At 51.9% G+C, this 115,343-nt stretch carries 90 protein-coding genes, 2 pseudogenes and 1 riboswitch (1 of these 93 running past the window's edge); of the genes and pseudogenes, 84 read left to right on the top strand and 8 right to left on the bottom strand.

What is annotated here, in order from left to right; genetic code table 11:
* The 52 genes from AAIG11_RS09475 to AAIG11_RS09220 form a co-directional block, all read left to right on the top strand.
* On the top strand, nucleotides 1-183 hold the 3' end of the coding sequence (locus AAIG11_RS09475; RefSeq protein WP_343186005.1) for a potassium channel family protein. The gene continues 468 nt to the left of window position 1, outside the view; only the last 183 of its 651 coding nucleotides appear in the window; the start codon falls outside the window, past its left edge; it ends in the stop codon at nucleotides 181-183.
* A 38-nt stretch (nucleotides 184-221) separates the two neighbouring features.
* Entirely contained in the window at nucleotides 222-2,075 is a 1,854-nt protein-coding gene (locus tag AAIG11_RS09470) for a sensor histidine kinase (protein ID WP_343186004.1), read from the top strand.
* A gap of 27 nt (nucleotides 2,076-2,102) precedes the next feature.
* Nucleotides 2,103-2,501: a response regulator gene (locus tag AAIG11_RS09465; protein ID WP_343186003.1), complete on the top strand. Its 399-nt coding sequence runs from the start codon at nucleotides 2,103-2,105 to the stop codon at nucleotides 2,499-2,501.
* Nucleotides 2,473-3,162: a response regulator gene (locus AAIG11_RS09460; protein ID WP_343186002.1), complete on the top strand. Its 690-nt coding sequence runs from the start codon at nucleotides 2,473-2,475 to the stop codon at nucleotides 3,160-3,162. The genes AAIG11_RS09465 and AAIG11_RS09460 overlap by 29 nt, the downstream gene beginning before the upstream one ends.
* Nucleotides 3,152-3,580 carry a potassium channel family protein gene (locus AAIG11_RS09455; protein ID WP_343186001.1) on the top strand — a complete coding sequence of 143 codons (429 nt, stop codon included), beginning with the start codon at nucleotides 3,152-3,154 and terminating at the stop codon, nucleotides 3,578-3,580. Before AAIG11_RS09460 ends, AAIG11_RS09455 begins: the two co-directional genes overlap by 11 nt.
* On the top strand, nucleotides 3,577-4,242 hold the full coding sequence (locus tag AAIG11_RS09450; protein WP_343186000.1) for a potassium channel family protein: 666 nt from the start codon (nucleotides 3,577-3,579) through the stop codon (nucleotides 4,240-4,242). Before AAIG11_RS09455 ends, AAIG11_RS09450 begins: the two co-directional genes overlap by 4 nt.
* Nucleotide 4,243: 1 nt before the next feature.
* Entirely contained in the window at nucleotides 4,244-5,719 is a 1,476-nt protein-coding gene (locus AAIG11_RS09445) for a TrkH family potassium uptake protein (RefSeq protein WP_343185999.1), read from the top strand.
* A 261-nt stretch (nucleotides 5,720-5,980) separates the two neighbouring features.
* Entirely contained in the window at nucleotides 5,981-7,228 is a 1,248-nt protein-coding gene (hisZ, locus tag AAIG11_RS09440; RefSeq protein ID WP_343185998.1) for an ATP phosphoribosyltransferase regulatory subunit, read from the top strand.
* On the top strand, nucleotides 7,225-7,860 hold the full coding sequence (hisG, locus tag AAIG11_RS09435; RefSeq protein ID WP_343185997.1) for an ATP phosphoribosyltransferase: 636 nt from the start codon (nucleotides 7,225-7,227) through the stop codon (nucleotides 7,858-7,860). Before hisZ ends, hisG begins: the two co-directional genes overlap by 4 nt.
* Before the next feature lie 138 nt (nucleotides 7,861-7,998).
* The gene (hisD, locus tag AAIG11_RS09430) at nucleotides 7,999-9,297 is read left to right on the top strand and encodes a histidinol dehydrogenase (protein ID WP_343185996.1); all 1,299 of its coding nucleotides are present in this window, start codon (nucleotides 7,999-8,001) and stop codon (nucleotides 9,295-9,297) included.
* A gap of 87 nt (nucleotides 9,298-9,384) precedes the next feature.
* On the top strand, nucleotides 9,385-10,560 hold the full coding sequence (hisC, locus tag AAIG11_RS09425) for a histidinol-phosphate transaminase (protein WP_343185995.1): 1,176 nt from the start codon (nucleotides 9,385-9,387) through the stop codon (nucleotides 10,558-10,560).
* 1 nt (nucleotide 10,561) lies between these two features.
* On the top strand, nucleotides 10,562-11,155 hold the full coding sequence (gene hisB / locus AAIG11_RS09420; RefSeq protein ID WP_343185994.1) for an imidazoleglycerol-phosphate dehydratase HisB: 594 nt from the start codon (nucleotides 10,562-10,564) through the stop codon (nucleotides 11,153-11,155).
* A 92-nt stretch (nucleotides 11,156-11,247) separates the two neighbouring features.
* Nucleotides 11,248-11,856: an imidazole glycerol phosphate synthase subunit HisH gene (gene hisH, locus AAIG11_RS09415; protein ID WP_343185993.1), complete on the top strand. Its 609-nt coding sequence runs from the start codon at nucleotides 11,248-11,250 to the stop codon at nucleotides 11,854-11,856.
* Nucleotides 11,850-12,566 (top strand): 1-(5-phosphoribosyl)-5-[(5-phosphoribosylamino)methylideneamino]imidazole-4-carboxamide isomerase, encoded by a 717-nt coding sequence (hisA, locus tag AAIG11_RS09410; protein ID WP_343185992.1) that lies wholly within the window; start codon nucleotides 11,850-11,852, stop codon nucleotides 12,564-12,566. Before hisH ends, hisA begins: the two co-directional genes overlap by 7 nt.
* Nucleotides 12,563-13,321 (top strand): imidazole glycerol phosphate synthase subunit HisF, encoded by a 759-nt coding sequence (gene hisF / locus AAIG11_RS09405; RefSeq protein WP_343185991.1) that lies wholly within the window; start codon nucleotides 12,563-12,565, stop codon nucleotides 13,319-13,321. Before hisA ends, hisF begins: the two co-directional genes overlap by 4 nt.
* 57 nt (nucleotides 13,322-13,378) lie before the next feature.
* Entirely contained in the window at nucleotides 13,379-14,059 is a 681-nt protein-coding gene (gene hisIE / locus AAIG11_RS09400) for a bifunctional phosphoribosyl-AMP cyclohydrolase/phosphoribosyl-ATP diphosphatase HisIE (RefSeq protein ID WP_343185990.1), read from the top strand.
* A 263-nt stretch (nucleotides 14,060-14,322) separates the two neighbouring features.
* Nucleotides 14,323-15,729 carry a sodium-dependent transporter gene (locus AAIG11_RS09395; RefSeq protein ID WP_343185989.1) on the top strand — a complete coding sequence of 469 codons (1,407 nt, stop codon included), beginning with the start codon at nucleotides 14,323-14,325 and terminating at the stop codon, nucleotides 15,727-15,729.
* A 424-nt stretch (nucleotides 15,730-16,153) separates the two neighbouring features.
* On the top strand, nucleotides 16,154-16,969 hold the full coding sequence (gene kce / locus AAIG11_RS09390; RefSeq protein WP_343185988.1) for a 3-keto-5-aminohexanoate cleavage enzyme: 816 nt from the start codon (nucleotides 16,154-16,156) through the stop codon (nucleotides 16,967-16,969).
* A 54-nt stretch (nucleotides 16,970-17,023) separates the two neighbouring features.
* Nucleotides 17,024-17,668 (top strand): fructose-6-phosphate aldolase, encoded by a 645-nt coding sequence (gene fsa, locus AAIG11_RS09385; RefSeq protein WP_343185987.1) that lies wholly within the window; start codon nucleotides 17,024-17,026, stop codon nucleotides 17,666-17,668.
* A gap of 59 nt (nucleotides 17,669-17,727) precedes the next feature.
* Nucleotides 17,728-18,696 carry a class II fructose-bisphosphatase gene (gene glpX, locus AAIG11_RS09380; RefSeq protein ID WP_343185986.1) on the top strand — a complete coding sequence of 323 codons (969 nt, stop codon included), beginning with the start codon at nucleotides 17,728-17,730 and terminating at the stop codon, nucleotides 18,694-18,696.
* 11 nt (nucleotides 18,697-18,707) lie between these two features.
* Complete coding sequence (gene rho / locus AAIG11_RS09375) at nucleotides 18,708-20,192, top strand: transcription termination factor Rho (RefSeq protein WP_343185985.1); 1,485 nt, start codon at nucleotides 18,708-18,710, stop codon at nucleotides 20,190-20,192.
* Nucleotides 20,193-20,343: 151 nt separating this feature from the next.
* Nucleotides 20,344-20,541 carry a 50S ribosomal protein L31 gene (rpmE, locus tag AAIG11_RS09370; protein WP_283409113.1) on the top strand — a complete coding sequence of 66 codons (198 nt, stop codon included), beginning with the start codon at nucleotides 20,344-20,346 and terminating at the stop codon, nucleotides 20,539-20,541.
* Nucleotides 20,542-21,129: 588 nt separating this feature from the next.
* Complete coding sequence (locus AAIG11_RS09365) at nucleotides 21,130-22,476, top strand: dihydrolipoyl dehydrogenase family protein (RefSeq protein ID WP_343185984.1); 1,347 nt, start codon at nucleotides 21,130-21,132, stop codon at nucleotides 22,474-22,476.
* Entirely contained in the window at nucleotides 22,473-23,447 is a 975-nt protein-coding gene (prmC, locus tag AAIG11_RS09360) for a peptide chain release factor N(5)-glutamine methyltransferase (RefSeq protein WP_343185983.1), read from the top strand. The genes AAIG11_RS09365 and prmC overlap by 4 nt, the downstream gene beginning before the upstream one ends.
* 218 nt (nucleotides 23,448-23,665) lie before the next feature.
* Complete coding sequence (prfA, locus tag AAIG11_RS09355) at nucleotides 23,666-24,736, top strand: peptide chain release factor 1 (protein WP_343185982.1); 1,071 nt, start codon at nucleotides 23,666-23,668, stop codon at nucleotides 24,734-24,736.
* Between the two features lie 72 nt (nucleotides 24,737-24,808).
* Nucleotides 24,809-25,915, top strand: a complete 1,107-nt coding sequence (locus tag AAIG11_RS09350; protein WP_343185981.1) for an L-threonylcarbamoyladenylate synthase — start codon at nucleotides 24,809-24,811, stop codon at nucleotides 25,913-25,915.
* 176 nt (nucleotides 25,916-26,091) lie between these two features.
* Nucleotides 26,092-26,574 carry a low molecular weight protein arginine phosphatase gene (locus tag AAIG11_RS09345; protein ID WP_343185980.1) on the top strand — a complete coding sequence of 161 codons (483 nt, stop codon included), beginning with the start codon at nucleotides 26,092-26,094 and terminating at the stop codon, nucleotides 26,572-26,574.
* On the top strand, nucleotides 26,571-27,023 hold the full coding sequence (gene rpiB / locus AAIG11_RS09340) for a ribose 5-phosphate isomerase B (protein WP_343185979.1): 453 nt from the start codon (nucleotides 26,571-26,573) through the stop codon (nucleotides 27,021-27,023). The genes AAIG11_RS09345 and rpiB overlap by 4 nt, the downstream gene beginning before the upstream one ends.
* An 84-nt stretch (nucleotides 27,024-27,107) precedes the next feature.
* On the top strand, nucleotides 27,108-27,737 hold the full coding sequence (upp, locus tag AAIG11_RS09335) for a uracil phosphoribosyltransferase (protein WP_343185978.1): 630 nt from the start codon (nucleotides 27,108-27,110) through the stop codon (nucleotides 27,735-27,737).
* Nucleotides 27,738-27,743: 6 nt separating this feature from the next.
* Nucleotides 27,744-28,940 carry a glycosyltransferase family 2 protein gene (locus AAIG11_RS09330; RefSeq protein WP_343185977.1) on the top strand — a complete coding sequence of 399 codons (1,197 nt, stop codon included), beginning with the start codon at nucleotides 27,744-27,746 and terminating at the stop codon, nucleotides 28,938-28,940.
* 222 nt (nucleotides 28,941-29,162) lie between these two features.
* Nucleotides 29,163-30,698 carry a sugar transferase gene (locus tag AAIG11_RS09325; protein ID WP_343185976.1) on the top strand — a complete coding sequence of 512 codons (1,536 nt, stop codon included), beginning with the start codon at nucleotides 29,163-29,165 and terminating at the stop codon, nucleotides 30,696-30,698.
* Nucleotides 30,699-31,919 carry a glycosyltransferase family 4 protein gene (locus AAIG11_RS09320; protein ID WP_343185975.1) on the top strand — a complete coding sequence of 407 codons (1,221 nt, stop codon included), beginning with the start codon at nucleotides 30,699-30,701 and terminating at the stop codon, nucleotides 31,917-31,919.
* Nucleotides 31,916-33,031 carry a glycosyltransferase family 4 protein gene (locus AAIG11_RS09315; RefSeq protein WP_343185974.1) on the top strand — a complete coding sequence of 372 codons (1,116 nt, stop codon included), beginning with the start codon at nucleotides 31,916-31,918 and terminating at the stop codon, nucleotides 33,029-33,031. Before AAIG11_RS09320 ends, AAIG11_RS09315 begins: the two co-directional genes overlap by 4 nt.
* A complete protein-coding gene (locus tag AAIG11_RS09310; protein ID WP_343185973.1) occupies nucleotides 33,031-33,711 on the top strand; it encodes a YveK family protein in 681 nt (226 codons plus the stop codon). Before AAIG11_RS09315 ends, AAIG11_RS09310 begins: the two co-directional genes overlap by 1 nt.
* A gap of 40 nt (nucleotides 33,712-33,751) precedes the next feature.
* Nucleotides 33,752-35,383, top strand: a complete 1,632-nt coding sequence (locus tag AAIG11_RS09305; RefSeq protein ID WP_343185972.1) for an O-antigen ligase family protein — start codon at nucleotides 33,752-33,754, stop codon at nucleotides 35,381-35,383.
* On the top strand, nucleotides 35,374-36,519 hold the full coding sequence (locus AAIG11_RS09300; protein ID WP_343185971.1) for a glycosyltransferase: 1,146 nt from the start codon (nucleotides 35,374-35,376) through the stop codon (nucleotides 36,517-36,519). Before AAIG11_RS09305 ends, AAIG11_RS09300 begins: the two co-directional genes overlap by 10 nt.
* Complete coding sequence (locus AAIG11_RS09295) at nucleotides 36,509-37,297, top strand: DUF2334 domain-containing protein (protein ID WP_343185970.1); 789 nt, start codon at nucleotides 36,509-36,511, stop codon at nucleotides 37,295-37,297. The genes AAIG11_RS09300 and AAIG11_RS09295 overlap by 11 nt, the downstream gene beginning before the upstream one ends.
* A gap of 37 nt (nucleotides 37,298-37,334) precedes the next feature.
* On the top strand, nucleotides 37,335-38,117 hold the full coding sequence (locus AAIG11_RS09290) for a hypothetical protein (protein WP_343185969.1): 783 nt from the start codon (nucleotides 37,335-37,337) through the stop codon (nucleotides 38,115-38,117).
* A 51-nt stretch (nucleotides 38,118-38,168) separates the two neighbouring features.
* Complete coding sequence (locus AAIG11_RS09285) at nucleotides 38,169-38,981, top strand: hypothetical protein (RefSeq protein WP_343185968.1); 813 nt, start codon at nucleotides 38,169-38,171, stop codon at nucleotides 38,979-38,981.
* Nucleotides 38,950-39,579 carry a GNAT family N-acetyltransferase gene (locus AAIG11_RS09280; RefSeq protein ID WP_343185967.1) on the top strand — a complete coding sequence of 210 codons (630 nt, stop codon included), beginning with the start codon at nucleotides 38,950-38,952 and terminating at the stop codon, nucleotides 39,577-39,579. Before AAIG11_RS09285 ends, AAIG11_RS09280 begins: the two co-directional genes overlap by 32 nt.
* A 66-nt stretch (nucleotides 39,580-39,645) precedes the next feature.
* Complete coding sequence (locus AAIG11_RS09275; RefSeq protein WP_343185966.1) at nucleotides 39,646-40,785, top strand: glycosyltransferase; 1,140 nt, start codon at nucleotides 39,646-39,648, stop codon at nucleotides 40,783-40,785.
* A 40-nt stretch (nucleotides 40,786-40,825) separates the two neighbouring features.
* A complete protein-coding gene (locus AAIG11_RS09270) occupies nucleotides 40,826-42,358 on the top strand; it encodes an oligosaccharide flippase family protein (protein WP_343186067.1) in 1,533 nt (510 codons plus the stop codon).
* A gap of 116 nt (nucleotides 42,359-42,474) precedes the next feature.
* Nucleotides 42,475-44,250, top strand: a complete 1,776-nt coding sequence (locus AAIG11_RS09265) for a DUF4832 domain-containing protein (RefSeq protein ID WP_343185965.1) — start codon at nucleotides 42,475-42,477, stop codon at nucleotides 44,248-44,250.
* A 100-nt stretch (nucleotides 44,251-44,350) separates the two neighbouring features.
* Nucleotides 44,351-45,367: a UDP-glucose 4-epimerase GalE gene (gene galE / locus AAIG11_RS09260; RefSeq protein ID WP_343185964.1), complete on the top strand. Its 1,017-nt coding sequence runs from the start codon at nucleotides 44,351-44,353 to the stop codon at nucleotides 45,365-45,367.
* A gap of 123 nt (nucleotides 45,368-45,490) precedes the next feature.
* Nucleotides 45,491-45,578: riboswitch (cyclic di-GMP riboswitch) on the top strand.
* 74 nt (nucleotides 45,579-45,652) lie between these two features.
* On the top strand, nucleotides 45,653-48,136 hold the full coding sequence (locus AAIG11_RS09255; protein ID WP_343185963.1) for a DUF4832 domain-containing protein: 2,484 nt from the start codon (nucleotides 45,653-45,655) through the stop codon (nucleotides 48,134-48,136).
* Nucleotides 48,137-48,407: 271 nt separating this feature from the next.
* The gene (locus AAIG11_RS09250; RefSeq protein ID WP_343185962.1) at nucleotides 48,408-50,939 is read left to right on the top strand and encodes an ABC transporter permease; all 2,532 of its coding nucleotides are present in this window, start codon (nucleotides 48,408-48,410) and stop codon (nucleotides 50,937-50,939) included.
* Nucleotides 50,940-51,065: 126 nt separating this feature from the next.
* Complete coding sequence (locus tag AAIG11_RS09245; protein ID WP_343185961.1) at nucleotides 51,066-51,758, top strand: ABC transporter ATP-binding protein; 693 nt, start codon at nucleotides 51,066-51,068, stop codon at nucleotides 51,756-51,758.
* Entirely contained in the window at nucleotides 51,742-52,824 is a 1,083-nt protein-coding gene (locus tag AAIG11_RS09240) for an HlyD family secretion protein (protein ID WP_343185960.1), read from the top strand. Before AAIG11_RS09245 ends, AAIG11_RS09240 begins: the two co-directional genes overlap by 17 nt.
* A 372-nt stretch (nucleotides 52,825-53,196) precedes the next feature.
* Entirely contained in the window at nucleotides 53,197-54,183 is a 987-nt protein-coding gene (locus tag AAIG11_RS09235) for a bile acid:sodium symporter family protein (protein WP_343185959.1), read from the top strand.
* Between the two features lie 268 nt (nucleotides 54,184-54,451).
* Nucleotides 54,452-56,107: a helix-turn-helix domain-containing protein gene (locus AAIG11_RS09230; protein ID WP_343185958.1), complete on the top strand. Its 1,656-nt coding sequence runs from the start codon at nucleotides 54,452-54,454 to the stop codon at nucleotides 56,105-56,107.
* Between the two features lie 111 nt (nucleotides 56,108-56,218).
* Nucleotides 56,219-57,895, top strand: a complete 1,677-nt coding sequence (ilvD, locus tag AAIG11_RS09225) for a dihydroxy-acid dehydratase (RefSeq protein ID WP_343185957.1) — start codon at nucleotides 56,219-56,221, stop codon at nucleotides 57,893-57,895.
* Nucleotides 57,896-58,213: 318 nt separating this feature from the next.
* Entirely contained in the window at nucleotides 58,214-59,473 is a 1,260-nt protein-coding gene (locus AAIG11_RS09220) for a TraB/GumN family protein (protein WP_343185956.1), read from the top strand.
* Nucleotides 59,474-59,553: 80 nt separating this feature from the next.
* Here the strand turns inward: AAIG11_RS09220 and AAIG11_RS09215 are convergent, their stop codons facing one another.
* Complete coding sequence (locus tag AAIG11_RS09215) at nucleotides 59,554-61,296, bottom strand: sigma-54 interaction domain-containing protein (RefSeq protein ID WP_343185955.1); 1,743 nt, start codon at nucleotides 61,294-61,296, stop codon at nucleotides 59,554-59,556.
* A gap of 265 nt (nucleotides 61,297-61,561) precedes the next feature.
* Between AAIG11_RS09215 and AAIG11_RS09210 the strand changes: the two genes are divergently transcribed.
* From AAIG11_RS09210 to AAIG11_RS09180, 7 genes are all read left to right on the top strand, one after another.
* Nucleotides 61,562-62,344 (top strand): SDR family NAD(P)-dependent oxidoreductase, encoded by a 783-nt coding sequence (locus AAIG11_RS09210; protein ID WP_343185954.1) that lies wholly within the window; start codon nucleotides 61,562-61,564, stop codon nucleotides 62,342-62,344.
* A gap of 73 nt (nucleotides 62,345-62,417) precedes the next feature.
* Nucleotides 62,418-63,824: an aminomethyl-transferring glycine dehydrogenase subunit GcvPA gene (gene gcvPA / locus AAIG11_RS09205; protein WP_343185953.1), complete on the top strand. Its 1,407-nt coding sequence runs from the start codon at nucleotides 62,418-62,420 to the stop codon at nucleotides 63,822-63,824.
* A 34-nt stretch (nucleotides 63,825-63,858) separates the two neighbouring features.
* Nucleotides 63,859-65,424, top strand: coding sequence for an aminomethyl-transferring glycine dehydrogenase subunit GcvPB (gcvPB, locus tag AAIG11_RS09200; RefSeq protein WP_343185952.1), 1,566 nt, complete (start codon nucleotides 63,859-63,861; stop codon nucleotides 65,422-65,424).
* Nucleotides 65,425-65,674: 250 nt separating this feature from the next.
* Nucleotides 65,675-66,838 carry an ATP-NAD kinase family protein gene (locus AAIG11_RS09195; RefSeq protein ID WP_343185951.1) on the top strand — a complete coding sequence of 388 codons (1,164 nt, stop codon included), beginning with the start codon at nucleotides 65,675-65,677 and terminating at the stop codon, nucleotides 66,836-66,838.
* 22 nt (nucleotides 66,839-66,860) lie between these two features.
* Nucleotides 66,861-67,091 carry a hypothetical protein gene (locus tag AAIG11_RS09190; protein ID WP_343185950.1) on the top strand — a complete coding sequence of 77 codons (231 nt, stop codon included), beginning with the start codon at nucleotides 66,861-66,863 and terminating at the stop codon, nucleotides 67,089-67,091.
* Nucleotides 67,092-67,187: 96 nt separating this feature from the next.
* A complete protein-coding gene (gene hisS / locus AAIG11_RS09185) occupies nucleotides 67,188-68,510 on the top strand; it encodes a histidine--tRNA ligase (RefSeq protein WP_343185949.1) in 1,323 nt (440 codons plus the stop codon).
* A 377-nt stretch (nucleotides 68,511-68,887) separates the two neighbouring features.
* Nucleotides 68,888-69,490 carry a GNAT family N-acetyltransferase gene (locus AAIG11_RS09180; protein ID WP_343185948.1) on the top strand — a complete coding sequence of 201 codons (603 nt, stop codon included), beginning with the start codon at nucleotides 68,888-68,890 and terminating at the stop codon, nucleotides 69,488-69,490.
* Between the two features lie 11 nt (nucleotides 69,491-69,501).
* Here the strand turns inward: AAIG11_RS09180 and AAIG11_RS09175 are convergent, their stop codons facing one another.
* Nucleotides 69,502-69,960, bottom strand: a complete 459-nt coding sequence (locus AAIG11_RS09175; protein ID WP_283409079.1) for an Lrp/AsnC family transcriptional regulator — start codon at nucleotides 69,958-69,960, stop codon at nucleotides 69,502-69,504.
* Between the two features lie 256 nt (nucleotides 69,961-70,216).
* On the opposite strand from AAIG11_RS09175, the gene AAIG11_RS09170 reads away from it, so the two are divergent.
* Nucleotides 70,217-73,144, top strand: a complete 2,928-nt coding sequence (locus AAIG11_RS09170; RefSeq protein WP_343185947.1) for a CheR family methyltransferase — start codon at nucleotides 70,217-70,219, stop codon at nucleotides 73,142-73,144.
* Nucleotides 73,145-73,159: 15 nt separating this feature from the next.
* On the top strand, nucleotides 73,160-74,530 hold the full coding sequence (locus tag AAIG11_RS09165) for a PAS domain-containing sensor histidine kinase (protein WP_343185946.1): 1,371 nt from the start codon (nucleotides 73,160-73,162) through the stop codon (nucleotides 74,528-74,530).
* Nucleotides 74,531-74,848: 318 nt separating this feature from the next.
* Here the strand turns inward: AAIG11_RS09165 and AAIG11_RS09160 are convergent, their stop codons facing one another.
* Entirely contained in the window at nucleotides 74,849-76,354 is a 1,506-nt protein-coding gene (locus AAIG11_RS09160; protein ID WP_343185945.1) for a phospholipase D family protein, read from the bottom strand.
* A 237-nt stretch (nucleotides 76,355-76,591) separates the two neighbouring features.
* Here AAIG11_RS09160 and AAIG11_RS09155 point away from each other — a divergent pair, with 237 nt between their 5' ends.
* The 9 genes from AAIG11_RS09155 (at nucleotide 76,592) to AAIG11_RS09115 (ending at nucleotide 89,074) form a co-directional block, all read left to right on the top strand.
* The gene (locus tag AAIG11_RS09155; RefSeq protein ID WP_343185944.1) at nucleotides 76,592-78,457 is read left to right on the top strand and encodes a sigma-54 interaction domain-containing protein; all 1,866 of its coding nucleotides are present in this window, start codon (nucleotides 76,592-76,594) and stop codon (nucleotides 78,455-78,457) included.
* Between the two features lie 563 nt (nucleotides 78,458-79,020).
* Nucleotides 79,021-80,115 carry a dipeptide epimerase gene (locus AAIG11_RS09150; RefSeq protein ID WP_343185943.1) on the top strand — a complete coding sequence of 365 codons (1,095 nt, stop codon included), beginning with the start codon at nucleotides 79,021-79,023 and terminating at the stop codon, nucleotides 80,113-80,115.
* Nucleotides 80,116-80,310: 195 nt separating this feature from the next.
* Nucleotides 80,311-81,867, top strand: coding sequence for an ABC transporter substrate-binding protein (locus tag AAIG11_RS09145; protein WP_343185942.1), 1,557 nt, complete (start codon nucleotides 80,311-80,313; stop codon nucleotides 81,865-81,867).
* Between the two features lie 143 nt (nucleotides 81,868-82,010).
* Nucleotides 82,011-82,931 (top strand): nickel ABC transporter permease, encoded by a 921-nt coding sequence (gene nikB, locus AAIG11_RS09140; protein ID WP_343185941.1) that lies wholly within the window; start codon nucleotides 82,011-82,013, stop codon nucleotides 82,929-82,931.
* A 24-nt stretch (nucleotides 82,932-82,955) separates the two neighbouring features.
* Entirely contained in the window at nucleotides 82,956-83,870 is a 915-nt protein-coding gene (locus AAIG11_RS09135; RefSeq protein WP_343185940.1) for an ABC transporter permease, read from the top strand.
* A 17-nt stretch (nucleotides 83,871-83,887) separates the two neighbouring features.
* A complete protein-coding gene (locus tag AAIG11_RS09130) occupies nucleotides 83,888-84,871 on the top strand; it encodes an ABC transporter ATP-binding protein (RefSeq protein WP_343185939.1) in 984 nt (327 codons plus the stop codon).
* A 14-nt stretch (nucleotides 84,872-84,885) separates the two neighbouring features.
* Complete coding sequence (locus AAIG11_RS09125; RefSeq protein ID WP_343186066.1) at nucleotides 84,886-85,941, top strand: ABC transporter ATP-binding protein; 1,056 nt, start codon at nucleotides 84,886-84,888, stop codon at nucleotides 85,939-85,941.
* 115 nt (nucleotides 85,942-86,056) lie between these two features.
* Nucleotides 86,057-87,364: a diaminopimelate decarboxylase gene (gene lysA, locus AAIG11_RS09120; RefSeq protein ID WP_343185938.1), complete on the top strand. Its 1,308-nt coding sequence runs from the start codon at nucleotides 86,057-86,059 to the stop codon at nucleotides 87,362-87,364.
* Nucleotides 87,365-87,469: 105 nt separating this feature from the next.
* The gene (locus tag AAIG11_RS09115; protein ID WP_343185937.1) at nucleotides 87,470-89,074 is read left to right on the top strand and encodes a serine hydrolase; all 1,605 of its coding nucleotides are present in this window, start codon (nucleotides 87,470-87,472) and stop codon (nucleotides 89,072-89,074) included.
* Nucleotides 89,075-89,231: 157 nt separating this feature from the next.
* Here AAIG11_RS09115 and AAIG11_RS09110 read toward each other — a convergent pair whose 3' ends face one another.
* Nucleotides 89,232-89,975, bottom strand: coding sequence for a TIGR03915 family putative DNA repair protein (locus AAIG11_RS09110; protein WP_343185936.1), 744 nt, complete (start codon nucleotides 89,973-89,975; stop codon nucleotides 89,232-89,234).
* A gap of 313 nt (nucleotides 89,976-90,288) precedes the next feature.
* Nucleotides 90,289-91,494, bottom strand: a pseudogene (locus tag AAIG11_RS09105) (putative DNA modification/repair radical SAM protein); the annotation flags it as partial.
* 474 nt (nucleotides 91,495-91,968) lie between these two features.
* Between AAIG11_RS09105 and AAIG11_RS09100 the strand changes: the two are divergent.
* The 9 genes and pseudogenes from AAIG11_RS09100 to AAIG11_RS09060 form a co-directional block, all read left to right on the top strand.
* Nucleotides 91,969-92,166 (top strand): cold shock domain-containing protein, encoded by a 198-nt coding sequence (locus AAIG11_RS09100; protein WP_283409063.1) that lies wholly within the window; start codon nucleotides 91,969-91,971, stop codon nucleotides 92,164-92,166.
* Nucleotides 92,167-92,525: 359 nt separating this feature from the next.
* Nucleotides 92,526-94,088 carry a degradosome RNA helicase CshA gene (cshA, locus tag AAIG11_RS09095; protein WP_343185934.1) on the top strand — a complete coding sequence of 521 codons (1,563 nt, stop codon included), beginning with the start codon at nucleotides 92,526-92,528 and terminating at the stop codon, nucleotides 94,086-94,088.
* Between the two features lie 198 nt (nucleotides 94,089-94,286).
* A complete protein-coding gene (locus tag AAIG11_RS09090; RefSeq protein ID WP_343185933.1) occupies nucleotides 94,287-97,115 on the top strand; it encodes a PAS domain S-box protein in 2,829 nt (942 codons plus the stop codon).
* Nucleotides 97,096-97,695: a 3'-5' exonuclease gene (locus tag AAIG11_RS09085; RefSeq protein WP_343185932.1), complete on the top strand. Its 600-nt coding sequence runs from the start codon at nucleotides 97,096-97,098 to the stop codon at nucleotides 97,693-97,695. Before AAIG11_RS09090 ends, AAIG11_RS09085 begins: the two co-directional genes overlap by 20 nt.
* A 24-nt stretch (nucleotides 97,696-97,719) precedes the next feature.
* Nucleotides 97,720-98,367: an HAD-IA family hydrolase gene (locus AAIG11_RS09080; RefSeq protein ID WP_343185931.1), complete on the top strand. Its 648-nt coding sequence runs from the start codon at nucleotides 97,720-97,722 to the stop codon at nucleotides 98,365-98,367.
* 37 nt (nucleotides 98,368-98,404) lie between these two features.
* Complete coding sequence (locus AAIG11_RS09075) at nucleotides 98,405-99,796, top strand: sensor histidine kinase (protein ID WP_343185930.1); 1,392 nt, start codon at nucleotides 98,405-98,407, stop codon at nucleotides 99,794-99,796.
* Nucleotides 99,797-99,801: 5 nt separating this feature from the next.
* Nucleotides 99,802-100,497: a response regulator transcription factor gene (locus AAIG11_RS09070; protein WP_343185929.1), complete on the top strand. Its 696-nt coding sequence runs from the start codon at nucleotides 99,802-99,804 to the stop codon at nucleotides 100,495-100,497.
* 154 nt (nucleotides 100,498-100,651) lie between these two features.
* Nucleotides 100,652-101,941 (top strand): FMN-binding protein, encoded by a 1,290-nt coding sequence (locus AAIG11_RS09065; RefSeq protein ID WP_343185928.1) that lies wholly within the window; start codon nucleotides 100,652-100,654, stop codon nucleotides 101,939-101,941.
* A 179-nt stretch (nucleotides 101,942-102,120) separates the two neighbouring features.
* A pseudogene (locus AAIG11_RS09060) lies at nucleotides 102,121-103,236 on the top strand (DEAD/DEAH box helicase); the annotation flags it as partial.
* A 624-nt stretch (nucleotides 103,237-103,860) separates the two neighbouring features.
* Here the strand turns inward: AAIG11_RS09060 and AAIG11_RS09055 are convergent.
* Both AAIG11_RS09055 and AAIG11_RS09050 read right to left on the bottom strand, forming a co-directional pair.
* On the bottom strand, nucleotides 103,861-104,754 hold the full coding sequence (locus AAIG11_RS09055; RefSeq protein WP_343185927.1) for an acetamidase/formamidase family protein: 894 nt from the start codon (nucleotides 104,752-104,754) through the stop codon (nucleotides 103,861-103,863).
* A 72-nt stretch (nucleotides 104,755-104,826) separates the two neighbouring features.
* A complete protein-coding gene (locus AAIG11_RS09050) occupies nucleotides 104,827-106,488 on the bottom strand; it encodes a M23 family metallopeptidase (RefSeq protein WP_343185926.1) in 1,662 nt (553 codons plus the stop codon).
* 444 nt (nucleotides 106,489-106,932) lie between these two features.
* On the opposite strand from AAIG11_RS09050, the gene AAIG11_RS09045 reads away from it, so the two are divergent.
* On the top strand, nucleotides 106,933-108,672 hold the full coding sequence (locus AAIG11_RS09045; protein WP_343185925.1) for a flagellar assembly protein A: 1,740 nt from the start codon (nucleotides 106,933-106,935) through the stop codon (nucleotides 108,670-108,672).
* A gap of 82 nt (nucleotides 108,673-108,754) precedes the next feature.
* Here AAIG11_RS09045 and trhA read toward each other — a convergent pair whose 3' ends face one another.
* Complete coding sequence (gene trhA, locus AAIG11_RS09040) at nucleotides 108,755-109,384, bottom strand: PAQR family membrane homeostasis protein TrhA (RefSeq protein ID WP_283409037.1); 630 nt, start codon at nucleotides 109,382-109,384, stop codon at nucleotides 108,755-108,757.
* 405 nt (nucleotides 109,385-109,789) lie between these two features.
* Here trhA and AAIG11_RS09035 point away from each other — a divergent pair, with 405 nt between their 5' ends.
* The 4 genes from AAIG11_RS09035 (at nucleotide 109,790) to AAIG11_RS09020 (ending at nucleotide 114,964) form a co-directional block, all read left to right on the top strand.
* Nucleotides 109,790-111,175 (top strand): APC family permease, encoded by a 1,386-nt coding sequence (locus tag AAIG11_RS09035; RefSeq protein ID WP_343185924.1) that lies wholly within the window; start codon nucleotides 109,790-109,792, stop codon nucleotides 111,173-111,175.
* 17 nt (nucleotides 111,176-111,192) lie between these two features.
* Nucleotides 111,193-111,870, top strand: coding sequence for a Crp/Fnr family transcriptional regulator (locus tag AAIG11_RS09030; protein WP_343185923.1), 678 nt, complete (start codon nucleotides 111,193-111,195; stop codon nucleotides 111,868-111,870).
* A gap of 152 nt (nucleotides 111,871-112,022) precedes the next feature.
* Nucleotides 112,023-113,864 (top strand): CocE/NonD family hydrolase, encoded by a 1,842-nt coding sequence (locus AAIG11_RS09025; protein ID WP_343185922.1) that lies wholly within the window; start codon nucleotides 112,023-112,025, stop codon nucleotides 113,862-113,864.
* On the top strand, nucleotides 113,864-114,964 hold the full coding sequence (locus tag AAIG11_RS09020) for a hypothetical protein (RefSeq protein WP_343185921.1): 1,101 nt from the start codon (nucleotides 113,864-113,866) through the stop codon (nucleotides 114,962-114,964). Before AAIG11_RS09025 ends, AAIG11_RS09020 begins: the two co-directional genes overlap by 1 nt.
* The last annotated feature ends 379 nt before the right edge of the window (nucleotides 114,965-115,343 follow it).

Raw genomic sequence — 115,343 nt, 5'->3', positions numbered from 1 at the left:
TGGATCGGGAAAACCCTGGAGGAAACCGACGTGCGGGCGAAATTCGGTCTCAGTGTACTGGCCATCAAGCATGGAGAGAAAATCATGGTTTCTCCCAACGCCCAGGAAGTGATTCAGCGGGGAGATGTGCTGGTGGTGGTGGGCGTTAATGAAGACCTTCAGCGGGTGCAGGAAAAAGTGTAATGGCAGATCTGAAAAGGACACGTTTGGAGGAATGGATCATGTTCAGAAGCATACGCCACAAGATGCTGGCAGCGTTTGCTCTGGTGTTGCTGATCATTGCCCTGACAAGTATTTGGGCAATTGTGAACTTCAGAAATCTCCAGGGAGATATTCAGGATATCATGCAGTCCAACTATCGGAGTGTGGTGGCGGCCCAGCATATGATGGTGGCCCTGGAACGCCAAGACAGCGCCCAGCTTTCCTTTCTGTTTGCCAGCAACTCTGATGCCGCCCGGAACCACCGGGAATACGAACAGGAGTTTGTTCGCTGGCACACCCGGGCCAGGGATAACATCACCGAGCCTGAAGAGCCAGACATGATTGACCAGATAGAAACCCTGTATGGGGAATATATCCTTTCTTTTGAAGAGCTGCGTCAGGTGCAGGAGTATAAAGGGTCCAGTCAGGCCCGCCAGTTCTATTATCAGGTCACTTTTCCTTTATTTGAGTCAATTAAGGAAGAATGCCGTGCTTTGCTTGAGTTAAATCAGGAAAAAATGCTGCTGCTGCAGACACAGGCAGAGGAGCGGGCCTCCCGGGCCATTTTTTCAACATCATTACTGTCACTATCTGCAATGCTTTCAGGGTTATTTATGGCATTTTACCTCAGCGGACAGGTGAGTCGGCCGATTGGGGATTTGATTCTAAAAATGAAGCGTATCGCTGAGGGAGACTATCAGCAGCAAATTAGTATACAGGGAGATGATGAAATCGCTGTTCTGGCGACGGAGTTTAACGCTATGAGCGAAAAGTTAAAACGGTATGAACGAATGAATGTCAATAAAATAATGCTGGAAAAGCAGAAAGCCGAAGCCATTGTGGAAAGTATCAGCGACGGCGTCATGGTGACAGATCAGAATCATCATCTCATTCTCGTCAACAAAGCAGCTGAACGCTTTTTAAATATACGCGAAAAAGAATCACTGGGCAGGCATTTTCTGGAAGTCGTTAATCGAGAAGCGCTTTTTCGAATGATACAGGAAGTGCCGCTGCAACGCGGCGTCGATATGTCGAAAAAGTTCACGGAGTTGACGATTGAATCAGAAATATCTGAGGCACCCAGGCATTTTCGGGTGAACATGACGCCGATTCGTGACCAGCAGGGAACAGATTTGGGTGTGGTGACACTTATTCAGGACATTACCAGGCTTGTGGAAGTCAACGATTTGAAGTCGGAATTTGTGTCAACAGTATCACATGAATTCAGAACACCATTGACTTCGATGACCATGGCGATTGGTTTGCTGAAAGACCAGATGGCAGACCAGCAAACGCCAGACCAGCAGGAACTGTTAAGTGCAATGGAAGAAGATACCCAGCGGCTGACCCGGTTGGTGACCGAATTACTGGATCTTTCACGGATTGAGTCGGGGAAAGTGCAGATGAACCTGGAAGCCTGCCCTTTGAACGAACTGATTACGTATTCCATGAAACCCCTGACGGTGCAGTTGAAGGAAAAAAGAATTACTTATACCTGTCAAGTGGCTGACCAATTACCTATGGCAAGAGCTGACAAAGCTAAAATCGCCTGGGTTTTGAATAATTTGGTGAGCAATGCCATGCGCTACGTACCGGAAGACGGCACCGGCAGCATTGTCATAAAAGCCAGAGAAGCGGTGAACCACTTGATTGTAGAAGTTTCCGATAACGGCAGGGGGATTCCGGAAGAATACCAGAAAGTGATTTTTGATAAATTTTTCCAGGTGCACGACCAACATGAGGTGGGCGGCGGTGCTGGACTTGGTCTGGCTATTTGCAAAGAAATCGTGAAGGCCCATGGCGGTGAAATCTGGGTAGAAAGTGAGCCAGGCAAGGGAAGTGTGTTCTATTTTACGATTCGGATCAGCCCATAAGGCCTGTCATGGCTGGAGGAGAGACAGATGACCACGATTATGATTGTTGAAGATGAAAAAAACATACGCATGTCCGTGCGCATGCTGCTGCAACGAAACGGGTTTCATGTGATTGAAACAGATAATGGCGTTGACGCGGTGAAACTGGTGCAGGAAAAACTGCCCCAATTGATTCTGCTGGATATCCTGATCCCGCAGATGGATGGATACCTGGTATGCGAGGCCATCCGGCACAACCCACTGACAAAACGCATTCCCGTGGTGTTTATGAGTGCCAAAAGCCAGCAGGAGGATCAGCGGCGGGCCCGGGAACTGGGCGGCAGTGATTTTATCACAAAACCCTTTACAACCACGGAATTACTGGAGTGTATTCAGAAAAATCTGGGAGGAATTGAACATGAACCAACATATTCTGGTGGTAGATGACGAAAAGAACATTCGCATGACACTGACACAGTGCCTGAACGAGGAAGAATATACCGTTGATCTGGCAGTGAACGGCGAAGATGCACTAATTCAGTTGTCGCAGGCTGATTACGATCTGGTGCTGTTGGACATCAAAATGCCCGGAGTTGACGGTATGGAGGTACTGAAACAGATTCGCACCCAGGGCCTGCAGGTGAATGTCATCATGATGACGGCTTACGGAACAGTGGAGCGGGCGGTGGAGGCCATGAAGCTGGGGGCCGTCGACTTTATCAGTAAGCCGTTTACGCCCGCGGAAATTCGGAAACTGGTGCGGTCGGTGCTAAGTCGGCATGTCCTGAAAGAAACAGCATTAATACAATTTGAGGATTACCTGGAATTTGCAAAAAAATGCCTCTTGGAACAGGATTATGCAAAAGCAGAAGAGATATTAAAAAAATCCATCCCACTAAATGTGGAAGCGCCGGAACCACATAATCTATTGGGTGTATTGGCGGAATATCACCGAGATCTCCAACGAGCTCAAAAGCATTACCGTGCGGCCCTGGCCCTTGATCCCACTTATCGCCCGGCTGACCAGAATCTGGAACGGACAGTTCAGTGGAAGTATACCCAGGCTGGCATGAATCTGGGTGATGAGGATGATTCAGATGAAAGATAAGTACATTATTATTGTCGGTTGTGGTCGGCTGGGTGCCCATGTGGCTAAAATGTTTACCAGAAGTCGCAACAGCCTGGTGATGATCGACAAGGATGCAACGGCTTTTTCCAGATTATCAGAAGAGTATAGTGGGTTCACCATTGAAGCAGATGCAGTGGAACAAGACACACTTCTGAGAGCAAAAATTGACCAGGCAGACGTGCTGGTGGCCACTACTGACGATGATAATACCAATATCATGATTGCCCAGATAGCCCGGGAAATTCATCAGGTGCCGGAAGTGATGCTGCGCATATACGACCCGTCCAGGGCAAAAATTTACGAAGGAACAGGGATCACCACTATCTGCACCACACTACTGGCAGCAGAAGCCTTCAGTCAGGCACTGGGCAGTCAGGAAGGAGTGACTTTGCCATGAACATCTTCGTGGTGGGAGGCGGTCATAAAACCCATTTTCTGGCAAAATCCATGATTTCAAAAGGCCATGATCTGACTCTAATTGAAGAAGACCCAGAAGTATGTACCAGGCTTGCCCGGGATCATCAGGCACTGGTCATTCAGGGCGATGGCACCAGGCCCTATCTGCTTCAGGATGCAGGTATCACCCGATGCGATCTGATTCTGGCGCTCACTTCCAAAGATCCAGACAATCTGGTGATCTGCCAGCTGGCTTCAAAGGTGTATGGTGTGCCCAAAAGTCTGGCGCTGGTCAATGATCCTGCCAATCGGTTAACTTTTCAGAAGCTGGGGGTTCAGACAGTGGTCAGTACTGTGGAGATGATTACCGATCTCATTGAGCAGCGTTTGTTTCTGGATGACATCAGCAACCTGAGTCCCATAGAAGAAGGGAAGGTCAGTCTGATGGAGATTGAGTTGAAGGTCGATGACCGTGTGGTGGGAAACACCGTTCAGGAAGCCTCTTTTCCTGCTCAGTCCAACATCGGCTGTGTTTTGAGAGGTCAGGAGGCTATTATTCCCGGCGGAGCCACCCGGTTGGAGGTGGGAGACCGGCTGATTATCATATGCCTGCCCAAATATCAGTCGGAAGTACTTAAGACAATAAGGGGAAGGTTGACCTGACATGCGCTATCAAGAAGAACTTCGACAGCAATATTTTCTAGTGATGCATACCTGTGGTACGATTTTGATGGGAGCGGCTTTACTTTTTTTACTGCCAACGCTGTTGGTGTTGACCCCGCTGGCTCATTTGGAGGAAACGGTCGTTTTCCTGATCAGTGGTACGGCAACATTTGCTGCAGGGGCGGTGTTGCGAATTTTTTTCGGAAAAAGAACAGAGGCATTGCTGACCTTTAAGGATGGGGGATTGATCGTGGTACTCTCTTGGGTGCTGGTGATTCTTTTTTCGGCAATCCCCTTTCTGCTTTCCCGGCAGCTTACCTTTACCCAGGCGATCTTTGAATCGACCAGTGGCTGGACTACCACGGGACTTTCGGTGATGAATGTAGCAGAAACGCCACCTATTTTTCTTTTATGGCGCAGCTTGATCCAGTTTTTTGGAGGTGCCGGTATTGCGGTGGTCATGCTGACGGCCATTATTGGACCACAGGGAATTGAACTGTACAGCGCTGAAGGGCGATCGGACCGGCTGTTACCGAATGTGACCAAGTCAGCCAAGATGATCATGATGATCTACAGTGCTTATTGTCTGACCGGCGTGATCCTCTACCTTTTGGCGGGAATGCCCTGGTTTGATGCAATTAATCATGCTTTTGCCGCCCTTTCTACGGGGGGATTTTCCACTGAAACAGACAGCATTGGCGCTTACGGAAGCCTGGCCATCGAAGTGGTATCCATTGTACTCATGCTGCTGGGTACCACCAATTTTGCCGCTCATTATGTACTGCTCAGGGGTGGATTCGCTAAGTTTACAAGAATCACTGAAATTCGTTTCATGACCATTTGGATTTTTGCCAGCATTCCTTTGATGGCGTATCTGTTGCTGAAAACCATGTATTTCTCTGTCTCTGACAGTTTTCGTATTGCCATTTTTCAGGCAACAACAGCTATTTCCACCACGGGCTTCTCCACGGTTGCCTATGACCAGTGGTCGCCGGGACTGGTGCTGTTGATGGTGGTGCTGATGATCGTTGGCGGTGGAACCGGCTCGACCGCCGGAGGACTGAAACTCTATCGGGGGGCGGTTTTGCTGAAATCATTGAAGTGGCAGCTTCAAGGTTATTTTTTACCCCCAAGTGCTGTGCGCACCAGACCGGTTTATCGGCCTGACGGTCCTTTTTATGTGGATTCCAGGCACATGAACGAATTGCAAACCTTTTTTATGTTATACCTGCTGACTTATCTGGCGGGAGTGATGGTGATGGCCATTCATGGTATCCCCCTTGCTGAGGCCCTTTTTGAGTTTGCCTCCACTTTGGGAACGGTGGGACTTTCCATTGGAGTGACTTCACCCGACCTGCCACTGGTCGTCTTATGGACGCAAATTGCGGGTATGCTGCTGGGAAGACTGGAATTAGTCGTCATGTTCATTGTCTTGCTGAAAGTCGTGAAAGATGTTCGATATCATATCACCCATTAATGCGTAACGCAGGAAATGAATATGACTGATAATTGTTACCTGCCCTTCGGGGCATTTTTTTACGCTTTTTTCCTTGACAGAAGGGTATCAAACCATTAGAATAGGAAAAAGATTCTTGCTTTACCACTCTATTGCTTTAGCGCAATAAAGCGATGGGATCGAAGTGAGTTCATCCATCGGGCCAGACGTCTCTGAAACCGGCCCTGACATAAAAACGCAGGGAACTGTAACAGGCACCTTGCATCAGAAGGAGGAAAAAGCGTGAACCAGCGAAAAGTGTTTCTGCCCCAGGGGGTTCAGGACCTGCTCATCGACGACTGCCTGCTGCGACGGGTCATCGAAAATCAGATCATGGAGACCTTTACCCAATGGGGATACATGGAAGTCAGCAGCCCGGCACTGGAATATTACGATCTGTTCACCCGGCCGGAAGTGCTGGCAGACGGAGATAAAATGTTCAAGCTCATTGATGCCGACGGCAGAATTTTAGTGCTGCGACCCGACTGCACCATTCCCATGGCCCGGGTGGTGGCCACCAAAATGCGGGATTTTGTCTATCCCCTTAAGCTGTGCTATGTGGCAGATGTGTTTCGCATTGACCAGGAGCAGGCAGGGAAAAAGAGGGAATTTCGCCAGGCGGGCATTGAGCTCTTCGGTGTCACCACTGCCAAAGGGGACGCAGAAGTGCTGGTCACTGCCATTGAAACGTTAAAAGGTTTGGGACTTCAGCATATCACCGTGGAGCTGGGTTCTGTGAAGTATCTGAAAGCTCTTTTTCGGCAGCTGAAGCTGACGGCTGATCAGCAGGAAGCTGTCGTGACCCTGCTGGAGGAGAAAAACGTCACCGGCCTCCAAGAGCTGGCCCGGGAGTACGGCATCAACGGCGGCTACGGCAATCTTTTGACCCGGCTGCCCCGTCTTTTTGGCACCCAGGAGGAAGTAAAGGCAGCCCTGGCCCAGCACCCCCAAACCCCTGAAATGGGTGAAGCTCTGGCAGAGCTGCAGGCCACCATCGCATTGGTGGCAGACTACGGTCTTGACCAGTATCTGGGCATCGACCTGGGCATGGTAAATCAGTTGGATTACTATACCGGCATTATTTTTAAGGGCTTCACCCGGGATCTGGGCACGGTGCTCCTCAGCGGCGGCCGTTATGATGCGCTGTTGGGTAATTTTGGCATGGACTGTCCTGCCACCGGCTTTGCCCTGGTGATTCATAAAATCACCAAGGCCCTGAAAATCCAGGAACAGCTTCAGGTTCCCAAGCGTCGACATGTGCTGGTGCTGGCCTGTGACACTCCCCGGGGAACCGTGGGAGAGGCCATGGGTCAACTGCGGCAGCAGGACGACATCGTGGAATTCTGCCTGCTGAAAACCGCCGATGATGTGCGGGCCTATATGAAGAAACGCCAGGTGGATGAGCTGGTGCGCATCCATCCCGACGGCAGGGTGGAGTGCATTGACCCTGCCCGCCTCACTGACGCCATGATGAAGGAAGTGACCCAATGAATGAAAATCCCCGCATGGCCCTCACCAAGGGCCGTCTGGAAAAAGATACCGTGAACCTGCTGGAAGCCGCCGGTCTTGACATGGAGCCGGTGCGCAAGCCCTCCCGAAAACTGATTCTTCAGGTACCCCAGTTTCCCCTGGATCTGATTCTGCTAAAAGGCCCCGATGTGGCCACTTACGTGGAATACGGCGTGGCCGACCTGGGAGTGGTGGGCAAGGACGTACTACTGGAAGATCCCAAGCCGGTATATGAAGTGCTGGACCTGGGCTTTGGCCGCTGCCGCATGGCAGTGGCAGGACCTCCGGAAATGGCGGCCACACCTAAAAAACACCTGCGGGTGGCCAGTAAGTACCCCCGCATTGCCCGGGAATACTTTGAAGGCCGGGGTCAGTCGGTGGAAATCATTGGCCAGCAGGGTTCTGTTGAGCTGGCACCTCTCATGGGGCTGGCAGATGTGATTGTTGACATTGTGGAAACCGGTAACACCCTGAAGGCCAACGGGCTGGTGGTGCTGGAGGAGATTGTGCCCATCAGCGCCCGCCTGGTGGTGAACAAAATCAGCTATAAGACCCGGCGTCACGAAATGAACCGGCTTATCGACATGATGGAAAAGCAATTGACGAACCGATAAGGCAATGGCGCATGAACCATCTTCATTCGCCCTCAAGGAATCAAAGAACAGGTATGACAGGATTGACGCGTCAGACAGGCATGACAGGCTGATGGGTGGCCTTCATGAACCCAAATACATGTGGCAAGGATGACGACGATGAACCAACTACCCGTCAAAAGCTGGGACCCCTCCCGGCGGGAGATTGTGATACAGGAACTTCGGGACCGGCAGGCCGGTTATGACCGACAGACAGAGGTCGTTGCCAGGGAGATCATTGCCGCGGTGAAGGAAAAAGGAGACGAAGCCCTGCTGGACTACACCGCCCGATTTGACAAGGCTGCTTTAACGCCGGAAACCCTTCGGGTAACGGAGGAAGAGATGGAAGCCGCCTGGCAGGCGGTGGACGAACCCTATCGCCAGGCCCTGGAGACTGCCTGTGGGAAAATCACTGCCTTCCATCAGAAACAGCGGCAGGAATCCTGGTTTGAAAATCCCCAGGAGGGCATCTGGCTGGGCCAGAAGGTCACCCCTCTGGATGTGGCTGGGGTGTATGTGCCTGGAGGCAAGGCGGCCTACCCTTCGTCGGTGTTGATGAACGTGGTGCCTGCCCGGGTGGCAGGAGTACCCCGCATTGTGATGGCAACGCCTCCCGGCCCTGACGGCACCATTGCCCCGGTGATTTTGGCTGCCGCCCGGGTGGCGGGAGTGACTGAAATCTACAAAATGGGCGGCGCTCAGGCAGTGGCAGCTCTGGCCTATGGCACTGCCACCATCCCCCGGGTGGATAAAATCACCGGTCCGGGAAACCAGTATGTGGCCATGGCCAAGCAACTGGTATACGGCCAGGTGGACATCGATATGATTGCAGGCCCCAGTGAGATTTTGGTGATTGCCGACGAAACCGCCAATCCTGCTTACGTGGCGGCAGACATGCTTTCCCAGGCAGAGCATGATGAAATGGCTTCAGCCGTGTGCATCACCACCAGTCAAACCTTGGGAGAAGCCGTGGCCCAGGAGCTGGAAAAGCAGGTGGTGCAGCTGGAAAGAGAAGCCATTGCCCGGGAATCCCTCGAGCGTTTTGGAGGCATCTGGGTGACAGAAACCCTGGCAGAGGCAGCGGCCCTGGCCAATGACCTGGCACCGGAGCATCTGGAACTCTGCGTGGCCAATCCCTTTGAACTGGTACCGGCCATCCGCCATGCAGGGGCGATTTTTCTGGGGCACTACTCACCGGAACCCCTGGGGGACTACCTGGCCGGCCCCAACCATGTGCTGCCCACCGGCGGCACCGCCCGATTTGCTTCACCCCTCACCGTGGAGGATTTTGTGAAAAAGAGCAGTCTCATCTATTACAGCCGGGAACGTCTGGCTGAAGCGGCGGATGACATCATGCTCCTGGCAGAACGGGAAGGCTTTCAGGCCCACAAACAGGCAGTGGCGGTTCGCATGAAATAGAATAAAACAGAACAAAACAGAAAGAAACAGAAAGAATACAGAAAGAAACAATCGGCAGAAAATATGAGAGAAAATGGCGGTGAAGTCATGACGAAAAACTCAACCGATCAACAGACGCAAGCAGCCCAGCAACTGTTTTCATTGCTGAAGAAAAGTGTGCGTACCCTTAACCCTTACCATGTCGAACCGGCAATGCCGCGCATCAAGTTGGATGCCAATGAAAATAACTGGCTGGCCGGGCGGTTTCAGCCAATTCTTCAGGAACGGTTGGAAAGCCTGCCCATTCACCAGTACCCAGACTCAGACTGCCTGGCCCTGCGGGAAAAACTGGCTGCCCTCCATGGGGTTGATCGGGAGCAGGTGATCACCGGCGTGGGTTCCGATCAGATCATCAGCTGGGTAATTCAGGCCTTTGTGGAGGCAGGAGACCAGGTGCTGGTGATGGACCCCACCTTCTCCATGTATGAAATCGACACCCTCATGGCCGGGGGCGAGCCTGTGCGAGTGCCCCTGGGAGAGGGATTTGTCTTTCAGCCGGAACCCTTTCTGGAAAAAGCCCGGGAAACAATGCCCAAGGTGGTATTTTTGACAAATCCCAATAACCCCACCGGCGGCGTGATTGCCCCGGAAGTACTGCGCCCCCTGCTGGCATCACTGGCCCAGCTGAGGTGCGTCATCGCCATTGACGAAGCTTATTATGAATTTTACGGCGAGACGGTTGCCGATCTCATTGATACCTACCCTCAGCTCATTATCCTCCGCACCCTGTCAAAGGCCTATGGGCTGGCAGGCGTGCGGGCGGGGTACGCGCTGGCATCAGAGGCCATGATGGACGCCTTGGGCCGGGTGAAACCCCCCTACCACATGAGCGGTCTGGATCAGCTGGCGGCCCTTATCTGTTTGGAGCATGCAGATGCCCTGCAGCCAGTGCTGCAGAAGGTGATCGGCTGGCGGGAAACCATGGAAAAAGAAATGAAGGCCCTGGCCCTTCAGGAGGGGGAAGACCGTCTGCGGGTCTTTCCCTCCCGGGCCAATTTCCTGCTGATTCGAACGCCACTGGCTGCTAAACTGGACCAGCGGCTCCGAGAAAGCGGCATCATGGTACGGGGTTATGGCGAATCTGGTGCATTGGCCAACTGCCTGCGGATCACCGTGGGAACAGAAACTGAGAACAAGGAACTGCTGGCGGTGCTTCAGGAGGTTTTTCAACCGCCGGCAGGACGATCAACAGAAAAACCGGCAGAAAAAGAGGGGAAGGGATGAGATGGGCGTGAAACGAATTGCAGCGGTTAATCGACGAACTGTTGAGACAGACATTGGCGTTAAAGTGAATGTGGACGGGACAGGAAAAAGTGACATTGCCACCGGCGTGGGATTTTTTGACCACATGCTGCACCAGGTGGCCCGCCATGGGCTTGTGGATCTGAGTATTCGGGCAGAGGGTGATGTTCACGTGGACGATCATCACACGGTTGAAGATGTGGGCATTGTGCTGGGGCAGGCCTTGGCCCAGGCTGTGGGAGACAAAACAGGTATGGTGCGGTATGCCTCGGTGTATACCCCCATGGACGAGGCGCTGTCCCGGGTCATCCTGGATTTTTCCGGCCGGGCCTTCCTGCACTTTGACGTCACCTTCACGGCCCACACCACCGGCGACTTTGATGTGCAGCTGGTGGAGGAATTTTTCAGGGCAGTGGCAGTGCATGGCGGTATTACCCTTCACATGACCACTCTTTATGGGAAAAACGATCATCATATCATCGAAACCCTCTTCAAGGCCTTTGGCCGCGCCATTGATCAGGCTACCCGGATTGATAAACGGATTCAGGGGCCCATGAGTACCAAAGAAAGTTTGTAAGAAGGTCTTGCTTATCAACAAAGCAAAAAAAGAAACGTGTCGTGGCGACAAATGAAACAACAGCCTGTGAGAAAGGAAAGGGTGATAACAGTATGATCGGAATTGTGGACTACGGCATGGGTAATCTTCGCAGCGTGGAAAAAGCCTTTCAGCTCATGGGTTTTGAAGCACTGGTGAGTGATGACCCGGAGATGCTGAACAAGGTGTCGGGTCTGGTGATTCCCGGTGTGGGTGCTTTTCCCGATGCCATGACATATTTGAAGGAGCGGGGGTTTGTTGACCCTCTGAAAGCGTACGCTGCTGCAGGCAAGCCGCTGCTGGGCATTTGCCTGGGCATGCAGGTTCTTTTTGAAGAAGGCTTTGAAGGGGACCGATGCGAAGGGCTGGGGTTGTTGAAAGGCTGCATTGAACGGATTCCTGCCGGGGTGAAAATTCCCCATATGGGTTGGAATCAGCTGTCCATTCTTCAGAACTCCCCCCTTCTCAAAGGCACCAGGGACGGGGACCATGTGTATTTTGTTCATTCCTATTTCGCCAATGGCTGCGACGCCGGTGAAATGATGGCGGTCACCGACTATGGCATCATGCTGCCGGCGGTGGTGCAACGGGGACATATTTTTGGCCTCCAGTTTCACCCGGAAAAGAGCAGCGACGTGGGCCTGAACATGATTAAAAACTTTGGGGAGCTGAGCCAATGCTGATTTATCCTGCCATTGACATCAAAGACGGAAAATGCGTGCGCCTCACTCAGGGGGAAAAATCTGCCGAAACCATCTATTTTCAGGAGCCTTGGGAAGTGGCCCGGCGTTTTGAAGAGGCCGGTGCCCAGCGGCTGCATGTCATTGACCTGGACGGGGCCTTTGAAGGGGAATCCCGGAATTTGGCCGCCATTCGCAAGATTATTGAAACGGTGAAAATACCCGTGCAGACGGGAGGCGGCATTCGCAGTCTGGAACGGCTGGAACAGCTTTTTGACATTGGCGTGTGGCGGTGCATTCTGGGCACCAAAGCCCTGGAAGACCCCCACATGCTTCAACAGGCACTGGAGCGCTACGGTGACGGCATGGTGGTGTCGGTGGATGCTAAAAATGGGCTGGTGGCCGTTGACGGCTGGACCCGGGTGGGTACCCGGGAAGCCATGGATTTTGCCCGGGAGCTGGAGACCGTGGGACTCAAAACCTTGGTCTACACCGATATTGCCCGGGACGGCATGATGAAAGGCCCCAACCTGCAGGCCATTGAAAAGCTTCGAAAAGCCGTTTCCCTGGAGATTATTGCCTCCGGCGGCGTTTCCTGTCTACAGGACCTGCTGAACCTGAAGGCGCTGGGTGTGGAAGGTGCCATTGTGGGGAAAGCGCTGTATGAAGGGGCGGTTACCCTGCAGCAAATGGAGGAGGCGATGAAAGCATGATTACAAAAAGAATTATTCCCTGCCTGGATGTGAACAAAGGCCGGGTGGTGAAAGGTGTTAATTTTGTGAACCTGGTGGATGCCGGTGACCCGGTGGCGGTGGCCCGGGCCTACAACCTTCAGGGAGCGGATGAACTGGTGTTTCTTGACATTACTGCTTCCAACGAAGAACGGGACATTATGCTGAACGTGGTGAGCCGCACGGCCGACGAAGTGTTCATACCCCTCACGGTGGGGGGCGGCATTCGTTCGGTGGAAGATTTTCGCCAGGTGCTGAAGGCGGGAGCCGACAAGGTCTCCATCAATTCGGCAGCGGTGAAAGAGCCTCAGCTCATCACCGACTGCGCCTGGCGCTTTGGAAGTCAGGCGGTGGTGCTGGCCATGGATGTGAAACGTCAGCCTGGGGGCGGTTATCATGTGTATATTAACGGTGGCCGGGTGGATACGGGGAAAGAAGCAGTGGCCTGGGCCCTGGAGGGGGAACAGCGGGGCGCAGGGGAAATTCTTCTCACCAGCATGGATCGGGATGGGACCAAGGCAGGCTACGATCTGGAAATTACCCGGCTCATCAGTGAAGCTGTGAACATTCCCGTGATCGCCTCCGGCGGTGCCGGCAATATGAAAGACTTTGCCGAAGCTTTTACCGAGGGCAAGGCTGATGCGGCCCTGGCGGCTTCGCTGTTTCACTTTAAAGAAATTGAAATTCCTGAACTGAAGCGTTTTCTGAAACAGCGGAAGATTTCTGTCAGAATGTAATCAGTCCCCAAGACTTCAACTCGGTGTGCCGGCAAGGTGCAGGAGGAGACGAAGAAGATGAATCGAACAAGAGGAGGCAGTCCCGTGAAAAAGGATTTGGAAACACTGACCTACAACGACCAGGGATTGATTCCCGCCATTGTACAGGAAGCCGGCACTGGTGAAGTGCTGATGATGGCTTATATGAACCGGGAATCATTGGAAAAAACCCTGGAAACGGGCGAAACCTGGTTTTACAGCCGCAGCCGACAGCAGCTGTGGCACAAGGGGGAAACATCGGGTCACGTCCAGCAGGTGAAACGGGTGCAGGTGGATTGTGATGAAGATACCCTGCTGCTCACAGTGGTACAAACGGGGGCAGCCTGCCATACCGGCGAAAAGAGCTGCTTCTACCGGTCGCTTGAGGGAGCTGGGCTGCCTGCAGAAGACCAGGAGGCGGCAGTATCCCCTGAAATGGCTCCCATTATCCGGCAGATTGTGACGACGCTGGAAGAGCGGCGGCGGGTTCCCAAAGAGGGTTCTTACACCAACTATCTTTTCGATAAAGGAATTGACAAAATTTTGAAAAAAGTGGGAGAAGAAGCGGCGGAAATCATCATTGCCGCCAAAAATCCTGCCAAGGAAGAACTGATTTACGAACTCAGTGACCTGGTGTATCATGTGCTGGTGCTAATGAACGAACGACAGGTGGAAGTGGCGGAAGTTCTTAAAGAATTGGAAAGCCGCCACAAAAAGTGAAATTGTTTCGTGAAATGGTTAAATTTTTGACAATTGCGAATAGTGATTGTCACACCCCCCTGAATATGATATAATCTTAAAAAATGTCACGGTTTTCGCACAAAAGCCCCGTCATGGGGTTTCTGCGCGTCAACAGAAAAAAACGGCGATGAAAGCTGATCAGGTGATTAAAGCCAAGGGGGGTGGGGTAAAAAAAGCATTGACACTAAAGTGTCAAGAAAATTCAGTGATCTTGATGATGACAAAATCAAAGGAGGGAGCTTATGAATCAATCAAGAGAAAACTGGGGATCCCGGATGGGGTTTATCATGGCTGCTGCCGGCTCGGCGGTGGGTCTTGGTAATATCTGGCGTTTTCCCTACATGGCCGGAGCCAATGGAGGTAGTGCATTTATTCTGATTTATCTGGTGTTTGTTTTTATCATCGGTCTCAGTGTCATGATCGCAGAATTTGCCGTTGGTCGCCGCACCAGCCTGGCTGCAGTGGGTGCTTACAAGCACTACAGCAAACGTTGGACTTTTGCAGGCGTTCTGGGTGTCGTCTCCGCCTTCTTCATCATGGGATTCTACCCGGTTGTTGGCGGTTGGGCCCTGGCCTATGTATTTAAGTCCCTGACAGGTCTCCTGTCAAATGCCGGTGCCATTGGAGATGTGTTTGGCGGTTTCATCACCAACCCCATTGAACCGCTTGCGTGGATGGGTGTTTTCCTGCTGATGAACGTGGTGATTGTGGCCAAGGGAATTGCCGGCGGCATTGAAAAAGCCGGTAAAGTGCTGATGCCCACCCTGTTCGTGCTGCTCATCCTCATTGCTGTTCGAAGCGTTACCTTACCAGGAGCCGGTGCAGGGCTTGCGTTCTTATTCCAGCCTGATTTTTCCGAAGTGACGGGGCAAACCTTCCTGGCAGCGCTGGGACAGGCATTCTTCTCTCTTAGCTTGGGTATGGGTTGCATGATCACCTATGGTTCTTACCTGAGTAAAGAAGAAAAACTTCCCAATAACGCACTCATCGTTACAGCCCTTGATACCGGAGTGGCCCTGCTGGCAGGGATTGCCATCTTCCCGGCCCTCTTTGCCTTCGGCATGGAGCCGGCAGCCGGTCCTGGCCTGGTATTCGTAGTGGTTCCCAGCATCTTCGCTCAGATGGGCGGTATTGGTACGCTGTTTGCAGCCATCTTCTTTGTGGCTCTGACAGTGGCAGCACTGACTTCATCGGTTTCCCTGATGGAAGTAGTGGCAGCCTACCTTATCGACCAGAAGCAAATGGAACGTAAAAAAGCGGTTTATTCCACCGGCTTCATCATGGTCATCACCGGGATTCTTTCATCCCTGTCGCTGGGCATCATGAGTGGATTCACCATTCTGGGTGTTGGTGTCTTTGACTTCTTCGATATCCTCACCGACAAAATCTTCCTCGCCATTGGCGGTATGCTGCTGGCCATCTTTGTTGGCTGGGTCGTGAAGAAAGAAGACCTGGAGGACGAATTGACCAACGGCGGCACGCTTACCTTTGGCCTTTTCAACATCTGGTACAATGTGGTAAAATACGTGATTCCGGTTGCTGTTGCAGTCGTGGCAGTTCTGGGAATCATGGACATCGCTCAGACTGGTTTGATGCTCTTTGGTCTGGCAGTGATCCTGGTACTGGGAATCTTCTCCCACAAGCTCTAGATTCCAGGCTTTACATTTCAACACAGAAAAAAGCCTCTCCTTCGGGAGGGGCTTTTAGGTTGCAGACAAAATAAGATGAAGACAAGGGATCTGGTAAAGGGAAGCCTTGGAATCAGCTGGCCTGGCCAAAGCCCTTTGTCTTCAGCCTCCAAGCCTCTCCTTCGGGAGGGGCTTTTTTTAGGGATTCAATGGAATGCCGCCCTTCTGTGAAAACAGATGCTGTGCAGACGGTCAACTGTCGGGTGGTGGTTAACATGTTGCTGATGAAAGATCAGGGTTTTAGAAGGGCTGTGCTTTCAAAAACAATGCAAGACTGATATAATGGTTACGATATACGAGAATGAATGGAAAAGGCCCCCCTTAGTGGTGGCTGCAGATCGAAAAGACAGACGAATGCTGAACCTACTTTGAGAGGAGCGATTTCATGCAAAAATTAATCATCACAGCCGCTTTGACCGGGGCCGAAGTGACCCGGGAACAACAGCCCACCTTACCGGTGACGCCGGATGAGATTGCTGCCGCGGCAAAGGAATGCTGTGATGCTGGCGCATCCATTGTTCATGTCCATGCCCGTGATGCCGCCGGTGAACCTACCCAGGATATTGCCGTTTATCGGGAAATCAAAGAAAAAATTGAAGCCTGCTGCAATGTGATTTTTCAGCCTTCCACAGGTGGTGCTGTGTGGCACAGTCCTGAAGAACGGCTGCAGCCGGTGGAACTGAAACCGGAAATGTCCACCCTCAGCTGTGGCACCTGCAATTTTGGGGGAGACGTCTTCATGAATACAGAAAGCTACATGGAAAAGTTCGCTGCCCGCATGAAGGAGCTGGGTGTGAAACCGGAACTGGAAATTTTTGAGCGGGGCATGATTGAAAACGCCCTGAAGCTGGCAAAAAAAGGCCTGGTGGAGGCACCGCTCCACTTTGATTTTGTGCTGGGTGTACCGGGAGCCTGCCCTGCCACGCCGGAAGACCTGCTGCTGATGAAAAATGCCATTCCTGCCGGATCCACCTGGACGGTGGCAGGCATTGGCCGTCATGAACTGAGCCTTGGCACCATGGCCATACTCATGGGGGGGCATGTGCGGGTTGGGTTCGAAGACAACGTTTTTTATTCCAAGGGTGTTCTGGCAAGTTCTAATGCCCAGCTGGTGGCGCGAATGGTACGACTGGCGAAGGAACTTGGCCGGGAAGTGGCCACTCCTGATGAAGCCCGTCATCTTTTGGGTATTAAAAAATAAAAGGCACTTTGTTTGGGATTCCGTAATTGCTTGAGATTTGGAAGGAGACATCTCATGAAACTTTTTATTGATACGGCCAATCTGGATGAAATTCGGGAAATCAACAGATGGGGAGTATTGGCAGGGGTCACCACCAATCCTTCGCTCATTGCAAAGGAAAAGCGTGACTTTAAAGCCACGGTGAAGGAAATAGCCGGTCTGGTGGACGGCCCCATCAGTGCAGAAGTGGTCAGCCTGACGGCTGAAGAAATGGTGGCAGAGGCTGTCCCACTGACGGCTATTCATCCCAACATTGTGATCAAGGTACCCATGACAGCGGAAGGGCTTAAGGCCACCAGCCTGTTTCGTGAGAAGGGTGTTAAAACCAATGTTACCCTGGTGTTCTCGGCAGCCCAGGCACTGCTGGCCGCCAAGGCCGGCGCTGCTTACGTGAGCCCCTTTCTGGGACGACTGGACGACATTGGCCACGACGGGATGGACCTGATCAGGGAAATAGTCACCATCTTTGATGCCCATCTCATTGAAACAGAGATTATTGCCGCCAGCATTCGCCGGGTGACGCATGTCACCGAAGCTGCTGCCGCGGGTGCTCACATTGCCACCATCCCCTACAGTGTTTTTCAGCAGATGGTGAAGCATCCCCTGACAGATGCAGGCATTGAACGGTTTTTAAAAGACTGGGAATCTGCGGTGAAATAGCTGCTTCAAAGAATCATCATCCCTGAGCAATCACTGAGTGAGGAAAGGACGGTGCAGCAATGGATCGAAACCTGGCACTGGATCTGGTGCGAGTAACGGAAACGGCAGCCCTTCGGGCGGCCCGCTACATGGGTCTGGGAGATAAAAACGCCGCTGATCAGGCTGGTGTGGATGGCATGCGCCGTATGTTTGACACCCTCGACATCGACGGCACGGTGGTGATTGGCGAAGGGGAAATGGATGAAGCTCCCATGCTCTATATAGGGGAACAGGTGGGGCGTGGCGGCCCGGGTGCCCCCAAGGTGGACATTGCTGTTGACCCGGTGGAGGGTACCATTTCGGTGGCCGACGGTATGCCCAATGCCATTGCCGTAGTGGCCATGGCACCCCGGGGGTGCCTGTTGAATGCACCGGATATGTACATGGATAAACTGGCTGTCGGCCCCAAGGCCGCCCCGTATGTGAATCTGGATGCATCGGTGGCTGATAACCTGCGGGCTGCCGCAGGAGCACTTGGAAAAAGCATCAGTGATATCACTGTCGCCATTCTCAATCGGGAACGTCATGCAGGCATTATTGACGAATGCCGCCGGGTGGGAGTAAGGATCAAGCTTTTTCAAAATGGCGATGTGGATGCCGCCCTGGCCACCTGCTTCGAAGAGACGGGTGTCGACATGCTGCTGGGTATTGGCGGCGCCCCGGAGGGTGTCATCGCTGCAGTGGGCATTAAATGCATGGGAGGCAACTTCCAGGGGCGCCTCATCCCTTATGGAGATGAAGAAGAATCCCGCTGCGCCCTTATGGGCATTGACTGCAGCAAAACCCTCACGTTGGATGACCTGGTGAAGGGGAAGGAAGCTTCCTATGCCGCCACGGGAATTTCCGACGGCGCATTGCTTCGGGGCGTTACTTTTTCTGCCAATGGCATTGCCCGTACCCACTCAGTGGTAATGCGGTCAGAAACGGGTACCATCCGCTATGTGGAGGCTGTTCACAATTTCAACAAGAAACCATTATACGCATTTTAGGAGGTGCAGGCTTGGATCGTCAGACACTGGAGGCTAAAAAGCTGACTGACCTCAGGGAAATTGCCAAGGCCCTGGGCATTAAGGGTATTGTCAAATATCGCAAACAAGAACTGATTGATGTGATTGTTCAGGGTGAGGGTTCGGCAGCAGTCTTTCAAGCATCTGACTCAGCTGCGGCTGAATCCACTGCACCAGAAACAGCTTCACCTGAACCTGCTTCATTTGAAGCGCCCATACAGGAAAATCCGGGAGAATCGTCGGGGGCGCAGCCATTGAGAGAAGCTGCCAATGAGAACGCCCCCCCGGTTCCGCCCCGCCCCCGGGTGCTCCCCTCGGCACCGGATCTTCCCCAGCACCTGCATGATGAAATCCCGCTGGGTGAAGAAGCCAATCAGGCAGAGGGAATTTTGGAAATCATGGTGGACGGCTACGGGTTTCTCCGAAGCAGTAACTACCTGTCAGGGGATGCAGATATTTACATGTCTCCCTCCCAGATACGCCGGTTTAACATGAAAACGGGGGATAAGATCACCGGCATAACCCGGCCCCCCAAATCCGGCGAAAAATACAAGGCCCTTCTATATGTGCGCAAAATCAACGATCTCGATCCGGAATTGGCCAGCAAACGCCCCGCCTTTGAAACCCTCACCCCCATTTACCCCAATCAGCGGTTAAGCCTTGAACTGAAAAACCATGAACTTTCCACCCGACTCATTGATCTTGTGGCACCCATCGGCAAAGGCCAGCGGGGACTCATTGTCTCGCCGCCAAAAGCCGGAAAAACCATTTTGCTGCAAAAAATTGCCAACAGCGTGACACATAATCATCCTGAGGTGGAAATCATCGTACTTCTCATTGACGAGAGACCTGAGGAAGTGACTGATATGCAGCGCTCCATTCAGGGAGAAGTGGTGTATTCCACCTTTGATGAAATGCCCAGTCATCATATCAAAGTGGCAGAAATGGTACTGAATCGGGCACAGCGGCTGGTGGAACACGGAAAAGACGTACTGGTGCTGCTGGACAGCCTCACCCGGCTGGCCCGGGCCTATAACCTGGTGGTTCCCGCTTCGGGACGCACCCTTTCCGGCGGCCTTGACCCAGCGGCCCTGCACCCTCCCAAAAAGTTTTTCGGGGCCGCCCGTAAACTGGAAGAAGCCGGCAGCCTGACCATCATGGCCACCGCTTTGGTTGACACCGGCAGCCGTATGGATGACGTGATTTACGAGGAGTTCAAGGGAACAGGAAACATGGAACTGCACCTGGATCGAAAACTGTCGGAGAAACGGATTTTCCCGGCGGTGGATATCAATCGTTCCGGCACCCGGCGGGAAGAACTACTGCTATCCCAGGCAGAACTGGAAACCATCTGGCGTATCCGACGTGCCCTGGGGAACAGCTCTACCCAGGAAGTGACCGAGACGATCACTCAAATGCTGTCAGAATCCAGGAGCAACCAGGAATTCATCGACCTGGCGGGCAAAAAGCTTCTCTAAGAATGTGCTTGCACCTGTTGCAGGGCTGTGCTATAATTGAGACGTTCTTTTCATGACAGTCGGTTGACAGCAGCCGACAACATCGCTCATGACATTATGCGGTTCATCCGCTGGCAACCATCGAAGCATGAACGGGAAAGAGGTGAAGGAAATGAAAGAAGGAATCCATCCGAACTATAATGAAGTGGAAGTGCATTGTGCATGCGGCAATGAGTTCAAGACCCGTTCCACCAAAGAGGAAATCCGCGTGGAAATTTGTTCCGAGTGCCATCCCTTTTACTCCGGTAAACAAAAGGTAATGGAAAAGGGCGGCCGCGTGGAAAAATTCAAGAAGAAATACGGCGTGTAAGTTCATTTTATTGCGTCAACCGGGAACCGACAGTCCTTCTGAGGAGTGCGGTTCTTTTTTTATGCCGCTTTTTCGCATACAGAAAACGGACGCCTGCATCGCTGTGGATGAGACGCCCGTTTATTCATAATAGATTCGGAAGTAGCTGTGCCAGCCTCTCTTATACTTTGGTGGGAGAGTGTGCTCTGTGTCCATAGACCAACGCCTTTCAAAGGTATTTGGAAAACCAGGTTTTCCAGGTGATACGGTACTGCTGGGTTCTCAGATGAAATACCTTCACCTGAGTTCCTTGTCCGGCTTTCGCCGGAGGCACTTCAGTCACGCGAAAATCAGTTGAAACCAGAAGGTTTCCACTCCTGATGAATCATCAGAGCCATCAGTTCTTCGCTGTCCATCGAGACTGACAGTGAACTACCGGAATCTATTGTGTTCTTTATATACCACAGGTCATTTTCTTTAAACAGGGAATTTCATTTTGTTTTTGATGAAGCACTTTTCTTGGCGAAGCAGCCGATGATGACTGCTTTCGGAAAGTGATGTGATATAATGGAATCAGTCAATGGACAGACATAAAATGGAGGGATGGGGATGAACACAGAACTGGTGATCATAGGAGGCGGTCCGGCGGGCTATCACTGCGCCCTGCAGTGTGCCAGGCAGGGACTAAAACCCGTGCTCATTGAAAAAGAAGCCTTGGGAGGCACCGGGCTTCGATGGGGGTGCCTGCCTGTGAAATATATCATGGACCGGATTCGAGCCCATAAAACCCGGCGGGGATTCTGGAGCGGCGGCATTGCGGGAGAAGAGCCTCTGGCATCGGGGGTGGCTGAAACCATTCTTTCCGACAGCCGCAAAACCATGGCCGATGTCAGCGAAACCATGGAAGAACAGCTGACAGCCGCCGGTGTGACCCTGCTTTACGGAGACCCGGAACTGCTGGGCCCGCAGCGGGTGCAGTTGGGAGATGAAACCATCACTTTTCGCCGGCTGGTGCTGGCCACTGGAACAGAAGCCAAACCGCCGGCGGGTGTCCGGCTGGATGGCAAGTACATCATCAGCCATCGGGAAGCGGTGGCCATCGCGGAACCCCCTGCGTCTCTCCTGATTCTGGGCGGCGATGTGGAAGGACTTGAATTTGCTTCCCTTTTTTCGGAGCTGGGGAGTCGGGTTACCGTACTGGAAATGCAGCCTGATTTGCTGGCGGGAACAGACCCGGATCTGACAGCCCCCCTCTTTCGAAGACTGGAAGCCAACGGCGTGGCGCTGAACACTGCCACCCAGGTGGCAACGGTGAAGCCAGTGGATAACGGCGTTGAAGTGCAGGCAGTGGATGGGCGTCTCTATGAAGCAGAGCTGGCGCTGGTGGCCATGACCCGGCGGCCGGTGCTGCCGGCAGGACTGGAAAAGACGGGTCTTTCCCTGGTGGATGGCCGCATTCCTGTGAACGATGACTGCCAGACGACGGTGGAGCATATCTATTGCATTGGTGATTTGAACGGCCGCATGGAAATGGGACATACGGGGATTCAGCAGGGGGTGTTGCTGGCAGACCACTTCAACCGGGGCACCCCCATCACCTGGCGCTATGCCCCGCTGCCCAGGGCCATGTTCACCCTGCCCCAAAACGGTGGCGCCGGCAGGCAGGAGTTGGAACTGAAGGCTGCCGGGATCCCCTATCGGAAAGCCCAGGTACGCTGGGCCGATACCTGGCGGGGGATGGGACAGGCAGAGCCGGAAGGCTTTGTGAAAGTGCTGGTCCATGAAAATGGCACCCTGCTGGGAATTTGGATGACCGGTTACGAAATCAGCGAACAGGTGGGACTGGCAGGAATGCTCATTGACGAAAAGAAAACGGTGGATGATCTGAAGCAACAGTTGTGGGTGCATCCCACTCTTTCAGAAGCACTGCATATGGCCCTGCTGCAGCTATCATGAAAGGAATGGAAGCGATGACTTGTCGGGAATGGCTGAAAGTCACTGAGCAGCGACTGAGCCTTGAGGGGGCCACCACCCCCCGTCTGGATGCCGAGGTGCTTCTGGCCCATGTGCTCCAGGTGGAACGGATCCGCCTTCACATGTACCCGGAGCGCCCCCTGGCAGAAGGGGAGGTGCAGCAGGCAGACCGACTGCTGGAGAGGCGTCTTCATCAGGAACCGGTGGCGTATATCATCGAATGCCAGGAGTTTATGGGGTTTGATTTTCACGTGAACCCGGCGGTGCTGATCCCCCGGCCGGAAACAGAGCTGCTGGTGGAGCGAGTGGTGGACTGGTTGAACAAGAAGGTTTCTGATAAAAATGCTGGGGAAGAGTTCCAAGCAAAAAATGAAACGCTGCCAGCCTTCAGCCTGCAGGGGGCTGACATTGGCACCGGCAGCGGTTGCATTGCCGTGAGCCTGGCAAAGCTGGTGCCGGAAATCATGATGCTGGCGGTGGACCTCTCGTCGGAAGCTTTGGGAGTGGCCGCTGAAAATATCCTGCGGCATCAGCTGACCCATCGGGTGATTCCTCTGGCCGGTGACCTGCTGGAGCCGGTGGTGTTTTACCTGGAGAACCGGGCATTACCGCAATGGGGTCATGGCGGTGGCTGCCTGGATTTCATCGTGTCCAACCCGCCTTACATCAATGAAAAAGACATGGCAGCCCTCAGCCCTTCTGTGGCCGCCTACGAGCCGGTGACTGCCCTGGCGGGAGGGGCTGACGGCTTGGATTATTACCGCCGGCTGGCGGCAGCGTCTCCCCGGCTGTTGTGCCCCGGCGGTTTGCTGGCCCTTGAGATTGGCTATGATCAGGGAAATGCGGTGGTGAGGCTCCTGGAAGAACAGGGGTTTCTGGAAGTGAAATGTCTCCAGGACCTGGCAGGTATTGACCGGGTGGTGATGGGCATCCGGCCCAGTGTAGCAACCTGAAGAGATCAGAAAGCTCAGGCAGGAAAGATCGGTTGAGTGAACTCAGGCAGGAGAGAGAAAAGGAAGAGAGGATCTCACAGATTTGGAATTTCTTTGAGTAGACTGTTCCCATATGAGCCTTCTTTTGATATAATACATTGTTGGAATAGATGCCTGTGAATCAGGTCTGTCGGCGCATGTGAAATGTGAAACATGAAATAAGGAATAGGTGATGACGCATGCTGGAAAAACTGGCATTTTTAGAAGATAAATACGAAGACCTGGGAGCACAGCTGAGTGATCCAGAGGTGATTAATCAGCAAAACCTGTGGCAGAAGCTGGTGAAAGAGCATGCCGAGCTGGAAGAAATTGTTACCTGCTACCGGGCTTATATGGAAACCCGGAAGGCGGCAGACGAAACAAAAGCCATTCTGTACGATAAATCCATGGAAGACGAACTGCGGGACATGGCCCGGATGGAACTGGATGAGCTTGAAGAAAAAGTCGTCGCCCTGGAGGACCAGCTTCAGATATTGCTGCTGCCCAAAGACCCCAACGACGATAAGAATGTCATTGTGGAGGTGCGTGCCGGCACCGGCGGCGATGAAGCCGGTCTTTTTGCCGCCGATCTCTTTCGCATGTACACCCGTTTTGCCGAAGACCAGGGGTGGAAGGTGGAGCTCATGAGTGCCAGCGAAAGCGGCATCGGCGGTTACAAGGAAGTCATCTTTATGATCCGCGGCAAGGGGGTTTACTCCCGCATGAAATTTGAAAGCGGAACCCACCGGGTACAGCGAATTCCTGCCACGGAGTCAGGCGGGCGAATTCACACTTCAGCCGCAACGGTGGCAGTACTGCCAGAAGTGGATGACGTGGAGTTTGAGATTAACCCCAATGAGATTCGTATCGACGTGTTTCGGGCTTCCGGCCACGGCGGTCAGAGCGTCAACACCACCGACTCGGCGGTGCGTATCACTCACTTGCCCACAGGGATGTCAGTGTCCTGCCAGGATGAAAAGTCCCAGCTGAAAAACAAGGACAAAGCGATGAAAGTTCTCCAGGCCCGGCTGTATGACATTATGGTGCATGAACAGCAACAGGCCATCGCTGCCGACCGGAAAAGTCAGGTTGGTTCCGGCGACAGAAGCGAACGGATTCGCACCTATAACTATCCCCAGGGCCGGGTCACCGACCATCGCATCAACATGACCCTCTATCAGTTGGACTCCTTCATGCAGGGAGATCTTGACGCCATGATCCAGGCACTGATCACCACCGATCAGGCAGAAAAAATGAAAGCCATGGCATAAGGTGCACACCACAAGAGGCACGGGGACGGTTCCCCTGCCTCTTTTTGCAGGTTTGAATGTAAAGGAGACGCCATGAAAACAACCCGTTTCGCCACCATCGACCCCCAACTCTTTACCGATGAAGCCCTGCAGCCCTTTGCCCGTATGCTGGCAGCAGGAAAGACCGTGGCCTTCCCCACAGAGACCGTCTACGGACTGGGAGCGGATGCCACCAATCCCCGGGCACTGGCGGCCATTTTTGAAGCCAAGGGGCGTCCTTCCGATAATCCCCTCATCGTTCATGTGGCGGCCCCAGAAGACATAGAACCCCTGGTGAAAACGGTGACTCCCCTGGCCCGGAAGTTGATGGCCCATTTCTGGCCGGGGCCCCTCACCATCATTTTGGAAAAATCACCGGCGGTCCCTGACATGGTGACAGCGGGACTGGATACCGTTGCCCTGCGCATGCCGGCCCATCCCCTGGCCCGGCGGCTCATCGCCCTGGCAGGGGTTCCGGTGGCGGCCCCCAGCGCCAATCAGTCAGGGCGTCCCAGCCCCACCCGTGGCAGTCATGTGGTGAAAGACCTGGAGGGGCGGGTGGATGCCATTATTGACGGAGGCCCCTGTGAAGTGGGGCTGGAATCCACCGTGGTGGATGCCACCGGCAGCTTTCCGGTGATCCTCAGACCCGGGGGCGTTACCCGGGAAATGTTGTTGATGGTGGTGGATCATGTGGCAGTGGATGCTGCTCTGGTGAAAAAGGATTTTGGCGGCGGGGAATCCGTGACAGCGCCCCGTTCACCGGGAATGAAATACACCCATTATGCTCCCAAAGCTCCCCTGATACTGGCCCGGTCATCACGACCGGCAGAAACAACCACAGAAGCGGCTCATGTCCTCATCACCCTGGCCCTTCGCCATCAGAAAGCCGAAGCTGTCATGGGCATTCTCTGCACCGACGAAACCGCCGCAATACTGGCCGAAATGCCTGAAACAGCCAAACTACCCCTGGTGGTCAAGTCACTGGGAAGCGTTCATCACCCGGAAGAAATGGCAGCGAACCTCTTCCTGCGGCTGCGGGAATTCGATGAGACGCCGGCGAGTCTGATTATCACGGAAGCTTTGTCTGACAACGCGCTGGGGTTTGCCTTGATGAACCGGTTGGTGAAAGCTGCGGGTAACCAGTGGGAAGAAGCTTGAAGCATAGCATCAGAAGCGTGTCTGATAAAACCGGTCGAACCAAAAAATCAAAGACTGCCATAAAATGACATGCAAAGAAAGTTTTCACAAAAGATCATCGAAAGATGGTTGAACCACAGGGAATACGGTAGAATAAAAAGGAATCGACGGTTCGGTGTCGGGAAAGGAGCAGATTCTTGAAAATCATTCTCTTTGTCTGCACAGGAAACACATGCCGCAGCCCCATGGCCGCTGCATTGCTGCAGGGTACGCTGAACCGGTTGGGCATTGGTGAAGACCAGATCAACGTGCTGTCGGCGGGCATCTTTGCGTCGGAGGGGCAGCCAGCTTCCCCTCAGGCAGTGGAAGTGATGCAGGAAAAGGACCTTCCCCTGGAAAATCACCGGAGCCGGCGGGTGACACCCCGGCTGCTGGAATCTGCCGATCTGGTCTTCACCATGACGGCAGCCCATCGCCAGTCGGTACTGATGATGGATGCCGCGGCTGCCGGAAGGGTGTTTACCCTGGCGGAATATGTCACCGGAGATCCGGAAGCGGGAGAAGTGCCTGACCCCTTTGGCGGTTCGGTAAAAGTTTACCGCCAGACAGCAGATTATCTGGAAACGCTGATTCATCAACTGGCACTTCAACTGAAAGAAAGGGTGGTGGAAGGCAGATGAAAATTGCCATTGGCAGTGATCATGGCGGCTATGCGCTGAAAGAATTGATTTATAAACATCTGGTTGACCAGGAATATGAAGTGACCGATTTTGGCACCCATGAGGAAGAATCCTGTGACTATCCGGTTTACGCCCAAAAGGTGGCAGAGGCTGTGGCGGCGGGAAAATACCAGCGGGGCATTCTTCTCTGCGGCACCGGCATTGGCATTTCCATTGCCGCCAATAAAGTGCCTGGCATTCGATGTGCCCTGGTATCCGACTGTTATTCTGCCCGCTCCACACGGCAGCATAACGACAGCAATGTACTGGCCCTGGGTGGTCGGGTCATTGGCCCTGAACTGGCCCTGGAATTGGTGAAAGTCTGGCTGGAAACCAGCTTTGACGGCGGACGGCACCAGCGGCGGGTGGATCTCATCACCCAGCTGGAAGCAACTTACGGCCGCCAATAAATGAAGCCTGCTTCGTGTTCTTCTGAAACTTGCTTCACAACCTGTCTGACAAGCGCAAGAAACCATTTTAAAGGAGGAATCTGGATGAGCAAAGTGGTGGTAATGGACCATCCCCTGATTCAGCACAAACTGACCATGCTGCGGGACATCAATACCGGATCAAAGGATTTTCGTGACCTGGTGAAGGAGATTTCCATGCTGATGGCCTACGAAATGACCCGGGAACTGCCCCTGGAGGATGCGGAGATCGAAACACCCCTCTGCACAATGACTTCCAAAACCCTGGCAGGAAAAAAACTGGGGATTATTCCCATTCTGAGGGCAGGATTGGGCATGGTGGACGGGGTGCTACAACTGATTCCTGCTGCCAAGGTGGGTCACATCGGCCTGTACCGTGACCCGGAAACCCTTCAGCCTGTGGAGTATTACTGTAAGCTCCCTTCTGATGTGCCGGAGAGAGAACTTTTTGTGCTTGATCCCATGCTGGCCACCGGCGGGTCTGCCAATGCCGCCATCCAGTTTATCAAAGACCGGGGGGGCGTCAACATTCGCCTGGTCTCCCTGATTGCAGCGCCGGAAGGGGTGGATGCCGTTCACAAAGCCCACCCGGATGTGGACATTTACGTGGCCGCCATGGATGAAAAGCTGAATGATCACGCCTACATCGTCCCGGGTCTGGGTGACGCAGGCGATCGGCTTTTCGGAACCAAGTAATGACTGATGTTTGAGCGGATTTTCAATAAACTCTACGGCATCACCGGCAGCTACTCCCTGTCCCTGGCAGGGGGGAAGCTGCTGGACGCATTGCAGCAATTGCTGTTTCAGTTTCGCTTGCAGCGCGTTGATCGCCACACCCAAGTGACGCTCACTGAAGCCGAAAGCATGGAACTGCTCCAGTCCCTGCGCCCTTATGACCCCGAGGATTTGAAACCGGCGCTGACAGACCGGGTGGCAGCAGATCCATCCATTTGGGTTTCCATTATTGTACCTGCCTATAACGCTGCCGACTATCTGGAAGAATGCCTCCAGTCACTGTTAAGCCAACAGACGACCTATGGGTATGAAGTCATTGTGGTGAATGACGGTTCCACCGATGCCACCGGCGAAATGCTGGCCGCCCGGGAACCGGACGACCGGCTGGTGATCATCACCCAGCCCAATGGGGGCATTTCAAGAGCCCGAAACCGGGCCATGTCTGTTGCCACAGGACGTTATTTTCTTTTTGTGGATGCAGATGATGCCCTGACACCGGGAGCGTTGGAGCAAATGCTGACAGAAGCGGAACGCACCAGGGCTGACCTGGTGGAGGGGAACTACCTGCTGCTGGAAAGTGGGCGCACCCGGCTGGGCCGGCCCCTGCACCACCACCGCAAGCAGGTGGATTTGAAGCAGACGCCGGAAACCATGCTGACCATTCCCGGGTATCCTTGGGGAAAGCTCTATGCCCGACACCTGTGGGATGATCTGGGATTTACCCTGGGGCTCATCTATGAGGATACCATCAACCGTTTGGTGGTGTTGCGCCGGGCGCGGCACTACGTGTACCTGCCTGAGCCCCTCTATGTGTACCGTCTCCACGAAGCTTCACTGACCCATCAGTCCAACAGCACCCCCAAAAGCCTGGACACCTACTACATTATTGACCGGCTGATTGGGGAGAACCACCGGCTGGAAATACCCCTGGATCACACTTTCTACCGCCTGGTTCTCAAGCAGCTGGGGTCGATTTTCTATCGAAGAACCAGCGGTTTTGAGAACAACGTGCGGGAAGCCCTGCTGGTGATGGCGAAGAAAACCCTGCAGGAGTTGGAAGTCTGCAGGCCGGTTGATCTGAGCCAGCGGGAAAAGCTGCTGGTCAGAGCCATTGAAGAATTGAATCTGCCCCTGTGGGAGCTCTGTTGCCGCCACGATGAATAACGTGGCGGTTTTTTTACAGGAATCCGTTTCTGAAGGTTGAAATGGGGTAATTTAACAGTAATAGCAGCCGGAGAATCTGACTGGCTGTTTTATGTTTGGCGACAAAAGAAGAGACATATGACCGGCGACAATATCTGAAAATTTTAAAATAATTATAAGTTTTGGTGCACCAAAAGGTGATGGCACACCAAAAGAAGTCGTCAACAACCAGGGGGTGGCGTCATGCTGCGATGGCAAAAAAAACTATTACGAATGACTTATGTGGTGCTGGATATGGTCATGATGCTCACCAGTGTCATCATCAGTATCCAGTTGGCTGAAAGATGGCTGGCGGAAGGTTTTCGTCCTGTATCCGGGCTAGAAATTTACGGGTATGTGAGTATTGTTGCCCTGATGAACCTGCTGGTTTTTCTCTTTGTTGAACTGTATGATTCCTTTATGGAAAGTCCAAGGGCACTCACCGGCCGGTTGCTGCTGGAGTCTGTGATTGCCTTTGCTGCCGGCCATTTCTTGTCCTATGGGCTGCTGATGGTTGTGCTGACAGACTATCGCCAGAGGAATCATTTGCTGTTTTCAGTCATCTTTTTTGTCATTTCCACCTGCGGCAAGGTGATCTATCATCGGATGCGCAGCAGCCGAAATCGTCAGGCTGAAAACGTGCGAAATGTGCTGCTGGTAGGCCAGTCGCCCAATGGGGTGCAGTATGTGGAAGCCATTGGCCGTCACCAGTATCTGAACTATCGGATTATTGGGTACCTGCACATCAAGTATCCTCCCGGGCATGAAGCGGCAGGAATGGATGATGGGGCGGACATGCAGGCAACACGGGATTCATCATTGCCGGGAGAAGCGACAAATGGCGACCTTCTTTTGCCGGAATGCAGCCTGCAGGCACTGATCTACGGTCCCCTGCCACATTTGGGCGGACTGGATGAGCTGGAAGACATCATCAACCGCCAAGTGGTGGATGAAGTGGTGGTGACCCGGTCACTATCCTATGACCAGCGGCTGGAGCCCCTTCTGAAAACCTGTCAGGAGAGGGGCATTACCATCACCATGCTGCTGAAGCGGCAGAACTATCATTCTGCCCAGGCCATGGTGACCATGATTGATGACATACCGGCGGTCAAATTTCATACTGTCAGCCTCAATGAAGAACAGCTGATGGCCAAACGACTGTTGGATATGGTGGGGTCACTGGTGGGAATGGTGATCTTTGGCATTGCGTGGCTGGTGATTGCCCCGCTGATTAAGCTGGAAAGCAGCGGGCCGGTGATTTTCACCCAGGACCGGGTGGGAAAAAACGGTCGTGTGTTTAAAATCCGAAAGTTTCGTTCCATGTGCAATGATGCCGAGGCCAAAAAAAGAGAGCTGCAGGCCAAAAACGAAATGCGGGGGCATATGTTCAAAATGACCAATGATCCCCGGGTAACGAGAATCGGTGCGTTTCTTCGTAAAACGAGCCTTGATGAACTGCCCCAGTTCTATAATGTGCTGAAAGGTGACATGAGTCTGGTGGGCACCCGGCCGCCCACGGTGGCAGAGGTGGAAGATTACCAGACACATCACTACAAGCGGATTTCAGTGATTCCCGGTATTACCGGCATGTGGCAGATCAGCGGCCGGTCCGCCGTCATTGATTTTGAAGAAGTGGTGAAACTGGACAATGCCTACATTGCCAACTGGACAGTCTGGCGGGATATCAAAATCATTGCCAAAACGGTCATAGTGGTGCTACAGCGGAGGGGATCCCATTAAATGAAAATACTCATGGTCAATAAATTTCTCTACCACCGGGGAGGCGCCGAAACCTACGCCTTTGAACTGGCAGACTATCTCAGGCAGCAGGGGCATGACGTGCAGTTTTTCGGCATGGAGGATTCCCGCAATGTCTATGGAAACGAGTTGAACCTGAATGTGAGCCATGTGGAGTTCCGGGGGGTTTCACTGCGGCAGGTCACCTACCCCTTTCGCATCATCTATTCCCGGGAGGCAAGGCAAAAAATCAGGCAGGTGCTGCAGGACTTTCAGCCGGACTACGTGCATCTGAACAACATCAACTTTCAGCTGACACCGTCGATTCTCTATGAGATTCATGCCCAGGGAATCCCCATGATTCAAACCCTCCATGATTTTCAGCTGGTATGTCCCAACCATATGATGTACCGGGAACATGACACCACCATCTGTGAAAAATGCAAGGGGCGGCGTTACCACGAATGTGTGCGTCATCGGTGCATCCACAACTCCCGGGTGAAAAGCTTGTTTGGAGCGGTGGAAGGATGGCTGTATCACCGGTTGAGAACCTATGAGATGATTGATGCCTTCATTGCTCCCAGTCAGTTTCTGGCCGACAAAATGGTTGCTTTTGGAGAAGACAGGCGTCGCATTCATACCATTCATAATTTTATCAAACGGGATTATGACCAGATGCAATTTGAAAAACAGGATTATTTTTTTTATTTCGGGCGTCTTTCCATTCAAAAAGGAATCCCCACCCTGCTGCGGGTGATCCGCTCGCTGCCGGAGGTGCCCTTTCTCATTGCCGGCGGCGGTGAGCTGGAAGAAGAAGTGAAGCAGGCAGAACTCGACAACCTGAAGTTTGTGGGATTCAAGACTGGAGAAGAGCTGGTGAAGCTCATTGGTGAAGCCAGGGCCACCCTGCTCCCCACCGAATGGTACGAGAATTGTCCCATGGCAGTGCTGGAATCCCTCATGGTGGGTACCCCGGTGATTGGATCCCGTATTGGGGGAATCCCCGAGTTGGTGGACCATGAAGTGGATGGGCTGTTGTTTCCGGCAGCGGATGAAGCCGCCCTGCGGCAGCAGGTGCAGCGTCTCTGGAGCCGGCCTGAAACAGCGGCGGCCATGGCGGTGAAAGCCCGGCAAAAGGTGGAGGCTTTTTCAATCGACACCTACGGGGAAAGGCTGATGAATCTGGTGACACCGCTGCTGAAAAACGGGAGGAGCAACCCATGAAAATCGCCATGATAGGCCATAAGCGCGTTCCTTCAAGGCTGGGGGGCGTAGAGGTGCACGTGGAAGAAATTGCCGCCAGACTGGCAGCCAGGGGGCATGAAGTGCATCTTTACAACCGGAATATTTACGGCAAAGATGCAGGACCCTACCGGGGCACTCTTTTGAAACCGGTGTTCACGGTGAAAAAGAACTCTCTGGAGGCGCTGATTTATTCCATCATTGCCAGTGTACAGACCGCCTTTGGCTCTTATGACATCGTTCATTTTCACGCCCTTGGTCCCTCAGTGATGAGCTTTATTCCCCGCCTTGCCGGCAAAAAAGTGGTGTGCACCGTCCATGGTCTTGACTGGAAAAGGGCCAAGTGGAAAGGGCTGGCCACCCGTTACCTGAAGCTGGGAGAATATGCCACTGCCCGCTTCCCCCATGCCACCATCAGTGTTTCCAAAACCCTGGTGCCCTACTACAAGGAAAAATACGGTACCTCCGTGGCTTATATCCAAAACGGGATTAACCTGAAACCGGCAGAATCTCTGGGAGCATTGGCGTCTTCCATGAACATCGAAAAAGACAGTTACTTTCTTTTTGTTGCCAGGCTGGTGCCTGAAAAAGGATGCCATTACCTGCTGGATGCCTTCCGGCAGGTGGACACAGACAAGAAACTCATCATCGCCGGCGATAATCCGTATAACCAGGAATATACGGCGCTCCTCCGGGAAAAGGCAGCAGCAGACCCCCGGGTGAGCCTGGTGGGCTTCCAGGATGAAGAAACGCTGCAACGGTTATATGCCAATGCCTATACCTATGTGCTTCCCTCAGATATTGAAGGGCTTCCCATCAGCCTGCTGGAGGCCATGAGCCAGGGGTGTCTGTGCCTGGTGAGTGACATTGAAGAAAATCTGGCAGTGGTGGAAAACCACGGCCTCAGCTTCCGTCAGGGAAATGTGGATTCTCTCCGGGATGCACTGACAGGTCTTTTGAGGGAAGAGGCCCGCCGCCGGGAATGCTTTCATCCCCAGGTACTGAAGGATTATATTCAGAAAACCTATGACTGGGATACTGTCACAATGGAAACAGAAAAAATCTATCGGAAACTGACTAATCAAAAAGGGTGATGACAGTGGTGCGCTATTTTCGAAATGTGATGAAATCTCTACCCCTCATCGGGGTGGTGACCGTGATCATGGTGCTGAGCATGTTTCTCTCAGTGATCCGCACCTTCCAGCCTGCCTATGAGGCTTCCACCTCGCTGCTGGTGAGCCGGAACCCGGGCGATGATGAGGCTTATGAAGCGTATGTGATGCTGCAGGAGGTGCAGATTGCGGAGAAAATCGTCAACGATATTCCGGAACTGATTTTCAGCACCCAGGTGCGCCAGGCGGTGAACCGGGCATTGCAGCAGGAGTTGGGTGACGGCAACAGCTATGACGAAGAGACCTTTCTAAAAAGCGTGGAAACAGAAACAGTTCTGAATGCCCGGGTGGTTCACGTGACAGTGCGCTATCCTGATGCAGAGGGAGCCCGGTTAGCGGCAGACACCGTTGCCTGGACCATTGATCAAATGGTGATGGACCTCACTGGCCAGGATTTCATTCATGTGATTCGAACGGCCGAACGACCTGAAGGCATTGCCGGTCTTGGCAAAAAGCATTTGTGGGTGCTGGGCGTGCTGGGGGGCGTGCTGATGGGAATGGCCATTGTGCTGTTGATGACCCTGGTGGAAGTGGAACCCATGTCCCGCATGAGAAGCCAGCGGCTCCGGGAACGGGATCAAAAACCGTCCACCGATGATTGATGCGGCAGACTAAGAAACCGCGGGAATAAATGCAACGATAGTGAATCAGAAGAGACGCATCAAGGAACTGCAGTCAGGAAATGCAGTCAAGAGAAGCTCAAAAGAGAAGGTGACAGCAATGATTGAAAAAAATACCATGGCACTGCCGGACCTCCTCTGGGTGGGAGGGCTGTCCACAATGGCACTGTTGGCTGCTGTTATGATGGCGGCACAGTCTCCCTACATGATTGTGATGATCCCCGGCGCCCTTCTGCTGGCCGCCCTTCTTCTGAGCAGTGATACCCTGTGCCTGGCAGCGGTGATTCCTGTTTTGCCTCTCTCTGCTTCCACTCTGTTCACGGCCCAGTTGCTGCCGGTACCCGGTGCCAGAATTAACAACATCCTGCTGCTGTTGCTGCTTTTGGGGTTTTTGCTGAATCGGAAGCCAGATTTTCGGGAACTGAGACCGGCGGCGGTGTTTTATGCCGGCAGCCTGCTGCTGCTCACAGCAGCCATTTTTCGTACCGGCCATGTGGCCGGCTTTGCCCGGGAATTTTGGCAGGAAAGCTACAGCCCTGTGAAGTTCTTTCTTTCCCACGGGTTGATTCCCCTTCTCACCAGCATCCCCTTTCTAATGATTGCCGGGAGTATTCGTCAGGGAAAAGAAATACGACGGGTGTTGTTCTATCTGGCCCTGTCCATGAGTCTTTTTTCCGGTGTGATTGTGGGCACCTGGGTGCTGAAGGTGCCGCCAGGCGCTGATTTTTCAACGGTGCGTGATATCATTGGCCTGGAGACACTGGGAATGCACGGCAACAATCTGGCAGACTTTATCATTGTGGGATTCCCCCTCATGCTGGCCATGGCATTGGTACCCCGTGGTAAATATCGCCGGTGGTTTTATGTGGCAGCGGCGCTTTCCCTTGTGGCAGCAACGCTAATTTACTCCCGTACCGCCTATGCCATGATTCTCCTTTCCATTGCTGCCATTGTGATGCTCACCCGACAATACCGGCTGATTTTACCGGTGGTGGTGTTGGTGGTGCTGGTGGCCGTGGCCATGCCCGGCGTTACTGAGCGGGCCCTTACTGGTCTGGAGGGCGGTGAGCGAAATGTGATCACCGCCGGCAGAACCGATGAAATCTGGCGGCCGGTGATGCGGGAATGGCGCCAGCGAACAGCCACCCACCCATGGCAGACACTGGCAGGCTACGGTCGTTACGGAATCATGGATTTTCAGACATTTCGAAATGGACGAATGCTCCGGGTCACCCATTCCCACAACATGTTTCTGGACACACTGGTGGACACGGGCATCATTGGGCTGGCATTCTATCTGGGGTTTTTGGGATACGTGCTGACGGGGCTGCTCAGGGCTTTTTACCGGCGGCGCCGCTCGGGAAGCATTGAAGAACTGCATGTGGCAGCGGGGCTGCTCACCTCTCTGGGCTGTTTTTTAGGCCGGGGATTAACAGACAGTTTTTTGCTGCCTCAATTGACCAATGCCTATTTTTACATGGTGATGGCGTTGGCCTTTGTGATCATTGGACAGGAAAAGAAGCAACGATTTTTGGAATCAACAGCAAGAGGGGAAGTTGGTAAATCCCCAAAAGCCACTACAGCCACGATGACCAATAGGGGCTGGGAACAGCCGCCGGCAAGTCTGGAAGGGGAGGGTGTGGAATGGGCGTGACAAAGCTTCTTATCATCATCAGCAGCATGACTTTCGGGGGAGCTGAAATGCAGACCCTTGAACTTGCCAATGGGTTGGTGGACAGGGGCTATAACATCGAAATTGCCGTACTGGACCATAAGCAGGAAATCATTGATAAAGGCCGCCCGGAAATCCGATTTCACATCCTAAAGAAAAAAAGCTACCTGGACAGGCGGGTGGTGAAAGCACTGAAAGAACGCCTGTCAGTTTTTCAGCCTCACCTGGTGTTGTGCGTGGACCTGTACCCGGCCCTTTATTTCCGGCTGGCTGCCATGGGAAGCAGTGCCTGCCTGCCGGTGGCCACGGTATTCCATTCCACCCTTCCCCGGGATGTCAAAGAACGCTTTCAGCGGTGGTACCTTACCCGCCTGCTGAAAAAGAACAACCGGCTGGTATTTGTCAGTGAAAAGCAAAAGGATTACTGGCTGAGAACCCATAAAGGGCTGCGCCTTCATCATTCCCGTACCATTCACAATGGCATTCATTTGGAGCGGTTTCATGATTTTTTGCAGGAAGAGGCAAAAATAACGGCCACCCGACGTCTGTTGGCGTATGAACCCAATCAGGTAATCATCGGCAACTGCTCCAGTTTCCGCGTTGAAAAAAGACACCAGGATCTGCTGGAAGCCGTCCACCGTTTGAAATCTGACGGTCACCCGGTGAAGCTGCTCCTCATCGGTGACGGAGATCAACGGGCGCATATTGAAAAGCGCATCCGGGAGCTGGGGATGGAAGAAACGGTCTATATCACCGGACACATTACGGATGTACGACCGTATCTGGCGGTGTTGGATGTGTTTGTGCTTTCCTCTGATTCGGTGGAGACGCTTTCCATTGCCGCCATTGAAAGCCAGGCCATGAAAAAGGCGGCGGTACTGTCAGATATTGGCGGTGCTGCTGAAATTGTGGAGGAGGGTATCAATGGATACCTGTACCCTGCCGGAAATGTGGAGCAACTGACGGAATGCCTGCGAAATATACTGCAGTATGAACGTTGGAAACCCATGGGAGAAGCAGCTTATCACCATGCCCGGCAACACTTTGACCGGCGGCAGATGGTGGAGGCGTATCACCAGCTGCTGATGGAAATGAAGGGAGGCAGTCATGGAGGTTAAGTATATCTATCGCATTGACGACATTCATCCGGCTATGATGTGGTCCCGTTTTGAACGGGTGATGGCCATGTTTCAACAGCGGGGCGTGGTGCCTTTGCTGGGGGTCATCCCGGATAATCAGGATAAAAGCCTTCAGTTTGACCCGCCCCGGGAAGATTTTCACCAGATCATGCGTACCCTGGTGGCAGAAAAGAGAGCCGAAATTGCCCAGCATGGCTATCGGCATTTATACACCACCCGGCAGCAGTCCGTCAACCAGCGTCTCTATGGCAGGGTATCCAGCTCAGAGTTTGCCGGTCTCCCTTATGAGACCCAATACCAGATGATTCGTGACGGACAGGCCATGCTGCGGGCCCAGGGGCTGGAAAGCGACATTTGGATGGCGCCCTCGCACACCAGTGATGACAACACTTTTCGTGCCCTGAAAAAGCTGGGATTTCGCTACGTCACCGACGGTGTGGCAGTGTATCCTTACCAGCGTCATGGACTGATTTTTGTTCCTCAGCAAAACTGGCAGTCTCAAAAACCCTTCCCGGTGGGGGTCTTCACCATCTGCCTTCACCTGGATGATCTGGAAGAAGCTGCCATGAAAGAAATTGAAGATCATCTGAAAACGAATGATGTCATCATGCCCTTTTCTCAGGTGGCCAGCCTTCCCCTGCAGTGGTATCATGGCCCGCTGAACAGTCTGTTCAAGCTGAAACGGATGATCTACCACTGTGGGGTGCGCCCTCTGCGGGCAATAAAGCACCAATCGGTTGTTGATCAGGAACGCTGAATTCCGTCAATTCACCTAAGATCAGGAGGCTAACGTTGTGTTTGCAATCAACCATCGGACCAAACTGGGATTCATCCGCATTAAAGATCTCTACTATGCCCCTGCGCTCCAGCCGCCGTCACCGGATATTGATGTGATTTATTATTATCACTGCAAAGTTTCCGGGCCTGGGTCCAAACCATTTCACACCCTCCTCATTGATGTTTCCCGGGAGCCGGAAGCCCTGCTGGCTTCCTTCCGAAAAAGCACTCGAAACGCCGTTCGGCGGGCCATGGAGAATCCACACATCTCCCTGGAGGTGAAGGCGCTCAGCAGCCTCCAACAAAGCGGGGGCGAAAAATTGGAGGCCTTCGTCTCAGCCTATGACCAGTTTGCATCCCAAAAGGGCATTCAGCCCTGCAACCGGGAACTGGTGCACCTGCTGGCGGGGGAAGAACGACTGGCGCTGGCCACTGCCAGACTGGAAGAAGAAGTGTTGTGCCAGTTTCTGCTGGTTGAAGCAGACAAAAAAATGGTGGCCTATTATGGTTACAACACCCGTTTCTCCATTGAAGAAGATACTGAAAAAGTCAGTCTTATTGGCAAAATGAACCGGGCACTGGATTACCAGTGTATGCTGTATACCCGGGAGAGCGGGAAGGCCCACTACGATTTATGCGGACTGACCCTTGATCCGGAAAACCCGGAAGCGGGCAATGTGGACCACTACAAACTGGGGTTTGGAGGCGAGATCGCCACTGAATATCATTTCATGCAGCCGGTGACACTGAAAGGCTGGTTGTTTTGCCGGTTGAAAGCACTGCAGGGAGGCATCGGGTAAGGTGCCGGAAGAAATTGCTAATGAAAAATACCTTCAAAGGAGCGGAAAGCCATGTTTGAAGTGGGAGATCGATTGAAAGGATTTTTGCACATCAAAGATGTGTATTACGCCCCTGAAATCATGCGCAGAGATCCTGGTTATGATGTGGTCTATTATTTCTTCTGCCGTGAGTCTTATCCCGGTGCCCAGGAGTATGCCACAGCAGTCATTGATTTAAATCGTGATGAAGAGGCAATGCTGAGGTCATTTCGTGACAGTACCCGTAAGGCCATTCGACGGATGCTCCGGGATGAAGCCCTTGTCATTGAAATTGAAGAAACACCGACGAAAGAGCAGGTGGACGGTTTCCTGGAGAAATATGATGACTTTACCCGAGCGAAGGGATTTGAACCTTCAGAACGCCAGCGGGTGTACCAGCTGCTGGCCCATCACCGCATTGGCATGGTAACGGCATGGTATGAGGGTCGGATTCTGTTGCAGCGCATTCTGATTGAAGACACAGAAAAAGTGCTGCCCTATTTTGGGTTCACAGAACGGTTGAATGAAACGGAGGCACACCGCATTCAGTTGATTTCTGCCGTGAGTAAAACAGTGGAGTATCGGTGCATGCTTTTCTGGAAAGAAAAGGGCAAACATCTCTATGACCTGGGGGGGCTGCTGCCTGCTGATGGCGAACTTTCGTGGCAGCAGGTGAACCACTATAAGGAAGGGTTCCATGGTGAAATACTAAAAGAGTATGAGTTTTGCTATCCACTGACATGGAAGGGGCGGTTATTGTGCATCTTCAAGAAGTGGCAGAACTGGAATCAGAAGAGAAGAGAAGGGATATCTTATGTCACCTGGAAAGCTGGTTTTCATCATTAAAACAGAGGGAATAGAAGGAATCCTTCGGCGGATCCTTGGGCGTGTTTACCTGCGTACTCATGTTTACCGGGTAAAACTGAAGCATGTGGCGCCGGTGCCAGGCGATGAAGGATTGAAGCTGTCAGAGATGAATCACAGGCTGTTTCAGCGTATGATTCAGGCGTATCCTGACGAGATTCTGCCGGAAAAACTGGATAAACTGGCAGAAAGACTAAAAAAAGAGACAAAAGAGCGGGTGTATGTGGTAATGGACGCAGCAGAGCAGATTCTGGGGTATTATTGCCTTGCCTTCCGGGAAACTTATGATGAGTCCATGGAATACCTGGTACCGGATGAAGCGGGCAACGTGTTTCTTTTCGACGGCTATACGTTTAAACAGCACCGCAATCGGGGAGCACAAAAATATGCCACACAGGCGCTGCTGGAACTGGGAAAGAAAAAAGGCTGTGACACAGCCAGTACCATGGTGGATGAAGGGAACCGATTTTCAGAAAAAGCCATTCGGCGATATGGATTCCGTCGTTATCAAACCATTCATCATATCGATCTGCGATTTAAAAAAATCAATATGGTTCGAACATGGGAAGACGATGCATGAACAGAAGATTTGCGGGAGTAGCCTGCCGCATTTGAGAATGACTTGAAAGAGAGAGGGGTATCAGGTGTGAAGAAAACTCAGATCGCTTTTTTATCCGCCAATGCCTATCCCCTGTTTAATCCTGATGCACCTCCCGCCTTTGGCGGTGCAGAGGTGGACCAGTATAATCTGGCGGTGTATCTGGCGCAGCAGCCAGATTTCTCAGTGATCTTTTACGTGGGTGATTTTGGGCAGCCCGATGAACCGGAGATCAGGGATGGGGTGCAGCTGGAAAAAATCCGTTATTTTGGCTGGCACCAGAAAACGCCCAAACAGAAACTGGTCTTTTACAGCCGGCTGTGGCACACTCTGTGGCGGAGTCCGGCTCAGGTCATGCTGACAGAAATGGCCAATGACATGGTGGGATGGGCTGCGTTGTTTTTTAAAGTGTTCCGCAATAAATATATGATCCACCGGCTGGCCTCCGACAACGACACCGCTTTCACCAGCCCTTCAGCTGCCGGTGGCAGGCGCGCCTATCACCTCTACCGCCTGGGGTTGTATCGGGCCGATGAGGTGCTGACCCAGACGGTGCAGCAGCAGCGGCTTCTAAAAGAACGTATGCAGGTGGAAAGCCGGGTGGTGCCCAATGGGTTCCCTGCGGGGGATGCCATCTGTTTTCATGAGAAAAAAGACATTCTCTGGGTAGGCCGGTGCATTGCCCTGAAACGACCCGGGTTGTTTCTGCAGCTGGCACAGCAATTGCCTCATTTATCTTTTAAAATGATCATGCCGCCCCCTTCACCCATGGAACCACCGGCATTTCTGGCCCAGGCCGCAGAAATGATTACCCTGGCCAAATCACTGCCCAATCTCACTTTTTTGCCATCGGTACCTTTTCGAGAAATCCAGGCGCATTACAACAGTGCCAGGGCACTGGTGAACACCTCTGAATATGAGGGGTTTCCCAATTCTTTCGTACAGGCCTGCCTGGGAGGTGCTCCCATTGCCTCTCTAAAGGTGGATCCCGACGGCGTCATAACCCGCCATGGGCTGGGAATCTGCTGCCATGATGACATGCAGCAGCTGGAAAAGTTCCTGCGCCAGCTTGACAATGACACCCTGCGGCAGCTGGGAACAGGTGCACTGAATTATGGACGAGAGCATCACCAGATGGAAGTCATGGGGGAACCCTATGCGGCGATGATCCGGCAGCGGTTCGCATGATACGTTTCAGCCATTCCACAGGGAAGCACAGGTGAAAAAAATGGAACAGTCGCTTCGGCGGGATGCCCTGTCATCCTATACCAATTTATTCATCAATATTCTGGCTGCATTGATTCTGGTGCCCATTGTGGAGTCCCATGTGGGAAAAGGCCATTATGGCATCTACCAGTTTGTCATCAGCCTTACCATTTATTCCGAACTCATGAGCATGGGGCTGGGAAAAACCATTGAACGGTATGTGGCCAAATATGCTGAGGAAAAGAAAGAGGAGATGGAGGGCGCCATTGTCTCCATTGTGCTGACCCTGTACATAGGCACCGGTCTGGTTTTTCTTGGCGGTGTGGCGGTGCTGTACCATTATTTTGGGCATATTTTTGCTTTTACCGGCACTGAGCTGACACTGGCAAAAACCAGTTTTCTCATTGCGGCGGCCAATGCAGGGCTGAACATTCCTGCTTCCCTGTTTCAGTCGCATCTTCGGGGACGGGGGCATTTCTCCCTGCTGTTCAATATTGGAACGGTGAAAGCGCTGTTGAAACTGCTGACAGTAACAACGGTTCTGCGGCTGGGCGGCGGCATTGTGGCAGTGTTTCTGGTGGAAATGATGTTGGTGCAGTCGGCCAATCTACTCTTTGCGCTGGTGTCGGTGTTCAAGTATCAGCTGAAAATCAGGCTCTTTCATCTGGATAAGGCCCTTTTTCACAAACTGTTTCAATACACCACCTTTGTGTTTCTGTCAGGAGTGGCCCATACCCTCTACTGGAACACCGACAACATTGTGCTGGGCATGTTCACCAATGCGGAGGTCATTGCCGAGTATGCCCTCAGCCAACGGCTCATCGATTATTTCTATCGCTACAGCGTCGCTTTCTCCGGGCTGTTTCTTCCCAAGTTCATGGCCCACTACGTGGTGAAAGATCTGGAAGAGTCCAAGGCCCGGGCCAGCAGTCTCTTTACCCGCAGTTCCAGGGTGCTGGCCATTCTCATGAGCTTTGCAGTGGTCAATTTTTTGGTGCTGGGGCGGGATTTTGTCGTGCTCTGGATAGGTCATCGCTATCCCATGACCTATGTGTACGCCATTACCATTCTGATTCCCTATTGGCTGATTCTGGCACAGAGTACCGGAGTTGAACTGTTGTACGTAATGAAGCGGCACCGAATCAGCACCTATATCTATCTGGGAAGCGCCATTGTGAACATTGTTGCAACCGTCTATCTGGTCCAGCGCATCGGCCCCATGGGAGCAGCCCTGGCCACGGCCACCACCCTGTTTCTGGGATCCTTTGTCATGACCAACTTTTATTACCGAAAACTGCTGCAGCTGGATTTGATGCATTATTTTCGGGTGGTTTTCCTGAAAAACGGTGTGGTTTCAGGCCTTGCCCTGGCATTTGGATACGGGCTGAACCGGCTGCTGGACGGTACCGTCCTGACCGGATTTTTGACAAAGGGGATGCTGCTGAACCTGCTGTTTCTCCCCCTGATTTTTGCAGTGCTGCTCACACCTGAGGAACGCATAAGCATTCTGCGGCGGCTGGGAATGGGCAAACTTGTAAAAAAAGAGGCGCCGTAAAGGACATGACTGGAGGCAGCTGCACCGGGCACCATCGGTGGTCTTCAATTAAAACGTTCCACCCACGTCATTTTGGGTATGAAAAAAGCATGGATGCACAAAGGGGTGAAATCACCATGAACATCACGGGAACAGAGCTGCATGAAAAAGCAACAGTGTTCTTTCGGCAACGTCAGCAACCAGCTGCAGGAAAGCCGGGAGACGGCAGGCAACTGCTTGAAAAACCTGGTTTTCGGCGAATGCTGATAGTGATGGCAGTGCTGGCGGCCGCCGTCCTGCTGGTGAGGATGCCCCGAATGAACCGGCTGCAGGAACTGGAGGGGGCGCTGCCTGTGGCCCAATCCATCCGGCAGGTGATTTTTCAGGAAGACACCAACTATTTGCCCAATCCTTTTATGGGGGCAGTGGCCCCTGCCAAGTACCGCACCCGTTATGTGGAAGGTACGATGGTGGTGGCTGGCTATACCTGGCGGGAAATTGAAGGAGAAAAAGGAAACATTGATTTCAGTAAAGTGGAGGAGCAAAACAATTTCCGGTACTGGATTGAAGAACAGCAAAACCAGTACATGCTCATGCTGGTGATGGATTATCCCACCCTGAGCCGGGAAATTACCGAAGCACACATTGACATTCCTCTGTGGATGTATGAAGCCTTGAAAGAAGAAGCGGCGGCTGACTACAGTCGGCGCCTGGAAGAAGCCCGTCGCCTGGGGAACCAGGAAGCCGTGCGGGAGGCGGAAAGGGCCCTTCAGCTGATTCGCAATGACCGGCAGGTGATCCGTCAGTTTAACGCCACCTTTGCCGACACTGCCGATATCCCCGGCGTGGGAACCTTCTACCGATGGAAAATGGACCTGCCCGATGGCGGGGTGGAATACCGGGGCGGGTTCAGCCCCAATTATGCCAGCCCCCTGCTCATGGCATATCATCACCAGGCACTGGAAGCAGTGGCAGAACGCTATGACAACGACAAAACCTATGCCATTGTCATGGGAAGCCTGGGGCACTGGGGAGAGATGCACACCCATTTTATCCAGCAGGCGGGAGCAGCGGGAAGATACCCGGTGAAAGAAATCGCTTCCCAGTACGAAGAAAAGTATGCTGAAGTGTTTCAGCAGACACTGGTGAGCGTCCGATATCCCCGGCAGGTGGCGCTGGATCATCACTTCGGCCTCCACAACCATGCCTTTGGATCAGCGGTGGATACGTATCAGTATCATCAAAACTGGTATGAAAACGGATACGTGGATCATTACACGGGAGACACGCATCCGGCCATGCCGGATTTCTGGAGAACAGCGCCTTCAGGGGGAGAATTTCTCTACACCGGCGACCAGCGCTTTCTCACCAATGCCTACATTGACGCCACCATTCAAATGGCCCGGGATACGCACATCACCTGGCTGAATGAAGCTTTTTTCTACATGGACAATGAGACCCGGGTGAACCAGGAAAAGCTGTTCAGTCATATCGGTTACCGGTTCATGATACGTCAGGCCGCCCACAGCGACCGGGTGACAGCGGGGAATGCCCTGACGGTTCAAAGCACCTGGAGCAATGAGGGAACGGCCCCCTTTTATGAAGACTGGCCCATCGTGCTGCGTCTTCAGACGTCTGCGGGAGAAACAGTGGCTGAAGCAGTGGTGAGTGAGCGGGTGAGAACGCTGTTTCCTCAAATGGTGGAGACTCATGAAACCCGGCTGGAGGTGCCCGAGGAGCTGACGCCAGGCACATACGGTCTGTGGGTGGGCATCGTCAACCCGGAAACCGGTGAGGCACCGGTGCGCCTGACAGTGAGAGAAGTGCCTCAGCGAAACAATCTGGTCTATGTGGGCGAAGTAACCGTGACCCGCCGCAGTGCCCTGGCGGATATATTCAGAATGCTGAATTGAGTGGGAAACAGTGGAGAAACAGGGCAGTCCAGATACACAGCCACAAAGAGTTATCATAAAGAGTTTTCAAAAAGAACTGAAGAAAGACAGGTGAAGATTGATGTCAATTTTGGTGACCGGTGGTACCGGCTATATCGGCAGCCATACCTGCATCGAGCTGCTGCAGGCAGGGTATGAAGTGATTGTGATGGATAATCTTTCCAACAGCAAGCGGGAAGTATTGCGGCGCATGGAAGCCATCACAGGTAAAACAGTTCGTTTTTACGAGGCGGATTTACTGGACGAACCAGCCATGGAGGCTATTTTTGCGGCGCATCAGGTGGAGGCAGTCATCCACTTTGCCGGTCTGAAAGCAGTGGGGGAATCGGTGGAACAGCCTCTGCGTTATTACCATAACAACGTGACGGGCACGGTGCTTCTCAGCCAGGTGATGGCCCGCCACGGGGTGAAGCGGCTGGTGTTCAGCTCTTCGGCCACAGTTTACGGTATCCCTGTATCGGTTCCCATTTCGGAGGATTTTCCCACCAGTGCCACCAACCCCTATGGGCGCACCAAGCTGATGATCGAAGAGATTCTCAGGGATCTTCAGGCCGCCGATCCCCAGTGGCAGGTGGTGCTGCTGCGGTACTTCAACCCCATCGGCGCCCATGAAAGCGGCACCATGGGTGAAGATCCCAATGGCATTCCCAACAACCTGATGCCCTTCATCACCCAGGTGGCCGTGGGCAAACGGAAGGAACTCAGTGTTTTTGGCAGCGACTATGCCACTCATGACGGCACCGGCGTGCGGGATTACATCCATGTGAATGACCTTGCAGTGGGGCATCTCAAGGCCCTTGAAAAACTGCAGCACATCACCGGCGTCAGGGCCTATAACCTGGGGACGGGTATCGGCTACAGCGTACTGGATCTGGTCAACACCTTTCAGAAAGCGACAGGCCAGACAATTCCCTATGTGATGGCTCCCCGGCGACCTGGCGATATTGATGCCTGCTATGCAGATCCTGCTCTGGCAGAAAAAGAACTGGACTGGAAAGCACAAAAAACCGTGGAGGATATGTGCCGGGATTCCTGGCGCTGGCAGCAACAGAATCCGGAAGGCTATGTGGAAGAATAAAGATGTGGTGCTGACTTTTCGGCTCTGTTGCCATGAAAGGACCATTGGTGAAGGGAATTTTACCCAATGGTCCTATTGCGCTCATGAACTATTATGTTAACATAAAAAGTGTAATCAGTACGATCATGAAAAAGGCAAACCTGTCGGAAGGCAGGGACGCAAAATCACGGGTCTTGTAAGTCTTAAAAAACAAGACAGCCGGATTGCCATGATGTAACAGGCGCTTGACATTGCCATACATCTCTTTTTCAATCGTATCGATTTGAAATCAGGAGGTGTATTTTTATGTCAACAACATTCAAGCGAAAGACACAACGGGGCGCACTGCTCATGATGGCACTGGTCATGTTACTGTCCATGCCCATGGCGTCCTTTGCATCCAATAGCCCAGACGAAAATCTCATTGAAACCCATACATTCCAGGAATCCACCGACTATGTTGCCAACCCCTTCATGGGTGCGGTGGCCTTTGCCACCGACAGAAACCGAAACTATGACGGCACCATCGTTGTAGCCGGTTATACCTGGGCAGAAATTGAAAAGAACAAAGGTGTGTTTGATTTTTCTGGAGTGGAAAGCCAAAACAATTACAACTACTGGGTAAATGAGCAGAACAACCAGCTCATGCTGGGTTTTGCCATGGACTATCCCAGTCTTTCCAACACCATCGGCCTGAACCAAATGAGTATTCCCATGTGGTTGTACAACGAGCTGAAAGCTGAAGCCACTCAAACTTACACCCAGCTGCGGCAACAGGCACAGGCAGCCGGAAACCAGGCAAAGGTTAACGAATATAACACAGCCCTTGACCGCATTCAAAACGATCAGAAAGTGATTGATGATTTCAACAAGTCTTCAGCACTTACCGCCAACATTCCCGGGGTGGGCACATTTTACCGCTGGGGTATGGATCTTCCCGGCGGCGGCGTGGAGTATCGCGGCGGGTTCAGCCCCAACTACGCCAGCCCCTTGCTCATTCAGTACCATGAAAAGGTAATGCAGGCACTGGCCAATCGTTATGACAACGACAAGACCTACGCCATGGTCATGGGCAGTGTGGGCCACTGGGGTGAAATGCATACTTACTTCATCCAGGGAGCCAACGATGTGGGCCGTTATCCTCAGGCGGCCGTCGCTTCCCAGTATGAGCAGGCCTATGCCAGATACTTCAGAAACACCCAAGTAAGTGTCCGATATCCCAGAGCTGTTGCCCGTGACAACAACCTGGGCCTGCACAACCATGCTTTCGGATCTCCCAAAGATACCTATGACTGGTATCTGGACTGGATTAAAAATGGATATACTGACTACTACACTGGCGACCATCATCCATCCATGCCGGACTTCTGGAAAACAGCTCCCTCCGGTGCCGAGTTCCTGTACACCGGCGATTACCGTTACCTGAATAACAGCAATATCAATGCCACCCTGCAGCAGGCGAAAGACTCCCATCTGACCTGGTTGTTGGAGCTGTGGTACAATCTGTCACCGGAGGCCAGCCAGAACATGGATCGCCTCATGGCCACCATGGGATACCGCTTTGCCATCACTGAAGCCAGTTTCAACACTTCGGTGACAGCAGGAGAAACCATTGAACTTAGCACCCAGTGGCGCAATGGAGGAACAGCCCCCTTCTATCATGACTGGCCCATTCAGGTACAGCTGAAAAATGCTGCCGGACAAGCTGTCACCACAGCCACTGTCAGCCAAAGCGTTCGCAGCCTGTTTCCGGATACCAGTGAAACATTCACCACCGCCATTGATACATTGGAAACGCTTGAGCCGGGCATCTATCAGCTTCATGTGGGCATCATCGATCCCAAAACCAGCCAGCCGGCCATTAACCTGACCGTTGCCAATGTTCCCAACCAGAACAAACTCTACCACATCGGATCCCTTGAAGTGACGGGTCCAGCAGAATTGCCTCCGGTTGTTGAAGAACCTCCAGTGGTTGAAGAGCCTCCGGTTGTGGAAGAACCGCCGGCAACTGAAACACCTGATCCGGGTTCTCCCTATGCCAATCACAGTATTGCCATTTATGGTGACCAAAGCATGAAAATTTACGATGTGAATGTGAGCTCTCAGTTTGCAGCTGTTCTGAGAGACGGCGCAGGAAGAGATATCACCAGTCAACCCCTCACCTGGTCAGTGAATGGTGTCAGCGGCGTTTCCATCACCCAGAACGGTCTGTTGACAGTAGGCTCCAACGCCAGTGAAGGTACCGCAGTGATTACTGTCGCCATGACCAGCGACCCCAGCGTGAAGGGTGTTCATCATTTGCCCCTGACCCATTATCAGACTCAGTCAGTGCCACAGCCACCAGTGCTGGAAGAACCTCCAGTGGTTGTAGAACCACCTGTGGTCGAAGAGCCTCCGGTGGTGGAAGAACCACCAGTTGTTGAAGAGCCTCCGGTTGCGAACCCTTATGAGGGATATAACATCAGCATTTATGGTGATCAGAGTATGCAGATTTATGATGTTGACGTGAGTTCCCAGTTTGCCGCAGTGCTTCGTGATGACCGTGGACGGGATGTCAGCAGCGAACAGCTGGTGTGGTCTGTCAGTGGTGTCAGCGGTGTATCCATCACCCAGAGCGGTCTGTTAACGGTTCGTTCCAGTGCCGGTGAAGGGACTGCAGTGATCACTGTTTCCATGAAAAACGATGGCGCTGTCAAAGCCACTCATTCGCTGCCTTTGACACGGTTCAACAGTCAGACAACACAAGACAGTAATACCAGGGGCAACAGCGGCAACAACCGCAGAAGATAGCGGTAACGACTGCCACAACTTCATTTGTTTTCTCCTTACTGACCGCAGGTGTTCAAACGACACCTGCGGTTTTTCTGTCGAATTTATAATCTTTGGTTGAAACAATTCAAAAAGATTCGCGTATTGTATCAGGGAAAGCAGCTAAGAGCCGTAAATCCGATTGGCTGTGCAGTTATTTGACGAGGGAATGGCCAACCTCCAAGGTACCGTTTAAAGTATGTGGTTTAAAATGTCCGGCTTTGTCCAATGAATTTTCCAGGTGGTGTCAGTCATGGGAATTATCCTGAAATACATATTGAAAAATATTGCTGAGAAAAAGTTCCGCACCTTTCTTATCGTGATCTCTGTCACCTGCTCAGCTGCACTTTTTTTTGCATCCAGTGCCATTGCAGGCACCATGACAGTGATGTACGGCAACCAGATGCGCATGCAGACAGGTGAAGCGGCCTTGCTGATTCGTGCCAATGAACAGTCGCCTTCTTCATATTTTCGAATTGCTCCCGATGGGGTGGAAGGAGTGGCCCTGACGGCAGGTGAAATCTCCATGGGCGGTATCTACACCGTACCCCGCAATGGCGGCGAAGGTGCTGCTGCTGAGACGACTCAGCTTTATCTCCGTGGGTTTCAGCTGGAAGAACTGGAGGTCATGAATCCGGTCATCTTCAGAGAAAAAGCCGTCGGCAGGCCTTTTGCCGGAAATCACGTCATTTTAAGTCAACTATTTGCCGATCAACACGGTTTTCAAACGGGAGATCAGATTCAGCTGGAAATCAGCGGGGCCCAACGCCGGCTGACAGTGTGGGGAATTGCCCGGCCCACCGGACTTTTCAGGGATTCACCCCAGTCTGAAACCCGCACAGCGGTGATTCCGCTGGATTACGCCGCTTCCCTTACCGGCACCCGGGGCAGTGTGAGCACGGCTTATGTGGTGCTCACGGCAGGGGCAGACGTCACCACCGTACAGGAGCTGCTTCAGAGCCAGTATCCCCGGTATGACGTGCGGCCGCCTTTTTCAGAGGCAGACCTTTCTGGCATGCTGCAGATGATTGTGGTGCCCTTTTTTCTCATGACAGCCATGGTGTTGTTCATCAGTGTGTTTATCATCTATTCCACCTTTAAGGTGATAACCGTGGAACGTCTGCCGGTGATCGGCACCTTTCGAAGTATTGGGGCCACACGGAAAACCACCGATGGGGTGCTGCTGGGAGAAAGCCTGGCTTATGGGGTGCTGGGCGGTATTCTGGGAAATCTGGCAGGGATCGGAGTTCTTTATGCCATGACAGCCATACTGGCCAATGATCCCTGGAGCGGTTCCATGGATGTAGCCATGCAGTTTGGCCCGGAACATCTGGTGCGCGCCTTTTTTCTGGCAGTGGGCGTGGCAGTGATCAGTTCATGGATTCCCATTGCCCGGGTCTCCAAAATTCCCATTAAAGAGTTGGTGCTGAACCTGGTTGACAGCCACCGCAACCCCAAGCGCTGGAAATCTTTGGCAGCTGTGTTGCTGCTGGCAACCGGTGTTGCCCTGCCCCGACTGGCGCCCTACGCCATGGCCATGCCGGCCAGTCTGTTGGGGCTGGCAGCCACCAACACCGGTGTGGTCATGGCAGTGCCGATGCTGACTCGTATTTTTCTGCTGGTGTTTGGTCCTCTCTATGGGTTGCTCTTTGGTAACGAGGGCCTGCTGGCGGTGAAAAATCTGCGGGACAACAAAAACATCCTTAATAATATCACCCTTCTCACCATTGGCATCACCGTACTCCTGATGATCAACACCATCAGTTACAGCGTGGGAGTCGAAGTGCTCAATGCCTACAAAGACTGGCAGTTCGATATCATGGTCAGTATCAACGGGGCAGACCGGAGTACTGAGCAGGCCCTTCGGGCAGTGCCCGGGGTGGCCGCCACCTATGCAGCCCGGGAAGAGTGGGGAGAAGTACGGGTGACCAGTCACGACTATCCCATGCGCTATCTTCAGGGGATTGACCCGGTGAACTATCGTGACTATATTGCCTTTCGGCCCTTGGATGGTGCCGATGGAGATGAACTGATGGCCCGCCTTTCCGAAGGCCGGTACATTATTCCCGCCGGTATGATGCAGAAGGCCCTTGAGCTGAAAGTGGGTGACATGCTCACCCTGGAGATGCCCACCGGGCTCCGGCAATACGAAGTGATCGGATTTTACGACTCCCTGATGATGAACGGCAGCAATGCCATCATTCACCAGCAATATTTCCGCTCTGATATGAACAGACCCTATGTGGATACCTACTTTGTACGGGTGGATGAAGGGGCTGACGACGCTGCGGTGCTGGCAGCCATCCACAGCAAGTTTCGTCGGCGGGGTATCTGGGGACAGACCAACCGCATGATGGAAGAGATGAATACTGAATCCAACAATCAGTTTTTCGTGATTCTCAAAGGATTTTCTCTGCTGGCCATGGCCATCGGCGTATTCGGTGTTTTCAACAACTACGTGATCAGCTTCATGGAACGCCGTCGTTCCCTGGCCATTATGAAATCTGTCGGTATGAGCCGGCGGCAGGTGATTAAAATGATCTTTGCTGAAGCCATCACCGGGGGCTGTATTGCCGGGTTAACGGGAGTAGTGGGCAGTATTCTCATGCTTTTGGGAATTCCCGCCTTTATGGACGCCGCCGGCATCCCCATCGGTGTTCACTTCGTCGGCACTTTTTTTCTGGCAGCCATCATCGGAGGCATTCTCATTGCGGTATTGGCTTCCATCAGCCCGGCGCTGAAAAACGCCCGGATGAACATTGTGGAAGCCATAAAATATGAATAAAACCCAACAACACTGAGCTTGACACCAGCCGGATGGAAAGTCAAAAAAGCAGACAAAATGGACAGTCGAATCAGCTGGCATAATGGGAATGCGAGCAAATGGAAATGATAGAAAAGAGGGAAATTGATGACCCCCATGATTGAAACAGAAAAACTGTATAAAACCTACCAGCTGGGAGAAGTGGCGGTGGAAGTGCTGAAAGACATCAATCTCACCATTCATCAGGGCGAGTTTGTCACCATCATGGGCCCTTCCGGCTCGGGCAAAAGCACCCTGCTCTATCTGGTGGGAGGACTTGACCAACCCACCGCCGGCACCATACGGCTGGGAGGCACGCTTCTTTCCGGCCTTTCAGACAAAGAACAAAGTATCATGCGGCGGCGTCAGGTGGGGTTCGTCTTTCAGTTCTACAATCTGGTGCCCAATTTGACGGTGGAAGACAACATTCTGCTCCCGCTGCTGTTGGACGGAAAAAAAGTGAAACCCCATCGGGAACGCCTGGAAAACATTATGGAAACGGTGGAACTGAGTGACCGAAAAGACCACACCCCCCGGGAACTTTCCGGCGGGCAGCAGCAGCGGGTGGCCATTGCCCGGGCGTTGATGAACGACCCGGAAGTGATTCTGGCAGATGAACCCACGGGAAACCTGGACAGCCGCACCACTGAAGAAGTGATGCTGTTGTTGTCTAAAATCAATCGGGAACAGGGAAAAACCATTGTACAGGTCAGTCATTCAGTGGAAACTGCCGCCTATGGCAATCGAATCATTCAGGTGAAAGACGGAAAGGTGTGGGATGAGAATGAAAGCAACAATTGAAAGAGAAGGATATGGTAACAGCGAAAAAGTCATTCTCCCGGAGACGGGCAGCAGCCATCCCCGGCGGAAAAGCAGACGGGTCACAGGTCTGGCCATGATGATGGGAGTCGTGCTGCTGCTGTCAGGTTGCGGTGGAAATGGCGGAGAAGAACCGGTGCAGGAAGTGGATCTTTCAGAGATCAGCCGCCAGGTGGAAGCCTTTGGAAAAGTGCGGGCTGCCGATGAAATGAGTGTTTCGCTGGAAGTTCCCGCAAGGATTCAAACCCTTCAAGTGAGGGATGGCCAGCAGGTGACTGCAGGCCAGCAGGTGATGACCCTGGCGTTTGCGGGGTTGGAAGAAGAAGCTGATAACCTTCGGGGAGAGTTGGCAGTGGTGCGGGCAGAGATCAACGCCCAAGCGGCAGAAGTCAGCGGTGAAACAGCCCGATTGCTTCAGGAACTGGGGTATGCGGAAAAGCAATTGGAAGAAGCCCGGGAGGATGCAGAAAACCGACAGCGGCTCTATGAAGCTGGTGCCGTTCCAAAAGAAGAAATGGAGCGGTATCAGCGGGAAATCACCTCCCGGGAAAGTCAAGTGGAAAATTTACAGTTGCAGCTGAACCAGCAGGCAGGCACCCATCAGATCCAGGTGCGCAGGGAGCAGGCGGCATTGCTGGAGAACCGGTTAAAGCGGCTGGAAGCCCGTCTGAACCTGCCATTTTTGGAAGATAATGCGGTCATCTGCCCCTTTGACCGGGCAGTGGTATCGGGCCTGGAGATGAAGCCTGGTGACCGGTCAGAGGCCTACCAGCGTCTGTTACGCTTCATTGACCTGGATACCCTCCAGGTGGAGGCGGATGTGCTGGAAGAATTCATTCGCCAGGTGGAAGTGGGCGCTTCTGTGACCCTCATTCCCGTGGCCGACCGTTCCCGCACCTACACCGGAAGGGTGGAAACCATTGCCGATACAGCTGTTGTGGTGAATAACGAGACAGTGGTGCCGGTGGTGATTTCTCTGGAAGATGCCGATGAATTCCTGCGACCCCAGTTTAACGTGGATGTGTTCATTGACGTTGCGGATGAATAGACGGGAATGTCGAAATTCCCTGTCTTTATTGGATGTTGCCGACAGTCTGACACCTCTCAAAAGTCACTTTGAGAGGTGTTTTTTAGTGCGCGCGCTGCTTCGATTTATAAAACATAACGGTTTCTTGCGTGGAAGTATTAAATTGACATGAATCGTATTTTTTTGACAAAAAATACCAGCAAGATTCCCTGGGGATTGATTAACAATTTTGAAGCGAGATCTCGTAAACTGACAGAGAAGACACGAATGGTGGAAATGTGCAGTTAAAGGAAAACGATACACTATTTCTCAGACCAAAGACAAAAAACGCAAAAGGAGAAAACAAGAGCAAATGGAAGAAAAACTAAAAACAGATCAGGAGTGATGTGAAAAATGAAACAGGCAGCAAAATTAATTTCCAAATATTTCGGACTTTTGATCATTGCAGCAATGCTGTTGGGATTTGCCGTTCCAGGGATGTTCTCCTGGGTGGTTTCCCGGTTTATGGGGCAGCCGGTGATCAATCTGTTGCTGGGTGTCATCATGTTTGGTATGGGAATGACACTGACAGTCGCCGATTTTAAGCTGGTACTGGAGCGCCCGCTGGATGTGTTGAAAGGGACAGCGGCACAGTTTATCATTATGCCGCTGATTGCTTTTGGTCTGTCCATGGCGTTTGGGCTGGAGGAAGCCCTGATGGTGGGAGTGGTGCTGGTGGGTACCTGTCCGGGGGGAACGGCTTCCAATGTGATTACCTTTATGGCGGGTGGCGACGTGGCCCTGAGTGTGACCATGACCACCGTTTCCACCCTGCTGGCCCCCTTTTTGACACCGGCGATCACCTATCTGCTTATTCAGCAGTCCGTCAGTTTCAATCCGGTGAGTATGTTTGTGAATATTGTTCAGGTGGTGCTGGTACCCATTCTGCTGGGGCTGGTGATCCGGTCAGTTCTGAAAGAAGGCGTTAAAGTGGTGGAAACCTATATGCCTGCGCTTTCAACCCTGTGTATCGCCAGCATCGTTGGAGGTGTGATTGGAGCCAACGCCACCAGAATCTTGGAATCACTGGGAATCATTGTGGTAGTGGTGGTGCTTCATAACCTGCTGGGATACGCCCTGGGCTACCTGGTGGGTCGTCTCACAGGAATGGAAAGACGCAAGTGCATTACCCTGGCAGTTGAAGTGGGTATGCAAAATTCGGGGTTGGCAGCATCGCTGGCAGCCGGCCAATTTGCCACCATGCCATTGGCCGCCGTCCCCGCTGCTCTTTTCAGTGCCTGGCACAATATTTCCGGTTCCATTTTCGCATGGCTGGCCAGAAGCAGGGAATCCAAAACAGAAGAGCAGCATCGGCAGGTAGCAGCAAGCATCGGTGAATGATGACGGCGTTGTTATTGCCTGTATACCAACATCAATCCCAGTGAAAACCATCTTTTCAACAGGCATTTCCGAGAGACTGTCTGTGAACAGTGATGCCAGAGAGACTACCCATGAATAGCCATCCCAGAGTTTTCTTTGCATGAATGACTTCTGTCAACTATAATAGGAATCATAACAGGGTACGGAGAAGCCATCAGGCAAACTACCACTGCGAAGAGACCTGAAAATCTGCAAAGAAGGCTGCGGCCTGTGAAAGGGATTGCATTTGATGAAAACGCTCCATCAAAAACAATCAACAGATCGTCAACAGTTTGATTGGGGAAACATTCTCTGGCTTCATGAGCCGGAAATGGCTTCAGACCGCCGGGTGAGTGTGGCTCGGGTCACCATTGAAGCCACCTGTTTTCAGGAAAGACACTTTCATCTGGGAGAAGAACAGCTCTTTTATGTCATTCGAGGCAAAGGGCTTTTTATCACAGACCGGGGGCAGGAAACCGTCTCACCGGGAATGGTGGTATATGTGCCCCCCTATTCAGAGCATGAAGTGCAGAATACCGGAGAAACACCCTTGGTTTTTGATGTGATTTATGTGCCTGTTCGTCTGAAACAGCCTGAAAAGCCCATGATCTACAGTAAGTTTCAGTCACTTCAGGAAGTGGTTTCTCAGGAGATGCTGCAAAGCATCTGTGACCAAATGAAAGAAAGGCTGAAACTGTCCATTGTTGTGATGGATGCTGATGGCAGTCGTCTGACAAAGCCGCAGGATGAATCAAACCTGTGCCAATACTGCGAAATGAAGTCAAAACAGCAGAAACAGAAGCATCAGGAAGCAGCGGAGTGCCTTGACCACCATTCATTTCAGGCACATGAAAGAATCTGGCACTGCCAATGCGGGCTGAAAAGACTGTATGTGCCGATTCTCATGGGTGACCAGGTGGTGGGCAGCATTCGCAGTGAGCGCTTTCTGTTTAATAATGAAGATGTCCATAGGAATATGGTAGAAGCGCAGGTGTTTCAGGAAGACATTCCCAAAATGATTAAAAGCAGGGTTCATGTGATGGTGGACCATCTGGAGACAGCGGCCAACTTTGTGCAACTACTCATGGAACGACAGGTGTTTGACCGGGAACTCACCGAGAAAGAAAATGCCCTGGTACGTCAGGCGCAGGAAAAACTCCAGCTCATGGACGCCTTAAAAAAAGCCAATGAAAAACTGGGATACCGCACCATTTTTGCAGCAACACCCATGCTGGCCCAGGAGGCGGTGTATCCTTACCCGCTGGAAAAAAAGCTTGAGAAAGCCATTGAAACAGGCAGCATTCACACGATTCGCCAGGAAATTGCCGATGCAAAAGCCCTGAAACTACCAGGAGAAGCCATTGTTCCTGAGATGATTGCCGTGCTGCTGCGGGCGGTATTAAAGCCACTGGAAGATATGAATGTGCTGATGGAACTGCGGGGGAAATACCACCAGTTGATGAAAGAGAATCCGGGAGCGAAGGCCTGGCGAGTGCTGGAACAGTGCTGCCTGGAATGCGTGGAGCTGCTGCGACATCACCAGGAATACCAGTCGGGAGAAATGATTGAAGGCATCAACCGGTACCTCCGGCACCATTTTCGAAGAAACGTGACGCTGACAACGGTGGCAGAACAGTTTTATGTGAGCCCCAACTACCTGAGTCACCTCTTTAACGAGCAAAATCAGGTCTCCTTCAGCGAATATGTGCAGCGGCTGCGGGTGGAAGAAGCCAAGGAAATGCTGGTGAAAAGCCGGATGAGAGTCAGTGACATCGGAAAGCAAGTGGGTTTCAATCACGACAGTTACTTCGTCAGCGTCTTTAAAAAACACACAGGCACCACGCCCAACGAATATCGAAAACACCATGGTTCCACAAGCACGATGGTCAATGAGGAAAACAAGTGAAGCAATGACAGATCAAAAAATGAAATGACACATCAAACTTAGCAATGGCCTGTCATATGAAATAAGAGCCTATCAATGATGAGATCAGATGTATTGAAAGGGGAAGTGCACATGAGAAGCGAACAAATCACCAAAGGCGTCGAAAAAGCGCCCCACCGGTCGCTGTTGAATGCTCTGGGAATGACCGGGGAAGAAATGAAACGGCCTAAGATCGGCATTGTCAACTCCTTTAATGAAGTGGTGCCCGGTCACATGAACCTGGATAAAATCGTGGATGCCGTCAAAATGGGGGTGGCCATGGCTGGCGGTGTCCCCATGGAATTTCCTGCCATTGCCGTTTGTGACGGCCTGGCCATGGGCCATGCCGGCATGAAATACTCTTTGGTCACCCGGGAGCTCATCGCCGATTCCACAGAAGCCATGGTCACTGCCCACGCCTTCGACGGCCTGGTGATGGTGCCCAACTGTGATAAAAATGTGCCCGGCCTGCTCATGGCGGCGGCCCGGCTGAACATCCCCACCATTTTTGTCAGCGGCGGCCCCATGCTGGCGGGTAAGGTGAAGGGGAAGAAAACCAGCCTTTCCTCTGTTTTTGAGGCCGTGGGAGCCCACTCTGCCGGCAATATGAGTCTGGAAGATCTGGAATGCTATGAAAACCAGGCCTGTCCCACCTGTGGTTCCTGTGCCGGCATGTTCACCGCCAACAGCATGAATTGCCTCACCGAGGTGCTGGGCATGGGCCTCAAAGGAAACGGCACCATTCCCGCCGTGTATTCTGCCCGTATTCAGCTGGCTAAAATGGCCGGTATGCAAATCATGGCGCTGGTGGAAGCAGGCTTGAAGCCCCGGCACATCATGACCAAAGCCGCCTTCAACAATGCCCTTACCGTGGATATGGCTCTGGGTTGCAGCACCAATACCATGCTCCATCTGCCGGCCATTGCCCACGAAGCCGGGGTTCCCCTGGATTTGGAACAGGCCAACGCCATCAGCGCTGTTACCCCCAACCTGTGTCACCTGGCCCCGGCGGGGGATGCCTACATGGAAGACCTGGAGGAAGCCGGCGGCATCTATGCTGTGATGAACGAACTGGATAAACTGGGTCTTATCGAGAAAGACGTGCTTACCTGCACCCGAAAAACCGTGGGTGAAAACATTGCCGGGCATACCAACCGTAACCCGGACATCATTCGCCCCGTGGAACATCCCTTCAGCAAAACCGGCGGTATTGCCGTGCTGAAAGGCAACCTGGCCCCGGATACCTGCGTGGTGAAAGCCGCTGCCGTGGCACCTGAAATGATGCAGCACACCGGCCCGGCCCGGGTCTTCGACAGTGAGGAAGAAGCTGCCGCAGCCATTGCCGGCGGCAGTATTGTGGCCGGTGATGTGGTGGTCATCCGTTATGAAGGCCCCAAGGGCGGCCCGGGGATGCGGGAAATGCTCAGCCCCACGGCAGTAATCGCCGGCATGGGCCTGGGCAGCCAGGTGGCCCTCATCACCGACGGCCGTTTCAGCGGTGCCACCCGGGGAGCCTCCATTGGTCATGTGTCACCGGAGGCGGCTGTGGGAGGTCCCATTGCCCTGGTGGAAGAAGGCGATCTCATCGCCATCGACATCCCTGCCCGAAGCATCCAGCTGAAGGTGGATGACGCTACCCTGGCCCAGCGCCGGGAAGCCTGGCAGCCACGGGAACCCAAGATCAAAGGCGGTGTGCTGGGACGGTACGCCCACCTGGTCACCAGCGGTAACCGGGGCGCCGTGCTGGAAATTCCCCGGCAGGAAAAGTAATCACTGCGTCTCACAACATCCCTGCTCTCCATCGAGAGGAATCAACAATTGCAAACGCCGGTTTCCTCAGAAAAGACACGGTGGCAGAGTAAAGACAAAGTGAATGACCAGGCCATCTTATTTGCTGACAGTTTCACGCCGTTTCCCAAGGATGGGAGACGGCGTTTGATTATGATCATCACCACCTGTTTTTCCCGTAACCGGTGCCAAAATGCCAGTGATATGATACAATAAACTTCATTGGAAAGAAAGGCAAAAAACAGGTTTGATAACCCCCGGGGCGTCTGAAAAGACACCTGGTGAGAAGGAAGGAACTTCATGAATCAGGAATCATTGGAACAACAGGACAACCTGGCCACTGCTGAAGTGGATCAACAGACACCACCGGTGGTACTGCCCCCGGAGCTGGAAGAGGCGGTGACCCGCCTGACCCTGGGAGAGAAAGAAGTTCTTCTGGTGGGCACTGCCCACGTTTCCCGTCGCAGTGCGGAGCAGGTGAAGGAAATTATTGAGCTGGAGCGGCCGGATGCCGTCTGTGTGGAGCTGGATGAACAGCGCTACCAGTCTATTATTTCCGGCAATAAATGGAAAGAAACAGATATCTTCAAAATCATCAAAGAGAAAAAAGCCACCCTGCTGCTGATGAATCTGCTCATTAGCTCCTTTCAGAAGCGGATGGCCAAGCAGTTTGGAGTCACCCCGGGGCAGGAAATGCTCCAGGGCATTCAGTCGGCCCAGGAAACAGGCGCTGCACTGGTGCTGGCAGACCGGAACATTCAGGTCACCTTTTCCCGCATCTGGCACGGGTTGGGGCTGAAAGGACGGGCCCAGCTGATTCTTCAGATTTTCATGAGTCTTTTTGAAGGAGACGATATCACCGAAGAAGAAATGGAAAAGCTGAAGTCCAAAGATACGCTCAACGCCATGCTCAGTGAGTTCACCGAACATTTTCCCCAGTTAAAGGTGCCGCTGATTGATGAGCGGGACCAGTACCTGTCCCAAAAAATTAAAGACGCCCCCGGTCGTAAAGTGGTGGCGGTGCTGGGAGCCGCCCATGTGCCGGGCATTCAGGAAGAGATTCACAAAGACCACGATCTGGCGGCTTTGTCTCGCGTTCCTGCCAAAAGGAAGGGCCCCGGCATGATCGGCTGGCTGATTCCCGCTGTAATCCTTGGCATTATTGGCTACACCTTCTATCTCAACCGGGATGCCGGCATTCGCCAGTCCATCAGCTGGGTGTTGTGGAATGGCTCGTTTTCAGCTATTGGGGCCACCCTGGCCTTTGCCCACCCCCTGGCGATTCTCACCGCCTTTCTGGCAGCTCCCATCAGCTCGCTGAATCCCCTGCTGGCTGCCGGCTGGTTTGCCGGCGTTGTGGAAGCCTACATTCGCCGCCCCAACGTCCAGGACTTTGAAAACCTGACCGACGATGTCACCAGCCTCAAGGGCTTCTGGAAAAATAAAGTGACCCGCGTTCTGCTGGTGGTGGCTCTCACCAATGTGGGAAGCAGCCTGGGCACTTTCATTGGCGGTGCCGACGTGATTCGCCTGTTTCTGGAGACGTTGGGCAATCGATAGCACTGAAATTAAAGGACGTCACTGTGGCTCAGGTGAATCGTTCTAAAAAACCTGGAAGACCATATGGTCTTCCAGGTTTTTTAATGGGAGCATTTGCGGTAAAGGGTGCGCAGGCTGATGCCCAGCTCTTTGGCGGCTTTCTCTTTGCCGGCCCGATCCCATCCATACGCATCAAGGAGAGCGGTGATGGCTTGTTGTTCATAGTGCTGGAGTTTCTTTTTCATGGGTGGAGCAGCGCTGCGAGCTGTCAAGATTTGCCGCAAGCGGGGAGGCAGACAGCTGATGGTCAATGGGCTGGAAGAAGTTATGTTCACAGCATATTCCACCGCATTTTCCAGTTCTCTTATATTGCCCGGCCAATCATGTTGCCCCATCAAATCCAGCATTTCTTGAGAAAACGGCGGTGTCGGCTTGTTCACCCGCTGTGCATACCTGGCTAAAAGGTGTTGACATAACTGGGGCAAGTCTGCCAGGCGCTCCCGTAGAGGGGGCAGGTGAAGGGGGATCACGTTGATTCGGTAGTACAGATCTGCTCGAAAGGCTTTTGTTTCAACTAAATCTTCCAAAGACTGATTGGTGGCAGCGATGATTCTGACATCGATGGGGATGGGTTGCGTGCTGCCAACGGGTTCAATGACATAATGCTGCAACACCCGTAACAGTTTTGCCTGAAGGGCCAGGGGCATTTCGCCGATTTCGTCCAGAAAAAGGGTGCCTCCCTGGGCCGTTTGAAAACGGCCGGCTTTTCCGCCTCTCTTGGCACCGGTAAAGGCGCCTTCCATATAGCCGAAGAGCTCGCTTTCGAAGAGGGTTTCCGGAACGCTGGCACAGTTGACAGCCACAAAGGGGCCATTATGGCGGGGGCTGTTGGCATGAATGGCTCTGGCCACCAGTTCCTTTCCTGTTCCCGTCTCGCCGGTGATCAGGATGGGAGAAGGTGTGGGTGCAAACTGGAGCAAGTCTTTTTTTAACTGGATGATGGAGGGGCTGTTCCCCACAATCTCATTAAGGGCACTGCTCCCTGGACTTTTGGAAAAATCTGCCGGCTTATCAGAGGGGTGATGGGAAACGGTCTGTCGTATGGTGAGAATGGCTCCGGCGAAAGTGCCCTCCAATCGAACGGGCGTTGCAGTCAAACGACCATGAAAGTGAGGGGTGTTCACAGATCGGTTTTCCAGCGCTTCTCCGCTGAGAATACCGGAAAGAATGGCGGGAGGCAGAATTTGTTTAAGAGAAGCTGCTGAAAGATTGCAAAAGGAAAAATGAGTTAGGGCTGCACGATTATAGTGGGTGATCTGACCGTTATGGTCGATGGCAATCACTGGGTCCGGTGTTAGGTGCATTGCAGAAAGGAGCATTTCATCCAGGTAGTGAAATCGAGTTTTACTGCCACCCTGGACGGTGAGGACAACTGCGCTCACCAGGCCCGCAATTTCCTGCGCAAGTGACCAATAGACTGCAGGATTTCCAGACATCATGGTGTGGCCTTCTTGCGTAAAGGAAGTGAGGGCTACCACACCGAAGGTATATCGGTTGACTTTTATACAACTTAAGATTTCGATGGTGGCAGGACATTTATCTTTGAATCGACACCCTTGACAGGAAGGCATCCGCCCAGGTTCATTGACAATCATTTTCCCCTCCTGCATCACTTCTTCAAGGGAAGGTGTATGAACAGTTCTGCCTTTGTGATGAAGATAGGAAGGTGTATATAAAATAAGTTGACAGTTGTTATCAAACACTGCGATTTCGATGCCTGCAGCAGCTGCAAGACGGGTAATGATTTTTTGAAGGTGATTGAGGATATCGTGATCTAAAATCATGGGGCACCTCCTTTGGTAATAAAGATGATTCAATAGTGACATATATGGCGAAGAATGGCAAGGAAAAGTGTCAATATTGACAATAATCTCATGACAAACAGCGCTGGCACTGCATGGATCCTCAGGGGATGACAAGGTGAGGGGATAAAAAAGCACATATTTCCAGTGCTGCAACAATAATCATTAAAATGAGCATTGAAAAGAAAAGTTGGCATGACATTTGCTCATAGTAACAAGAAGAACATCAATTGAAGGAGGGAACAGGATGCTACAGAAAAAAGATGTATTGAATCTGGAAGGCAAAGTTGCAGTGGTCACGGGAGCAGCCTCTGGAATTGGCTTGGCAACAGTGGAACTGCTGTCGGCCTATGGGGCTTCGGTGGCCATGCTGGATGTGAATGGGGAAAAAGGTGGTTTAGAAGCAGACAAACTAAGCCAGGCAGGTAGAAAAGCAGTTTTCTACCTCTGTGACATTAGGTCCAGTGAAGCTTGCCAGCGCACAGTGAAAGCCATTGAAAAGGATTTTGGAAGCATTGATATTTTATTCAACAACGCAGGCGTTACTTTTCGAAAAAATGTGGTGGATTTAGAGGAAGAAGAGTGGAACAAGGTGGTGGATGTGACCTTAAAGGGTGCTTATCTGATGGCCAAGTACGTGGTGCCGGTGATGACCCGTGGAGGGGGTGGCAGCATTATCAACACTGGTTCAGGATGGGGCCTCAAGGGAGGCGATCTGGCGGCGGCCTACTGCGCAGCCAAGGGTGGATTGGTGAACATGACCCGGGCCATGGCCATTGACCATGGACCAGCCAATATTCGGGTGAACAGTGTGAATCCGGGAGATACAGATACGGCAATGCTTCGTGAAGAGGGGCGACAGCTGGGGTGCGAAGAGAACAGTTTCCTGGTGGATTCTGCCAAGGGTAGGCCTTTGGAGCGACTGGGGACACCGGAAGACGTGGCCAATGCCGTTCTATTTCTGGCCAGCGACTTGTCTAAGTGGATCACTGGCACGGCGCTGGTAGTGGATGGTGGCGGCATTGCCTAAAGCAGTTTCGACAGCTTTCAAAGCTGGATACTCATAAGCAGGATGCATGCAGAAAAACGAAGGAGGAATACACATGTCAGTAAAAGGATTCAAGCATCACCCTTATATCCCCAACTCTGTTCCGGAAGTGCAGCAGGCCATGCTTCGGGAAATTGGGCTGGAAACCCTGGAAGACCTTCATGTAGAGGTGCCGGAGGAGCTGAAGCTGAAGCGGAACCTGAACTTGCCTCCTGCGCTGAAGTCGGAAGCGGCACTGCGGCGCCACGTGGAAGGCATTTTGAGGAAAAACAAGTCTTGCGGAGAGCTTTTGAACTTCCTGGGGGCAGGCTGCTGGCAGCACTATGTGCCGGCGGTGTGCGATGAAATCAACTCTCGGGGAGAGTTTCTCACCGGCTATGCAGGAGAACCTTACAATGATCATGGTCGCTTTCAGAGTCTTTTTGAGTACCAGAGCATGGTGGCAGAACTGGTGGATATGGAAGTGGTCAATGTGCCCACCATGGACTGGGCCCAGGCGGCTGCCACGTCCATGCGTATGGCTGGTCGGATGACAGGGCGGCGCCAGGTGCTGGTACCGGAACTGATGGATCAGAACCGGCTTCTGGTGGCTAAAAATTACTGTGACCCTGACCTGGATATCATCCCTGTGTCTTATCATGAAGAAACAGGACAGCTTGATTTGGAAGACCTTCAAAAGAAGCTGTCAAAAGACACGGCAGCTGTTTACATTGAAAATCCTTCTTTTTTCGGATTTTTAGAAGAACAGGGAGAGGCCATCGGCAAGTTGGCAAAAGAGCAGGGGGCCGTGTTTATTGTAGGCGTAGACCCCAGCTCTCTGGGCGTTGTAGCACCGCCTTCTCATTACGGTGCTGACATCATTTGTGGAGATCTTCAGCCCCTGGGCATCCACATGCATTTTGGCGGCGGTCAGTCCGGCTTTATGGCCACCCGAGATGAAGAAGCTTATGTCATGCAGTACCCTTCCCGTCTCTTTGGCATTGCCCCCACCTCGGTGGAAGGGGAGTATGGTTTTGGAGACGTGGCCTATAACCGCACCTCCTTTGGTGACCTGCGAGAAGATGCCAATGAATACGTGGGAACCCAGTCTGCTCTCTGGGGCATTACAGCAGGGGTGTACCTGGCCCTCATGGGACCGGAAGGCATGCGTGAGTTGGGGGAAACCATTCTTCAGCTGTCAGGCTACGCCATTCACCAGATGAACCAGCTCTCTGGGGTGACAGGCTCTCGGTTCAAAGCATCCAGCTTCAAAGAGTTCGTGGTGGACTTCAACGGCACAGGCATGACGGTGGCAGCCATCAATGAGCACTTGCTGAAAGCAGGCATTCTGGGAGGCAAAGACTTGTCTCAGGATCAACCCCAGCTGGGCCAGTGCGCCCTCTACTGTGTGACAGAAATCCATACACGAGAAGACATCGACGAGCTGATAGATGCCTTGGCAGCCATTCTTAACACCCGGTAACGGCGGGAATACCCATGGAAAGGAAGGAAAAACCATGAAACGAATTAATCGAAATTACCTTGTGCGCAACTTTCACCAGGCCAAGTGGGACGAGCCTGTTATTTTTGAACTAAGCCAAAAAGGGGAGCGGGGCATTGCCGTGCCTCAGGCAGATGAAAAAGTGAGGGAAGTGGCAGGCGACGGCGTTTCCTCATTGCCTCCTCATTTGCGGCGAAAGACGCCGCCGGCCCTGCCAGAAATGGCCCAGCCTCGGGTACTGCGCCACTACATGCGGCTTTCCCAGGAAACCCTGGGAGGGGATATGAACATTGAAATTGGCCAGGGAACCTGCACCCTAAAGTATAATCCTAAAATCAATGACCGGTTGGCAGGTCTTCCTCAAATGGCAGCCCTGCATCCAGAGCAGCCTGTGGAAACGGTTCAGGGAGCCTTGCAAATTTACTATGAAATGGATCTGATGCTGCGGGAAATATCCGGCATGGATCAGTTCACTTTTCAAACTTCCAGCGGCAGTCAGGCGGCTTTTGCCATGGCGTCCATCATCAAAGCTTGGCATCGCCATAAGGGCGAAGATGACCAACGGGATGAAATCATTACCACCGTGCATTCCCACCCTTCTGACGCAGCCTGCCCGGCATTGAAAGGATATAAAATCATTACCATTTACCCTGATGCAGAGGGTTACCCAGACCCAGAGGCGTTCAAAGCAGCTGTTTCTCATCGGACAGCTGGGTTTATCTGCGCCAACCCAGAAGACACAGGGCTTTATAACAAGCGAATCAAAGACTTCACAGATCTGGTGCATCAGTATGGGGGGCTTTGCGGCTATGATCAGGCCAATGCCAATGGCTTGTTTGGTGTCACCAGGGCCAGGGAAGCCGGGTTTGACATGTGCTTCTTTAACCTTCACAAAAGCTTCGGAACACCTCATGGGTGCGGAGGGCCTGGGTCAGGTGCTTTAGGGGTGACCGCCCAGTTAAAAAGCTTTCTGCCAGCCCCTTTGGTGGACTTTGATGACGACCAATACTTTCTTGACCATGACCTGCCCAACAGCATTGGCCGTACTCGGTCATTCCATGGAGTGCCGCCGGTGGTGCTGAAAGCCTACGCCTGGACCCGTACCATGGGGGCAGAGGGCCTTTATGAAGCGGCCAAGGTGGCGGTGCTGAACAACAACTACCTTTACCGAAAGCTGTTGGAAATCAAAGGAATCGATGCTCCCTATGATCCAGAAAAGCAGCGGATTGAACAGGTGCGTTTCACTCTGAAAAAACTGGCAGATGACACGGGGGTGACCACCGCTGATATCCAGCGACGCATGCTGGATTTCGGACTCCATTACTGGACCAGCCATCATCCCTATCACGTGCCGGAACCAGCCACTCTGGAGCCCACAGAAACCCCTTCAAAAGCAGATTTGGACGAGTACATTGCCACATTGACCCATATTGTTCAGGAATCTTACGAGAATCCAGAGCTGGTGAAAACGGCTCCCCACAACAGTGTTATCCATCAAGTGGACGAATCAGGAATGGATGACCCGGATGGGTGGGCCCTCACCTGGCGTACCTATCTGAAGAAAAGCCAGCCGGCTGATTAGCATTAGTTGGATATAACTGTTTGCAATACCATCTGAACTTGAAGGCTGCTTAAAGAAGAGCAGACCCTTATCAGAAGGTGCAGTTTAAATCCCGGAGGGTGTTTGGCCGGGCGTGATGATGTTATCCTGACAATCATTGAAGGAACAGGGTGGCTTTTCAGTGGAAACATAAAAAGAGAATCACTGACGGTTGCAGAAAGGCTTGGGGATAGCAGCAGGGGACCTGCGATAACAGATTTTCCAGGGAGGGATGAGTTTGTTGAAACTGGGATTGATCATCAATCCAGTGGCTGGAATGGGCGGGGCTGTTGGATTGAAGGGAACCGACGGGGTGCTGGAAGAAGCGCTTGCCAGGGGGGCCGTTCCCCGGGCGGGAGCAAGAGCCTCCAGGGCTTTGGAAGTACTCCTGTCACTAAAAAAAGAAATGGTCATCCTCACCCCTGCTGGCGATATGGGAGAAGTCATTGTCAAAGAACTGGGTTTTGGCTGTCAGCTGCTGTCGCCTGGCAACAGTAAAAGGATCAATGACGTTGGAATGAAGAATGAACCGGGGGCCAGTCACAGCACCACATCTGAAGATACCCGCCATGCTGCCAGAGAGCTGATGGAAACAGGAGTATCGCTCATATTGTTTGTGGGTGGTGACGGAACTGCCAGAGATGTGTATGCGGCTGTTGGAGAAAAGGTGTCGGTGGTGGGCGTTCCTGCCGGCGTGAAAATCCACTCTCCGGTATATGCCCTAAGTCCGGAGAAGGCAGGGGAGATGGCCCGACGGTTTCTGAGGCGGGAGATCGCTCAGCTGAAATCGGAAGAAGTGTTGGACATTGATGAAGCGGCTTATCGAAGGGGCAGTGTCAGCACTCGGTTATATGGATACCTGAGGGTGCCAGACGAAGCCCGGTTGATGCAGGGAAGAAAGAGCGGCAGTTCTCTGGCAGACGAAGGGGCTCAAAAAGCCATTGCCCTCAGGGTGGTGGACAGCATGGCGCCGGATGTGGTTTATGTGATTGGGCCTGGTTCCACCACAAGGCAGGTGATGGCGGCCCTTGATCTGCCGGCCACTCTTTTGGGGGTGGACTTGGTATTGAACCGGCGGTTAGTGGGCAGTGATGCAACGGAAAAAGAAATTCTCACAGCCATAAAAGGCAAGGAGTGCCGACTGGTGATCACACCCATTGGCGGCCAGGGTTATATTTTTGGCCGGGGCAACCAGCAGTTGAGTCCAGCGGTGATCCGTCAGGCAGGGAGAGAGCACGTGACGATCATGGCAGCTCTGACAAAGATCAATGCCCTTGGCGGAAAACCGCTGATGGTGGATACGGGAGATGAAAGTCTGGACTTGGAGCTGGAGGGCTACTATAAAGTGATGACAGGCTACAAAGATTCGATCATGTATTCGGTGAAGCGTTCCTGACAGCAGCATGAGCCTAAAAGAGATGGGAAAAAGGAAGGACGAAATGGACTTGCAGTTGGTCAATGGGCACCTTGTCACCATGGATCCCAAGCTGCCCCGGGCAGAAGCGGTTGCCCTTAAGAATGGCCGCAAAAGAGGGGAGCTCCAAAAAACTATCAATACTGACGTCATATTGATACTGGTGGGGTCTGCTTCTGCATCTTTTGATAAAAGAAGAAAGGCGCCATCTGCGAAGGGATGCTGGCTGACTTGATCAAGTTTCTGTGTCTTCAGTCTTGTGTGATGTGCTTATAGAGCCGGTTTATGGTATAATACTCTCATTCATTACTTAAATGAGGGAGGAATCCATATGAGTGAAAAACAGAACATCGTGAAGCCCTCGACCCTGCCGGGATTCATGGAACTGCTGCCGGCAGAGCAAATTCGCTTTAACCGGATGATGGACACCATCCGCCGGGTGTATGAGCGTTATGGCTTTGCCCCTCTGGACACTCCGGTGATTGAAAAATCGGAGGTGCTCCTGGCCAAGGGCGGCGGCGAAACAGAAAAACAGGTTTACCGCTTCATGAAAGGCGACAGTGACCTTTCCATGCGGTTTGATCTCACGGTGCCCCTGGCCCGTTACGTGGCCCAGCACATGGGTGATCTTACCTTTCCCTTTCGACGGTACCAGATTGGCAAGGTCTATCGGGGGGAGCGGAACCAGAAAGGGCGTTTTCGTGAATTCTACCAGTGCGATATTGATGTCATTGGCCGTGAAAAACTGAGCATTGCCACTGACGCTGAGATCCCGGCCATCATTTATAATGTGTTCACCGAAATCGGCCTTCCTCCCTTTGTCATTCGCATCAACAACCGAAGACTCATGAACGGACTTTTTGCCCACTATGGCGTGGCAGGAAAACCGGAGATGCTCCGGGCCATTGACAAGCTGGAAAAAATCGGGCCCGAAAAAACCCGAAAAGAGCTGGAAGAGGCTGGTATTGACGCAACCGCCATCAGCGGTGTCTTCGATTTCATCGCCATTGAAGGCACCAACTCAGAAAAGCTGGAAGCCCTGGCGGCGCTGGGCATCGACAATGAACAGTTTCGGGAAGGACTGGAAGAGCTGAACACGGTGGTCACCCTCATTCGGGCCTTTGGGGTGCCGGAAGAGAGCTTTGCCATTGAACTGAAAATCGTCCGGGGGCTGGACTACTACACCGGCACCGTCTACGAAACCCTGCTGCGGGATTACCCGGAAATTGGGTCTGTATGCTCCGGCGGCCGCTATGATAATCTGGCTGAGTATTATACAAAGGAAAAGCTTCCTGGCGTGGGCATTTCCATCGGCCTTACCCGGTTGTTCTATCAGTTGAATGAAGCCGGGATTCTGGGAGAAGAGAACATTTCATCGTTATCTCAGGCGCTGGTGGTGCCCATCGGCAATACCCTTGAAACCTGTGCCCGTGTGGCCAGTCGCCTGCGGAATGCCGGCGTGGTGACAGAAGTTTACCTGGAAGAGGCTAAAATTGCCAAGAAGATGAACTATGCCAACAAACATGGCATTCCCTATGTGGTGCTCATTGGAGACGAAGAAGTGGCCGACGGGCTGCTTACGCTGAAAAACATGACCGACGGTGAACAGCAGCGCCTTTCCTTTGAAGAAGCTGCAAACATCATCAATCAATAAAGACGTGATCATCCTGCGCCTGCAATGCCTTTTGGCAAATCAGGCGCGTTTTCATTTTGCTGATGTTGAAAAATGATTGGCGTAGGAGCGGAGCATCTAAAGCTGTATGTACAAGAGATGCACCTATTAAAAAATGGACTGAAACAGATGATAGTAGGAGTTTGCAAGGAGTCTATTTTATCTTAGGCAGTAAGTATCATGCATAGAAAAGGAGTAGATAAAGTGATTTCAATGCTTTTCGTTTTGATTTTCATTATTCACTATTCCTGACCATGATCAATGAAAACCCTGTGGAGGCAGTTTTGTTCACATGCCGCGTTATGACCAAGGCTTGTTGGGTATACTACCCATATTCAGACAGTGAGGAGGGTGGGCAAATGGCAAAGCAAACTCCGAAGAAGCATCAGTCACCCTTTCGGATGTCCTGCCGGGAACTGGTGGTCCGTCCGGAAGACAAAAAAGAAGTGCCGGTCATTCGTGAAGTCATACGCGAAGCATTCGCCCCTATGCCCTTCAGTACCGGTCAGGAATGGCAGCTGGTGGAAAAGATTCGTCAGAGTTCCGGATATTTGCCTTCGCTGGCATTGGTGGCGCTGTGTGATGGCGTGTTGGTGGGTCAGAGTATGATTTCGCTGCTTGAAATTGAAGACAAAAAAAAGCCCCACAACGCATTGGTGCTGGGGCCTGTTTCGGTCTTGCCAGATTTTCAGCGGCGGGGCATAGGTCAGGAACTAATTCGAATTGGTATTGCTGCAGCCAAAAGAATGCCGCTGCCAGTCATGGTGGTGGTGGGAGACTTGGCCTATTACAGCCGTTTTGGTTTTGAGCCGGCTGTTCCCAGAAGCATTCATATGCCCTTTGGGTTCGATGAGGAAGACTACCTGCAGGTGCTGGAGCTGAAAAAAGGCGCCCTGAAAGGGGTGCAGGGTGTCATTAAGTTTCCTCCCAGTTTCTTCGACGAAAAAGGGGATTTGCTGTAGCGGGTTGTGCTTTAGAAGTTCCAGCAGTATTCCCGCTTCAGGTACGAAAGCACCACTGAGGTTTCTGTCTGCTCGATGCCGTCGATGGGCCAAATTTTCTTTTCCAGCAGCTCGTGGAGCTGGTGAATGTTTTTGACGTAAACCTCAATATCAAAAGTGGATCGGCCTGTGGCAAGGGCGATGTACCAGATTTCATTGATTTTTCCCAGTTCCGCTGCCACATGGTCTACTTTTTTGATGTCAGAATGAATCTTGATCATGGCTGCCACATCCAGTCCCAGCTTGAACGGGTCGGCAACGGCAACGATCTGCATGACTTTATTGTCAATGAGTCGCGATATCCGGTTGCGAACGGTGGATTCTGAGACGCCCAACTCTCTGGCAATGTCTGTGTTGGGGGTGCGGCCGTCCCGTTGCAGCATCCGGATAATCTTCATATCGACATGATCAAGGCCATAGGGGTTTTTCATACACATCATCCCTTCCGTGGTTTCGATGAACGAAACAATCTCAGTCTATTCCATTATAACTGTTGATCATCGAAAATTCAAACAATACCCGCAAAAAATCCGATTTTTCGTTTTATTGCGAAACAAAAAACAGGGAATCGCAACTTTCTGTCGGTGATTTTTGGATCAATTGGATGAGGGCAGTCGCTGCAGTGCCTGAAGAGATAAAAGAGATCAAAGAATGCCTGGAAACAGAGGCGGAGAGGACGATGGCAGGATGGCAGAAGAAACAAAAATCCCTTCGGTTAAACCGGCGAATGAAGTGCCGATACTGGGAAAGCCTCTATACTATGTGGGAATCGGTGCTTCTGCTGGAGGGTTGGAAGCGCTTCAGGATTTTTTTAAGTTCATGCCCAGAGATACGGGAATGTCCTTCGTTGTGATTCAACATCTGTCACCGGATTACCGCAGCATGATGGACGAACTGCTGGCCCGTCATACGGCTATGGCCATTCATATTGCAGAAGATGGTATGCCGGTGGCTCCCAACAACATCTACCTGATACCTCCCCGTAAAAATCTGATGCTTTTTCACGGCAAACTCTATCTGGAGGAACAGCGAAGCCAGAAAGCTCTGAATCTTCCCATAGATGTGTTTTTAAGATCCCTGGCAGCAGATCAAGGTAAACAGGCCATGGCTGTGATTCTTTCCGGCACTGGAAGTGACGGCACGCTGGGAATCAGGGCGGTGAAGGAGGCTGGGGGGATCATTGTGGTGCAGGATGAGCAGACTGCCAAGTTTGACGGTATGCCCCGCAGTTCCATTTCCACGGGGCTGGTGGATTTTATTCTTCCGCCGGCTCAGATGGGAGAGGCGCTGCTTAACTATGTGAAGCACCCCTTTATTTCCGACAGTAAAACCCTTGAAAAAGTGCTGCCGGAAAACATGGATACGCTGGCAAAAATCAATTTGATTCTTCGGGACCACATTGGTATTGACTTTTCCTACTACAAAGAGAATACCATTGCTCGCCGGTTGGAGCGGCGGGTGAGTATCAACCGGTGTCACAGCCTGGAGGAGTATCTGATTTTCCTGATGGAGTCAGACAAAGAGAAAGATACGCTATACCGGGAGATGCTCATTGGCGTTACCCGTTTTTTTCGGGATGGAGAAGCTTTCGAAAGTTTAAAGGAGAACGTGCTACCAAGCCTGAACTGTCAGAAAGGCCATTTACGCATCTGGTCGGCCGGTTGTTCCACTGGGGAGGAGGTCTATTCCCTGGCCATGATGTGTCTGGAAGAAATGGAAAAGCGCCGATCCTCCTGTGAGTTGAAAATTTTTGCCACTGATATTGACCGAATTTCTCTGAATGTAGCCAGTCAGGGGATTTATCCTGAAAGCATCGTGGCCGACATTGATCAGGAAATGCTGTCCAAGTACTTCGTTCGTCTGGAAAATGGCTATCAGGTAAAGGAAAACCTTCGAAAAACAGTGGTTTTTGCAACTCATAATCTGCTGAAAGATCCTCCTTTTTCACGACTGGATCTGATGGTGTGCCGCAATCTCTTCATATACCTTAAGCCGGAAATGCAGCAAAAAATTCTTAACATGTTCTACTATTCGCTGAAGCCTGGAGGCTTTCTTTTCATGGGAAACAGTGAAACCCTGGGAGAAATGAGCGAAGGCTTTCAAACCATTGACAGCAAATGGAAAATCTATCAGTACCGGGAAGGTTTTCGGCCGCCATTGATGCGGGATATCCAACCCCTGCAGCCCATGCAGGCTGCATCTGTTCGTCAACAGTTATTGCCTGCCAGCACTCGAACTGGAGCTGAAAACCTGCGGCAGTCCAGGTTACTGGAAAATGCACTGGAAGCCTACCTGCCTCCATCGGTGATTGTGGATCAACAAGATCGCATCGTTCAGGTGATCAATGACATGAACCCATTTTTTCAAGTGCGGGCAGGACAGTTTTCTGACAGCATTTTGCAGCACCTGCCCAATGATTTATCCCTTTATGTCAGTGGATTGCTGCGGCGATTGAAGCAGGGTCAGGCGCATCTGGTGTATGAGAACATAGAACACATTCCCGGGTTTGAAGACAGGCAGGTGGCCGTTGAAGGACGAAGGTTGGAACTGGATCAGGTGCACTACTTCCTCATCAGCTTCAGGGAGATGTCGGTGGCTGGTGATCCCGTGGAGCGAGGCGGTTCACACTCGGAGGTGGGACAGGAAATGAGCCAACGGGTGAAAGAACTGGAGAATGAGCTTCAAATCAGCCGGGAAAATCTCCAGGCAACAGTGGAAGAACTGGAAACTTCCAATGAAGAGCTGCAATCTTCCAATGAAGAGCTGATTGCCTCCAATGAAGAGCTGCAAAGCACCAATGAAGAGCTTCAGTCAGTGAACGAAGAGCTTTATACGGTGAACTCTGAATTTCAAAGCAAGATCGATGAACTGACCCAGGCCAACAATGATCTGACAAATTTGCTTCATAATACTGAGGTGGGAGCCATCTACCTTGACCGGAACCTGTGTATACGACGCATCACTCCTGTGGTGAAAAAGATCACCAACTTGAGGGAGTCTGACATTGGCAGACCTATTTCTCATATAGCTGCTATTGAGACCCACTCGACACTCATGAAGGATGTGAACCATGTGTTGGAGAGCCTGCAGCCCATCGACAGAGAAATGGTGGATGAAAGTGGTGGCGCCTGGTTTGTGAGAACCCGCCCCTACCGCACCTCCTACCATGCGGTGGAAGGGGTGCTGGTCACCTTTGTTGAAATCAGCCGCCTGAAGCATTTGGAGGCTGAAGTGCACAACTGCAATTATTTGCTGGAAACGGTGCTGGATCACAGCCCGGTGGCCAAAACCATGGTGGATGCATCTGGTGATCTGATATACGTTAATCAAAAAGCTGAAATCGTCTTTGGTTTAACCAGAGAACAGTTACTGAATCGAACGTATGATGACAACCAGTGGAAAATCACAGACTTAAACGGGAAACCCATTCCTCCTGAAGAACTGCCCTTTGCACAAATGAAAAAAACACATCAGCCTGTCAGCGGCTATCAGCATTATGTGGACATACCGGGGAAGGGAAAGCAACTGCTGACCATCTATGGCGTGCCGGTGATCCGTCACAATGGGATTTTTGAAGGCGGTGTGTTTACCATTGAACATGAAAAAGCAGAATGATCGGGGTGAAGGAAAATGAGCCACAACCATGAGCAAGGGAAACAATTGCAGCAGCGTATCGAAGAAGCCATTAAAAAAAGGCACATAGATCCCGATTTTCTCAAAAGCAAACCCGTGGAAGAGTTAATGCAGGAAGTCAGTATCTATCACCAGGAGCTGGAATATCAGAACCTGGAACTAATGCGGGTACAGGAAGAACTGGAGAACTCTCAGATTCATTATATCAGCCTGTTTCAGGATGCGCCGGTGGCCTATGTGGTCATCGACAGGCACCATTGCATTCAGGCGGTCAACCGGGAGTTTTGCCTGCTAACAGGAGCACAAGAAAAAGAAACTCTGGGAGAACGGATCGAAATATTTATTATGCCTGAGAGCCAGGATGCCGTGTATCATCATCTGCGAAATCTGACACATGTGGCACAAATGGACAGCCTGCAAATACAAATACAAACACATCAGGGTGTTCGCACGGCAAAAGTTCAAAGTAATTTACTTTTGAAGAATGGAACACCTCAAATTCGAATGAGTCTGGTGGATCTTACGCCGGAAAAAGAACTGCAGGATGCGCTGGAAGAAAAAGGCCGGGCGCTGGAACAAGCCAAATCGAAAGCGGAAGCTGCCAACGAGGCGAAGAATCGGTTTTTGGCCAATATCAGTCATGAAATTCGCACGCCCATGAACGGCGTCTACGGATTTCTTCAGCTTCTGATCAACACCCAGGTGGACGAGGAACAGCTGGACTATATTGATCATATGATGATTGCCAGCCGGCGGATGCTTCGTCTGATTGACCATCTGCTGGATTTTGCCGCCATGGAAGACGGTGACATACAGGTGCACCATCAGGAAATGGTGATGGCAGACTTTTTTCAAACGCTGGTAAACAGCTGGCAGGGCGAAGCAGAAGAAAAACATTTGGAACTGGCGATGGAACAGGAGGCGGGCGTTCCGCTTATTCTCCGGGGCGATGCTTCCCGGCTGCGGCAGATATTGGATGGCCTTGTGGAAAATGCCATTAAATTTACGACACAGGGAAAAATTCGACTCCGGGTATACCTCGTGGAAGAACAACAAAAAAATGAAAACCATAAGGAAATCGAAGCACAGAAAGAACGAGTGGTTCTTGGAATAGCAGTGACAGATACAGGCATTGGGATCCCTGTGGAAGATCAGGAGCGGATTTTTGAATGGTTCACCCAGGGAGATTCTTCCAGCACCCGTCATTTTGGCGGTGCAGGCATCGGGCTTACCGTTGCCCGGCGGTTGGCAGGATTTTTGGGTGGAGAGATTCGGGTCGCCAGCCGGGAGGGAGAAGGCAGCACCTTTGAGCTGCGGGTCCCTTTTGACAAACTGTCGCAAGAGGAACTGGAGGCACTGACAACATAATCAGGAGTGGCGGCAAAGAAGAACCATCAACTGAAAAGCGCAGATCAGACTGTAGACAAAACATGATGAAGACAAAAGATTTGGTAAAGGACAGCCTTGGAGATCTTGTCAGTGTTTTTTCGAAAAGATGAGAAAACCGCCAGTGCCTGCTGTTTGAGCGCAGCGAGTTCAGGCGCTGTTTTCGAGACTTTCGGCTAAAAACACAAGATTGGAGTCAGCTGCCCTGGCCAAATCCCTTTGTCTTCAACCTGAGGTGTGTCGCGAAAGCGTACACACCTCTTTTGCTGGAAATTGAAGTTTGAGGGCTGATGAGGGAGTTTAGAAAGTGGAGAAGCCGCTCCATTCCTGGAAACGGTAGAGCCACTGGCGCCAGACCCGGCTGTCTTCAAAGGCTTCGTAAGGAAGGGTGTATTGGCCGCCCCGGTTGCCCCAGAGCCGCCTGAAGTAGTCGGTGACGGTCGTGGAGAGTTCACCATTGCGGGGAGTCTCCACTTTGATCATGGTTTCCAGGTTGTTGTCTCCCAGATTCCGTTTCGTCAGATTGGCTGATCCTCCAAAAAGAACACTCTTCTCACTGCGGTGAATGAGAGTCAGTTTGGTATGATATTGTTCTCCCTGGGTGTTGTACCAGCGAATTTCAATGGCACCCTGGGAAGCTTCCACCAGTTCGGAGGCCGCAGGACGGTTGGGAATGCCGCTCTTTTCAATACCAAAGGCATCCCGGTTGGGGTCGAGAATCAAACGGATGGTCACCCCTCGCTGGGCAGCTTCCAGAAGGGCCGCTGACACCAGGCGGTCACCAATATAAAACTGACCCATCCAGATGCTGTCACCGGCAGTTGTCTCATTGATTTCAGCCAGCAAATGTTCCCTGATTTTACCCTCCGTCAGCACCCGGGCCTGGGTATCACTGTGGGTTTCGGTGGCGATGAAGTCCACCTGGGGCAATGTGGGAAACCGGGAACTGTCGTAGCCTGACAAAACGGCCACTTCCCGCTCTGTCTCCAGCAGATCTGCAGCCAGTGGTCCTGAGAAACGAAAGGCCATATTGGAATGAAGCGCACTGGCATCATGGGGGTTGGCTGACATCACCAGGGCTGCTTCTTCGGTGATCAGCACCTTCCGGTGATTGGCCTTGAAATTCGCCAGCCGCAGGTAACTTCGCAGGGTGACCCGGGGGGCGTCGGTGCCAAAAGGATTGGGAAGGAGACCGAAATCGCCGCTGCCAAAGTGAGTGATTAAAGTGTTCCAGATGCCGGTATAGAGGGGGTTGGAATTCCCCATGACGGTCGGGTCGGTGACCACCACATCGATGCCGCCTTCCTGAAGCCGTGTCAGATGGTGGGCTTCATAAGAGCCGTAAAAATTGTTGATTTCGTCGGTGATGAGCACCACTTGCAGCTCTGGCACCGCCTTCTTTCGGGCAATGAGGGCGTCTGTCAGCTGACGGGTTAAATCAGGGTAGCTGTTGACAGATCGGTCATAGACATCATTGAAGAGAAAAAAATCAGCCACAATAAAATCGGTGGCATTGGCCACCAGGGTGATCATTTCTTCGAAAATAACCTGCTCATGCTGAATTTCACCGCCATGGATCCAGGAGAGGTCTGCCAGGAAGGTCAGGTCTGACACCGGCTGCAGCGGTCCTTCGTAAGAAAGGGAAGGTGCCAGGGAATGGAGAAAGCCCGTGATTACCACCGAGACCATTATAACCAGCACCAGGATGCCTGCCAAAACTTTGAAAATGAGCCCGTAGTTTCGTTGTTTTCCACCATATTTGGTTTTCACCATCATTCTGCCCAGGGGCAGCGGTTTTTCTTTCAAAAGGGTTCCCGCCTTAAAGTTGGTATTTGAAGTGCCGTGTGCAGGCGGTCAGAGAAAGGTTTCACTGCCCATCTGCCGCCTCCTCATCATACCATAAAAGAGTGGCTCTGACAATTGAAACAACAACGTTGCAGCCCTCGAAGAGCGGGCGGATGGTTCTCAAAAGCAGGGGGATCTGGTAGAATAGCAGAAAAGCCTTTGGCCTGGCGGGAAAGGTCTGAGGAAGGAGGGACGGCCATGAAGTTCCACGAAACGGATGTGCGTCTGTTCACCGACATGATGATGGAAGGATTTATTTTCATCGACCCTCAGGGGATCATCCGTCTCTACAATCAGAAGGCCAAGGAGATTTTCGGCGTGGTGTATCACCAGCCCCATGAACACCCGCCGGGGCAGTTGGTCACCGGAGATCTGGTGATTCTGGCAGATAACTGTCTGGGTGAAGATGACGGCGGTTTAAACGCATCCACCCTGGCTCTCATGGGCGTTGCACCGGGCACTGTTCGTCAGGGCGATGCGGTGATTGCCGCAGGCATCATGGGAGGCGCGCCCGGCAGTGCCAAAGTGCTGGTGCATTCACCGGAGGTACAGCGTCAGTCTCTTGAAATGACCACCACCCTGAAAAAGCATCGTCTTCAGGCGGCCATTCACTATCAGCAAAAAAAGATCTGTCTCCAGGTGGATGACCATCTGTTTGAACTTCCCTACAACAGTGCCATCGGTCATTTGGTGGCCCTTGACGGTGCGGCGGGAACCCTGAAGTTTTATCAGGAGCGGGGCTATTCGGTGCGAAATGAAGCGCTGCGGCAGCTGCTGGAGGGAAGCCCCTTTCGGGGAAAGGGGCGGCACGAAGCCCATCTGGATGTACTGGGCAAGCACCTGACAGAAATCCATGAGCCCAGCGATGTCATCCGGGAATTTCTGGAAACTGCCGCGGGCCGTCCTCTGGGCTATTGTGATCATTTTGCCGAGATCAACGGCAGGCAGACCCTCTGCTCCCTTTTTCCTGTTGACAGGGATGGTTACCGGCAGGGGGCCGTTCTCAAAGTGGAGGATGTGACAGAAATGAAAAAGGCCCTTCAGGAACGGGATGAAGCACTGCGCAGCTTGGAAATGGCTGAAAATCGCCTGAAAGCTCAAACAGCAGTTACTGTCACTTTCGCCGCAATCATGGGGGAAAGTCCTGAAATTCTGCATACCCGAAGACTGGCCATGAAAGCTGCTGCCAACAAATCAACTGTTTTGCTGCTGGGAGAAAGCGGCACAGGAAAAAACCTGCTGGCCAAAGCCATTCACGAAGCGGGCAGTGATCCTCAGGCTCCCTTCGTGCAGATCAACTGCGGCTCTATCCCGGAAAACCTGCTGGAAAGCGAGCTTTTTGGGTATGAAAAAGGTGCCTTCACCGGTGCCCGGGATGAAGGTAAGCAGGGTCTTTTTGAACTGGCCGACGGCGGCACGCTGCTGTTGGATGAAATCGGTGAACTGCCCCTGGCTCTTCAGGTGAAAATGCTGCAGGTGCTGCAGCATAAAAGCTTTTACCGGGTGGGGGGCAATGAGAAGCGAGAGGTACAGGTGCGCATCATGGCTGCCACCAACCGAAACCTGGAAGAAGAAATGCTGCAGGGACGCTTTCGGGAAGATCTTTATTATCGTATCAATGTATTCCCCATTTGGATGCCTCCTCTGCGGAAACGGCAGGGAGATATTGAACTGCTGGTGAGGGAGTTGCTCCCCCGGATCTGCCGGGAGGCAGGGGTGGCTGAAAAGCGTATTTCGGCAGAAGGGCTGCAAAAACTCATGGAGTACCACTGGCCGGGAAATGTGCGGGAGCTGGAAAATATCCTGGAACGGGCTGTTCATCTTTGTGAAGGGCCGGTGCTTCTTTCAGGCCAACTGATGGTGGCACCTCAGCAGGGTAAGGCCAAAGAAGCCGTGGAGGAACCGGGTGACAAAAGCCTGAAAGTGGCTTTGATGGAAAGGGAAGCAGAGTTGATTCGGGAAGCTCTGACCCGGTGTGAAGGCAGCCGCCGGCAGGCGATGCAGCAGTTGGGCATTGGAAAAACCCAGTTTTACGAAAAAATGAAACTCCATGGGATTGAATAACAACAGGATGATATCGAACAATAGGATTGTTACAGCACCAACCGCTTACGTACCGATGGTGATGGCGAGCGCGCTGAATCTGCTTTGAACGTCCGGCATAACGGAATAAAGTTCGATAAAACGAACTATTGGATTGTGCGCCAAATCGATTTAAGAAGTTTCTGAAAATGCTGGATTTCAGACTTGGCTTGTCATCATTCGAGACGCTGATTAATGAAACGTCGGCATATCAGTCCGGAAAAGCGGACAATAACACTGGGATGAATGGTCGCTGTGACTGGCGTCGCCATGAACCGTTCTGCTTAAAGCGGTCTTGAAAGACTGGAAAGACAACGGCTTGCAGGTGTGGAGCTGATGGAAAGCGGCAGCTGTCTCATGGCGGGAGAATGTTGGCATGATAATTGCAATGTTAATCATTGAAGTAGGGAGTACTGCGATTCACTTGATCAGTCCCGAAAATTTCTTGAGGAGTCTCGCCGGCCGCTCGAACCGTTTTCTGATAGTGAACAGCTTCTTCTATTAGTGAGATTAGTGAACAGTTTCTTCATAAAAGGAGTGACCCTGTGAAAATTACTGACATTCAAGTCAAGCGCCTGCGCATTCCGTTGAAAAAACCCTTCAAAACCGCCCTGCGCACCGTTGAAGCGGTGGATGACATACTGATCACCATTCACACTGACACTGGTGACGTCGGCTATGGAGAAGCACCCCCTACAGCTGTCATCACTGGAGATACCAGAGAAAGCATTGAAAGTGCCGTGATGGGATTCATCAGACCCCGGCTGCTGGGGCTGCCGGTGGTGGAGCTGGAAACCATCATGGCACGGCTGCACACGGCACTGGTGGGCAACACCAGCGCCAAAGCAGCGATAGATATGGCTGTGTATGACCTTTTTGCCCGTTATCATCAGGCTCCCTTGTTCCGGCTGCTGGGCGGTGCCCGTCAGACCCTGACCACCGATCTGACCATCAGTGTCAATGATCCGGCGGAAATGGCGGAAGACGCCCGGCAGGCGGTCTTATTGGGGTACGATACCCTGAAAATAAAGGTGGGAAAGGATCCGCGCCAGGATCTGGAAAGAATCAAAGCCCTTCGGCAGGCCTTGGGAGATGGGGTGACCCTGCGGCTGGATGCCAACCAGGGCTGGACGCCCCGGGAGGCGGTGAAGCTGATTCGACAGATGGAAGAGGTCGGCCTGGGTATCGAGCTGGTGGAACAGCCGGTGAAAGCCGGTGACCTGGAAGGTCTGAAGTATGTCACCCAGCAGGTGGAGACCCTCATTCTGGCAGATGAAAGTGTTTTTTCGCCCCGGGATGCCCTGCGCATCATGCAGGAACGGGCGGCAGACCTGATCAATATCAAGCTGATGAAAACCGGAGGTATTTATCAGGCATTGAAAATCTGTGCCCTGGCAGAAATCTACGGCATGGAATGCATGGTTGGATGCATGCTGGAGAGTCGCCTGAGTGTGGCTGCGGCAGCTCATCTGGCAGCAGGCAGAAACATCATTACCCGCTGTGATCTCGACGGCCCCGGCCTCTGCGCCGCCGACCCCTGGCAGGGCGGGCCAGCCTTTGAAAATGCCGCCATCACCATGAGCAAAGAGGCGGGTTTGGGCATTGTCCCGGGACCAGTCTTTGACCAATACATTTCGTAAAAGAACACATGTGAATGCACCGTATCTGGGGCATGGCCCTGCCGAAACCAAAGGCGGTACCGGCAGGCGCTGAATGGGTGCCCATGAGCGGAAGCAAGGGAGAACGAAGGAGGGGATGCCTCTCGACACAGCAGGGCAACAAACAGTAAACAGACAAAGGGAGGAATTGAATTGAACAAAAAAAGCCTGTTATGGATGTTGACCGTAATATTGATTATTTCCATGGTGGCCCTCAGTGCCTGCGGTTCTTCTGATCCTGCGCCCGCACCGGAGAGCGGCAACGGAGAAGCTGCACCGGCACCGGGTGCTGCTCCGGGTGCCCGCACCGACCTGATCTGGGGTGCCATGCAAGACCCGGATTCCCTTGACCCCCGTCTCACCACCTCTTCATATGCGGAAGAAGTGCTGGAGCTGGTGTTCAACTCACTCATCTACCCTGATGAGAATCTGGAAATGCAGTTTGACCTGGCCACAGGAATGGAAACCCCCGACGACCTGACCTATATCTTTACCCTGCGGGAGGATGTCACCTGGCATGATGGCGAGCCGTTGACAGCCCACGACGTGGTGTTCACTTATGAAACAATTCTAAACGAAGATTTTGGTTCTCCCCACCGTACCCGTACCCATGTGTCCACGGTGGAAGCCCTGGATGACTACACGGTGAAATTCACCACAGAAACACCCAACGCTGCCGCCTGGACCAGCCTGCGCCGGTTCATCGTTCCCCGGCACCTGGCACCTGCCGAGCCTTACGAAGACGGTCAGGGCACCTTCGCTTTCCAGCCGGTGGGCAGTGGTCCTTTCAAGCTGGTGGAATGGATTCCCAATGATTACATTCAACTGGAACGGTATGATGACTATTTCGAAGGCCCAGCCATTCTGGAAACCATCCTTCGCCGTGAGATTCCTGAAGGGGAAACCCGGTTTGCCGAGTTGTTGGCAGGGAACATTGACTTCACCTATCCCCCTGAGCGGGAAATTGACACCCTCATTGAAGACCCGGATTTTACGCTGGTGATGTCCCAGACGCTGAATTACTTCCCCCTGGCCATCAACCATGCCTACGCAGGCAGCGATGTGCTTAATGACGTGCGTATTCGTCAGGCGCTGAACTATGCCCTTGATAAAGAAGCCATTGTGAAGCACGTGTGGCCCACGGCCTCTGTGATGCACAATCCCATTATTGCGGGCACCTGGGCCTACGACGATGAAGCCACCTACAAGTATGAGTACAACCCTGAAAAGGCAAAGCAACTGCTGGAGGAAGCCGGTTACGGCGATGGCCTTACCCTGACGGTGACCATGTCCAACAGCACTGAGAATATCGAGTTTGGTGAGCTGGCCCGTAGTTTCTACGGCGATGTGGGCATTGAACTGGTGCTGGAAACCATGGAGTTCAGCTCAGCCCTGGCGAAGATTCTTGACGGTGATTTCCAGTTGTATCATATGGGTTCCACCGGCATGTATGATCCCCACGATTTCATGAGCCGTTTCATCAACGGAACAGGCACCACCGCTTATAATCACCCGGAAGTCAACCGTCTGGTGGAAGAGGCTGTTCAGATCATTGGTGACCAGGACGCCCGTAAAGCCCTTTACTCAGAAGCTCAGCGGATCATGACGGAAGATGCCTACAATGTACCCCTGCGCAACAGCCAGATGTGGATGGCCTGGAATGCAGATTTTGAGTTCGACTATAACTTTGTGGTGCGCAGTCGAAACTTGAAAGACGCCTACTGGAAGCAATAGCACCCGCTCCTGATCAAAAGCACAGGACTAAGGTACAGAACCAAGGACGCGAAAGAAATTCATGAATGAACTGCTGTGGGAGCAGGCGTGGACGCCACCCTGCTCCTTTTCTCTGAAAAAATCATTCCGTAAGGAGTGTTACCATGCATATTTACATCATGAAACGACTGCTCCAGGCCATCCCGGTCATCTTCCTGGTGACGGTGCTCACCTTTTCCCTGGTGCATCTGGTGCCGGGGGACCCGGCTCTTATGCGGGCAGGAGAAGACGCCACCGCCGAACAGGTGGAGGCCATTCGGGAAGCCATGGGGCTGAATGAACCCATTCACAAGCAATATATCAAATGGGTCAGCGGCATCGTAAGAGGCGACATGGGCTACTCGCTGCAGGACGGCCGCCCTGTCTTTTCCACCCTGATTCAGCGGTTGCCCGCCACCATGAAGCTGGTGATGGCTTCCTTCATTGTATCCATTGGCATTGGCGTTCCCGTGGGCATTTTATCAGCGGTGAAACAAAATACCTTTGCCGACTCTTTTGCCCGGGTGTTTGCCCTGCTGGGCATTTCCATGCCCAATTTCTGGATGGGGCTGATGCTGATGCTCATCTTTTCCTACTCTTTGCGCATGCTCCCCGCCAGCGGCTCCGGCACTCTGGCCCATCTCATCATGCCTGCCATTGCCCTGGGAATGCCGGGAGCGGGCATCATCACCCGCCTCACCCGTTCCAGCATGTTGGAGGTGATGAAGCAGGATTATATTCGCACCGCCCGGGCCAAGGGATTGCGCCGCCAGCTGGTGATCTACAAACACGCACTGAAAAATGCCATGCTGCCGGTGGTCACAGTGATCGGGGTGCAGCTGGGTTCCCGGCTGGGCGGGTCGGTGATCGTGGAAAGCATCTTCGCCTATCCGGGCATCGGCCGTTTTGCCTACACCCGGCTGCTGGCCAGGGACTACCCCATGATTATGGGCAATCTGTTCATCTTCGCCATGATTTTTATCCTGATTAATCTCATCACCGATATTCTCTACGGATTCCTGGAACCTCGAATCCGTTACGACTAATGAACCGACGGGAGGGAAACGTCCATGACATCATCCAATCTGCAATCACCCATGCCTGAACCGCCGGTGATGCCTGCTGAAGTCACCATTCAACGCAGTACCAGCTTTCGGGATGACGCCCTGCGCCGGTTCAAGAAGAATCCCACCGCCATCTTTGGGCTGGTGATTGTGATTCTGTTCCTGCTCCTGGCCATCTTCGGGCGGCAGCTCACCCCCTTTGATCCCTTTGCCCAAAACATCCGCAATGCTCATCAGGCCCCCGGGGGCGAACACCTGCTGGGCACCGACTTTTTCGGCCGGGATGTCCTGAGCCGTATTATTTATGGGGCCCGCATCTCCCTTTTTGTCGGTGTCAGCGTGGTAAGCATTCAGGCGGCCATCGGTGTGGTGGTGGGCCTGGTGGCCGGCTACTACGGCGGAAAAATTGAAGCCGTGATGATGCGGCTGGTGGATGCCTTCATCGCCTTTCCCGGCATCATTCTCGCCATGGCCATCATGGCAGTGCGGGGACAGGGGATCGAAAACGTGATTTTCGCCCTTTCCTTTGCCGGGTGGCCCACTTTTGCCCGGCTGGTGCGCAGTGAAGTGATTTCCCTGAAAGAGCGGGAATATGTGCAGGCGGCCCGGGGGCTGGGGTTTCATGACGCCAAGATTATGTTTAAACACATTCTTCCCAACTGCCTGGCCACCATCATTGTGTACGCCACCATGGGAATTGCCAATCCCATCATCGCCGAAGCCGGCCTCAGCTTTCTTGGGTTGGGAGCCACTTCAGAACAGGCCACCTGGGGCTTTCAAATGTCCCTGGAACGCCAGTACATGCGCACAGCCTGGTGGGGAGTCACCTTTCCCGGGCTGGCGGTGATGATTGTGGTGCTGGGTTTTAACCTGCTGGGCGACGGACTGCGGGACGTGCTGGATCCCCGCATGAAAGAATAGCTGGAGGAGGGGTTGACATGCAGACGCATTTATTGGAACTGAAAGACCTGACCACTGAGTTCAGCACCCCCGACGGCGTGGTGCGGGCAGTGGATCAAGTCAGCTTTTACATCGATCAAAAAGAAACTGTGGGCGTGGTGGGCGAATCGGGCTGTGGCAAAAGTGTCACATCCCTGTCCATCATGGGCCTGGTGGCTCACCCGGGAAAAGTGAAGGGGGAAATCCACTTTGACGGCAAAGATCTGACCAAGCTGTCGGAGCGGGAAATGCGCCGTATACGGGGCAATGAGATTTCCATGATTTTTCAGGAGCCCATGACCTCCCTGAACCCGGTGTACACCATCGGTAACCAGTTGTGTGAACCCCTGCGCCTTCATCAGGGAATGAGCCGAAAGCAGGCCTGGCAGACGGCCGTTGAATACCTGGCCCTGGTGGGCATTTCCTCGCCGGAAAAGCGGGTGGCGGAATACCCCCACCAGCTGAGCGGCGGCATGCAGCAACGGGCAATGATCGCCATGGCCCTCACCTGTAACCCCAAGCTTCTGATTGCCGACGAACCCACCACCGCCCTGGATGTCACCATTCAGGCCCAGATCCTGGAACTGATGAAGGATCTGAAGGAACAGCTTTCCACCTCCATTATGATGATCACCCATGATCTGGCAGTGGTGGCAGAGATGTGCCAGCGGGTGATTGTGATGTATGCCGGTCGGGTGGTGGAAACAGCCCCCGTGCGCCAGATTTTCCGTGAGCCGGGGCATCCCTATACCGAAGGCCTCATCCGTTCCATTCCCAAACTCCATGAAAAAGAACAGCGCCTCTACGAAATTAAGGGAGTGGTTCCCAATCCCCTGAATGCCCCCAAGGGCTGCAAGTTCAACAACCGGTGCGAATTTGCCACCGACAGGTGCCGTGAAGCAGAACCAGCCTTGCTGGAAGTGGCGCCGGGCCATGAGGTGCGGTGTTTCTATCCCCGCCATGGGAAGGAGGTGGCCCAGTGAATCCAGACGGAGAAATGATAAAAACAGATCAGGAAATCAACGCGCCGACCCCAAAGGCCGCTGGCGAAACCATCATGAAGGTGTCTCATCTGAAGAAGTACTATCCCATCAAGGGGGGCGTTCTCTCCCGGGTAGTGGGTCACGTGAAGGCTGTTGATGATGTGAGTTTTGACATTAAGGAGGGGGAAACCCTGGGACTGGTGGGTGAGTCGGGCTGCGGCAAAACCACCACGGGAAAAACCATCATGCGCCTGGTGTCCCACACCGACGGCGAGGTGCTTTTTCGGGGAAAAAATATTTTCACTCTTTCTAAAAGTGAAATGAAGGCGTATCGTAAAGAAGTACAGATTATTTTTCAGGACCCCTACGGTTCTCTGAACCCCCGGCAGACGGTGGGAGACATGCTGACAGAAATCATCACCTATCACCAGCTGGCCTCAGGCGAGGGTGTGCAGCAGCGCATCCGGCAGCTGATGGAGATGGTGGGATTATCTGATTACCACATCGGCCGGTATCCCCACGAATTCAGCGGCGGCCAGCGGCAACGCATCGGTATTGCCCGGGCCCTGTGCCTCAACCCCCGCATGATCATCTGTGACGAGCCGGTGAGCGCGCTGGATGTCTCCATTCAGAGTCAGATTCTCAACCTTCTGAAAGACCTGCAGGCAGAGTTGGGACTCACCTACCTCTTCATCGCCCACGATCTGTCGGTGGTGAAGCATATTTCCGACCGGGTGGGGGTCATGTATCTGGGAAGACTGGCGGAACTGACGGAAACAGACCGTCTTTTTGAAAATCCCCTGCATCCCTACACCCAGGCCCTGCTGTCTGCCATTCCCGTGGCTGATCCGGACCATACAGCGGTGAAGGCGGTACTGAAGGGCGACGTGCCCAGCCCCAGTAATCCACCGAAAGGCTGCGTGTTCCACACCCGCTGCCCCCAGTGTATGCCGGTCTGCTCTCAGGAGATCCCCGTGATGACAGAGCCGGAGCCGAATCACTACGTGGCCTGTCACCTGTACCCCGCTGAACAGCAGCACCAGGGGAAGCCTGAAGAAAACCAGCATTAGAATCATCATCAGTATCAGATTAGAATCAGTACCGGTATCAGATGAGAATCAGCATCAGAACTGGAATGAGGATCAGAAGGAAGCGGCTCAGGCCGCAGTGTGAGGAGCGGTTTCAATGAACAATCAAGCCAACAATCATTTCCACTTTGCCGGCCAAGACATGGTGAAGCTGGCCGGTACCTACGGAACACCCCTGTACGTGGTGTCGGAAGACCTGATTCGGCAGCGGTGCCGGCAGGTGAAAACAGATTTTCTCGATCAGTACCCCGGCAGCCGGGCCGCCTATGCCAGCAAGGCCTTTCTTTCCATGGCCATGTGCCGCATCATCGAAAGCGAAGGACTTTGCCTGGATGTGGTTTCCGGCGGTGAGCTTTACACAGCGGTGCAGGCTGGTTTTCCCATGGAACGGGTGATTTTCCACGGCAACAATAAAAGTCTGGAAGAATTGGAAATGGCAGTGAGCCACCGGGTGGGCCGGGTGGTGGTGGATCATCCTGAAGAAATTGACATGCTGGAGGCGGTGGCCGCAGCAGCAGGTGCCGCCATGACCATTCAGCTGCGGGTGGTGCCGGAGGTGGAAGGGAAAACCCACCGGCACATCATGACCGGCCAGAAGGATACCAAGTTTGGCATCCCCCTGGCACCCGCAATCATTGAAGCCGCCGTCAAAAAAGCTATGGAGAGCCCTCACCTTGATCTGGCGGGCTTCCACTTTCACATTGGTTCCAATCTTTTTGAGCAGGAAGTGTATGTGGCAGCCGTGGAACGGGTGATGACCCTGTGCCGTCAGCTGCAGGAAAGCCTGGGACTGACTGTGCGGGAACTGAATACCGGTGGTGGCTATGGCATTCAATACACCACCGAAGACAGCCCGCATCCTGCCTCCTACTATACCGATGCCATCATGGAAACGGTGAGTGCCTGCGCCGACAGGCTGAAACTGCCGGTTCCCCAGGTCACCATTGAGCCGGGCCGGTGGATTGTGGGAGAAGCGGGCATTACCCTCTACACTGTGGGGGCGGTGAAAACCATTCCCGGAGTACGCACCTATGTGAGTGTTGACGGCGGTCTGCCTGACAACATCCGCCCGGCTCTTTACGGTGCTGTCTATGGAGCGGTGGTTGCCAACAAGATGGATCAGCCCTGCAGTGAAACTGTCACCGTGGCGGGCAAGTGTTGTGAAACCGGTGATATTCTCATCTGGGATCTCAAAACCCCGCCCCTGGAACGGGGAGATGTGCTGGCGGTGCTTAGCACCGGTGCCTACAACGAATCCATGGCCAACAACTACAATCGCCTTCCCCGCCCGGCCGTGGTACTTCTCACCGGAGATCAGGCCCGCCTCATGGTGGACCGGGAAACCCGGGAAGACCTGCTGATGCGGGAACGGCGGGCAGCGGAAATTGCCAATGGATCACTATAATCAGTATGAAATCAACATCAAAACAAAATGAACTTAGAATGAACTTAAAGCGCACCTAAGCTGAGTAAAAACGAAGTCAAATCTGAAGAAATAGGGAGGACAATCATGCTGACACAACAGATCCATTCCCTGCTGCAAAAAACCAACGCCCAGGTGGCGGTGACGGTGAAGGATGTGAGCCGGGGTCAGTGGTTGATTCAGCTGAATGACCATCAACCCATGCCTTCCGCCAGCACCATCAAGCTGCTCATCATGGCAGAGGCCATGAACCAGGTGGCAGAAGGACGGTTTGCCCTTGATCAATCCATTGAAATTCAGCCGGCAGAACAGGTGGCCTACAGCCTGGTGACCGATCTGGCTGCCGGCAGCTACCAGTTCCAGGATCTGGTGCAGCTGATGATCACTGTCAGTGACAACACTGCCACCAACGTGCTCATGGATCTTTTGGGAATGGAACGGATCAACGGCCTGGCGGCAGCCCTGGGATTGAAAAACACCCGACTGCAGCGAAAAATGATGGACTTTGAATCGGCCCGTCAAGGGCGGCAAAACCTGACCACGGCAGGTGATATGGTGACCCTGCTGGAACTGATTCTTCAGGAAAAACTGGCTACTCCTGCCCTGTGCCGGCTGATGCTCACCTTTTTGGAGAACCAGCAGGATCGGGACTCACTGCGCCGCTACCTGCCCAAGAAAGTAAAGGTGGCACACAAAACCGGGGAGCTGCCCACGCTGAACCACGATGTGGGGCTGGTGAGCCTGCCTGATCAGCAATACCTCATCGGAGCTTTTGTGAACGATGCAGTAGATAATCTGGAGGCCAAGCGTCTCATCGGTCACATCTCCCGGTTGGTGTATCATCACATGACCGCCGCTGCCCCTGCCCTGGCCGTGGTCACACCCACCACCGCCCCCATTCAGCTGCATCCCCATTTTCAGAGCGAAATGGCTGATGAGGCCATCAGCGGCATGGTGGTCACCCGGCTGCGGAGCATGGGAGGCGGTTGGCATCACATTCGCACCGACTATGGCTATGAAGGCTACCTCCACGAAACGCAGCTGGTGATGGATGAAAGCCGGGCAGACCGGTGGCAGACCCTGGCGGGGCACCTGATCATGCATCCCCTGGCAGACGTGATGGCCGGCCCCAAATATCAGTACCATGTGATCCAAACCCTCACCCGGGGAAGCCGGGTGCAGTTGACGGGCCGGGTATCGGAAGACTGGTCAGAGGTCATGCTCCCTGCAGGAGAAACCGGCTGGGTGCGCACCGCCTTTATCAGCCCCATGAAGCCTTTGCAACCTGCAGGAACCACCCTGAACGGCGAAGAAGCAGCGGCCCTGCGGCGTAAGCTCATGGAAACGGCGCTGGCCTACCAGGGTGCCCAATATCGCTGGGGTGGCCGCACCTCCCTGGGCATCGACTGTTCCGGACTCTGCTCCATGGCCTATTTGCTCAACGGCCTGGTGATCTACCGGGATGCCGTCATGAAAGAAGAGTACCTGAAACCCATTTCTCTGGAAGCTGTTCAGCCGGCAGATCTGATTTTCTTCCCCGGCCACATCGCCATGTATCTGGGAGAAGGCAAATACATTCACTCCCGGGCCTCTGCCAACGGTGTGGTCATCAACAGCCTGAACCCCGGTGACAGTGAATACGACGGACCACTGAAAGAAAGCATCACCGGCGTGGGAACCATTTTTCGGTGAAAGATGAATCAACCAGCTTGATCCTTTGATGGTTATAATCTAGAAAGCAGAAAAGCCGGGGACTGGTTAGGTTCCCGGCTTTGGTTATTTCCAAGGCTGGCCTTCACCAGATCCCTTGTCTTCATCTATTTTATTGACAGTCTGAGCCGGGGATTGGTTATGTCCCCGGTTTTTCCACTAAATGCTTCCAGTACTTCTTTGGCATGAAACTCCGCTGTACTGTGGGATTGGTCCGCTGGCGGATGGCAATATGCTGGAAATAGGCCTGCCAGAGCTGCTGCAGCTCCTGTTCATCACTGGATATTTCAGGGGTTTCGGCGGCGGGGAGATCCCGCAGTACCCACTGGTGGGTGTCCCAACAGGCGGCCAGTTCCCGGCGCAGGTCATGAATGATCCATGGGTGGGAACTCATGCGCTGTGCAAAATGAGGTGCAATGAGGGATGTCTGATGAAAATCAGGCTCGTAGCGGGCGTAGAGCAGCCCGCCTTTCAGTTCCTGAAACCGGAGGAGGCCCAGCAGGCGGTGGCTTTCCCGGCTCACCTGCTGGCTCATGGTCAATATCGGATGTACCTGAGGATGGGTCATGAGCCCATTGATCCCCGGCCCAATGCGAAAGCCCAGCTGGAGAAAGGGGAGTAGCAAAGTGCCGGCATCGGGTTTTTCCGACAGATGGAGACGGTACACATGCCGCAGGGTCATGGGAGACATTTCCTGGCGGATGAGGGCAAACAGCCGGTCGGCCAAGGCCTGATCGGTAGGGTGAAAGATGGGTTCATCAAAAAGGGCGGGCTGATGAATGTCTTCGGCTTCAATGCGCAGGTTTTCGGTGTTTTCCCGAAGTCCCAGATAGAGGGTGGAGAGAAGTCCTTCGAAAGTGCCGTCATAGAGAAAAACCTTCATGGGAAAGAGCGCCTCCTTTCGTGGGTAACAGCAGCGGACTTTTCAAGGCTGGCCCACTGGCAGGTGGCGGGGAGTCGGTGGCCGGAAGAGGTGACATAATGGCACTGGTTACGCTGGGAATGTCATGAAACCGGCTGAGTATCACTGAAGGTAGTTTTTCTTCGGTGCTTCTTCTGGCGTTCTCACCTGTGCTTCCTGTGATAGTTCCTCCCAAGAGATCCTTCAATCCCCCGCTAAAGGGGGCGGCAGGTGTTTCCTGATGAAGCAGGTCTTCCATCGAAAGCTGGATACCCTGATACCCCTGCTGGGCAAAGGTTTCTTCTGCGGTGAGGAGGCTGTGGATCCGCCGGGGATTAAAATCCCGGCCGCCGGCATATTTTCCCTGGCAGGTGATGAAATACCGGGCCCGCTTCAACACGGCACCGGTGCGTTTCAGGGTGTCATAGGTGAGGGGGCCGTAACGGCGGGAAGAAATGATGCGCCGGGCGCTGGTGGGACCGATGCCGGGAATGCGCAGCAGGATCTGGTAGTCGGCCCGGTTGATCTCCACGGGGAAGATTTCTGGGTTCCGCAGTGCCCACATGCATTTGGGGTCCAGTAACAGGTCCAGTTGAGGGGCTTCATCATGAAGAAGCTCTTCGGCGTCGAAATGATAGAACCGTAGCAGCCAGTCTGCCTGGTAAAGGCGGTGTTCCCGCAGGGTTGGGGGCGGTCCGCCGGGTACCGGCAGCAGGGAAGAAGTGTTCACTGCCATGTAGGCAGAGTAATAAACCCGCTTCATGTGAAATTTTTGGTAAAGCCCCTGAGAGAGGCGGAGGATTTGCCGGTCAGTCTCTGGTGAAGCCCCAATCATCAACTGGGTACTCTGGCCTGCGGGCACAAAAACCGGGGCTTTGCGGTGCTGCCTCTTTTCTTCCCGGCGCTGCAAAATGCCCTGGCGGATTTGATTCATGGGAAGCAGAATGCTCTCCCGCTTTTTTTGGGGAGCCAGCAGGTGCAGGCTTCGCTCTGACGGCAGTTCAATGTTGACGCTCATCCGGTCTGCCAGGCGTCCGGCCTGGGCAATGAGCAGGGGATCGGCCCCGGGAATGGCCTTCACATGAATATAGCCGTTGAAGCGGTGTTCTTCCCGCAGCAGCCGCAGCATCTCCACCATGTCTTCCATGGTTTTGTCCGGCGAATGGCGAATGGCCGCACTGAGAAACAAACCTTCTATATAGTTACGCAGGTAAAAGGCAATGGTCAGGTCTGCCAACTCCCGGGGCGTGAAACTGGCCCGGGGAATATCGTTGGATCGGCGGTTGACACAATAGGCACAGTCATACAGACAGTCGTTGGTCATAAGAATTTTCAGAAGGGAAATGCAGCGGCCGTCATCAGACCAGCTGTGGCAGATGCCTGCCGCCGCTGCGTTGCCGATGCCGCCGGGAGTGTTTTTCCGCCGGCTGCCGCTGGAAGAACAGGAAACATCATACTTGGCACTCTCGGCCAGAATGCTGAGTTTTTCGGATAGCTGCATGAGAACACCTCCGGAGATGGGTACAGTTAATGACCATACATGCCGACGTATGACGTATAAGGCAGGTAAACAGTTGAGGTCAGTATATCACATTTTGCGAAGGGTTAAAAGCGGATGCTTGCAAAAAGCGAACACCCACTGTTCCTGATTTTCCGCCGCATGGAACGAGCTGCGTATGGAATCCTTCGTTGATGCATAAGTCTGGTCTGGATGGGCTGTGTTGTCAGGGGTGCTGCTGGAAGGTGTTTAATGGCTAAGAACCGGTCGTTTCAGGGAGGCAAATGGATGGTGGCACGCAGCATAAAAAATGAAAGTGAAATTGATGCTTGCTTTCCCTAAAATATTATGTTATGATTGAACACGAAGTTAAAAAGTAAAAGAACACAATCATTTGAAGGCCTCTCTTTGCAGGGTATCATCAAATCGGTTTGGACGTGATTTTGCTTTTAACGGAAAGACAAAGGAGGCCAACATATGACTGGCAAAGTAAAATGGTTTAATGCAGAAAAAGGTTTTGGATTTATCGAAAGAGAAGACGGTGACGATGTATTCGTACATTTCTCCGCTATCCAAACCGACGGGTTCAAAACTCTTGACGAAGGTCAAGAAGTAGAATTCGAAGTGGTTGATGGTAACAGAGGACCTCAAGCAGCTAACGTTACAAAGCTGTAAGATAAAAGACCATGAGAAAAAAGGCAATCCGGTTTTCGGAATTGCCTTTTTTTTAGCTCAACCCACCAACTACTCAACTCATCAATTGCCGGTTTTGCCGGTGAAATGAGAAGTGCCGCAAGGACACTTCCAAAGGGGACCGGCTTAAAATGCAGCGTTGGTAAGCATCAAAAGCTGCCGCTGTATTTTTGGCCAGGCCCCCTTTAATGGCAGTGCTGGCTCATTCGTTGACCAGAAAAGAAGCTGTCGGAACCTCCCAACATATCCATGTGGGAGCGTGTGTGATGGAAGTGTAGGCACACAATGAAAATGGATCTTATGACGCAAACGGAAAATACCGAAGGAGATGAATCGATTTAATGAGATTATTTGAAGAACTGGGTGTCAGTGCCCAGATATTGCAAGCGTTGAAACAAATGGGATTTGAAGAGGCCACTCCCATTCAGGAGTCCACCATTCCCCTGTTAATGACAGGCAAAGACGTGATTGGACAGGCCCAGACAGGCACCGGTAAAACCGCGGCCTTTGGAATTCCCATGATTGAAAAACTGTCACGAGATGAAAACTATGTTCAGGGACTGGTGGTGGCACCTACCCGTGAACTGGCTGTTCAGGTGGCAGAAGAACTGAACCGCGTCGGTCAGGTGAAGGGCATTCGCGCCCTGCCCATCTATGGCGGCCAGGAAATCGGCCGGCAAATCAAAGCACTTCGTGCTAATCCCCAAATTGTATCAGGAACACCGGGACGTCTGCTGGATCATATTCGTCGACGCACCCTGCGCCTTGACGGCATTAAAATGGTGGTGTTGGACGAAGCGGATGAAATGCTGAACATGGGCTTTATTGAAGACATTGAGGCAATTCTTAAAGAAGTGCCCCAAGAGCGGCAGACACTGCTGTTCTCTGCCACCATGCCGGCTCCCATCCGCAAGCTGGGCGAACGGTTCATGAAAGAACCGGAAATGGTGAAAATTGAAGCTAAGGAAATGACAGTGGATCTCACTGATCAATGCTATATTGAAGTGCTGGAACGCAAAAAGTTTGACATTCTGTGTAATATGCTGGACATCCATTCACCTGAACTGGCCATCGTGTTTGGCCGTACCAAGAAACGGGTTGACGAAGTTTTTGAAGCCCTCCAAAAGCGGGGATATTCTGCTGAGGCGCTGCATGGCGATCTGACTCAGTCCCGGCGAGACCAGGTGATGCGCCGTTTTAAGCAAAACCGGGTGGACATTTTGGTTGCCACCGATGTGGCTGCCAGAGGACTGGATATTTCTGGAGTGACTCATGTATACAACTTTGACATTCCACAAGACCCTGAAAGCTATGTGCATCGGGTGGGTCGAACCGGCCGTGCCGGTAAAACCGGAGAAGCCATTACCTTTGTCACCTCCCGTGAAATGGATCATCTCCGGTTGATTGAAACCAGCATACGCAAAAAGATTCAGCGGAGACAGGCCCCCACACTGACCGATGCCCTTATGGGGCAGCAACAGACGGCTGTGGAAAAGCTGCTGGAGAGCATTGAACGGCAGGACTATCTGGAATACCAGGAAACCTCCCGTCAATTATTGGAAGAGCATGATTCCACTGCATTGGTGGCTGCGGCTCTGAAGATGATCACCAAAGAACCGGTGACAATTCCGGTGAGTATCACTGAACATGCACCCCTGCGCTCCAAAAAATCCCAGCAAAGCAGCTGGAAGGGCGGCAGTAAGAGCAGCGGCGGCTATAAAGGCAAGAGCGGCGGCAGCACTGGTGGCGGTGGCTACAAAGGTAAAAGCACCGGCGGCTATAAAGGCAAAAGCAGCGGCACCGGCGGCTACAAGGGTAAAAGCAGCGAGCGCAGCCAGCGTGACGGCAATTATTCCCGCAGCAGGAAGCCGGAAGACGGCAGCCGTGGTTCCCGCTGGGAGTAAACATTCACAGCTTTCACCTGCTGACTCATGAATCGAACACACGGGAAATGGCCAGTAAAAGCCTCCCGTGTGTTTTTTCGGTTTTAAATGGAATGCTTGGCTGAAAATGGTATAATTGAATGAAATCTTCAATCTCGCAGGTCGGAGCTGCCGGTGGAACACGGAACAATGGGTTGGCAGCCGGAGGAGGCACAATGCATGAAGACAACCAATAGGACGAAAAAGCTGGAGCAGATGGAGCAACTGAAGCTTTTTCAGAAGATCGTCAATGGACTGGATTATCCCTTCTATGTGATCGATGTCAACAACTATGAAGTGATCATGGCCAACAAGGCGGCGCTGGCAGGACGGGAGCACCTTCCTGAGAAAATCACTTGCCACAAACTGACTCATGGCACCGATATCCCCTGCGACCCCGAAGAGCATCCCTGTGCCCTGTTGGCGGTGATAAGAAGCGGAAAAGCGGTTGTGCTGGAGCATATCCACGTTGATGCTAAGGGAAATTCCGTTGATGTGGAAGTGCATGCCCATCCGCTTTATAATGAAGAAGGAGAAATCGACCAGGTGGTGGAGTACAGCCTGGACATCTCTGACCGGAAAGAAATGGAACGGCTGTTGGCAGAGAGTGAAGAAATAGCCCGAAAACTGACGGCTGCCATGGACCAAACGGCTTCAACGGTGGTGATCACCGACAGAGAAGGACGCATTGAATATGTGAATGCTGCTTTTACCCGAGCCAGCGGGTATACCCTGAAAGAAGTGAGGGGAGAGAATCCCCGCATATTGAAATCGGATGATAAGTCTTCCCATGAATACAGGGAACTATGGGAGACCATTTCTGCCGGAAGGGATTGGCGGGGGCGGTTCTGCAATCAAAAAAAAGATGGCGGACTTTATTGGGAAGAGGCCAACATCTCTCCCATTTTCAACACAGCGGGGGAAATAACCCATTTCATTGCCGTCAAAGAAGATATCACTGAACAGCGCAAAACAGAAGAAGCGTTACGAAAGAGTGAATCCCTGCTGCGGGCTTCACAGACCATCACTCGCACCGGTGCCTGGGAATGGGATGTGGAAAATCAGACCATGTATTGGACGGATGAAACCTACAGGCTTCATGGTATGGAACCAGGAGAAGTGAAAGCTGGTTCGCCGGAACACATTGACCAAAGCCTTGCAGGCTACAACCGAGAAGATATTCCCCGCATCTCCGCTGCTTTTCAGGCCTGCCTGGAGGCTGGCAAACCTTATGACATGGAACTTCCCTACACCACCCGAAAAGGAGAAAAGATCTGGATACGCACCTCAGCGGAGCCGGTGATTGAAAAGGGTCGTGTGACACGGGTGATTGGAACCTTCATGGATATTACCAGGCGCAAATCAGTGGAAGCAGAACTGAAGAAAGCCCGTGACGAAGCCCAAAAGGCCAATGAAGCCAAATCCCGTTACCTTGCCAATATGAGCCATGAGATTCGCAACCCCATGAATGCGGTGATCGGCTTGACGCATCTGGCCCTTCAAACCCAGTTGACACCTCAACAGGCTGAATATCTGCACCGTATCGACCAGTCGGCCAAAGCTCTGCTGGATCTCATCAATGATGTGCTGGACTTTTCCAAAATCGAAGCAGGGAAAATGGAGCTGGAATCTGCGCCGGTGGATCTGGAGACCTTGGTGGAACAGGTGAAGACTGTTGTGGAGACCATGGCCCGGGAAAAAGGACTGGCCATTCATTTTCAGATAGCACCGGATGTACCCCAAAACGTGAAGGGTGACGCGGTGCGTCTCAGTCAAATCCTCATTAATCTGATGAGCAATGGGGTGAAATTCACAGAAGCCGGCAGCGTCAGTCTTTCTGTTCGTACCGGCGGCTCACTGAAGCCTGGCGAAGAAAAGCTGGTGTTTGTTGTGGAAGATACCGGGATTGGCATGACACCCCTCCAGTTGAAGCATTTGTTTAATCCTTTTCGACAGGGAGATGTATCCACTACCCGGCGCTTTGGGGGCACCGGGCTGGGACTTTCCATCTGCCGCCATTTGGCAGATCTCATGGGTGGAGAACTGCTGGTGAAAAGTGAACCGGAAAAGGGGAGCACCTTCCAGTTCAGTGTGACACTGCCGTTGGCGACTACCCTGGAAGCACCGGCAGAAGCTGTCGGCATGGCCACTCCCGAAGAAATGTCCGAAAATCTTGTAGGGCTCCGGGTGCTGGTGGTGGAAGACCTGGAGGTCAACCAGATGGTAGCCAGGGGAATTTTGGAAAACTGGGGCGTTGCGGTGTCGGTGGCTTCAAGTGGTTATGAAGCACTGGAAATGCTGAAAAAGGGCACTTATGACCTGGTGCTCATGGATATTCGCATGCCTGGCATGAGCGGGTTGACTGCAGTCCGTCGAATTCGGCAGCATGATCAATGGAGAGACCTGCCGGTGATCGCCATGACTGCAGAGGCCATGAGCGGAGACCGGGAGGAAAGCCTGGCAGCGGGCATGAATGACCATGTGCCCAAACCCATTGAGCCACAACAACTGTATCGCACGTTACTCAGGTGGTGTCTCAGAAAGCAAAGCGACATCATCGGGGAAGCAACAGAAGATGCCAGTCTGGCAACCACTGCCATGAAAGTGACAGATCTTTTGCCGGAGAGTCTTCCAGGCATCGACGTGGCAGAAGGTCTGGAACGATTTCTGGGAGACCGGGAAGTGTTTATCCAGATTCTGGAACATGTCTATGAACATCGATGCAAAGAGCTGAATGCCCTGCGCCAGGCCGTTGATGAAGAAAATTACACAAATGTTCGTTTCCTGACCCATCGCATCAAAGGGATGGCCGGCAATATCAGTGCTTATCGTCTTCACGAAACAGCCCAGGAACTGGAAAAACTCCTGGCTGACCAGCAGCACACCCATCTGCCCGCTGCTTTCGGAGAAATGGAAGAAGCCATGATAGAAATCATTGAAGGCCTTGAGCCGTTGGTGGAAGGAAATAAACGAAATCAGGAGCGTTGGAATGACACAGATAATCTATGATTTTGAATTTAACACTGCTTTTCGCATTGACAGACAGACCCGCAGGCTGCTGAAAGGTGATGCTCATCCGGAGTGCCCACAGGAAATCATTGAAATTGGCGCAGTCAAGCTGAATGATGAACTGGTCATCGAAGACACTTTTCAGATGATGATCAAGCCCACACTCTACCATAAAATGCATCCGAAAATCCGGCAAAAAACCAAAATTACAGCTGAAGAACTCCAATATGGGGTGCCTTTTCCCGAAGCCATTGAGGCTTTTCGGGAATGGATGGGTACCGGTGAAATCGTGATGGGCTCCTGGGGCATTGATGATCATCAGGAACTGGTGCGAAACTGCCGGTTTCACCGGCTGAATACCGACTGGTTTCAACAGCATGTGGATATTCAAAAACTGTGCATGCGGCATCTGGAGATGCCCAAAGGTCATCAGGTGGGGCTGAAAAAAGCAGTGGAGCACTTTCATATTGAACTGGAAAACAGCTTTCATAAAGCCCTCCATGATGCCATCTATACCGCCCACGTGTACCGTGCCATGAAAACAGCACAGGCAATCGGCCGGCCATCGTGTCAAACATAGCCACAGCAGGAAGGAAGATGCGGGATGGAAAAACACCTTCTCTTTGATTTTGACGGCACATTAGTGGATTCTCTGGGAATCGGCCTGCAAGCCATGAACACCATTGGCCATCGCAAGGGATATCCCCGGGTGAACAGTGAAGACTTGGATGCCTTGTTGCGAAAGCCCATCCGGGAACGATTTCGCCATTACGGCGTACCTATGGTAAAATTGCCGGCCCTGGCTCTGGAATTTTACAGAGAGTACAAGAAAGGCCTGCAGGAGCTCCGGTTTTTTGAAGGCATTCCCGACATGCTTCATCGGCTTCATGAGGCTGGTTGCTGCCTGACGGTGATTTCTTCCAATGACCCGGAAATCATCAAAAACTACATGGTACATCATAACATGAATCTTTTTCATAAAATCATCGGTTCCAACCGTATCTTTGGGAAAGATAAAATCATTCGCCGGTACATGAAACAGGAAAAGCTGGCGCCGGAACAACTTATTTATGTGGGAGATGAACTGCGGGACATTGAAGCCTGCAAAAGAGCGGGCATACCCATCATTTGGGTTTCCTATGGCTTCGACCACGAAGAGCTGGTGAAAGCCGCGGGCCCGGAGTTCGTGGCTCACAGCCCGGCAGAGGTGGTTTCCATCATCAATGGGCTGGAACACACGCTGCTGAAGTAAAGCAATGAATGGTGTGATCTAAAAGGAAGTGTGGCAGATGAGACCTCAGGAAACGATCGTATATTACCTGCTCTATGGATTTGCTTTTATTGCCATGGGTTTGGCAGCATGGCTGCATCAAAAAGATGAGCAAATCAGCAATCTTTCCCTGGCCAATGCGCTGCCTGATTTGGCGGCTTTTGGTGTGATTCATGGAATGACGGAATGGATGACCATGCTGCTGGTCACAGGTCTTTATTCGGATCTGGTGCCAGTCGCTGTGATCATTCGCAGTTTTTTGAAGGTGTTGTCTTTTGTCTTTTTTCTCCGTTTTGGCATGCGTGTCCAGTGGCATCAAAAAAGCATCGGCAGCTTCCGTTTTTGGGTTCCATGGTTTCTTTTTGCGGGGTGGATCATCGGTCTCTGGGTGCTGCTATTACGATTCTGGGGTATCTCTGGATCGGTCGACCTAAGCCTGCTGAATACGCTGGTGATGCGCTACGGCATGGCTTTGCCCGCCGGTATCATCACCTTCGCTGCTTTTCACCGGGATGCCCGGCTGCTGAAACAGAAGCACCGCCACAAGCAGGCGCTGTATACCCGGCTGCTGTCTGTTGCCTTTCTGTTCTATGGGTTGCTGGACGGACTGGTGGTGCGGGAAGCGGCTTTTTTTCCTGCCAGCTTCATTAACCATGCCCTTTTCCTGCAGGTGACGGGATTACCGGTACAGCTCATCAAAGCAGGCCTGGGCGTGCTCATTCTGTGGGGACTGACACATTTATTGAAAGCTTTCCGTGAAGAGGCTGCTTTTAAAATTAACCAGATGGTTCAGGAACGGGCGGCAGTCGAAGAACGACGTCGCATCGGCATGACCCTCCATGACGGCATCATTCAAAAGTTGTATGCCAGTGGGCTGAAAGTGGCTTATCTACTGAAACAGCAGTCAGCGCCTGCACTGGTACAACCGTTGACTGACGTGCAGGATCGGATCAATGAATCCATGGAAATTGTCAGAGAACTGTTGAATCAAGACCATTCAGAACTCATGGAGCCGGAAGCGCTGATGGTACAGATTCGCAGGCTGGTGGAAGAATATCGGCAGATGACCCGGCTAAACATCCACCTGGCCAGTCGCATTCCGCCGCTCCAGCTGGGAAAATTCAGCCCTGAGCAATCAACACATCTCTACTACATCCTTCAGGAAGCGCTGTGCAACATTGTGAAGCACGCAGACGCAAGCCAGGTGCAAATCACACTGGAAGCGACCCTGGCAACGCTGGTGATACAGATTCGCGATAATGGACAGGGCTTTCAGCCAACAGCTGGAACTGGAGAGGGTAAAGGACTTGCCCTCATGCGTCAGCGTGCCCGTGAAGCCGGCGGTTTTCTTGAGGTAAAGAGCACCACCGCCGGTACGCTGGTAAGTCTCCAAATACCATGGGAGGAATGATGTCAATGACAACTGACAACGTGAAGCAGCCCATCGGCCTGATGATTGTTGATGACCACAGCATTGTGCGTGAAGGCCTGCGGTTTCTCATTGAACTGAACGATGATTTTCAGGTGACGGGAGAGGCTGAAAACCTGCCCCAGGCATTGGAAAGGCTGTCAGAAAACCTGCCGGACATTATCATCCTTGACTATCAACTGGCCCAGGGTGACGGCGTCTTGGCCTGTCAGGAGATTAAACGACGCTACCCTGCATTGAAGGTGCTGATACTGACTGCCTTTGCAAAGCCCCATGTGGTGCTGGAAGCGGTGAAGGCGGGAGCAGACGGATTTTTAGTGAAAAGCGTGGACCACGACAGCCTCATGCGGGCCCTGTACGATCTTCATGAGGGCAAGTCGGTGCTGGATGCCGTTGTTACCGATTACGTGCTGGACCGCATTCGTGTGAAACCGTCGAAAGCCGAGTCAATGCTCACAGAACGGGAAGAAAAGATGATCAATCTCATCAGTCAGGGCCATACCAACTACGAAATTGCGTCAGTTCTGGACATCTCAGAAAAATCGGTCCGCAACGGAATCAGCACCATCTTCAAAAAACTGAACGTGTCCAACCGGACAGAAGCGGCCGCATATTGGCTGAAACATCAATATCAGGATTCTTTTCCAGCCGGTGAAAGTAAGCCCGGCGGCGAAATCAAATAGCAAAATCAAATAAGAGGGACATCTCGCCCAGCTGTGGGACATATGCACAGATGTGCAGGGAGTCTCAACTATGATACCCTTAAATCAGGAACGCATGAAAACGTTTGTCGGACAATTAACAATTCATGCCAATTGAATGAAGGGGGAAGAGATCATGAAAAAACATGGATTAGTGATAATGATCATTTTATTGACAGCCGCACTGTTACTCACAGGATGTGGCGATACCGGCACTACGCCGGCCGAGACGCCAGCCACGGGTGGGGAAGCATCCACAGAACCAGCTGAAACTGCTGAAGCGGGAGAAGAAAGCCAAACTGAAGCACCTGCTGAAGCTGCCGGCGACTATGACGACGGCACCTACCGTGGCAATTATAACGATTCCGGTGTGATGCAGGTAGGCGTTCAGTTTCGGCTGACAGAGGGTGTCATCAGCGATGTGCGATACCGCCATCTGTCTTATTCAGGTACCGATTATAACGCTTTGGAAGAGGGTGATCCCTTCCACGGCATCAAACTGCAGCACCAACAGGTGGCAGATTATCTGGAAGGCAAACCGGTGACAGCCATCAACGATCTTTATGCGCCCGGTGATTTTGTGGAAGATGTGGACACCTTCACAGGCGCCACCATTCGCGGCAATAAAATCTTCTCAGCGTTTCAGGATGCGCTGAACCGGGGCGTTTACGGTCCGGACAATGGGGTTACCCGTTCCATGGGCAGTTACGACGACGGCACCTACCGCGGCATTTACAGTGACGCCGGAGAAATGCAGGTGAGCATCCAGTTCAAGCTGGCGAACAACACCGTCAGTGACGTGCGCTTCCGTCATTTGGCCTATGGGGGCACCGATTTTAATGCCCTGGAAGAAAGTGATGCCCTTTATGGGATTTTAAGCCAGCATGAACAAATCGTTGATTATCTGGAGGGCAGGGAACTGGAGCAGATCTTTGACCTTTATGTGCCCGGCGATTTTATTGAAGATGTGGATACCTTTACGGGAGCCACCATTCGCGGGAACAAAGTGTTTTCAGCCATGAAAGACGCGCTGAACAGAGGACTCTATCAGCCAGCAGGCAGCTACAACACCGCCATCAATGCGCCTGACGGCCGTTATCGGGGAACGTATGAAGATAGCGGTGAGCAGCAGGTGAGCATCCAGTTCAATATCGAAAACGGCAACTTCACAGATATCCGTTTCCGACACCTGGCCTATGGCGGCGTGGACTATAACGAGATGGAAGCGGGAGACCCCTTCCACGGTATTCTTCAGCAGTATGAGCAGGCAGCAGCCTACCTTGAAGGAAAACCGGCGGCAACCATATTTGAGTTGCACGCCCCTGGTGATTTTGTGGAAGATGTGGATACCTTCAGTGGAGCGACTCTTCGGGGAAACAAAATGTTCTCCGCCATCATGGATGGCCTGAACAGAGGCATTTACTAAAACCTGACAGCACGATAACTCCGGCCGGAAGCCTTTTCTTCCGGCCTTTTGACGTCTCAGAATAACTGGGTGAATGACAGTAACAAAGAAATAGAGAAAGAAGCTTGCACATTGAAGGGCTTCAGTATATGATGAAGGCTGTCAATGACCAATGGTACCATTAGAACAGGAGAAATAACATGACCACCAAAGCAACCACTTTTCAGGCCTTGGGCCTGCACCCCCAGTGGCTTCAGCAACTGGAAAAACAACAGATCACCCAGCCTACACCGGTTCAGGAAGCGGCTATTCCCCTGCTGTTGCAGGGAGACGATGTGATTGCCCGTGCCCAGACAGGCACCGGTAAAACCCTGGCCTTCCTGCTGCCCATCATGGAAAAGATTCAGACGGAGCAGCGCGTGGTGCAAGCCCTGGTGGTGACCCCCACCCGGGAACTGGCCATACAGATCACCCAGGAAGCCAAGAAACTCACCGAATCCACCAATATCAATCTCCTGGCTGCCTATGGCGGGCAGGACGTGGAAAAACAGCTTCACCGCCTGAAGGGAAACATTCATCTGGTGGTGGGAACACCCGGACGGCTGCTGGACCATCTGCGCCGGGGCACCCTTAATCTCTCAGACCTGAGCATGCTGGTGCTGGATGAAGCAGACCAGATGCTCCACATGGGGTTTTTGCCTGAGGTGGAAGCCATCATTAACCAAACGCCCCCCAGTCGGCAAACCATGCTCTTCTCTGCCACCATACCCGAGGGGGTCCAGAAGCTGGCCAAGCGGTTCACCCAGTCGGCCCGGCAGGTGAGCGTCAAAACCGAAACCGTCACCCTGACTGAAATTCAGCAGCTGGTGATTGAAACCACCGACCGGAAGAAACAGGATGCCCTCTGCCAGATCCTGGGGGAATCCCCGCCCTTTATGGCTATCATCTTTTGCCGCACCCGGCGCCGGGCGGCCGCCCTCAATGAGGAACTGCAATCCTGGGGGTATCTCTCCGATGAGCTCCACGGTGATCTGACCCAGGCCAAGCGGGAAAAAGTGATGAAATCTTTTCGTAAAGCAGAAATTCAGCTGTTGGTGGCCACAGACGTGGCGGCCCGGGGGCTGGACATCGAAGGCATCACCCACATCTACAACTACGATATGGTGCAGGATGTGGATAACTACATTCATCGCATTGGCCGTACCGGTCGTGCCGGGCAGGTGGGCACAGCGGTTACCTTCGTGACACCCAGAGACCGTCAAGTGCTTCATGAAGTAGAAAAAGGCATTCGCATGACCCTCCCCAAGCGGCAGATCGGTCTGAAATTTGGGCATGGCGAAAGAGATCCAGGAGATGCGAAAGAAAAGCAGGGCCATCAGCCGAAAACCGGGAAAGCATCGAAAGACGGAAGTACCGGAAAAAATCGTGGCAGCGCTGGAAACAAAAAAACAGATCGGAGCAAAACCTTTGATAAAGGCAAAGGTAAAGGTAAAGGTAAAGATCGAGATCGAGATAAAGACAGAGACAGAGAAAAACGCAGAGACAAAGATAAAAACAAAGCCTTTGATAAAAGAGACAGAACCAAAGATGGAGAAAAAAACAGGCCTGCTGAAAGGAACAAGAATAAGATGACAGATCAAAACAAAACAAAAGACGGCAAGCCCAGTGGAGAAGGCGGAAAGTGGACCCCAAAAGCAGCGGGTACAGGTGGTCAGGGCCAAAGCAAAGGCAAGGGAAAAGGACCGTGGACATCTGGGCCAAAGGGCAACGGAAATGGCTCTGGTGGAAAACAGCGGCGAAGTGCCCGTTCCAGATAGTGACAAAGAGCACGTGGTGCGTCAAGTACCACTGTGAAAAAATATCAAAGATTATGAAAAGGCCATTCCGAATAATACCGGAATGGCCTTTTCAAGTGGTGATTTGTCCGATACTGATGATGTTTAAGCGCGTGCCAGTTTTTCAAGGATTGATTTAGTCATCCCGAAACGGGCGGTGAGCAAGGGATCCACCACTTGGCAGATTTCTGCATTGCCTGCTGCACTGAGAAGCATGCCGGCTTCATTAAAAGAAAGGTCAGAATGAGCCATCACCCATTGGTGCATGCATTCAGTAGCCATTTTAACAGCTGTGAGCAGATCCTGGTGAGAAGCCACTGTGTAGAGATGGGTCTTTGTCTCCAGCATGGGATGTGCCAGATGAAAGTCTTTGAGTATGGTTACCCGAACGGTGACGCGACCAGCCACTTCCAGCCCTGACACCATAATTTCACCGTCGCCGATGAGCCCATGAAGATCACCCATGGCCAGCAATGCTCCTTCAACAAACACGGGCAGGAAAAGCGTGGTGCCGGCGGTGGTTTTTCCGTTATCCATGTTCCCGCCATGGGGGCCAGGCGCACCGCAGGGAACAGCGCCTTCTGCAGGCGCCACACCAATGACGCCAATGGTGGGAACTACCGGTAAACTCAGTTTATCGCTGAAGCGGGCCATGCCATTCTCAATGGGCATTACTTTAATCTGAGAGGTTGTCACCTGGTCTCCCAACAGTCCTGCACCTGGAATGGCAGCCATCACTCCAAAGGAATCAATGTCGATAGCCAATATGTCCACTTTCAGCACATCGCCCGGCTGAGCATCGATGACATAGAGGGGGCCAGTTGCCGGGTTAATGTGATCCCAGTTAAGGGTGTCCACCGATTGAGCCTCGCTGGTGATTTGATTTTGAAAACAGTCGCAGGTTTGGAAAATGACTTCATTGCCGCTGTCTGTCTTCAAAACGGGGGTGTTGGCGGCATCCATGGCGTACACCAGCTGATGGTTTTGGATGATGTTCATAAAAGCACCTCCTGTTGGATATTGTGAATCTCGGCGAATCCAAATGATCATGTCAGCGGATCAGACGGGTGATTAGTCCGGTGACAGGTGATGAGGGGCATTTTGGTAGGTAATGGGTTCTCCCACCAGAAAATGCCCAGGCTCCAGATTGTGGCGGTAGTAAGACATGGTGAAATGCAGATGGGGGCCGGTGGAGAAGCCGGTGGTCCCCACGGTGCCGATGATGTCTCCCTGTTCCACCAGGTCGCCGGTTTCCACCATTAACTCATGAAGATGAAAATGCACACTGAAAAGTCCCTGGCCGTGGTCGATGACCACGGTTTTTCCCTGCATGATCAAGTCCATGGACAGGGTGACCCGTCCCCGGTTGGTGGCAGCCACGGGAGTACCTGTGGGAGCGGCAATATCCAGGCCGGAATGGCGGTACGACGTGGGGGCATTGTTCACATAGCGGGTTTCGCCAAACTCAGTGGTTAAACGGCCGTGTACGGGAATGATAAATGGCTCCGTGTAATATCGTTCAGAGGCACTCTCGTCCCGGGAGGGGGTGAAGTACTTGGCCGACTGGGCGTAGGCCGCCTCATTTCGGGTGGCGGCTGCCACACCGGCATCAATGGCCAGGTGCTGAATGTGAAACTCCCGGGGCAGCAGGGTGAGTTTCGATTCCTGCAGGGGTTCACCTGTCAGGCCGTAGCGGAGGGTATGGTCTCCTGTAGAAGTGCCGTAGTGAGTGGGCAGGTAGGCCACATACCCGTCTTCCAGGGGAAAGAGGCGCACATTGGACGCCAGTTCCTGTTGCAGTTCCACTGTGGCGTCTGGTGGTAAATGCCGGGCGCGAAAAGTGAGCAGTTCTCCCTGCAGGGCGGTGGGGCCGGGAAGTTCAAAGACGGGGAGCAGGTCCATTTCCAGCACAAAGGCGGTGGAAGCGGCTCCCTGATAGGGCTTGTTTTCGTCTGTCCAGGCCATTTCCAGTGCATACTGGTGGGTACCATTGTAGGGAAACAAGGGCAACTCAGGTGTTTCCAGCAATCCGTCGTAGCGAAGGGTGCCGGCGGGGTCCGTCACCCGCAGCATCAGGTGATCGGGAAAGGGATCCAGTGACAGGATCAGGGGAACAGTGGCTTCACTGATGGAAAAAGTCGCAGGCTCAGGCAAGTCCGCCTGAAACTCATCAATGATGCCGGAGTTTGTTGATGGCCACACGGTGACCCACGTGTGATCCCAGCGTTCAAAGGCCCATTCAGCCAGGTGGAGATCACTTTCAAAAGGAGCAGCAGCACCTGTGATGTGCAGACGGGGCGGGCGGGAGTAAGGATACATGGCACTGAAGGCAGGGTGTTGATGGAAAAAAGCAGGCTCATCCACCTGCCTGTAGGTGTCATTTCCCTGGCTGATAAAAAGGTGGCCTTCATCAGTGGCCAGGAGGCGATACTCACGATGCCAGGGAATTTTCAGATGGAGTGTCAGCTGAAACTCGACGGCTGAGTCCATGGGCACTGGTAATTCCCGCGCTGTTAAGGCTGGGGAGGATTGACGAGACAAACCACTTCGAAAGGTGAGGGCTTCTGAAGCACTCAGCGCATAATAGGTATGCTCATGTTCATCGGCATGAACCACTGAAAATCCGTTTATGAGGGAAAGAGGCATGGGAATAATGTCCCAGATAAGCGCCCCGGCGACTGCGATAAATATTACTGCCGGCAGTAATAAGAAAATGATTCCGCGACGTTTCATAGACATACCTCCGTTGATATTATCCAGTGTGGCTTTGGATTTCAAGAACTGCTTCAACGTGACTTGCTCTGGCAGGTGAAAAGATCAGCCAATGAGCAGGTAATGATGGGGAGCGTGTACTAAAAGAATACCCTGATCCCCGGCTTCTGTCAAATAAGACAGAAGTCCTGCGAAACCCTGAAGCCAGTCCCATTAAGCCGTGGCGTCTCCCAAGGTGGTTCGATTGATTCAAAGGAAAGTGTAATAGTGGTGATTGAGTGGGAGTGATATTTACAAATAGCCGGACGATTGTTATAATATCGTCATAGTATGGCTCTTCGAAATCCGCAACAATTCTCACTCAATCACCACCCAACTGTCTGCGGTAAATTTAATCCCATTCGTTCCAACTTATCCACTGATTAAGCGCTGTTGTAGTACTGATTCTCCGCCAACTGTCAACGGATGTTTACGCATGCCATTTTTGATACGACTAAAATAAGAAAATACGCCTATTCAAATGGAAAGACGATACTTGACGACAGCGGCATATGTGACAGCCGTGACCATCGCCAGCCACATGATGGTTGTCAGGGAGGATGGAGCCCATTGATTATTTACACCAGTGAAACCATGGAAGTAACGGTGGAGGAATCTGCCGGACAGCAGCATGTGTGGGTGAACGTCTTGAAAGGCGGCTTAAAGGTTGGCGCCTTTGAAGAAGCATGCAGATGCTGCCCACGCATTAAAGTTACTAATTTTCCCGGTATGAAGGAAGCCTTTGATGCCCCGGGGGTTAAAACCCGGATCGGCGAATATCGCCCCCTTGTAGAGTTTCTGGCTTCAAAAGATCAGATGAAAGGGTTTCTGACACTGAATCAGCGCCAGGATACTCCCTATGCTGAAGACAAGGAAACAGTGAAGGCGGCCGCCAGACAGGCACTGGTGGAAGCAGGAGTCACCACCGGAATCATGGATGAAGTGCTGGAGGAAGGCCTCAGACCGCTGGAACAGACACAGGTTGCAGCAGGAATTCCGCCTGTACAGGGAACGGACGCAAAAATCACCTATTTTCAACTTACCGACAAAAAACCGGTGATTACTAGTGATGGAAAAGTGGACAACTATGAAGTTAACCTGTTTGATCGGGTGGACACGGGAGCATGGCTGGGAGAAAAAGTGCATGCCACCAAGGGGATGCCTGGCAGAACCATTTTCGGCGAGTCCATCCCGGCGAAGCCGGGACGGGACTATCAGCTGAGATATGACCCCAAATCAGTGATGGAGCTGAAAGAAATCGGTAAAACCATCCTGAGAGCGCAGACTAAAGGCGCTGTTCGATTTCTTGAAGGAAAAATAGGGGTGGAGAACCACCTGGTGATTGAAGGCAATGTGGATTACAATACAGGACACATTCGTTTTGATGGGTATGTCACCATTAAAGGAACGGTTGAAGATCTTTTTTCAGTGAAAGCGACAAAAGACATTGCCATTCAGGGGCCCATGGGAATCGGTGCAGTGGGGCTCATACATTCAGTGGAGGGCAGCGTATCGGTCACAGGCGGCATGAATGGCAAAGGCAAAGGCAAAATTATTGCTGCCAATCATGTGTATATCAAATACGTGAATGAAGGCGACATTGATGCTGGTGGAGAAATCAATATCGGCCTGTATGCGCTTGACAGCAAATTGAAAGGCGGTCGTATCGTTGTCTCTCAGGAAAGAGGACGCATTATAGGCGGCAGTATTGAAGCCGAACATCTGGTGGTGGCGGGAACCCTTGGAAACAGCACTGAAAAAGCCACGGTGGTGAAAGTGGCGGGGTTTGACCGAACACTGATCAGACAGCAAATGGATGTGATCAAAGCCAGCTTTAACGAAACCATCGTCAAGGCCAAACGGTTGAAAAAGCAGCTGGAAATTCTGGAATCCAATCAAAGCAGTCTTGATCAGCGGGCAAAGGCAACCTACGAGGGGCTTCTCTTTACCTATGAGGGCTTGATCGATGAAATTAACCGGCTGAACAGTGCCTATCAGCGGGTGGAGGAGATGCTGTCAACCAGGGGTGAAGGAGAAGTGAAAATCATGGGGAATGCCTACCCCAATACCACTCTGGAAATTAAAAACCTTCAGAAGGTGGTTAAATCAAATCTAACTGGATCCCTCTATTTCAAAGACAACAAAATTCACCTAACAGAACTATAAACAGCTGGTACTCTCAGCATTATATCATCATTATAAAAGCGGCAGCCCTTGGGGCTGCCGCTTTTAGCGGGTCAATGGTGTTTCAGCGCACGGCCAGTAATACCAGCAGGTAGTGAAAAATACCACCGGCCAGAATAAAAAAGTGGAATATTTCATGGAATCCAAAGCCGGGGAAGCATACCGGCTTTTTAATCATGTAGAAAACAGCGCCAATGGTGAAGGAGACGCCGCCCGCAAATAGCAAAAAGAAAGACCAATTACTCATGGCGGCAAAAAGTGGCTTGATGGTGAAAATGGCCGACCAGCCCATGAGCAGGTAAATGGTGGTATACACCCAGCGGGGAGCTTTCAGGTAAAAAAACTTGAAGAAAAACCCGGCCAAAACCAGCGACCACTGAAAAATCAGAATGCCGGTGCGAAGCCATCCCGTCAGGTATACATAAGTCACCGGCGTGTAGGTGCCAGCGATCATGACGAAAATCGCAAAGTGATCCAGTTTGCGCCAAAGGGATACTTCGCCTTCGGCTTTTTTGAAGTAATGGTAAAGAGAGCTGGCGGTGAAGAGAAAAATCACCGACAAGCCATAAATGGCCGAAACCGTCATCAGGGGCCAGTGCTGGCGGCTGAGAAACAATAACAGAATGGTTCCCGGCACGAAGAGCAGGGCACCGGCCAAATGGGAGTAAAAGGAAACGCGTTCAGTGGGTTTCATGGCTTTCTTCCTTCCTGAAATACGTACTGGAATCCGATAAACAATAAGTAAAGAAGGGACTGAAGGATATTGAACCAATTGACTCTTTGATTATACCATATTCAGACGTGATGAAAAGCAGGGTATCGGGTCAGGTATTTGTCAAGAAAGCATAAGTTTACGGGCATGGGATTTGTACTGGGCGATAGTATAGTTGGACACCAGGCCGCTTGCCTGCATGGTAAAAAGCGATGATACATGAAGCACGGAATGGCAACCTTTTTACTCATAAAAAAGTTGCCATTCCGGCTGTTTTGTTGACCGTCACAGATTCAGGATATGGATAACCTGATCTTATGTCAGTATTAAGACAGACATGGTGAGCAGACTGTTGATAGAATGATAAAAAGCCATGGGGGTTATACTATGAAAAAGATGACATTTTCAATGAGTTTTTTGATGGCCATCGGTAGTATTGTGGGTGCAGGTATTTTTGCTAGAACTCCGGTAGTTATTCGTCTTGTAGGGGATGGTTTGGTATGGGGATTTTTGTTGGCTGCAATTTTCGTTTTTTTCAAGACGGTTCCAGAAGTTGTGTTGAGTTCTGCCTTGCCAGCAAATGGAGCAAGCTATATGCATTTAACACGATTGTTGCATCCTGGATTTGGAACGGTGTATGCATTCAATCAGCTGGTATTGGGAACTATGAACGTGGCAGTGATGTCGTTGGTATTTGCAGAGTATTCTGTTGTCTTATTTCCAGAGATATCTGTAAAACTGATTGGCGTATCCATTGCACTGATCTTTACAGTGATATCCACTTTTGGTATTAGAGTGAGTGGATGGGTACAGAATATTTGTGTTACAATTCTAATGATAGCATTGGGAGTCTATATTTTTAGTGGTTTACCCAATGGCAACATAACGTTGGAGGCGGTTCTAAAGCCAGCAGTTTCGGTCACTAGATTATGGGCGGCGATGGGCATTCTACACGGGAGTTTAATAGGTGCCAATGTGTTAATGTTTGTAGCGGATGAAATAGAAAGACCAGAAAGAAACATTCCCATTATATTTGTGCTCAGTACCATTTCCTGCTCTATCTTATTTGCCATTGTCGGATTTGTTGCGATAGGCAATATTCCATTGGATCAATGGGCGGACAGGTCTGTTAATCTAGCCACCGTTGCCAGTCAGTTTCTCAGCCCAACAATGTTGACGTTTTTCATTGTAGCAGGTCCGCTCCTAGCTGTTTCTACGAGTATTAACGCAATGATACTAATGTTTTCTCGGTCTCATTTTGCTGCAGCAAGAGATGGGCTCTTTCCTTTGGCAATCAGCAAAATCAACAGGTTCGGCGCACCTGGGATATCTATTTGGATGAATTCGATTGTGGGTATTGGGGCTATTCTTGTAGGATTTGATTTGAACGATGTGGTTTTAATGGTTTCCATCCCAGGGCTATTGATTGCACCTATTGTTCATTTATCAGTGTTCTGGCTTCCCAAGAAATTTCCATTGTCCTACAAAAATTCTTTCTTGCAAATCCCGCATCGCGTCACACAGATCGTGGTGGTTATGGCAATCATACTCAGCTACTTACTAGGTGTTTCAGTGGTTTCAAAGATGCAACCCAAAAATTGGATTGCCATGATTTTGTTCTACTTAGTTGCCTTTATCTATACGCTTGCAAGATTAAAATACATGAAAGAAAAACACAATGTCGATATTTTTGAAAACATGCGAAAGCCCTATGAACCATGGATGATAAAAGAGAAAGAGTTGGGGAGAAATCAAGAAAAAGAAATGGCGTAGATATGGAGTGAGAGATGATGAACAATGATGAAATTAAGAAACTTGAAATCTTTCAATTTCTGGAAGAGGCATCATTACATTATTTAACTGCTCATTCGGTTCTCAAAGAACATAAGAAAGGCGATGTTATTTGCCGTAAAGATGGTCATGCCAGCGCGGTATACTTTATTAAGCAAGGTGTTATTTCGGAATATGTCATGGATGGCAATGGCTTTAATATAAATGTCAAAATGAGCGGAACAGGAGAATGCTTTGGTGAGTTGGGAGTACTAATAGGAAATGGATACTATACCACAGCGATTGCAGCTACAGATGTTGAACTTTTCATGTTTCCTGGCGCCGTTTTTGAAGAAGTAGTGTGGTCAAACCAAAAGATGGTGAAGCATATATTGGCTAGATTAATTTTAAAACTGCAGAAATCGGCTCAAAAATCCATTTCTTATACATTATTCAACTCGGAAGGTAGATTGGCCTACGTATTGTCCACTATGAGCAATGAGGACTTACATAAAAAAGAAATTGGAATTACTCAGGAAGAACTTGGATTTAAATGTGGCATTGCAAGACAAACAGTATCGGTGACGTTAAGCAAATGGAAAAAACAAGGAATCATTAGTTTGACAAGGGGCAAAATAAGAGTGTTGAAACCGGATTTGTTGACGGAGGTAGTCATGAATTGCGCAAAAGAACATTGAGCAGGTGGCAAGAAAAAAGGACAGCTTCGTTATTCAGAAGCGGTCCTTTTTAAAAGACAAATGTACTCATATTTTTCAATGTCAGTTTACAGACAGACACAGAAAGAAGTATCCGATAAAATGAGATTAATCATTGTGCTAGGAGGGGAAGTATGGAGAGTAAAAGTTTCAAAGAGGTGACAGGATTGGATAGAATACCTGTTTATTGGGACAAGCGGTACACTAAAAATTTAGAAAATTTATCAAAACCTATTTATACGGTCGAATTAATTGAAAATGTTCCGATTGTCTTAAAAGATGGGACTACGCTGTACACAGACATTTACAAGCCCAAAGAAGTACAGAAAGCACCGGCACTTTTGGCTTGGTCTGCTTATGGTAAAACCATGCAAGCAATGAAGCGGGGTTCTTTGCCTGGATCATCGAACTACTTTGATCATAGCTTGGAAGCAGGAGATATAGATTTTTTTGTGACGAGAGGGTACACATTTGTTATTCCAGATCCGAGAGGGATAGGTGTATCGGAAGGTGAATTTTCAGGTGTCTATAATCCGCAAGAGCAACACGATTGCTATGAAGTGATTGAATGGCTTGGAACAGAATGCCCTTACACGAACGACAAAGTATCTATGATAGGTTATTCTTACTTTGGGATCATTCAAATGTTGGTAGCTGCTTTAAATCCACCGCACTTAACCTGCATCATGCCGCTTTCATATACAGATGATTACTATCAACATGGTTACTGTGGCGGGGTGGGCAATACGTATATGAGCATGTACTGGGAATTGTGTCCCTCTAACAATCCGACCCCATGGTCACTCAAAATGTACGGGGAAGAAGGGTTGAAAGAGCGGATGAAGAAAGCCAACGAAGACCCTGATATTGCAATTATCTCATATTTTAACAAGATTTTTAATACATGGCCAGCAAAGTACCATACTTTTCTTTTGGACTATCTGATTCATCCGGAAGACGGTGAGTTTTGGGCTCAAAGATCGGCTAAAGAAATCTACGATAAAGTCAATGTGCCTGTTTATTTGAAATGTGGATGGGCGCCCACCGGGCGTTGGAGTGCACCTGTTTTTAATGCTATGAACAGCGATAATCTCAATGTTTTCAAAAGGTGCGGAGTGATGGAATCTTACGGGGGCATGGAGTTGCCTTATCGTTTTATGAATGAAGAGTGTTTGAGATGGTATGATCATTTCATGAAGGGCATTGATACAGGGATGATGGACGAGCCAAGGTTTAAGCTCAATATCATAGGCAGAGGCTATCGGTATGAGAATGAATATCCTCTTGAGCGTACAGCGTGGAAAAAACTCTATCTGAGGACTTTCCATCAAATGAGATGGGAGTCGGATCCGGAAGATAATTTGCCGCCAGACAGCTTCACCCATAGACCACCTAATATTACCAATGAAGTGGAATCACTAACTTATCGAACAGATCGATTTAGTGTGCCTACTGAATTCACAGGGCCGGTAGAACTGCATTTATTTGCTTCTATCGATGCAGAAGATGCCAATATTCATGTGAAATTATGGCAGATAACGCCTGGGGGAACGCGGATGCCGCTGTGCAGAACAGGTTCGTTAAAGATGTCTCATGAACTTGATAAAGAAGAATCAAAAATAGGAAGACCAGCACATGATCATACAAAAAGAGTAAAAGTAGCACCCGGAATAATCAAGGAATATGTGATAGAAGTTAACCCTATGGGCATGGTGTTTCCACCAGGTTCTAGCCTGGAACTTGAGATCAAAGCAATGGATAACTTCGAACATCAGGATAAAGCATGGCAAGGAAAACTAGGTCACCTAGGTCCGATTCCAAGTGCCAATACGATCAACTACAAAATATACCGAGACAAGGAGTATCCATCGTATATATTAATGCCATTTATTCCATCTACAAAACAAGAGCAGTGGCTACAACCATTCGATAATACAACATCATTTGGCACATCTGGTTCAGGAAGTACACATTAATGGAATGGGGCTTTGAAGAAAGCATGTTACTGTTGGTGGTGTTGATGGCAGCTGGTCAATGGATGTCATCTAAAACCAGAGGCATGGTATCACTTCAGTTTACATTTGGAACAGCATGTATTGCATTGGCAACAGCAGGGATTCTAACCCCTGCTGTTGTCCAGTTATCCAAGTTAAACGAGATTGGGGTGATGGCCTTTTCGGTCTTAATGATCAATACGGGAGCATCTTTGTCCTTAAGAGAAATGAATCAAAAAAAGAGGATTATGGTAAGTTTAGCAATGCTGGTGATGGTATCCATGATGATGTCAAGTGTGGGTCGTTGGTTTGGCTGGTATACATTTGAAGAACAGTTTGCACACATAGCCCTTTATGGAAATGGTGCTGTTGCAGCCATTGCGTCTAATATAATGCACCGAAATGCTTCGCAGATTGCGTATTTGCCCTGGTTGTTTTTTATGGCTCAAAGCTTTCTGGGCATCATCGCCTTTAAGTTTTCATGCGGCAAAGTGCTTTCCTGTGATGTGCAGAATGAAAGCAGTTGTTCACCTGCGCCTCAGGCGGAGCTGAAAAAAATACCACTAACGTATGTATTTTCCTTGCTTTTTATAGGCACATTGATTAATAAAACCGTGATTGTTCCATGGAGCCCGTTTCATCCAAGTTTCACAGCTATTGTAGTGGGATTGATGTTAATGAAAACCAGACTGTTGCCTAAAAACCCCCTTGATCGAACAAGTTCAATGGAGTTTTTAATGATGGGGTTGATTTCATTGATGGCCTTAAGTTTGTCGTCCGTGGAGTGGTCAATGATGATTGAGAAACTGGGTATTGTGTTGTTATTATCCATAAACTCTATGGCAGCCCTTGTTTTGACGGCCGGACTGTTATCGGCAAAATCCAAAAAAACTTTTTATAAAAACATCATGATGCTGTCTTCTATGTATATGGGCTTTCCCTATCTATTAATGAAATACAAGAAACTTGCTATCCAAAAGAATCAACCACCAATGATGGCAGGTGAAATCAGTGATTTTTGCAGATTCGGATATTATGTGGTACCCATTGTTTTAGTGGGATTGATGTCTGTTTTGATGTAGGCATATCAACATACTGATGAACTCGATGGATCACTGTTGGTTTAATAGACAATACTATCATGGAAATACTGACTCCTATGAGTTCTGGAGATGGTCTGCTTCGACGGCAGTCATTCCTGGTATTTCTGCAACCGGCGAAGCAGGAGCTGTCATCACAAGAGCTATTATTGGCTTTCTTAAACAATCCATCCATTGCTTGTTCAGAATTCATAGGGTAAATTCGAAAAGGTTCTTGAAGGTTTTCAAGAACCTTGAGGTTGTTGAAAAAGTCTATGAAAATAGGCTTTTTTTCTTGCAATCAAAAAGGAGATTCGCCCCTTGATGTCGAATATAGATATAAGGGGTGATTCGAATGATGACAAAGAGAGACCATGTTCAG

Origin of the sequence: Anoxynatronum sibiricum, assembly GCF_039414295.1 — a bacterium.
GTDB classification, from domain to species: domain Bacteria; phylum Bacillota; class Clostridia; order Peptostreptococcales; family Tindalliaceae; genus Anoxynatronum; species Anoxynatronum sibiricum.
Note: the sequence above shows the minus strand (reverse complement) of the source record. Positions and strands in the feature narration are given on the sequence as shown.

Excerpts from the sequence above, each read along its gene's own strand:
- AAIG11_RS09445 (WP_343185999.1), top strand. The coding sequence starts at position 4,244 with ATGCGCTATCAAGAAGAACTTCGACAGCAATATTTTCTAGTGATGCAT.
- kce (WP_343185988.1), top strand. The coding sequence starts at position 16,154 with ATGCAAAAATTAATCATCACAGCCGCTTTGACCGGGGCCGAAGTGACC.
- AAIG11_RS09455 (WP_343186001.1), top strand. The coding sequence starts at position 3,152 with ATGAAAGATAAGTACATTATTATTGTCGGTTGTGGTCGGCTGGGTGCC.
- AAIG11_RS09050 (WP_343185926.1), bottom strand. The coding sequence starts at position 106,488 with ATGAAACGTCGCGGAATCATTTTCTTATTACTGCCGGCAGTAATATTT.
- AAIG11_RS09170 (WP_343185947.1), top strand. The coding sequence starts at position 70,217 with ATGGCAGAAGAAACAAAAATCCCTTCGGTTAAACCGGCGAATGAAGTG.
- AAIG11_RS09215 (WP_343185955.1), bottom strand. The coding sequence starts at position 61,296 with ATGATTTTAGATCACGATATCCTCAATCACCTTCAAAAAATCATTACC.
- AAIG11_RS09250 (WP_343185962.1), top strand. The coding sequence starts at position 48,408 with ATGGGAATTATCCTGAAATACATATTGAAAAATATTGCTGAGAAAAAG.
- hisH (WP_343185993.1), top strand. The coding sequence starts at position 11,248 with ATGATCGGAATTGTGGACTACGGCATGGGTAATCTTCGCAGCGTGGAA.
- AAIG11_RS09450 (WP_343186000.1), top strand. The coding sequence starts at position 3,577 with ATGAACATCTTCGTGGTGGGAGGCGGTCATAAAACCCATTTTCTGGCA.
- AAIG11_RS09075 (WP_343185930.1), top strand. The coding sequence starts at position 98,405 with ATGAGACCTCAGGAAACGATCGTATATTACCTGCTCTATGGATTTGCT.
- nikB (WP_343185941.1), top strand. The coding sequence starts at position 82,011 with ATGCATATTTACATCATGAAACGACTGCTCCAGGCCATCCCGGTCATC.
- AAIG11_RS09270 (WP_343186067.1), top strand. The coding sequence starts at position 40,826 with ATGGAACAGTCGCTTCGGCGGGATGCCCTGTCATCCTATACCAATTTA.
- AAIG11_RS09320 (WP_343185975.1), top strand. The coding sequence starts at position 30,699 with ATGAAAATACTCATGGTCAATAAATTTCTCTACCACCGGGGAGGCGCC.
- AAIG11_RS09175 (WP_283409079.1), bottom strand. The coding sequence starts at position 69,960 with ATGAAAAACCCCTATGGCCTTGATCATGTCGATATGAAGATTATCCGG.
- AAIG11_RS09470 (WP_343186004.1), top strand. The coding sequence starts at position 222 with ATGTTCAGAAGCATACGCCACAAGATGCTGGCAGCGTTTGCTCTGGTG.
- AAIG11_RS09180 (WP_343185948.1), top strand. The coding sequence starts at position 68,888 with ATGGCAAAGCAAACTCCGAAGAAGCATCAGTCACCCTTTCGGATGTCC.
- ilvD (WP_343185957.1), top strand. The coding sequence starts at position 56,219 with ATGAGAAGCGAACAAATCACCAAAGGCGTCGAAAAAGCGCCCCACCGG.
- AAIG11_RS09460 (WP_343186002.1), top strand. The coding sequence starts at position 2,473 with ATGAACCAACATATTCTGGTGGTAGATGACGAAAAGAACATTCGCATG.
- AAIG11_RS09365 (WP_343185984.1), top strand. The coding sequence starts at position 21,130 with ATGAACACAGAACTGGTGATCATAGGAGGCGGTCCGGCGGGCTATCAC.
- cshA (WP_343185934.1), top strand. The coding sequence starts at position 92,526 with ATGAGATTATTTGAAGAACTGGGTGTCAGTGCCCAGATATTGCAAGCG.
- AAIG11_RS09020 (WP_343185921.1), top strand. The coding sequence starts at position 113,864 with ATGGAATGGGGCTTTGAAGAAAGCATGTTACTGTTGGTGGTGTTGATG.
- AAIG11_RS09070 (WP_343185929.1), top strand. The coding sequence starts at position 99,802 with ATGACAACTGACAACGTGAAGCAGCCCATCGGCCTGATGATTGTTGAT.
- hisD (WP_343185996.1), top strand. The coding sequence starts at position 7,999 with ATGAACCAACTACCCGTCAAAAGCTGGGACCCCTCCCGGCGGGAGATT.
- lysA (WP_343185938.1), top strand. The coding sequence starts at position 86,057 with ATGAACAATCAAGCCAACAATCATTTCCACTTTGCCGGCCAAGACATG.
- AAIG11_RS09155 (WP_343185944.1), top strand. The coding sequence starts at position 76,592 with ATGAAGTTCCACGAAACGGATGTGCGTCTGTTCACCGACATGATGATG.
- AAIG11_RS09210 (WP_343185954.1), top strand. The coding sequence starts at position 61,562 with ATGCTACAGAAAAAAGATGTATTGAATCTGGAAGGCAAAGTTGCAGTG.
- AAIG11_RS09030 (WP_343185923.1), top strand. The coding sequence starts at position 111,193 with ATGAACAATGATGAAATTAAGAAACTTGAAATCTTTCAATTTCTGGAA.
- AAIG11_RS09100 (WP_283409063.1), top strand. The coding sequence starts at position 91,969 with ATGACTGGCAAAGTAAAATGGTTTAATGCAGAAAAAGGTTTTGGATTT.
- AAIG11_RS09395 (WP_343185989.1), top strand. The coding sequence starts at position 14,323 with ATGAATCAATCAAGAGAAAACTGGGGATCCCGGATGGGGTTTATCATG.
- AAIG11_RS09110 (WP_343185936.1), bottom strand. The coding sequence starts at position 89,975 with ATGAAGGTTTTTCTCTATGACGGCACTTTCGAAGGACTTCTCTCCACC.
- gcvPB (WP_343185952.1), top strand. The coding sequence starts at position 63,859 with ATGAAACGAATTAATCGAAATTACCTTGTGCGCAACTTTCACCAGGCC.
- AAIG11_RS09315 (WP_343185974.1), top strand. The coding sequence starts at position 31,916 with ATGAAAATCGCCATGATAGGCCATAAGCGCGTTCCTTCAAGGCTGGGG.
- AAIG11_RS09465 (WP_343186003.1), top strand. The coding sequence starts at position 2,103 with ATGACCACGATTATGATTGTTGAAGATGAAAAAAACATACGCATGTCC.
- prmC (WP_343185983.1), top strand. The coding sequence starts at position 22,473 with ATGAAAGGAATGGAAGCGATGACTTGTCGGGAATGGCTGAAAGTCACT.
- AAIG11_RS09025 (WP_343185922.1), top strand. The coding sequence starts at position 112,023 with ATGGAGAGTAAAAGTTTCAAAGAGGTGACAGGATTGGATAGAATACCT.
- AAIG11_RS09285 (WP_343185968.1), top strand. The coding sequence starts at position 38,169 with ATGTTTGAAGTGGGAGATCGATTGAAAGGATTTTTGCACATCAAAGAT.
- hisC (WP_343185995.1), top strand. The coding sequence starts at position 9,385 with ATGACGAAAAACTCAACCGATCAACAGACGCAAGCAGCCCAGCAACTG.
- gcvPA (WP_343185953.1), top strand. The coding sequence starts at position 62,418 with ATGTCAGTAAAAGGATTCAAGCATCACCCTTATATCCCCAACTCTGTT.
- AAIG11_RS09085 (WP_343185932.1), top strand. The coding sequence starts at position 97,096 with ATGACACAGATAATCTATGATTTTGAATTTAACACTGCTTTTCGCATT.
- rpiB (WP_343185979.1), top strand. The coding sequence starts at position 26,571 with ATGAAAATTGCCATTGGCAGTGATCATGGCGGCTATGCGCTGAAAGAA.
- AAIG11_RS09220 (WP_343185956.1), top strand. The coding sequence starts at position 58,214 with ATGAATCAGGAATCATTGGAACAACAGGACAACCTGGCCACTGCTGAA.
- AAIG11_RS09235 (WP_343185959.1), top strand. The coding sequence starts at position 53,197 with ATGAAACAGGCAGCAAAATTAATTTCCAAATATTTCGGACTTTTGATC.
- AAIG11_RS09245 (WP_343185961.1), top strand. The coding sequence starts at position 51,066 with ATGACCCCCATGATTGAAACAGAAAAACTGTATAAAACCTACCAGCTG.
- AAIG11_RS09255 (WP_343185963.1), top strand. The coding sequence starts at position 45,653 with ATGTCAACAACATTCAAGCGAAAGACACAACGGGGCGCACTGCTCATG.
- AAIG11_RS09055 (WP_343185927.1), bottom strand. The coding sequence starts at position 104,754 with ATGAACATCATCCAAAACCATCAGCTGGTGTACGCCATGGATGCCGCC.
- hisS (WP_343185949.1), top strand. The coding sequence starts at position 67,188 with ATGAGTGAAAAACAGAACATCGTGAAGCCCTCGACCCTGCCGGGATTC.
- AAIG11_RS09065 (WP_343185928.1), top strand. The coding sequence starts at position 100,652 with ATGAAAAAACATGGATTAGTGATAATGATCATTTTATTGACAGCCGCA.
- AAIG11_RS09310 (WP_343185973.1), top strand. The coding sequence starts at position 33,031 with ATGACAGTGGTGCGCTATTTTCGAAATGTGATGAAATCTCTACCCCTC.
- AAIG11_RS09330 (WP_343185977.1), top strand. The coding sequence starts at position 27,744 with ATGTTTGAGCGGATTTTCAATAAACTCTACGGCATCACCGGCAGCTAC.
- AAIG11_RS09125 (WP_343186066.1), top strand. The coding sequence starts at position 84,886 with ATGATAAAAACAGATCAGGAAATCAACGCGCCGACCCCAAAGGCCGCT.
- hisB (WP_343185994.1), top strand. The coding sequence starts at position 10,562 with ATGGGCGTGAAACGAATTGCAGCGGTTAATCGACGAACTGTTGAGACA.
- AAIG11_RS09300 (WP_343185971.1), top strand. The coding sequence starts at position 35,374 with ATGGGCGTGACAAAGCTTCTTATCATCATCAGCAGCATGACTTTCGGG.
- AAIG11_RS09230 (WP_343185958.1), top strand. The coding sequence starts at position 54,452 with ATGAAAACGCTCCATCAAAAACAATCAACAGATCGTCAACAGTTTGAT.
- AAIG11_RS09045 (WP_343185925.1), top strand. The coding sequence starts at position 106,933 with ATGTTTACGCATGCCATTTTTGATACGACTAAAATAAGAAAATACGCC.
- hisG (WP_343185997.1), top strand. The coding sequence starts at position 7,225 with ATGAATGAAAATCCCCGCATGGCCCTCACCAAGGGCCGTCTGGAAAAA.
- AAIG11_RS09130 (WP_343185939.1), top strand. The coding sequence starts at position 83,888 with ATGCAGACGCATTTATTGGAACTGAAAGACCTGACCACTGAGTTCAGC.
- glpX (WP_343185986.1), top strand. The coding sequence starts at position 17,728 with ATGGATCGAAACCTGGCACTGGATCTGGTGCGAGTAACGGAAACGGCA.
- AAIG11_RS09325 (WP_343185976.1), top strand. The coding sequence starts at position 29,163 with ATGCTGCGATGGCAAAAAAAACTATTACGAATGACTTATGTGGTGCTG.
- AAIG11_RS09265 (WP_343185965.1), top strand. The coding sequence starts at position 42,475 with ATGAACATCACGGGAACAGAGCTGCATGAAAAAGCAACAGTGTTCTTT.
- AAIG11_RS09080 (WP_343185931.1), top strand. The coding sequence starts at position 97,720 with ATGGAAAAACACCTTCTCTTTGATTTTGACGGCACATTAGTGGATTCT.
- AAIG11_RS09090 (WP_343185933.1), top strand. The coding sequence starts at position 94,287 with ATGAAGACAACCAATAGGACGAAAAAGCTGGAGCAGATGGAGCAACTG.
- AAIG11_RS09135 (WP_343185940.1), top strand. The coding sequence starts at position 82,956 with ATGACATCATCCAATCTGCAATCACCCATGCCTGAACCGCCGGTGATG.
- trhA (WP_283409037.1), bottom strand. The coding sequence starts at position 109,384 with ATGAAACCCACTGAACGCGTTTCCTTTTACTCCCATTTGGCCGGTGCC.
- AAIG11_RS09035 (WP_343185924.1), top strand. The coding sequence starts at position 109,790 with ATGAAAAAGATGACATTTTCAATGAGTTTTTTGATGGCCATCGGTAGT.
- hisA (WP_343185992.1), top strand. The coding sequence starts at position 11,850 with ATGCTGATTTATCCTGCCATTGACATCAAAGACGGAAAATGCGTGCGC.
- AAIG11_RS09350 (WP_343185981.1), top strand. The coding sequence starts at position 24,809 with ATGAAAACAACCCGTTTCGCCACCATCGACCCCCAACTCTTTACCGAT.
- AAIG11_RS09165 (WP_343185946.1), top strand. The coding sequence starts at position 73,160 with ATGAGCCACAACCATGAGCAAGGGAAACAATTGCAGCAGCGTATCGAA.
- AAIG11_RS09295 (WP_343185970.1), top strand. The coding sequence starts at position 36,509 with ATGGAGGTTAAGTATATCTATCGCATTGACGACATTCATCCGGCTATG.
- AAIG11_RS09145 (WP_343185942.1), top strand. The coding sequence starts at position 80,311 with ATGTTGACCGTAATATTGATTATTTCCATGGTGGCCCTCAGTGCCTGC.
- hisIE (WP_343185990.1), top strand. The coding sequence starts at position 13,379 with ATGAATCGAACAAGAGGAGGCAGTCCCGTGAAAAAGGATTTGGAAACA.
- AAIG11_RS09115 (WP_343185937.1), top strand. The coding sequence starts at position 87,470 with ATGCTGACACAACAGATCCATTCCCTGCTGCAAAAAACCAACGCCCAG.
- AAIG11_RS09280 (WP_343185967.1), top strand. The coding sequence starts at position 38,950 with ATGTCACCTGGAAAGCTGGTTTTCATCATTAAAACAGAGGGAATAGAA.
- prfA (WP_343185982.1), top strand. The coding sequence starts at position 23,666 with ATGCTGGAAAAACTGGCATTTTTAGAAGATAAATACGAAGACCTGGGA.
- fsa (WP_343185987.1), top strand. The coding sequence starts at position 17,024 with ATGAAACTTTTTATTGATACGGCCAATCTGGATGAAATTCGGGAAATC.
- upp (WP_343185978.1), top strand. The coding sequence starts at position 27,108 with ATGAGCAAAGTGGTGGTAATGGACCATCCCCTGATTCAGCACAAACTG.
- AAIG11_RS09190 (WP_343185950.1), top strand. The coding sequence starts at position 66,861 with ATGGGAAAAAGGAAGGACGAAATGGACTTGCAGTTGGTCAATGGGCAC.
- galE (WP_343185964.1), top strand. The coding sequence starts at position 44,351 with ATGTCAATTTTGGTGACCGGTGGTACCGGCTATATCGGCAGCCATACC.
- AAIG11_RS09240 (WP_343185960.1), top strand. The coding sequence starts at position 51,742 with ATGAAAGCAACAATTGAAAGAGAAGGATATGGTAACAGCGAAAAAGTC.
- rpmE (WP_283409113.1), top strand. The coding sequence starts at position 20,344 with ATGAAAGAAGGAATCCATCCGAACTATAATGAAGTGGAAGTGCATTGT.
- AAIG11_RS09195 (WP_343185951.1), top strand. The coding sequence starts at position 65,675 with ATGAGTTTGTTGAAACTGGGATTGATCATCAATCCAGTGGCTGGAATG.
- hisF (WP_343185991.1), top strand. The coding sequence starts at position 12,563 with ATGATTACAAAAAGAATTATTCCCTGCCTGGATGTGAACAAAGGCCGG.